Origin of the sequence: Exiguobacterium sp. BMC-KP, from assembly GCF_001275385.1 — a bacterium.
Lineage (GTDB): Bacteria > Bacillota > Bacilli > Exiguobacteriales > Exiguobacteriaceae > Exiguobacterium_A.
Genome location: NZ_LGIW01000015.1, coordinates 171,840 through 287,182 on the forward strand (window position 1 = coordinate 171,840; position 115,343 = coordinate 287,182).

General features: G+C 45.9%; 115 protein-coding genes, 2 tRNA genes, 1 riboswitch and 2 other annotated features (2 of these 120 cut by a window edge). Of the genes, 93 read left to right on the plus strand and 24 right to left on the minus strand.

Going from position 1 to position 115,343, the window contains the following annotated elements:
• The 8 genes from glyS to ADM98_RS06415 form a co-directional block, all read left to right on the plus strand.
• Window positions 1–1,930, plus strand: partial view of a glycine--tRNA ligase subunit beta gene (gene glyS, locus ADM98_RS06380; RefSeq protein ID WP_053452748.1) — the 3' portion only. Its footprint begins 131 nt before the window's first position; 1,930 of the gene's 2,061 nt are visible here — the last part of the coding sequence; its start codon lies off the left edge, out of view; it ends in the stop codon at window positions 1,928–1,930.
• A 21-nt stretch (window positions 1,931–1,951) separates the two neighbouring features.
• Window positions 1,952–2,581 (plus strand): helix-turn-helix transcriptional regulator, encoded by a 630-nt coding sequence (locus tag ADM98_RS06385; RefSeq protein ID WP_029341036.1) that lies wholly within the window; start codon window positions 1,952–1,954, stop codon window positions 2,579–2,581.
• A 12-nt stretch (window positions 2,582–2,593) separates the two neighbouring features.
• On the plus strand, window positions 2,594–3,403 hold the full coding sequence (locus ADM98_RS06390) for a pyruvate, water dikinase regulatory protein (protein ID WP_053452749.1): 810 nt from the start codon (window positions 2,594–2,596) through the stop codon (window positions 3,401–3,403).
• Between the two features lie 146 nt (window positions 3,404–3,549).
• A complete protein-coding gene (gene dnaG, locus ADM98_RS06395; protein WP_053452750.1) occupies window positions 3,550–5,346 on the plus strand; it encodes a DNA primase in 1,797 nt (598 codons plus the stop codon).
• A gap of 34 nt (window positions 5,347–5,380) precedes the next feature.
• On the plus strand, window positions 5,381–6,466 hold the full coding sequence (rpoD, locus tag ADM98_RS06400; protein ID WP_023467512.1) for an RNA polymerase sigma factor RpoD: 1,086 nt from the start codon (window positions 5,381–5,383) through the stop codon (window positions 6,464–6,466).
• A 153-nt stretch (window positions 6,467–6,619) separates the two neighbouring features.
• Window positions 6,620–6,961 (plus strand): cytochrome c550, encoded by a 342-nt coding sequence (gene cccA / locus ADM98_RS06405; protein ID WP_053452751.1) that lies wholly within the window; start codon window positions 6,620–6,622, stop codon window positions 6,959–6,961.
• Window positions 6,962–7,078: 117 nt separating this feature from the next.
• Window positions 7,079–7,798, plus strand: coding sequence for a tRNA (adenine(22)-N(1))-methyltransferase (locus tag ADM98_RS06410; protein WP_326933864.1), 720 nt, complete (start codon window positions 7,079–7,081; stop codon window positions 7,796–7,798).
• Window positions 7,798–8,910 carry a Nif3-like dinuclear metal center hexameric protein gene (locus ADM98_RS06415; protein WP_053452752.1) on the plus strand — a complete coding sequence of 371 codons (1,113 nt, stop codon included), beginning with the start codon at window positions 7,798–7,800 and terminating at the stop codon, window positions 8,908–8,910. The genes ADM98_RS06410 and ADM98_RS06415 overlap by 1 nt, the downstream gene beginning before the upstream one ends.
• A 95-nt stretch (window positions 8,911–9,005) precedes the next feature.
• Here ADM98_RS06415 and ADM98_RS06420 read toward each other — a convergent pair whose 3' ends face one another.
• On the minus strand, window positions 9,006–9,953 hold the full coding sequence (locus ADM98_RS06420) for a 4-hydroxy-3-methylbut-2-enyl diphosphate reductase (protein WP_053452753.1): 948 nt from the start codon (window positions 9,951–9,953) through the stop codon (window positions 9,006–9,008).
• A 144-nt stretch (window positions 9,954–10,097) separates the two neighbouring features.
• On the opposite strand from ADM98_RS06420, the gene ADM98_RS06425 reads away from it, so the two are divergent.
• The 8 genes from ADM98_RS06425 (at window position 10,098) to ADM98_RS06460 (ending at window position 18,431) form a co-directional block, all read left to right on the plus strand.
• Window positions 10,098–11,861, plus strand: coding sequence for a sensor histidine kinase (locus tag ADM98_RS06425; protein ID WP_053452754.1), 1,764 nt, complete (start codon window positions 10,098–10,100; stop codon window positions 11,859–11,861).
• On the plus strand, window positions 11,858–12,811 hold the full coding sequence (locus ADM98_RS06430) for a sugar ABC transporter substrate-binding protein (RefSeq protein ID WP_053452755.1): 954 nt from the start codon (window positions 11,858–11,860) through the stop codon (window positions 12,809–12,811). The genes ADM98_RS06425 and ADM98_RS06430 overlap by 4 nt, the downstream gene beginning before the upstream one ends.
• Window positions 12,812–12,858: 47 nt before the next feature.
• Complete coding sequence (locus tag ADM98_RS06435) at window positions 12,859–14,211, plus strand: DEAD/DEAH box helicase (RefSeq protein WP_053452756.1); 1,353 nt, start codon at window positions 12,859–12,861, stop codon at window positions 14,209–14,211.
• Window positions 14,212–14,309: 98 nt separating this feature from the next.
• A complete protein-coding gene (locus ADM98_RS06440; protein ID WP_053452757.1) occupies window positions 14,310–15,212 on the plus strand; it encodes a deoxyribonuclease IV in 903 nt (300 codons plus the stop codon).
• A 21-nt stretch (window positions 15,213–15,233) separates the two neighbouring features.
• A complete protein-coding gene (locus ADM98_RS06445; protein ID WP_053452758.1) occupies window positions 15,234–15,851 on the plus strand; it encodes a hypothetical protein in 618 nt (205 codons plus the stop codon).
• Between the two features lie 171 nt (window positions 15,852–16,022).
• Window positions 16,023–16,259, plus strand: a complete 237-nt coding sequence (locus ADM98_RS06450) for a FeoA family protein (protein WP_053452759.1) — start codon at window positions 16,023–16,025, stop codon at window positions 16,257–16,259.
• Window positions 16,256–18,235, plus strand: a complete 1,980-nt coding sequence (gene feoB, locus ADM98_RS06455) for a ferrous iron transport protein B (RefSeq protein ID WP_053452760.1) — start codon at window positions 16,256–16,258, stop codon at window positions 18,233–18,235. Before ADM98_RS06450 ends, feoB begins: the two co-directional genes overlap by 4 nt.
• Window positions 18,236–18,248: 13 nt before the next feature.
• Entirely contained in the window at window positions 18,249–18,431 is a 183-nt protein-coding gene (locus ADM98_RS06460; RefSeq protein WP_053452761.1) for a FeoB-associated Cys-rich membrane protein, read from the plus strand.
• A 54-nt stretch (window positions 18,432–18,485) separates the two neighbouring features.
• On the opposite strand, the gene ADM98_RS06465 is transcribed toward ADM98_RS06460, so the two are convergent.
• The 3 genes from ADM98_RS06465 to ADM98_RS06475 all read right to left on the minus strand — a co-directional run bounded on the left by ADM98_RS06465 (window position 18,486) and on the right by ADM98_RS06475 (window position 22,410).
• Entirely contained in the window at window positions 18,486–18,656 is a 171-nt protein-coding gene (locus ADM98_RS06465) for a XapX domain-containing protein (RefSeq protein ID WP_034785920.1), read from the minus strand.
• A gap of 65 nt (window positions 18,657–18,721) precedes the next feature.
• Window positions 18,722–20,875 carry an RNA degradosome polyphosphate kinase gene (locus ADM98_RS06470; RefSeq protein ID WP_053452762.1) on the minus strand — a complete coding sequence of 718 codons (2,154 nt, stop codon included), beginning with the start codon at window positions 20,873–20,875 and terminating at the stop codon, window positions 18,722–18,724.
• Window positions 20,872–22,410: a Ppx/GppA family phosphatase gene (locus ADM98_RS06475; RefSeq protein ID WP_053452763.1), complete on the minus strand. Its 1,539-nt coding sequence runs from the start codon at window positions 22,408–22,410 to the stop codon at window positions 20,872–20,874. The genes ADM98_RS06470 and ADM98_RS06475 overlap by 4 nt, the downstream gene beginning before the upstream one ends.
• Window positions 22,411–22,625: 215 nt before the next feature.
• On the opposite strand from ADM98_RS06475, the gene ADM98_RS06480 reads away from it, so the two are divergent.
• The 5 genes from ADM98_RS06480 to ADM98_RS06500 all read left to right on the plus strand — a co-directional run bounded on the left by ADM98_RS06480 (window position 22,626) and on the right by ADM98_RS06500 (window position 28,155).
• A complete protein-coding gene (locus tag ADM98_RS06480) occupies window positions 22,626–23,393 on the plus strand; it encodes a metal ABC transporter ATP-binding protein (protein ID WP_053452764.1) in 768 nt (255 codons plus the stop codon).
• Window positions 23,390–24,259 carry a metal ABC transporter permease gene (locus tag ADM98_RS06485; protein WP_053452765.1) on the plus strand — a complete coding sequence of 290 codons (870 nt, stop codon included), beginning with the start codon at window positions 23,390–23,392 and terminating at the stop codon, window positions 24,257–24,259. Before ADM98_RS06480 ends, ADM98_RS06485 begins: the two co-directional genes overlap by 4 nt.
• Window positions 24,231–24,662 carry a Fur family transcriptional regulator gene (locus tag ADM98_RS06490; RefSeq protein ID WP_053452766.1) on the plus strand — a complete coding sequence of 144 codons (432 nt, stop codon included), beginning with the start codon at window positions 24,231–24,233 and terminating at the stop codon, window positions 24,660–24,662. Before ADM98_RS06485 ends, ADM98_RS06490 begins: the two co-directional genes overlap by 29 nt.
• Window positions 24,663–24,756: 94 nt before the next feature.
• Window positions 24,757–26,187, plus strand: a complete 1,431-nt coding sequence (locus ADM98_RS06495; RefSeq protein WP_053452767.1) for a bifunctional ADP-dependent NAD(P)H-hydrate dehydratase/NAD(P)H-hydrate epimerase — start codon at window positions 24,757–24,759, stop codon at window positions 26,185–26,187.
• 144 nt (window positions 26,188–26,331) lie between these two features.
• The gene (locus ADM98_RS06500; RefSeq protein WP_053452768.1) at window positions 26,332–28,155 is read left to right on the plus strand and encodes a GGDEF domain-containing phosphodiesterase; all 1,824 of its coding nucleotides are present in this window, start codon (window positions 26,332–26,334) and stop codon (window positions 28,153–28,155) included.
• 78 nt (window positions 28,156–28,233) lie between these two features.
• On the opposite strand, the gene ADM98_RS06505 is transcribed toward ADM98_RS06500, so the two are convergent.
• From ADM98_RS06505 to ADM98_RS06520, 4 genes are all read right to left on the minus strand, one after another.
• Complete coding sequence (locus ADM98_RS06505; RefSeq protein ID WP_160315917.1) at window positions 28,234–29,298, minus strand: GGDEF domain-containing protein; 1,065 nt, start codon at window positions 29,296–29,298, stop codon at window positions 28,234–28,236.
• 113 nt (window positions 29,299–29,411) lie between these two features.
• The gene (locus tag ADM98_RS06510) at window positions 29,412–29,981 is read right to left on the minus strand and encodes a hypothetical protein (RefSeq protein WP_235504840.1); all 570 of its coding nucleotides are present in this window, start codon (window positions 29,979–29,981) and stop codon (window positions 29,412–29,414) included.
• Between the two features lie 98 nt (window positions 29,982–30,079).
• A complete protein-coding gene (gene ispG, locus ADM98_RS06515; protein WP_023467533.1) occupies window positions 30,080–31,189 on the minus strand; it encodes a flavodoxin-dependent (E)-4-hydroxy-3-methylbut-2-enyl-diphosphate synthase in 1,110 nt (369 codons plus the stop codon).
• 170 nt (window positions 31,190–31,359) lie between these two features.
• A complete protein-coding gene (locus tag ADM98_RS06520) occupies window positions 31,360–31,842 on the minus strand; it encodes a hypothetical protein (protein WP_053452770.1) in 483 nt (160 codons plus the stop codon).
• A 207-nt stretch (window positions 31,843–32,049) separates the two neighbouring features.
• On the opposite strand from ADM98_RS06520, the gene ADM98_RS06525 reads away from it, so the two are divergent.
• From ADM98_RS06525 to ADM98_RS06630, 22 genes are all read left to right on the plus strand, one after another.
• Window positions 32,050–33,693, plus strand: a complete 1,644-nt coding sequence (locus ADM98_RS06525) for a Na/Pi cotransporter family protein (protein ID WP_053452771.1) — start codon at window positions 32,050–32,052, stop codon at window positions 33,691–33,693.
• A gap of 128 nt (window positions 33,694–33,821) precedes the next feature.
• Window positions 33,822–33,895 (plus strand) — tRNA-Met (locus ADM98_RS06530).
• An 11-nt stretch (window positions 33,896–33,906) separates the two neighbouring features.
• A tRNA-Ile gene (locus ADM98_RS06535) sits at window positions 33,907–33,980 on the plus strand.
• A gap of 116 nt (window positions 33,981–34,096) precedes the next feature.
• Window positions 34,097–35,557, plus strand: a complete 1,461-nt coding sequence (locus ADM98_RS06540; RefSeq protein WP_053452772.1) for an alpha-amylase — start codon at window positions 34,097–34,099, stop codon at window positions 35,555–35,557.
• A gap of 93 nt (window positions 35,558–35,650) precedes the next feature.
• Entirely contained in the window at window positions 35,651–36,259 is a 609-nt protein-coding gene (locus ADM98_RS06545; protein ID WP_053452773.1) for a superoxide dismutase, read from the plus strand.
• A gap of 134 nt (window positions 36,260–36,393) precedes the next feature.
• Entirely contained in the window at window positions 36,394–38,466 is a 2,073-nt protein-coding gene (locus ADM98_RS06550) for a peptidoglycan D,D-transpeptidase FtsI family protein (RefSeq protein ID WP_053452774.1), read from the plus strand.
• Window positions 38,467–38,691: 225 nt separating this feature from the next.
• Window positions 38,692–39,636, plus strand: coding sequence for a PstS family phosphate ABC transporter substrate-binding protein (locus ADM98_RS06555; protein WP_053452775.1), 945 nt, complete (start codon window positions 38,692–38,694; stop codon window positions 39,634–39,636).
• Window positions 39,637–39,725: 89 nt separating this feature from the next.
• Window positions 39,726–40,667 (plus strand): phosphate ABC transporter permease subunit PstC, encoded by a 942-nt coding sequence (gene pstC / locus ADM98_RS06560; RefSeq protein ID WP_053452776.1) that lies wholly within the window; start codon window positions 39,726–39,728, stop codon window positions 40,665–40,667.
• A gap of 1 nt (window position 40,668) precedes the next feature.
• Complete coding sequence (gene pstA, locus ADM98_RS06565) at window positions 40,669–41,577, plus strand: phosphate ABC transporter permease PstA (RefSeq protein WP_053452777.1); 909 nt, start codon at window positions 40,669–40,671, stop codon at window positions 41,575–41,577.
• 95 nt (window positions 41,578–41,672) lie between these two features.
• On the plus strand, window positions 41,673–42,449 hold the full coding sequence (gene pstB, locus ADM98_RS06570) for a phosphate ABC transporter ATP-binding protein PstB (protein ID WP_053454494.1): 777 nt from the start codon (window positions 41,673–41,675) through the stop codon (window positions 42,447–42,449).
• Between the two features lie 18 nt (window positions 42,450–42,467).
• Window positions 42,468–43,130 carry a phosphate signaling complex protein PhoU gene (gene phoU, locus ADM98_RS06575; protein WP_050678392.1) on the plus strand — a complete coding sequence of 221 codons (663 nt, stop codon included), beginning with the start codon at window positions 42,468–42,470 and terminating at the stop codon, window positions 43,128–43,130.
• Window positions 43,131–43,237: 107 nt separating this feature from the next.
• Complete coding sequence (locus ADM98_RS06580) at window positions 43,238–43,963, plus strand: DUF4912 domain-containing protein (RefSeq protein ID WP_053452778.1); 726 nt, start codon at window positions 43,238–43,240, stop codon at window positions 43,961–43,963.
• Between the two features lie 32 nt (window positions 43,964–43,995).
• Window positions 43,996–46,179 carry a 1,4-alpha-glucan branching protein domain-containing protein gene (locus ADM98_RS06585; protein ID WP_053452779.1) on the plus strand — a complete coding sequence of 728 codons (2,184 nt, stop codon included), beginning with the start codon at window positions 43,996–43,998 and terminating at the stop codon, window positions 46,177–46,179.
• A 104-nt stretch (window positions 46,180–46,283) separates the two neighbouring features.
• Window positions 46,284–46,433 (plus strand): 50S ribosomal protein L33, encoded by a 150-nt coding sequence (gene rpmG / locus ADM98_RS06590; RefSeq protein WP_012369771.1) that lies wholly within the window; start codon window positions 46,284–46,286, stop codon window positions 46,431–46,433.
• A gap of 65 nt (window positions 46,434–46,498) precedes the next feature.
• Entirely contained in the window at window positions 46,499–47,044 is a 546-nt protein-coding gene (locus ADM98_RS06595; RefSeq protein ID WP_053452780.1) for a 5-formyltetrahydrofolate cyclo-ligase, read from the plus strand.
• Window positions 47,038–47,817, plus strand: a complete 780-nt coding sequence (locus ADM98_RS06600; RefSeq protein WP_053452781.1) for a DUF92 domain-containing protein — start codon at window positions 47,038–47,040, stop codon at window positions 47,815–47,817. The genes ADM98_RS06595 and ADM98_RS06600 overlap by 7 nt, the downstream gene beginning before the upstream one ends.
• A gap of 165 nt (window positions 47,818–47,982) precedes the next feature.
• Complete coding sequence (locus ADM98_RS06605; protein ID WP_053452782.1) at window positions 47,983–48,939, plus strand: L-lactate dehydrogenase; 957 nt, start codon at window positions 47,983–47,985, stop codon at window positions 48,937–48,939.
• A 257-nt stretch (window positions 48,940–49,196) separates the two neighbouring features.
• Window positions 49,197–49,706 (plus strand): GNAT family N-acetyltransferase, encoded by a 510-nt coding sequence (locus ADM98_RS06610; RefSeq protein ID WP_053452783.1) that lies wholly within the window; start codon window positions 49,197–49,199, stop codon window positions 49,704–49,706.
• Between the two features lie 161 nt (window positions 49,707–49,867).
• Window positions 49,868–50,905 carry a M42 family metallopeptidase gene (locus ADM98_RS06615; protein WP_082318512.1) on the plus strand — a complete coding sequence of 346 codons (1,038 nt, stop codon included), beginning with the start codon at window positions 49,868–49,870 and terminating at the stop codon, window positions 50,903–50,905.
• Window positions 50,889–51,092 carry a YqgQ family protein gene (locus tag ADM98_RS06620; protein WP_053452785.1) on the plus strand — a complete coding sequence of 68 codons (204 nt, stop codon included), beginning with the start codon at window positions 50,889–50,891 and terminating at the stop codon, window positions 51,090–51,092. The genes ADM98_RS06615 and ADM98_RS06620 overlap by 17 nt, the downstream gene beginning before the upstream one ends.
• 83 nt (window positions 51,093–51,175) lie before the next feature.
• Window positions 51,176–52,126 (plus strand): ROK family glucokinase, encoded by a 951-nt coding sequence (locus tag ADM98_RS06625; RefSeq protein ID WP_053452786.1) that lies wholly within the window; start codon window positions 51,176–51,178, stop codon window positions 52,124–52,126.
• A 216-nt stretch (window positions 52,127–52,342) separates the two neighbouring features.
• A complete protein-coding gene (locus ADM98_RS06630; protein ID WP_053452787.1) occupies window positions 52,343–54,265 on the plus strand; it encodes an LTA synthase family protein in 1,923 nt (640 codons plus the stop codon).
• Between the two features lie 104 nt (window positions 54,266–54,369).
• Here the strand turns inward: ADM98_RS06630 and ADM98_RS06635 are convergent, their stop codons facing one another.
• A complete protein-coding gene (locus ADM98_RS06635) occupies window positions 54,370–54,549 on the minus strand; it encodes a DUF2759 domain-containing protein (protein ID WP_023467553.1) in 180 nt (59 codons plus the stop codon).
• Between the two features lie 168 nt (window positions 54,550–54,717).
• On the opposite strand from ADM98_RS06635, the gene ADM98_RS06640 reads away from it, so the two are divergent.
• Window positions 54,718–55,335 carry an MBL fold metallo-hydrolase gene (locus tag ADM98_RS06640; RefSeq protein WP_053452788.1) on the plus strand — a complete coding sequence of 206 codons (618 nt, stop codon included), beginning with the start codon at window positions 54,718–54,720 and terminating at the stop codon, window positions 55,333–55,335.
• A gap of 40 nt (window positions 55,336–55,375) precedes the next feature.
• Here ADM98_RS06640 and ADM98_RS06645 read toward each other — a convergent pair whose 3' ends face one another.
• Window positions 55,376–55,639, minus strand: coding sequence for a DUF2626 family protein (locus tag ADM98_RS06645; protein WP_023467555.1), 264 nt, complete (start codon window positions 55,637–55,639; stop codon window positions 55,376–55,378).
• 224 nt (window positions 55,640–55,863) lie between these two features.
• Here ADM98_RS06645 and ADM98_RS06650 point away from each other — a divergent pair, with 224 nt between their 5' ends.
• The 13 genes from ADM98_RS06650 to gcvPB all read left to right on the plus strand — a co-directional run bounded on the left by ADM98_RS06650 (window position 55,864) and on the right by gcvPB (window position 64,668).
• Entirely contained in the window at window positions 55,864–56,250 is a 387-nt protein-coding gene (locus ADM98_RS06650) for a Spx/MgsR family RNA polymerase-binding regulatory protein (protein WP_035409130.1), read from the plus strand.
• Window positions 56,251–56,312: 62 nt separating this feature from the next.
• Entirely contained in the window at window positions 56,313–57,155 is an 843-nt protein-coding gene (locus ADM98_RS06655) for an ATPase, T2SS/T4P/T4SS family (RefSeq protein ID WP_053452789.1), read from the plus strand.
• Between the two features lie 53 nt (window positions 57,156–57,208).
• Complete coding sequence (locus ADM98_RS06660) at window positions 57,209–58,111, plus strand: type II secretion system F family protein (protein WP_235504919.1); 903 nt, start codon at window positions 57,209–57,211, stop codon at window positions 58,109–58,111.
• Window positions 58,112–58,128: 17 nt separating this feature from the next.
• The gene (locus tag ADM98_RS06665) at window positions 58,129–58,440 is read left to right on the plus strand and encodes a competence type IV pilus major pilin ComGC (protein ID WP_023467559.1); all 312 of its coding nucleotides are present in this window, start codon (window positions 58,129–58,131) and stop codon (window positions 58,438–58,440) included.
• Window positions 58,409–58,870 (plus strand): prepilin-type N-terminal cleavage/methylation domain-containing protein, encoded by a 462-nt coding sequence (locus ADM98_RS06670; protein ID WP_053452791.1) that lies wholly within the window; start codon window positions 58,409–58,411, stop codon window positions 58,868–58,870. The genes ADM98_RS06665 and ADM98_RS06670 overlap by 32 nt, the downstream gene beginning before the upstream one ends.
• A gap of 5 nt (window positions 58,871–58,875) precedes the next feature.
• Window positions 58,876–59,235, plus strand: coding sequence for a type II secretion system protein (locus tag ADM98_RS17240; protein ID WP_152910957.1), 360 nt, complete (start codon window positions 58,876–58,878; stop codon window positions 59,233–59,235).
• Window positions 59,126–59,521, plus strand: a complete 396-nt coding sequence (locus ADM98_RS06675; RefSeq protein WP_235504841.1) for a hypothetical protein — start codon at window positions 59,126–59,128, stop codon at window positions 59,519–59,521. Before ADM98_RS17240 ends, ADM98_RS06675 begins: the two co-directional genes overlap by 110 nt.
• Window positions 59,497–59,790, plus strand: coding sequence for a hypothetical protein (locus tag ADM98_RS06680; RefSeq protein WP_053452792.1), 294 nt, complete (start codon window positions 59,497–59,499; stop codon window positions 59,788–59,790). Before ADM98_RS06675 ends, ADM98_RS06680 begins: the two co-directional genes overlap by 25 nt.
• Window positions 59,783–60,268 carry a shikimate kinase gene (locus tag ADM98_RS06685; RefSeq protein WP_053452793.1) on the plus strand — a complete coding sequence of 162 codons (486 nt, stop codon included), beginning with the start codon at window positions 59,783–59,785 and terminating at the stop codon, window positions 60,266–60,268. Before ADM98_RS06680 ends, ADM98_RS06685 begins: the two co-directional genes overlap by 8 nt.
• Entirely contained in the window at window positions 60,265–60,579 is a 315-nt protein-coding gene (locus ADM98_RS06690; protein WP_053452794.1) for a hypothetical protein, read from the plus strand. Before ADM98_RS06685 ends, ADM98_RS06690 begins: the two co-directional genes overlap by 4 nt.
• Window positions 60,580–60,763: 184 nt before the next feature.
• Entirely contained in the window at window positions 60,764–61,846 is a 1,083-nt protein-coding gene (gene gcvT / locus ADM98_RS06695) for a glycine cleavage system aminomethyltransferase GcvT (protein ID WP_053452795.1), read from the plus strand.
• Window positions 61,847–61,859: 13 nt separating this feature from the next.
• Window positions 61,860–63,206, plus strand: coding sequence for an aminomethyl-transferring glycine dehydrogenase subunit GcvPA (gcvPA, locus tag ADM98_RS06700; RefSeq protein WP_053452796.1), 1,347 nt, complete (start codon window positions 61,860–61,862; stop codon window positions 63,204–63,206).
• On the plus strand, window positions 63,199–64,668 hold the full coding sequence (gene gcvPB, locus ADM98_RS06705; RefSeq protein ID WP_053452797.1) for an aminomethyl-transferring glycine dehydrogenase subunit GcvPB: 1,470 nt from the start codon (window positions 63,199–63,201) through the stop codon (window positions 64,666–64,668). The genes gcvPA and gcvPB overlap by 8 nt, the downstream gene beginning before the upstream one ends.
• A 66-nt stretch (window positions 64,669–64,734) precedes the next feature.
• Here the strand turns inward: gcvPB and ADM98_RS06710 are convergent, their stop codons facing one another.
• Window positions 64,735–65,115, minus strand: a complete 381-nt coding sequence (locus ADM98_RS06710; RefSeq protein WP_035409116.1) for a rhodanese-like domain-containing protein — start codon at window positions 65,113–65,115, stop codon at window positions 64,735–64,737.
• A gap of 138 nt (window positions 65,116–65,253) precedes the next feature.
• Between ADM98_RS06710 and ADM98_RS06715 the strand changes: the two genes are divergently transcribed.
• From ADM98_RS06715 to hpt, 3 genes are all read left to right on the plus strand, one after another.
• A complete protein-coding gene (locus ADM98_RS06715; RefSeq protein ID WP_082318513.1) occupies window positions 65,254–66,084 on the plus strand; it encodes a lipoate--protein ligase family protein in 831 nt (276 codons plus the stop codon).
• 24 nt (window positions 66,085–66,108) lie between these two features.
• Window positions 66,109–66,531, plus strand: a complete 423-nt coding sequence (gene mntR, locus ADM98_RS06720) for a transcriptional regulator MntR (protein ID WP_035398709.1) — start codon at window positions 66,109–66,111, stop codon at window positions 66,529–66,531.
• A 148-nt stretch (window positions 66,532–66,679) separates the two neighbouring features.
• Window positions 66,680–67,207, plus strand: a complete 528-nt coding sequence (hpt, locus tag ADM98_RS06725; protein WP_053452798.1) for a hypoxanthine phosphoribosyltransferase — start codon at window positions 66,680–66,682, stop codon at window positions 67,205–67,207.
• A 58-nt stretch (window positions 67,208–67,265) separates the two neighbouring features.
• Here the strand turns inward: hpt and ADM98_RS06730 are convergent, their stop codons facing one another.
• Window positions 67,266–67,667, minus strand: a complete 402-nt coding sequence (locus ADM98_RS06730; RefSeq protein WP_053452799.1) for an SA1362 family protein — start codon at window positions 67,665–67,667, stop codon at window positions 67,266–67,268.
• Window positions 67,668–67,687: 20 nt separating this feature from the next.
• A complete protein-coding gene (locus ADM98_RS06735; RefSeq protein WP_053452800.1) occupies window positions 67,688–68,620 on the minus strand; it encodes a DUF1385 domain-containing protein in 933 nt (310 codons plus the stop codon).
• A gap of 155 nt (window positions 68,621–68,775) precedes the next feature.
• Here ADM98_RS06735 and aroQ point away from each other — a divergent pair, with 155 nt between their 5' ends.
• The 15 genes from aroQ (at window position 68,776) to spo0A (ending at window position 82,575) form a co-directional block, all read left to right on the plus strand.
• The gene (gene aroQ / locus ADM98_RS06740) at window positions 68,776–69,204 is read left to right on the plus strand and encodes a type II 3-dehydroquinate dehydratase (protein WP_053452801.1); all 429 of its coding nucleotides are present in this window, start codon (window positions 68,776–68,778) and stop codon (window positions 69,202–69,204) included.
• Window positions 69,205–69,218: 14 nt separating this feature from the next.
• Window positions 69,219–70,283, plus strand: coding sequence for a M24 family metallopeptidase (locus ADM98_RS06745; RefSeq protein ID WP_035409103.1), 1,065 nt, complete (start codon window positions 69,219–69,221; stop codon window positions 70,281–70,283).
• 34 nt (window positions 70,284–70,317) lie between these two features.
• A complete protein-coding gene (efp, locus tag ADM98_RS06750; protein WP_023467577.1) occupies window positions 70,318–70,884 on the plus strand; it encodes an elongation factor P in 567 nt (188 codons plus the stop codon).
• Window positions 70,885–71,052: 168 nt separating this feature from the next.
• A complete protein-coding gene (gene accB, locus ADM98_RS06755; RefSeq protein ID WP_053452802.1) occupies window positions 71,053–71,502 on the plus strand; it encodes an acetyl-CoA carboxylase biotin carboxyl carrier protein in 450 nt (149 codons plus the stop codon).
• Between the two features lie 16 nt (window positions 71,503–71,518).
• The gene (accC, locus tag ADM98_RS06760) at window positions 71,519–72,871 is read left to right on the plus strand and encodes an acetyl-CoA carboxylase biotin carboxylase subunit (protein WP_053452803.1); all 1,353 of its coding nucleotides are present in this window, start codon (window positions 71,519–71,521) and stop codon (window positions 72,869–72,871) included.
• A 120-nt stretch (window positions 72,872–72,991) separates the two neighbouring features.
• A complete protein-coding gene (gene nusB / locus ADM98_RS06765) occupies window positions 72,992–73,396 on the plus strand; it encodes a transcription antitermination factor NusB (RefSeq protein ID WP_023467580.1) in 405 nt (134 codons plus the stop codon).
• A gap of 71 nt (window positions 73,397–73,467) precedes the next feature.
• Complete coding sequence (gene folD / locus ADM98_RS06770) at window positions 73,468–74,301, plus strand: bifunctional methylenetetrahydrofolate dehydrogenase/methenyltetrahydrofolate cyclohydrolase FolD (protein WP_082318514.1); 834 nt, start codon at window positions 73,468–73,470, stop codon at window positions 74,299–74,301.
• Window positions 74,298–75,620 (plus strand): exodeoxyribonuclease VII large subunit, encoded by a 1,323-nt coding sequence (gene xseA, locus ADM98_RS06775; protein WP_053452804.1) that lies wholly within the window; start codon window positions 74,298–74,300, stop codon window positions 75,618–75,620. Before folD ends, xseA begins: the two co-directional genes overlap by 4 nt.
• A gap of 2 nt (window positions 75,621–75,622) precedes the next feature.
• The gene (gene xseB, locus ADM98_RS06780) at window positions 75,623–75,844 is read left to right on the plus strand and encodes an exodeoxyribonuclease VII small subunit (protein ID WP_023467583.1); all 222 of its coding nucleotides are present in this window, start codon (window positions 75,623–75,625) and stop codon (window positions 75,842–75,844) included.
• Window positions 75,841–76,710: a polyprenyl synthetase family protein gene (locus tag ADM98_RS06785; protein ID WP_053452805.1), complete on the plus strand. Its 870-nt coding sequence runs from the start codon at window positions 75,841–75,843 to the stop codon at window positions 76,708–76,710. The genes xseB and ADM98_RS06785 overlap by 4 nt, the downstream gene beginning before the upstream one ends.
• A gap of 117 nt (window positions 76,711–76,827) precedes the next feature.
• Window positions 76,828–78,714 (plus strand): 1-deoxy-D-xylulose-5-phosphate synthase, encoded by a 1,887-nt coding sequence (dxs, locus tag ADM98_RS06790; protein WP_053452806.1) that lies wholly within the window; start codon window positions 76,828–76,830, stop codon window positions 78,712–78,714.
• A gap of 6 nt (window positions 78,715–78,720) precedes the next feature.
• Window positions 78,721–79,527: a TlyA family RNA methyltransferase gene (locus ADM98_RS06795; RefSeq protein WP_053452807.1), complete on the plus strand. Its 807-nt coding sequence runs from the start codon at window positions 78,721–78,723 to the stop codon at window positions 79,525–79,527.
• Window positions 79,528–79,680: 153 nt separating this feature from the next.
• Window positions 79,681–80,130 (plus strand): transcriptional regulator AhrC/ArgR, encoded by a 450-nt coding sequence (gene ahrC, locus ADM98_RS06800; RefSeq protein ID WP_023467586.1) that lies wholly within the window; start codon window positions 79,681–79,683, stop codon window positions 80,128–80,130.
• Window positions 80,131–80,142: 12 nt separating this feature from the next.
• Entirely contained in the window at window positions 80,143–81,849 is a 1,707-nt protein-coding gene (gene recN / locus ADM98_RS06805; RefSeq protein WP_053452808.1) for a DNA repair protein RecN, read from the plus strand.
• 3 nt (window positions 81,850–81,852) lie between these two features.
• The gene (spo0A, locus tag ADM98_RS06810; protein WP_082318515.1) at window positions 81,853–82,575 is read left to right on the plus strand and encodes a sporulation transcription factor Spo0A; all 723 of its coding nucleotides are present in this window, start codon (window positions 81,853–81,855) and stop codon (window positions 82,573–82,575) included.
• A 65-nt stretch (window positions 82,576–82,640) separates the two neighbouring features.
• Here spo0A and ADM98_RS06815 read toward each other — a convergent pair whose 3' ends face one another.
• Together ADM98_RS06815 and ADM98_RS06820 are read right to left on the minus strand one after the other, a co-directional pair.
• Complete coding sequence (locus ADM98_RS06815) at window positions 82,641–83,189, minus strand: dihydrofolate reductase family protein (RefSeq protein WP_235504842.1); 549 nt, start codon at window positions 83,187–83,189, stop codon at window positions 82,641–82,643.
• Window positions 83,190–83,869: 680 nt separating this feature from the next.
• Window positions 83,870–84,124 (minus strand): DUF2627 family protein, encoded by a 255-nt coding sequence (locus tag ADM98_RS06820; RefSeq protein ID WP_053452809.1) that lies wholly within the window; start codon window positions 84,122–84,124, stop codon window positions 83,870–83,872.
• 123 nt (window positions 84,125–84,247) lie between these two features.
• Here ADM98_RS06820 and ADM98_RS06825 point away from each other — a divergent pair, with 123 nt between their 5' ends.
• The 15 genes from ADM98_RS06825 to trpA all read left to right on the plus strand — a co-directional run bounded on the left by ADM98_RS06825 (window position 84,248) and on the right by trpA (window position 100,854).
• Window positions 84,248–85,903, plus strand: coding sequence for a sigma-54-dependent Fis family transcriptional regulator (locus ADM98_RS06825; protein WP_053452810.1), 1,656 nt, complete (start codon window positions 84,248–84,250; stop codon window positions 85,901–85,903).
• A gap of 144 nt (window positions 85,904–86,047) precedes the next feature.
• A complete protein-coding gene (gene yqiS, locus ADM98_RS06830) occupies window positions 86,048–86,968 on the plus strand; it encodes a phosphate butyryltransferase (RefSeq protein WP_053452811.1) in 921 nt (306 codons plus the stop codon).
• Window positions 86,969–86,981: 13 nt separating this feature from the next.
• Window positions 86,982–88,106: a Leu/Phe/Val dehydrogenase gene (locus ADM98_RS06835; RefSeq protein WP_023467593.1), complete on the plus strand. Its 1,125-nt coding sequence runs from the start codon at window positions 86,982–86,984 to the stop codon at window positions 88,104–88,106.
• A gap of 16 nt (window positions 88,107–88,122) precedes the next feature.
• Window positions 88,123–89,226: a butyrate kinase gene (gene buk, locus ADM98_RS06840; RefSeq protein WP_053454499.1), complete on the plus strand. Its 1,104-nt coding sequence runs from the start codon at window positions 88,123–88,125 to the stop codon at window positions 89,224–89,226.
• On the plus strand, window positions 89,196–90,617 hold the full coding sequence (gene lpdA, locus ADM98_RS06845; RefSeq protein WP_029341109.1) for a dihydrolipoyl dehydrogenase: 1,422 nt from the start codon (window positions 89,196–89,198) through the stop codon (window positions 90,615–90,617). The genes buk and lpdA overlap by 31 nt, the downstream gene beginning before the upstream one ends.
• A 13-nt stretch (window positions 90,618–90,630) precedes the next feature.
• Window positions 90,631–91,644 (plus strand): thiamine pyrophosphate-dependent dehydrogenase E1 component subunit alpha, encoded by a 1,014-nt coding sequence (locus ADM98_RS06850; protein WP_053452812.1) that lies wholly within the window; start codon window positions 90,631–90,633, stop codon window positions 91,642–91,644.
• Window positions 91,641–92,624, plus strand: coding sequence for an alpha-ketoacid dehydrogenase subunit beta (locus ADM98_RS06855; protein ID WP_023467596.1), 984 nt, complete (start codon window positions 91,641–91,643; stop codon window positions 92,622–92,624). Before ADM98_RS06850 ends, ADM98_RS06855 begins: the two co-directional genes overlap by 4 nt.
• 14 nt (window positions 92,625–92,638) lie before the next feature.
• Window positions 92,639–93,910: a dihydrolipoamide acetyltransferase family protein gene (locus ADM98_RS06860; protein WP_053452813.1), complete on the plus strand. Its 1,272-nt coding sequence runs from the start codon at window positions 92,639–92,641 to the stop codon at window positions 93,908–93,910.
• A gap of 56 nt (window positions 93,911–93,966) precedes the next feature.
• Window positions 93,967–94,218: a binding site (T-box leader), on the plus strand.
• Between the two features lie 48 nt (window positions 94,219–94,266).
• Window positions 94,267–94,516 (plus strand) — a binding site (T-box leader).
• Between the two features lie 52 nt (window positions 94,517–94,568).
• On the plus strand, window positions 94,569–95,963 hold the full coding sequence (gene trpE / locus ADM98_RS06870) for an anthranilate synthase component I (protein ID WP_053452815.1): 1,395 nt from the start codon (window positions 94,569–94,571) through the stop codon (window positions 95,961–95,963).
• Window positions 95,960–96,526 carry an anthranilate synthase component II gene (locus tag ADM98_RS06875; protein ID WP_053452816.1) on the plus strand — a complete coding sequence of 189 codons (567 nt, stop codon included), beginning with the start codon at window positions 95,960–95,962 and terminating at the stop codon, window positions 96,524–96,526. The genes trpE and ADM98_RS06875 overlap by 4 nt, the downstream gene beginning before the upstream one ends.
• A gap of 6 nt (window positions 96,527–96,532) precedes the next feature.
• A complete protein-coding gene (trpD, locus tag ADM98_RS06880) occupies window positions 96,533–97,549 on the plus strand; it encodes an anthranilate phosphoribosyltransferase (protein WP_053452817.1) in 1,017 nt (338 codons plus the stop codon).
• Window positions 97,546–98,313 (plus strand): indole-3-glycerol phosphate synthase TrpC, encoded by a 768-nt coding sequence (trpC, locus tag ADM98_RS06885; RefSeq protein ID WP_053452818.1) that lies wholly within the window; start codon window positions 97,546–97,548, stop codon window positions 98,311–98,313. The genes trpD and trpC overlap by 4 nt, the downstream gene beginning before the upstream one ends.
• Window positions 98,310–98,879 carry a phosphoribosylanthranilate isomerase gene (locus ADM98_RS06890; RefSeq protein WP_053452819.1) on the plus strand — a complete coding sequence of 190 codons (570 nt, stop codon included), beginning with the start codon at window positions 98,310–98,312 and terminating at the stop codon, window positions 98,877–98,879. Before trpC ends, ADM98_RS06890 begins: the two co-directional genes overlap by 4 nt.
• Entirely contained in the window at window positions 98,876–100,072 is a 1,197-nt protein-coding gene (gene trpB / locus ADM98_RS06895) for a tryptophan synthase subunit beta (RefSeq protein ID WP_053452820.1), read from the plus strand. Before ADM98_RS06890 ends, trpB begins: the two co-directional genes overlap by 4 nt.
• Window positions 100,072–100,854, plus strand: a complete 783-nt coding sequence (gene trpA / locus ADM98_RS06900; RefSeq protein WP_053452821.1) for a tryptophan synthase subunit alpha — start codon at window positions 100,072–100,074, stop codon at window positions 100,852–100,854. The genes trpB and trpA overlap by 1 nt, the downstream gene beginning before the upstream one ends.
• Window positions 100,855–100,907: 53 nt before the next feature.
• Here trpA and ADM98_RS17130 read toward each other — a convergent pair whose 3' ends face one another.
• The 7 genes from ADM98_RS17130 to ADM98_RS06935 all read right to left on the minus strand — a co-directional run bounded on the left by ADM98_RS17130 (window position 100,908) and on the right by ADM98_RS06935 (window position 110,086).
• Window positions 100,908–101,378 carry a GNAT family N-acetyltransferase gene (locus ADM98_RS17130; RefSeq protein WP_160315918.1) on the minus strand — a complete coding sequence of 157 codons (471 nt, stop codon included), beginning with the start codon at window positions 101,376–101,378 and terminating at the stop codon, window positions 100,908–100,910.
• Window positions 101,379–101,394: 16 nt separating this feature from the next.
• Window positions 101,395–103,368: a penicillin-binding transpeptidase domain-containing protein gene (locus ADM98_RS06910; protein ID WP_053452823.1), complete on the minus strand. Its 1,974-nt coding sequence runs from the start codon at window positions 103,366–103,368 to the stop codon at window positions 101,395–101,397.
• A gap of 116 nt (window positions 103,369–103,484) precedes the next feature.
• Window positions 103,485–104,201 carry a M23 family metallopeptidase gene (locus tag ADM98_RS06915; protein ID WP_053452824.1) on the minus strand — a complete coding sequence of 239 codons (717 nt, stop codon included), beginning with the start codon at window positions 104,199–104,201 and terminating at the stop codon, window positions 103,485–103,487.
• 238 nt (window positions 104,202–104,439) lie between these two features.
• Window positions 104,440–105,333, minus strand: a complete 894-nt coding sequence (locus ADM98_RS06920) for a diacylglycerol/lipid kinase family protein (protein WP_053452825.1) — start codon at window positions 105,331–105,333, stop codon at window positions 104,440–104,442.
• 137 nt (window positions 105,334–105,470) lie between these two features.
• Complete coding sequence (locus ADM98_RS06925) at window positions 105,471–106,934, minus strand: alanine/glycine:cation symporter family protein (RefSeq protein ID WP_053452826.1); 1,464 nt, start codon at window positions 106,932–106,934, stop codon at window positions 105,471–105,473.
• Window positions 106,935–107,129: 195 nt separating this feature from the next.
• Window positions 107,130–108,926, minus strand: coding sequence for a ribosomal protection-like ABC-F family protein (gene abc-f, locus ADM98_RS06930; RefSeq protein WP_235504843.1), 1,797 nt, complete (start codon window positions 108,924–108,926; stop codon window positions 107,130–107,132).
• Between the two features lie 278 nt (window positions 108,927–109,204).
• Window positions 109,205–110,086: a DUF1002 domain-containing protein gene (locus tag ADM98_RS06935; protein ID WP_053452828.1), complete on the minus strand. Its 882-nt coding sequence runs from the start codon at window positions 110,084–110,086 to the stop codon at window positions 109,205–109,207.
• A gap of 194 nt (window positions 110,087–110,280) precedes the next feature.
• Window positions 110,281–110,387: riboswitch (TPP riboswitch) on the plus strand.
• A 73-nt stretch (window positions 110,388–110,460) separates the two neighbouring features.
• Here ADM98_RS06935 and tenA point away from each other — a divergent pair.
• Both tenA and ADM98_RS06945 read left to right on the plus strand, forming a co-directional pair.
• Entirely contained in the window at window positions 110,461–111,156 is a 696-nt protein-coding gene (tenA, locus tag ADM98_RS06940) for a thiaminase II (protein ID WP_053452829.1), read from the plus strand.
• A gap of 51 nt (window positions 111,157–111,207) precedes the next feature.
• Complete coding sequence (locus ADM98_RS06945; RefSeq protein WP_053452830.1) at window positions 111,208–111,504, plus strand: hypothetical protein; 297 nt, start codon at window positions 111,208–111,210, stop codon at window positions 111,502–111,504.
• Window positions 111,505–111,534: 30 nt separating this feature from the next.
• Here the strand turns inward: ADM98_RS06945 and ADM98_RS06950 are convergent, their stop codons facing one another.
• The gene (locus ADM98_RS06950; protein WP_053452831.1) at window positions 111,535–113,451 is read right to left on the minus strand and encodes a glycoside hydrolase family 3 protein; all 1,917 of its coding nucleotides are present in this window, start codon (window positions 113,449–113,451) and stop codon (window positions 111,535–111,537) included.
• 201 nt (window positions 113,452–113,652) lie between these two features.
• Window positions 113,653–114,426 carry a sporulation protein gene (locus tag ADM98_RS06955; protein ID WP_053452832.1) on the minus strand — a complete coding sequence of 258 codons (774 nt, stop codon included), beginning with the start codon at window positions 114,424–114,426 and terminating at the stop codon, window positions 113,653–113,655.
• A 110-nt stretch (window positions 114,427–114,536) separates the two neighbouring features.
• Between ADM98_RS06955 and ADM98_RS06960 the strand changes: the two genes are divergently transcribed.
• A protein-coding gene (locus tag ADM98_RS06960; protein WP_053452833.1) for a class I SAM-dependent methyltransferase crosses the window boundary here: on the plus strand, window positions 114,537–115,343 show its 5' portion. Its footprint extends 378 nt past the window's final position; 807 of the gene's 1,185 nt are visible here — the first part of the coding sequence; the start codon lies at window positions 114,537–114,539; its stop codon lies off the right edge, out of view.

Consider the following 115,343-nt stretch of genomic DNA (forward strand, 5'->3'; position numbering starts at 1 on the left):
ATCATTCTCGACGCCACGCCGTCTAGCAGTTTACGTCAAGGGTCTCGCAGCGCGTCAGAGTGACCTCGAAGAAACATTAAAAGGACCAGCAAAACGCATCGCGATGGACGAAGCAGGGAACTGGACGAAAGCAGCAGAAGGATTTGCGCGCGGTAAAGGATTAACGACGGATGATCTCTTCCTTGGTGAAGAAAAAGGAGTCGAGTACCTATATGCGACGCGTAAGGAAGTCGGACAAGCGACAGCAGATCTGCTTCCTGGCTTAAAACAAGTCGTTGAAGCAATGACATTCCCGAAAAACATGCGTTGGAGTACACAATCATTGCGTTATATGCGTCCGATTCGTTGGTTGATCGCTTTGCTTGATGATCAAGTCATCCCGTTTGAAGTTGCATCTGTCGAAACAGGTCGGACGTCACGTGGACATCGTTTCCTCGGACAAGATATCACGATCTTGCGTCCAAATGCCTATGTCGAAGCACTTGCTGGCGAACACGTCATTGTTAGTTACGAAGAACGTCGCCAGTTAATTGAAGAACAAATTAAAGCACTCGCGGCACGTGAACAATTCGAAGTACCAATCGATGCTACATTACTTGAAGAAGTCACGAACCTTGTCGAGTATCCGACAGCTCTGTTTGGTGCGTTCGATGAAGCGTACCTTGAGTTACCAGAAGAAGTCTTGATCACGACGATGAAAGAACACCAACGCTACTTCCCAGTTAAACGTAACGATACGTTGCTTCATTACTTCGTGACGGTACGAAACGGAAACGCCACACACATTGAAAACGTGGCACGCGGAAATGAAAAAGTCATCCGTGCCCGTTTGGCAGATGCGCAATTTTTCTATGAAGAAGATAAAAAAGCAGATATCGATGAACAAGCGAAACGTCTCGATAAAATCGTCTTCCATGAAAAATTAGGAACGACAGGAGAAAAAGTCCGTCGTGTTCGCCAAATGGCACTCGCACTTGCCGATCGTGTTGGAGCAGATAAAACACGTGTCGAACGAGCAGGACAAATCTATAAATTCGATCTCGTCAGTCAAATGGTCTATGAATTCACTGAATTACAGGGTCTGATGGGTGAACGATATGCAAACATGAAAAATGAAGATGCAGAAGTCGCGGCTGCGATTCGCGAACACTACATGCCGCGCTTTGCGGGAGATGCAAGTCCGGAAACGCCGACAGGAACGCTTTATGCGATTCTCGATAAGATGGATAGCGTCGCTGGATTCTTTGGTGTTGGCATGATTCCAAGTGGGTCAGCGGATCCATATGCATTACGTCGTCAAGCGCAAGGGATCGTTCAGATTTTATCGGATCGTAAGTTGAGCCTGACATTAACAGAACTGATTGCCTTCGTCGTTTCGGAACAAGTGGTAGAAGGTCTTTATACGAAGGATGCCGAAGAAGTTCAAGCTGCATTACAAGATTTCTTTGCACAACGCTTGAAGTACCGTCTATCGGAAATGAACTTCCGTCATGATGTCGTTGAAGCCGCTCTTGATCATACATTGACGGTTGAAGCGAATGAACAGCGTGCTACGATGCTTGAAGGTGCAACGAAGAAAGAGTCATTTAAGAAAACGGTCGAACAATTGAGTCGTGTCTTGAACATTTCGAAGAAGGCAGAACAGGTAACAGCTGTTGATCCAACACTCTTTGAAAATGATGCGGAACGCGCATTGCATGAGGCAATCGAGAAGACGTTACCAGAAGTTGAACAAGCGATTGCTGTACTCGACTATGAACGAGCACTGACAGCACTCGAGGCAACTGTTCCGTCGATCACGGCATATTTTGACGGTACGATGATCATGACGGATGACGAAACGGTCCGTACGAACCGCCTCAGCGAAATGAAACGATTTGCGGAAGCCATCGAATCAGTCGCTAGGTTCAATGCACTTACTTTAGCGTAAAGAAAAAGGACGGATGAGCCGATGAAGTTAAATGAACGGCAAAAAAAGATACTCCAAATCGTCAAAGAGAACGGTCCGATCACGGGAGAGCAGATTGCGGCAGCGCTCTCCCTGACGCGGGCGACGCTCCGACCCGATTTATCTATTTTAACGATGACCGGCATGTTAGAAGCACGTCCGCGCGTCGGCTATATGTACGTCGGGAAGAAAAATGCTTCCATGCTTCACGAGAAACTCGACACCTTGACCGTAGGTGAATTCATGTCATCGGCAAAGGTCATTCACGAAGGGATGACCGTGTACGATGCGATCGTCCACTTATTTTTGGAAGATGTCGGTTCTCTGTTCGTTGTCAGTAAGGATCACGCGTTAGTCGGTGTCTTGTCACGTAAGGATTTTCTACGTGCGGCAATCGGTAATCAAGAATTAGACTCGTTACCTGTTAATATCATCATGACACGGATGCCGAATTTAACGGTGTGTGAAAAGTCTGAGACGTTGATTGGTGCCGGTATGAAATTGATTGAAAAGCAGATTGATTCGATGCCTGTCGTCGAAGAAGAGAACGGAGTCTTAAAAGTCGTTGGTCGAATGACGAAAACGAATATGACGAAAGTATTGGTCGCGTTAGCACGTGATGAAGAAATTTAAGGAGGGTTCCTGATGCGTCAACGGATTTATGTCGTGAGTGACTCTGTCGGAGAGACGTGTGAGCTCGTCGTCCGCGCAGCCGCTATCCAGTTCCCGGAACAAGCTATCGAAACGGTCCGAGTCCCGTTTGTCGATGATGATCAAGTCATTTATGACTTGGTCCTCCACGCAAAGGAAGAGCAAGCGACGATCGCGTTTACGATCGTCCATGCGACGCATCGGCGTCTACTTGCAGATACAGCGCGTGCGCACGGTGTAAAGGCAATCGATCTTCTTGGTCCATTGCTCGATACGATGGAAGATCGTTTGCAGATGCAGCCTAAGGAAGAACCAGGATTGATCTATCGCTTAGATGAGGAATATTTCCGGAAAATCGAAGCGGTCGAATTTGCTGTTAAATATGACGATGGACGTGACCCAAAAGGCATCAAACGGGCAGATATCGTCTTAATTGGGGTGTCACGTACATCAAAAACACCACTCTCGCAGTATTTGGCCTTGAAACGATATAAAGTAGCAAACGTGCCACTCGTACCCGAATCGATTCCACCGGAAGAGTTGTTCGATATTCCAAAAGAAAAGTGTTTTGGATTACTCATCTCTCCGGAAAAGTTAATTGATATTCGAATGGAGCGATTGCGTTCTTTAGGACTCAAGCCAGAAGCGGCCTATGCGCAGATGGACCGGATTAACCGTGAACTCGAATATGCACGTAACTTATACGAACGGATTGGATGCCAGGTTATCGACGTGACGAATAAAGCAGTCGAGGAAACGGCAAACCTGATATTGACCGGAATTTCTGGGAAGGCGCATGACTAGTCAAGTAGTCAGGAACATAGTATACTTGTTTAGCTGATAAATGAGATAATGCCCTTTTTCTAATGAAACGGAACGAGTCATCGTTCCGTTTCATTGCGGGTATGGTCATGTAAGGATAAGTTCTCAAGGAAAGGGGAGAGGACGGAATGAAGCGAATTCCTGATGAGGTCGTCGATCAGGTCCGCCAAGCAACGGACATCGTCGAATTGATTTCAGAACGTGTAGAATTAAAAAAACAAGGGAATCGATATTCAGGGCTTTGCCCGTTTCATTCTGAGAAATCACCTTCCTTTTCTGTTTCTCCTGATAAAGGAATGTACTACTGTTTTGGATGTGGTGCAGGAGGAAATGCCATCACTTTCGTCATGGAAACAGAAGGAATGAGTTTCAAAGAAGCCGTCTCCAAATTAGCAGACCGTAGCGACGTCACACTTCCAAAACTGGAGCCGGATCGATTTGAACAATCGGAATCGACGCCAGAACAGGAAAAGAAGTTTCGGATGCGCGAAGCACACCGGATCGTCACTGAGTTATACCATGAAGTGTTGATTCAAACGGAAGCGGGCGACGCTGGACGTGTCTATTTAGAGAATCGCGGTATCCGGGAAGGTGCGATGCGTGAGTTTCGACTGGGATATGCACCGGATCAAGACCGCTTTACTGTAGATTCGTTGGCGCGCCGGGGGTTTGATCTAGATGAGATGGTCGAAGCGGGATTGATTTCAATCGGACGCGATGGCGATTATCGAGATCGATTCAACGGTCGAGTCGTATTTCCTATTTCCGATCGTGATGGCACGATTGTCGGATTTAGTGGACGATCGATTGATGGTCGTGATCCGAAATATGTCAATACAGCAGAAACACCTTTGTTTAATAAAAGTGAACTGTTATTTGGATTCGCCCAAGCACGAGGGGCGATGCGTAAAATCAAACAAGTTGTTCTTGTTGAGGGAAATCTTGATGTTGTGCGTGTCGCTCAAGCGGGTATACCTTATACGGTGGCTTCTTTAGGAACTGCCTTAACACCTGTTCACGCACAAAATTTAGCGCGCATCGTCGATGAAGTCATTATTTGTTATGACGGAGACAAAGCAGGACGCGCTGCGACGTTAAAAGCCTTACAACTACTCGAAGCAGTTGCCGTCGACTGTTCCGTCATCCGTTTACCGGATGATGAAGACCCTGACTCCTTCATTGGAAATCAGGGAGAAGAGATGTTTTTACACTGGATCGAACAAGAACGAGTTTCAAGTCTTGAATTCAAATCTTTTTATTTTCGACAAGGAAAAAACTTGCGATTAGAAGGAGAACGCGTTCGATATATTGAAACTATGCTTGAAGAGATTGGTCGAACATCCAATCCGTTGTTACGGGATATTTATTTAGGGAAGCTTTCCGAGGAATTCAAACTTTCGAAAGACTCCTTGATCGCACAAGTGCGTCCAACCGTTCAACAACCGAAGAGAGAACAAATCGTTTTCGATCGCCCAGCTGCTGCACCGATAGCACCTCCTGATCGAACTTTTGCGAACTGGAAAAAGGCAGAACGCTTCTTGCTTGCCTACATGATCCGTTCAGAAGAAGTCTGTCTTGAAGTGCGAGAGCAACTAGGTGTCCAATTCAATGATCCGGCACACCAATTGATTGCCGGCAAGCTATATGAATTTTATGGAACAGGTACGCAAGGAAGTCCAGATCGTTTTTTGACGATGTTGCACGATGCCTCCTTGCAACGAATCGTAGCAGATTTAGAGTTCATGTTGATGCCTGAATACGATCCTGATTTGCTCAGTCATTATATTCGTGCCGTCCAAAATGAACAGCAACGTCGGTTGTTAGAAGAAGAAAAGTCACGATTGAATCAACAAACAGATATCCGTGCTCAAGCGGAACTGATGCAGGCGATCATAGAACGGAAACGTCGTTTAAAAGATCGGTAACCTGCTGCATGATGTGGAAGGAGTGTATGGTTCGATGGCAGAAAAAGCAAGATCAGAAGCTGAATTACTCCGTCTCGCGAAAGAGGAACTCATCGCGCTCGGACATAAGAATGGTGAATTGTCACACCAGAAAATCGAAGACAAACTGAGTTCGTTCGAATCGATGGATGCTCAGCAATTTGAGGAATTCCTACAGTTGCTTGAAACAGAAGGCATTAAGGTCAACAATGACGGTACAGGAGATGAAAAAGAAGAAGCGGATCTAAACGATTTGTCAGTTCCTCCTGGTGTCAAAATCAATGACCCTGTCCGGATGTATCTAAAAGAAATCGGACGCGTGGATTTGTTGAATGCAGAAGACGAAGTTGAACTCGCGAAACGAATCGAACAAAACGATGAGGAAGCGAAAAAACGTTTAGCAGAAGCGAACTTACGTCTCGTTGTTTCGATTGCGAAGCGCTATGTCGGACGCGGTATGTTATTCCTGGATTTGATCCAAGAAGGAAACATGGGTCTGATTAAAGCGGTCGAGAAATTCGACTACACGAAGGGATATAAATTCTCGACGTATGCTACGTGGTGGATTCGTCAAGCAATTACACGTGCGATTGCCGACCAAGCGCGGACGATCCGAATTCCAGTTCATATGGTTGAAACGATCAATAAATTGATTCGTGTTCAGCGTCAACTCTTGCAAGATCTCGGACGTGAACCATCACCGGAAGAGATTTCAAAAGAGATGGAAATCACGCCAGAAAAAGTACGTGAAATCCTGAAAATTGCTCAAGAACCGGTTTCTCTTGAAACACCAATTGGAGAAGAGGACGATTCACATCTCGGAGATTTCATCGAGGATCAAGATGCGACGGCACCACAAGACGCCGCTGCATACGAGCTCTTAAAAGAGCAACTCGAAGATGTCCTCGATACGTTGACGGATCGTGAAGAAAACGTTCTTCGTCTTCGTTTCGGACTTGACGATGGTCGGACACGGACACTTGAAGAAGTCGGGAAAGTATTTGGCGTTACGCGTGAGCGGATTCGCCAAATCGAAGCAAAAGCACTTCGGAAACTTCGCCATCCAAGCCGTTCAAAACGCTTAAAAGATTTCCTCGATTAATTCAAAGTGTGAAGAATATATGAAATTTTAGTGGGAAGGAAGAAAAAAGTTTCGTTTTTTTCTTCCTTCCCTGTTTTTTTTACAGTAGAATAGTAACGGGGAATACCATTCAGTCACCAACTTGGTTGGGTATAGAATATGGGGGGAATCCAAATGCGTAATCCATTAGTACCGTTCGCGGCGATCGCAGTCATCGCCATCATCGCTATGATTTCATTGTCTTACTTTGGGGTCGATCAGGTGAAGGAAGCTCGCAAAGGGCCGTCAACTGCAGAAATGAAGCCAGAAGATTTGTTTGCATCTAAAGGATGTACAGGTTGTCACGGTGGAAACTTAGAAGGCGGAGTAGGTCCGAACTTAACAAAGATCGGCGCGAAGCTGAAAGAAGATGAAATCAAGAACATCGCAATGAACGGTAAAGGGCAAATGCCTGGCGGTCTTGCGAATGACGAAGAGGCAGCTGCTCTAGCCAAGTGGTTAGCTGCTAAGAAATAAGAACAAGGGCATCTATCTCATTGCGAGATGGATGTTTTTTTGTGGTGTATGGTATCTTTTTTACCGTAAATCCGCTATTTTTAAAAGAGAGTTTTTCGGAAAATAGGAAGGATGAAGATGATGCAAATGAACGTCGTATTGGATCAACGACTCCAAAAAGTCGTGTCGTATATTCCACAAGGAGCCATCCTCGCAGATATTGGATCAGATCATGCATTCGTACCTTGTTTTTGCGTACAACAAAAGAAAATCGAGCGTGCGATTGCAGGAGAGGTCAATGAAGGACCGATGGAAGCGGCAAAAGGACAAGTGGCGCTTGTCGGCCTCGAATCACAGATCGATGTCCGTTTAGGAAGTGGCTTATCCGTTTTGAATCCGGGAGAAGCAACAGCGATTACGATTGCTGGAATGGGTGGAACACTGATTGCCTCTATCCTTGAAGAAGGAAAAGATCGATTATCTGGTAAGGAACGATTGATTCTTCAACCAAATGTTGATGCAGTTGATGTTCGGAACTGGTTACTTACAAACTCGTATGCGTTGTTATCAGAAGCAATCGTTGAGGAGAACGGAAAGATTTACGAGATCCTCGTTGCGGAACGTGGAGAAGAAACACTGTATTCAGAGGACGATACAATACGTCAGTGGGAATTATTCTTTGGACCGCAGTTGATGCGGGAACGGGCACCTGAGTTCGTCCAAAAATGGCAGCTTGAAAAACAAAAGCGAGAGTATATTTTAGCTCAGATGAAACAAGGGCAAGCAACTGAGATTTTATCTGAGAAAATCGAAGCAATCGAACAATTGATTCAAAAGATGGAAGAGGTGACGAACTGATGGCGAACGGTAACTATGTCATTGAGCAGTTTGAAGCATTTGCTCCGAAAAAATTCGCCCTCGAGGGAGATCCAATCGGTCTACAAATTGGAACATTAAATAAGGAAATCAAGCGTGTACTTGTGACACTTGATGTCTTGGAGTCTGTTGTCGATGAAGCGATCGAAAAGAAGATTGATCTCATCATCGCACATCATCCGCCGATTTTTAGTAAGTTAGCGAATGTGACGGATCGTTCCGCGACGGGACGGATTGTCTCAAAATGTATTAAGCATGATATTGCGGTGTACGCTGCGCATACAAATCTTGACGTCACACCAGGAGGGGTCAATGACTGGATGGCGGAAGCCCTTGGTCTTGAGTCTTGTGAAGTGTTAGCGCCAACGTTTGAAGATACGCAATATAAATTAAGCGTATTCGTACCGACTGAAGCTGTAGAACGTGTTTCAACAGCACTTGCACAGGCGGGAGCAGGGAAAGACGGTGAGTATAGTGATTGTCAATTCCATGTCAACGGAACGGGTCAATTCCGACCTTCGACGGAGGCTACCCCGTATATTGGAGAAGCGGGACAACTCGAGCAGGTTCCGGAAGTTCGGATCGAGACAATCGTGACGGAACTGAATCAGAAACAAGTTATTCGAGCAATGAAACAAGCCCATCCATATGAAGAGGTCGCTTATGACCTCATTCGCCAAGAACGTGCGGCAGCACAGCTCGGTCTTGGTCGGATTGGACGATTGCCAGAAGCGATGACATTACGGGCATTTGCAGAACATGTTCGCAAGGCGTTTGATGTACAGAACTTACGCTTCGTCGGGGACGAATCACGTCCGATTAAGAAAGTAGCCGTTCTTGGAGGTGACGGGAATAAGTACGTCTCTACTGCTGCTTTTGCTGGAGCGGATGTCCTAGTGACGGGCGATCTCTATTTCCATGTTGCTCATGACGCAATGGCACTCGGGTTAGCTGTCGTCGACCCGGGACACCACGTTGAATCAGTCATGAAAGAAGGCGTCGTCAACGAATTAAGTAGACGATTCAAGGAGAAGAAGATCGACGTAGAGCTCATTGTCTCGACAGCGAATACGAATCCTTTTCAATTTTTATGATATATGAAGTAGTTGAATAAATAAAAATCACGATAAAACACCGGACGGCGAAGATTCGCTGTCCGGTGTTTGTTATTGCTTCTGCTATATTCTGATTAAAGAATTTTTACTTTTGGTAAAATCCGTCGTAGTTCAAGGAACGGTGTTTTGTCATGCGTACTAATATCAGCGGGATCATATTGCTGTAGGAAATCAATGACCTTTTTCGTGATCGGTGTCGGAGTCGATGCACCAGACGTGACACCAACTTGCGTGACACCCTCAAGCCAATTTAAGTCAAGTTCCGTTAAATCACCGATTCGATGTGCCGGAGTACCTGCGATATCGAAAGATACTTGTGCCAAACGGTTCGAGTTGTTTGAACGCGGATCCCCAACGACGATGACGAGATCACAGTCTCCTGCTTGATCGGCAACTGCTTCTTGTCGAACTTGTGTAGCGTTACAGATTTCATTGTGTACTTCAACATGTGGATACTTTTTACGAACATGTTCCATCAAAGCTTGAACATCCCACTGACTCATCGTCGTCTGGTTCGTGACGATGATTTTCTTGTGAGCAAGCTGAGGTGGAAGTTCATCGATATCTTCGACTTTTTCGATGAGGTGGACGTGCTCTGGTGCTACGCCGACGGCTCCTTCAGGTTCTGGATGTCCGTGTTTACCAACATAAATGACTTCGTAATCGTCTGCAACGACTTGACGGATTAAATCGTGAGTGCGTGTTACGTCAGGACATGTTGCATCGACCACGTGTAGGTTCTTTTCAGCAGCACGAGCATACACAGCAGGTGAGATACCATGTGCTGTGAAGATGACCGTTCCTTCTTGAATCGTCTCAAGTGCTTCGAGTCGGTCAGGACCATCGACCGTAATCACACCCATACTCTCGAATTCGCGAGTTACGTGTGCATTATGAACGATCATACCAAGAATATGAATCGGACGTGGCAGGTCTTTATTCAATGCCGCTTGTTGTGCAAGTTTCATTGCATCGACGACACCATAACAATAGCCGCGGGGGCTGATTTTTTTTACTAGCATAGTTGTAGATTCTCCCTTTGTGAAAAAGAATGATTAGTTAGAGTGTACCATTGATTAGATGTGAATGAAAATAGAGGAGTCTGTTTCAGAAACAGAACATGGTATACTAATGAAGTTGCAATTATTCAATAGGGGGGCGAAAGGATGGAGTCTAAGAAAATGATGCGGTCGTATTTTTTTCAAATCACCGCTATCTTATTCATCCTGTTATGTCTTGTCATTTCAGCGCTTGCCTTCACAGCAGATCGTGTCACGATTTCTCGAGTTGAACAGCAAACGGAAAAACAGAGTGAAAAAAGTGTCGAGGTCTCAGGAAATGCGATTCGTGATAACATTGGAAATTTACATGAAGAAATCATGGGTTTGCAGTTAAACGTCAAAAATCCTGATAAGCTAAGTCAAAAAATTGAAGAATCAAATCTTCTTGATATTGATACTGGATTTAAAAGTCTTTTTTATTTTGACAGAAAGACGAAGCAGATTACTTGGTTCTCAAGTGAAGATCGTCGTGTTCCAGATAGTACGATAATAAAGGATGATGATTTTTTACAAACTCTAACAAGTACAGATTTCCATATGAGTAAGTTGTACACAATGGAATCCGATGCCGTCACATATATGTTCGTGCCAGTTCGAGATGGTAACGAACGTGTAGGTGTGTTTGGTGGCGGATTAAGTGCTATGAATTCGATCATTTTCAGGAAATCACTAGAATCTTTTGATGATCAAACGATTGCCTATTTATTTAATAGTAAAAAAGAATTGCTAACAACGTCGAGTAATCTTGTGACAGACGAAGAACGATTATTATCGAGAAGCGTGATTGATCGTGCCTTTCGATCCGTCGAACCATCTGAAATTTTTAGTACGAATCAAGATATGTATTACTTTGCAAAGGATTTAAAGGTAACGGATTGGAAAATTCTCGTTCGAACGCCACGAAATGTTTTTTATGAACCTGTTTATACGACCCGACAACAATACTTGATCATTGCAGCGTTAACACTTGTTTTGAGCTTGATTGTTGGTTATTTAATGTCAAGACAATTGACATCTCCTTTACTTGAGCTTGTTCATAAAATTGAGAGAAGTAGTTCCCCAAAACCAATCGTTCTCGAACGTGCCGGATCAAATGAAGTTAAAACATTGGTCGCTGCTTATAATGAATATTCACAGCGAATGGAACATGCGCGACTTGAGCAGTTAAGTCAACAGCAAACAATGTTGCAGCAAGAAAAACTAGTGTCACTTGGTCAATTAGCAGCTGGAATTGCTCATGAAATTCGTAATCCATTGACACCAGTCAAAATGACCTTACAGTTATTAGCTGCAGAAAAAGATCGAGATACAGAGATGTTGATGCTTGCTTTATCTGAACTTGATCGAGCGAATGGTATGATCCAGACGATGCTCGATTTATCAAAAGGAGAGAACAACGCTCTTCAAAAATCGACAATTGATTTAAATGAATTGATGAAGAAGTTGACGTACATCCTCGAAGCAGAAGCACACCTTTATGAAGCAGATTGTAAAATTTACACACCATCTTTCATGCCGAAGATTCATGCTTCAGAAGAAGGTATTTTGCAGATTTTAGCAAACTGTTTGCGAAATGCACTTCAAGCTGTAGCATTCAAAGGATCTGATGGGATTTGTCATTTACATGTACATGTCTATCCAGAAGAGGTGGTCTTTATTATCCAAGATAATGGTGTCGGCATGGATGGTGAGCAGATTGATCATGTAGGTCAAGCATTCAAGACGTCAAAAGTAGATGGAAATGGCCTTGGACTGTTTATGTCGAAGCAGATCGTACGTGATCACAAAGGAAAGATGATTTTTGACAGCAAACCTGGGGTTGGCACAACGATTCAAGTTCACTTACCTCGAAAGGAGCAAACGGAATGAAATTCAATAAAGCATGGCTATTCATTTTAGTCGTTTGGATATCATCCGTTCTCATTATATCAAATATGTTTGTGAATCCTGATTCGAGCCCGCGTCGTCATCTCATTGGTTTTACGATTGTGAATGATAAACACGAATTTGCCCAACGTCTTGTTGATGCGTTCAAAGCGCAGGCCAAAGTTAACAAATATGATGCAGTCGTTGCGACTTCACATAATTCACGTATCAATGAAAGAGAGCAGATCGAAGAATTTATTCGAATGAAAGTGGATGCAATCTTCGTTACCACACTTGACGATGTTTACATCGCTGAATCGTTGGAAAAAGCTGCTAAAGAAAACATCCCTGTTTTTGCTATCGATCGCTTGATTCATTCCGATGCAGTCGTCAGTTCGATTACTTCAAATAATCAATTGATCGGCGAACAACTCGCATCTTTCATCAAACATGAACGCATCAAACAAACAGGGCAGGCAACCGCCAACATCATTGAAGTCGCAGGTACGACAAACGTCAATACAACGAATGAACGGCACAGGGGATTCATGACGGGTCTTGAGCGGGAGCCGAATCTAAAAATCGTTGAATCAGTCAACGGGGATTACGATCCCGTCACTTCGGAACGGGTAATGACACAGGTCATTGAGTCAGGTATTTCGTTTGACGCTGTATATTGTCACAATGATGATATTGCACTCGGTGTTCTTGAAGCATTGAAAAAAGCAGGCATTAAAGGAAAAATAGTTGTCGGCATTGACGGGAATCGTGCTATATTAGAAGCTGTTGACATGAAATCGATGGATGCGACGGTCGTCCAGAGTGCTGATGAGATGATGAAAGTCGCCTTCAGTGCATTGAAGCTTCATACGAAAAACAAAAAGATTCCAACTCGTTTTTATACGTACTCCTATCTGTATGACGGTAGTAGACCCATAACCATGTTGAACTAATCGAGAGGCAGATGCCTCAGCAAATAAGGAAAGGACGGTGTCAATTCATGAATGGATTCAGCCATTATCAATTACACCCGTTCGTCATCGAAGCACTCGATGACGCCCGCATCACAAAACCGACCGATATCCAGTCACGGATTATCCCAGCTGCATTAAAGGGACGTGACATTATCGGTCAATCACAAACCGGAACAGGAAAAACGTTATCGTTTCTTCTTCCAATCGTTCAGAACGTTGATCCAAAGCTTCAAGAATTACAAGCGATTATTGTTGCGCCAACACGTGAACTCGCTTGGCAAATTCATGAGGAATTGAAATCATTACTCGTCAAGGAACCAGACTTCATCAAAACAAGTCTTATTACAGGTGGAATGGACCGCGAACGCCAAATTGGTCGTGTAAAAGTTTCACCACAAATCGTTATCGGGACACCGGGACGAATTTTAGATTTGTTTAAAGAACAAGCATTGAAGCCGCATTTCGTGAAGCACTACATCATCGATGAAGCGGATCAAATGCTCGATATGGGCTTCTTGCCGGAAGTTGACCGGATTGCTCAAGCTCTTCCTGAACAGCTTCAGATGATGGTCTTCTCAGCAACGATTCCTGAGAAATTGCAACCGTTTTTGAAAAAGTACATGAACAACCCGCGTTACGCTCATGTGGATCCAAAACAACAGACAGCGAAAAAAATCGTTCATCATACGATTCCAGTCAAGCACCGTGAACGTTCAGAACTAACATTGAAAGTCGCGAAAGCACTAAATCCGTATATCTGTCTAATCTTTACGAACACAAAAGCAGAAGCAATCGAAGTCGAAGCTTTGTTCTTAGAAGCAGGATTGAACGTTGGTTCTCTTCACGGAGATCTTCCGGCTCGTCGTCGTAAACAAGCAATCAAAGAAATTAATGATGCGAAGTATCAATATGTCATCGTGACGGACCTTGCTGCACGTGGAATTGATATTTCAGGTGTCTCACACGTCATCAACCACGGTATTCCGAAAGATTTAGACTTCTACGTCCACCGTGTCGGTCGGACAGGTCGTGTCGATCAGGATGGATTGGCATATACACTGTTTGAAGATCACGAGAACGGTATGATCAATCGTTTAGAAGACCGTGGCATTCAATTCACGAATGTTGACGTCAAAGGGACTCAAATAATGGAAGTTAAAGAACGTCGCCGTGCGAAACCGCATATGAAGACTGCTGTCTCGAAGACAGCGCATAGTCGTCTGTCTGGTGAAGCAGCAAAAGCGAAAAAACGCGTTAAACCAGGTTATAAGAAGAAACATCAATATAAGTTAAAAGAAACAGCAAAACGTGAACGCATCAAAGAACAACGTGGTGTCGGTCGCGCGCAACGTAAAGAAAACGCACGTAAATCAAAATAACATCGTCGATGACACCCGTGAAATGAAAAAACATTTTTCGGGTGTCTTGTCGTTTTCAAGATTTGGTACACTGATAAAAGAGAAAGGTGGAATAAGATATGAAAATAGGTTCACACGTCTCCGTTTCGGGGAAAAAAATGCTGTTAGGTGCAAGTGAGGAAGCAGCTTCTTATGGTGCAACGACAATGATGGTCTATACAGGAGCTCCTCAAAACACACGCCGTAAGCCGATGGAGGAGTTGCGGATTCCGGAAGCACTTCAACATATGAGTGCGAACGGAATTGAAGAAATCGTCGTACACGCGCCGTATATCATCAACTTAGGAAATACGACGAAACCAGAAACGTTCGAACTAGCGGTTTCGTTTTTAGCAGCTGAGATCAAACGAGCGGAAGCCTTAGAAAAAGCGCAGCATATCGTGTTACATCCAGGAGCTCACGTAGGTGCTGGAGAAGATGTTGGAATCAAACGCATCATTGAAGGACTCAATGAGGTATTGACTGGTGAAGAGAAGGTCAAGATTGCGCTTGAGACGATGGCTGGAAAAGGTTCTGAGATTGGAAAGACATTCGAGGAGCTTGCTCAAATTATCGAAGGTGTCACGCATCAAGATCGTCTATCTGTTTGTCTCGATACCTGTCACATTCATGATGCAGGATATGACATCGTGCATGACTTAGATGGTGTCCTCGAACAATTTGACCGGATCGTCGGACTTGATCGCCTTGGTGTCATTCACGTAAACGACTCGAAGAATGTCCGCGGCGCACGGAAGGACCGTCATGAAAACATCGGATTTGGTGAGATTGGATTTGATACATTACACCGTGTCGTACATCATCCTGCACTTGCCCATTTGCCAAAAATTTTAGAAACACCTTATATTGGTCTCGATCCAAAGAAAAAAGTCGCGCCATATAAAGAAGAAATCGATATGCTACGTTCTGGTGCGTTTGATGCGGATTGGCGTTTACCGATTCTAGGTGCACCGGCCGAATAAACTCATAAAGGGGTGTCTGTGATGTGTCATATCCTCGTCGTCGATGAGACAAGTTTCGCGATACGACAAGCTGTTGTCCACTATTATGAAACAAAGGAACCGTTTTACTTGCCGGGAGAACTGGCAGAGGGAGAAGAGGTGTTTCTTGCGACGAACGATGGAATCATTGCGTATGCAGAAGCCTTGTTTACGGAGTACACGACACGTCCAGAAGATCCGTTTTGGTTGACGGCTGCTGACGATTCAGAAGGATCATATGTGTGCCTTGACCTCATTAGTGTGGATTTACGTCATCCTTTACTCGGACGACCACTCAATCAACTTAATCTTAAATCAGGATCTGTAGAAGGGGTGTTTCGGACACGTCTGCTCGATTCGTGGCAGTATGGTTATTTTGAAACGGATGTTTTGACACTTGAACAAGCAAAACAACGTCGGAACGAGCGATTCAAGGAACGGAATCATCTAGAACAAGTGGCGGATCAATGCATTCATTGTGAAGAGACGCGACAGTCGTTACTCGAATGGCATTTGACACCAGAAGGATATCAGACCGTTTGTCCGACGTGTCATCGATGGTTGCATCAACAAATGCTACATGCGGTGGATACCGCTGCAGCGACGGAAGAAAATGAATAGAAGCTCTGCTTTTTCCTGATCTCGTTCAGGAAAAAGCAGAGCTTTTTTATTGAGACGTGCACATTGAAGTGATTCATTTGTTGAATTCCTATGTAACTGAGGAATCGATGGTGTTATAATCAGGAATGATAATTGTTATCAATGAATGGAAAGATAAATGGGGGAGCAGCTATGCTGGATTTAGCTACGGTTCCAATGAACCAACCTGTCGTAATGACCAATATGAATCAAATCGACGATCGATTGCGTCGGCGACTACTTGCGCTTGGTTTTTATGAAGGATGTCCAATCATCGTTCGACGAAAAGCCATATTTCAAGGTCCTATGACAATCGAACAGCAGGATCATCACCAAATGGTTGCTATCCGTCGGAGTGATGCGAAACGAATTGAGGTGTATATGCCATGACGACGCAACGCATTGCCTTGCTCGGAAATCCGAATACCGGAAAAACGTCTTTGTTCAATCGGCTGACGAATTCCTATGCACACGTCGGTAACTGGTCAGGTGTCACGGTGGATAAAAAAATCGGACAACTTCGAGGAAATCGTGGACAATTGATCGATCTACCTGGTGTGTATGATTTAGATCCATTGTCGGCAGATGAAGCAGTCGTTGCCCGATTTTTAATGGAGGATTCCTTTGACTCCATGATTAATATCATCGATGCTTCACAGCTCGAGCGTAATTTACAATTGACCGCGCAATTACTTGAAATCGGGAAGCCGCTGCAAATTGGTCTAAATATGATGGATGTAGCGGATCATCGCGGAATGAAAGTTGATCCAGTGCGGTTAGCAAACGTCTTACAAGTCGATGTTTTTCCGATCGTTGCTCGAACAGGTGACGGATGTGATGTATTATTGTCTTCCTTACAACAAAAACCACAGCCATTCCTTCATATCGACTATGGTTCTGACACCGAACAGGCGATTGAGGATATCCTCGAAATCGTCGACATGCCAGAAATTGAACGATGGATGGCTGTTCAATATTTAGCGGGAAATCGAGTTTTTGTAGACGTGCTCGAACAACGGACACCACAGATTGCGGTGATTCGTAAACAGTTAGAACAACAATTAGGTCGGTTCGTTCATGCCCACATCACAGAATGTCGCCGGCACTGGGCGGTGGCGACGAGAGCTGCTGTTGTCACAGAAGAACAGTCGGCAAAAACGAACTGGACAGAGCGGATTGACGCTATCGTCACACATCCAGTCTTAGGATTACCGATCTTCTTTGCAATTCTCTATCTCTTGTTTCATGTGACATTTAACTGGATTGGGTCTCCGATGTCGGACTTATTAGATGGATTCATCGCTGGACCATTGTCAAAAGGTCTTGTCAGTCTGTTGAGTACGCTTGGTGCATCACAGTTCATTCAAGATTTGCTTGTTGAAGGCGTAGTTGCTGGAGTCGGCGGTGTTCTTGTGTTCGTCCCACAAATCTTCGTCCTTTTCTTCTTCATTTCGTTTTTAGAGGACTCTGGTTATATGGCACGTGTCGCAATCGTCATGGACCGATTCATGCAAATGGTCGGCTTGAATGGGAAAAGTTTTATTCCAATGATCATTGGGTTCGGTTGTAATGTACCAGGAATCATGGCAGCACGTTCAGTAGAAGAAGAGCGAGAGCGCTTAGTGACGATCTTCATCTCACCGTTTATGTCTTGTTCCGCTCGCTTACCCATTTACGCTGTCTTTGCGGGTAGCTTCTTTGCTACGAATCAGGCACTGGTTGTCTTGTCGCTCTATATCCTTGGGATTGTATTGGCACTGATTGCAGCAAAGGTTTTTTCGAAAGTCTTAGCAGCAGAAGATGCAACAAGCTTGTTCTTAGTGGAACAACCTCCTTACCGGATTCCACAAGGCTTAACCTTATGGCGGAGTACATGGCAAAAGGGAAAAGGGTTTGTTCGAAAAGCAGGAACGTTCATCTTTGGTGGTTCGGTCGTCATTTGGTTACTTGCTTATACAGGACCAGGTGGATTAGACGTCAATATGAATGATAGTTTCCTAGCGATGATTGGTGGTGTGATTGCGACCGTTCTTGTACCGCTTGGGTTTGGAACATGGCAGGCGGGTGCTGCCCTCATTACCGGGTTTCTCGCGAAGGAAGTCGTCGTCTCAACCATGGCCATCATATACGCTGTCAATGAATCGGAGCTTGGTCGGCATATCGCGCAACAGTTCACACCACTCAGTGCGTATAGTTTCATGGTTTTCGTCTTACTCTATGTACCGTGCTTAGCGACTGTCGCTGTCATCCGACGCGAAGTCGGGAGCGCGAAATGGACGTGGATTGCTAGCTTATATGGCTTATTCGTTGCCTATGGGGTAGCGTTCATCATTTATCAAACAGGGCATTGGTTGGGATTCGCTTAAGGGGGGAGAACAGATGCATTTCATTGATATACTTATCGGACTGATCGTATTCGGATATGCTGGATTTTCACTTATTCGCTTTACGAAAAAAGCGAAAAAAGGGAAATGTGCGACGTGTGAAGTAGAGCCGACATGCGAGACAGCATGCGATGAGGTCAACTGGGATCGTGTGATCGCAGAAGCCTTAAAAAAATAATCAAAAACCGTTCTCTTTCTGCATGAAGCAGTCAGAGAACGGTTTTCCTTTGGATTAGAAAAAACGTTCCACGAGAAATAGATAAATTTTCATCCCGAGAAATACACCAAAAATCCCGACGATGGCTGGGAAAACAGGTGGGGCAGGAATCGGTAATTTCAGTGCGGTGAAAACGACGCCGCAGATAACGCCTGCTAGAAGAGATAATAAGATTTGCTGAAGCATACATGCCGTCCTTTCTGCTGTAAATCAGCATTTGAAGTAAAATACATATTAAAACATGACAAAAGTCATTTGGCATTTTGATCCAGAATGATTTTATCATCCTTCTTTTCGATTGTGATCCATTTTTGCGTCAATGGTGCTGCAAAACTTGGCTTCTGTTTTAGTTTGCTACTTGTATAGTCTTGAATCAGCAACTGTGATTCACAGCTCTGTTTTCCATCCTTCACGTAATGATAGGATCCGTCCGCTGCTTGTTCACGCGACTTGACGTTATCAGCAAGGGCGATTGCGAGACAATCTTTTAGATACTCTTTATGTTCTTCATCCATGATTGGGAACAAAATTTCAATCCGTTTTCGCATATTGCGTGTCATCCAGTCAGCGCTCGACCCATACATCAAATCCTGTCCGTTATGGTGGAAGTAAAAGATGCGCGAGTGCTCCAAATAACGATCGACGATTGAGATGACGCGAATGTTTTCTGAAACATCTGGAATACCAGGACGGAGACAACAGACACCACGAACGATAAGCTCAATTTTTACGCCAGCACGAGATGCCTTGTAAAGACGTAAAATGATGTCCTTCTCCGTTAAGCTATTCATTTTCGCAACGATGCGACCGTTTCCGTGTTTTTTATGATGATGAATCTCTTCATCAATCAAGGATAAAAATTTCTCAAGCATCGCATTTGGAGAAGTTTGAATGACATTCCATTCCGGTTGTTCTCCGTATCCAGATAACCAATTAAAAAAATTCGTCGCATCTTCGGCAATCTCTTCCCGAGCAGTTAATAATCCAACATCTGTATACAACTTAGCAGTTGAATCATTATAGTTACCGGTACCAAGGTGGACGAAGCGCTGAATCTTATCTTCGTGCAATCGGACGACGAGCGTAATCTTTGAGTGTGTCTTTAAATCACTGTATCCGTAAATGACATGGGCACCGACCTTTTCCAATTGTTTCGCCCATTCGATGTTTTTCGCCTCATCAAATCGTGCCTTAAGTTCAACGAGAACAGTAACTTGTTTGCCGTTTTCTGCTGCTGTTTTCAAGGCTTTAATAATCGGTGAGTCACCGGAAACACGGTACAATGTTTGTTTGATGGCAAGGACATTCGGGTCATTCGCTGCTTGGACGATAAACCGGACGATTGGATCAAACGTATGGTAAGGGTGATGAAGCAGATAGTCACGTTCTAGTAATTGATTGAACAGATTTTTTGAACTATCAAGTGCTGGTGGATCGACTGGCATGATGGTCTGATAAATCAAATGATCATATTCAATTCCGATTTGACTGTAGAAGGCAAAGGAGAACGTCAAATCGATTGGACCATCAACAGCAAAAATGTCGCGCTCCTGTAGATCAAGCACATCCCGTAACATATTTAGCAATTCGGTATTGATGGCCGCTTTTTGGACTTCGAGGCGAATCCCAACGCCCCAACGTCGTTTTTTTAATTCCTTTTCAATCAACTTCAATAAATCGTGCGTTCCTTCCTCGTGAAACGGAAGGTCGGCATTACGGGTGATCCGAAACGGCATGGCAGATAAGACACGATAACCTTTAAATAAACTGTCGATGAACGCGATAATGACGTCTTCAAGCAGGATGACAGCAGTTGTCTCTTCATCTTCAACCGGCAGATCAACGAACCGTGGCAACACACCCGGAACTTGTACAAGTGCTAAATTTCGTCTCGTCCCATCTTCTGCTTCAAGAACCGTTGCGATGTTGAGTGACTTTGAAGAAAGCATCGGGAACGGGCGATAGGCATCGACAGCAACAGGTGTGAGAACAGGAAAGACCTGTTCTCGGAAAAAAGATTTCACATACGTTGTCTGTTCCGAAGTGAGAGCGTCATATTTCAAGAATGTAATGCCCTCGTCTGCTAACGTCTGATTGATCGCCTGGAACGCTTCGTATTGTCGATCGACGAGTTCTTTCGTTTTCGTAGCAATTGCTCGTAATTGTTGTTTTGGTGTCATCTGTTGTTTGTTTTCTGGTTTATTGAATCCGGCAAGTACTTCGTCCTTCAAGCCTCCTACGCGAACCATATAGAATTCGTCTAAATTAGAGCTGAAGATTCCGAGAAACTTAAAGCGCTCCATCAACGGATTTCGGGTATCAAAGGCTTCGTCTAGTACACGTTTATTAAATTGAAGCCAGCTGAGCTCACGATTATTGAAATGCTCTGGTATGTCGAGTTTCATGAAGGAAGATCTCCTTTCGTTTCGAAAGTAATCGTCTGATCAATGATTCGCTCTAGGTGCTTCTTTTGTTTTTCAGCTTTTTCGACTTCGAATCCATAATCATGATCACCTGTATCGAGGACGAATCGGAGATGATCCTTCTCAACGAAAAGTTCCAGGTGATCGACGGCTTTTCGCTCCGTCACATCAAGCGCATGACTTAATTTGAGTAAAGAGCCCAGTAAGTCGAAGCGGTCCAGTGTCTTTTCGGTAAACCAGTCCTTAAATGGCTTCGCTAGTTGTTGCATACGTTTTGCTGAAGAATAAGAGCTGACGAGCGACAAGGCAACGCGGTCTTTATGCGTCATGCCGTTTAATTCGGTATTCGTCAAAAGGTAGAACGTCTGGTCCGATCGCGTATCTGGATTAATGTATTGCCCACAATAAAACAAGCGGCTTGCTGAATCGAGTAATCGTAGATCGGACGCACGTTCTGAAATCAGATCTAACGTAACAAGTTGTCGATACATTGACTTTGCAAGCGTACCAATATATGTTGCGCGATCTCGATTGACCTTATAATCGCTCTCAAGTTGATATAGACTCTGTTCACGTACATTCTCGATTCGACGATAGGCTTCATCCTGAACATCGAATTCATAGAGGAGACCTTCGCGAAGACCAAGATTGCTCATGACGAATTCTTCAGCCTCGATATGATGGGATAACTCTTGGATCGCAATGAGTGCAGGAAGAAAAATATCAATTCGATCCTTCGATAGCCCTTCAATTTTCGATAGCTGTTTTGCCGATTTTCCTTCAAGGTCGTCGACCATCTTCGCCAGTTCCTTTGCTTTGATTTGATATTGGTGAACGCTGCGAAGTGGATAGTCCTGATTCGACTGATGAATCCGGACGAAGTTTCGGGCAGAACCACCGACACCGACTAATGGTAGTTTTTTATCACTCAGCCAAGGAATCGATTCGAATTGTTCACGTAAAAATTTCACCAACTTTTTCTTATCACTACCGCTTAGTGTCTCATCCGAAACAAATTGCCGTGTTAAGGTGACAGCGCCAAACGGAAAGCTGTGATAGGCAACCATTTCGCGATTCTCGATTAAGGTGACTTCCATGGAACCACCACCGATATCAACAGAAAAACCATCCGTCAAGAAGGTCGAGTTAATAATGGCAAAGTAGCCATAGTATGCTTCTTGTTCATCTGTTAAAACTTGAATAGAGAAGGGTGTATTGTCCGTAACAGCAGCAACGATTGTTTCACGATTCGTCGCATTACGGATTGCTGCTGTTGCGACACAGATCGTTTCTTCAACTTCATGTGTGACACCGACCTCGTAAAATCGTTTTAACGTTTCTTCGAGTAACCTGATGCCTTCATCGTCGAGTGCTCCATCTTCATTGATATGAGCGGATAATCGAGCGACGACTTTAATATTAATCTTCTCGATGTAACGACCAGAAGCGATCGGATGGAAGATGACATAACGAATCGAGTTGGAACCGATATCGATGACTGCAAGTTCTTGTTTCAAATGACTCCGACTCCTCTCTGCGATGCGTGCATTAAAAGAATTCCCTCTCTGAACAAGCTAAAAACAGCTAGCTTCTTTCTTTATTGTACCTTGATTTTTTTCATAGGAGGATAGGAAGTTGTCAGAGTTGCACCGATAATTAGCGAACGCTATAATAAGACAGTTGATTAAGACGTAATTATTCCGTTTTACGAAAACGGAAGGAGTGAAAATAAATGGAAACACCAATCATCGAGATCGATCAAGTCAGTTATGACTATCCGGATCGTCGAGTTTTGAATCAAGTCTCGTTTCAGGTCCAGCAAGGGCAATTTTTGGCCATCGTAGGGGAAAATGGATCAGGGAAATCGACGCTGATTAAATGTATCTTAGGCTTATTGCAACCGAAAGGAACGATTCGTTTATTCGGACAATCCCAATCGCAATTTAATGAATGGTGGCGAATTAGCTATGTCTCACAAAAAGCGGCATCGTTCAACTCGGGTTTTCCAGTAACTGTCGCAGAAGTCGTCGAAATGGGACTTTACGCAAAAAAAGGACTCTTTCGCCGCTTGTCTCGTGATGATCGAGACAAAGTACGGACTGCCCTGGAAACGGTCGGGATGTGGGAACGTCGGGATTCGAAAGTCGGCGATCTATCTGGTGGACAACAGCAACGGGTCTTCATCGCGCGAGCACTCGTCAATGACCCCGATTTAATGATCTTAGATGAACCAACTGTTGGTGTCGATCAACGATACGTAAAAGAATTCTATGAAATTCTAGAAGAACTCCGTCGGGATAAACGTCGGACATTCGTTCTTGTTACGCACGATATCCACTTCGTCAGTAAACTCGTTACGGATGTGATCCATTTAGTTGATGGACGCTTAGGTTGTAACTGTGGGATTAAAGAATACTGGGAACTGGATGAACAGACGATTCGATCACTCTATCCGGTTCCGGGACGCGTTCTCGTTCATGAAGGGAAGAGTGTCCAATGATTGAAGCATTCATGACCTTAAAGTTTTTACAATATGCCTTAGTGGCTGCTATTCTGATCGGATTTACGGCACCATTGATCGGGTCATTCGTCGTCGTCCGACGAATGAGCTTGATCGCAGACGCGTTGTCGCACGTCACGTTAGCAGGGATTGCGCTCAGTCTATTGATCTCTGGAATGGTCGCGCAACTAGCAGATTTAAATCCACTGTATCTAGGGATCGTCACGTCTGTCATCGCGGCATTGACGATCGATTGGTTACGTGCGAAATATAAGCACTTTCAAGAACTTGCGATTCCAATCATCATGGCAACAGGGATGGGGCTTGGTGCGACGTTCATCAGTCTCGCGAATGGATTTTCAATGGACCTTGTCTCATTCTTATTCGGTACGGTCTCGGCTGTTGCTCTGACGGATGTCTACACAATCCTAGCTGTGACAATCGTAGTCGTTATCTTCGTCTTCGCCTTTTATAAGGAGTTGTTGTTTCTATCATTTGACGAGGAGCAGGCACGAGTCTCCGGGATCCGTCTCCGATTGGTGCATATTCTCTTCATGATCGTCGTTGCACTTGTCATTGCGATTAGTATGCGGATTGTTGGGATTTTACTTGTTTCGAGCTTAATTACGTTGCCAGTTGCAGCAGCACTTCGAATCGCCAAAAGTTTTAAGACGACAATCTTTTTGGCTATCGTCTTCGGTGAAGTTGCGACCGTACTTGGACTCATTCTGGCCTATCAGTTTGATTTAGCACCAGGTGGAATGATCGTCTTGCTGGCAGTATTTGAACTGATTATCGTCATGCTTTTGGAACGTTTTTGGATAGGAGGGAAAACACATGAAGACGAACATCGAACAAGCGCGTGAGCGAATGAAGGCTTCCGGGTTTAAAATGACACCGAAGCGTCTCGATTTGTTATCGTATCTGTTTGAAGTGAATCGTTATGTCAGTGCTCGGGAAGTGGCGGAAGCGCTCCGGACATCTCATCCTTCATTAAGTTATGATACGATTTATCGAAACTTGAATGATTTTTCGGGGATCGATCTATTAGAAGTAACGGAATTAGATGGAGAAATGAAATACCGAGCAGCCTGTGCTTCAGGACACCATCATCACCACTTGATTTGTCGAATCTGTGGTAAAACGGAGACATTGAATGTTTGTCCAATGGAGTGGATTTCTCCAGTCCAAGAGACTGGTTTTGAAGTTGAAGATCATAAATTTGAAATCTATGGACGCTGTGCGAATTGTCAACGTATGACGTCTTAACTAGAAGAGAATGTCCACTCGGGCGTTCTCTTTTTTCGTTTTGTAAGACTAGTCCTGTTCAAAACGGGAATAGTCGAACAGAGGTGATGAGAAGATGATTTATGATGCGCAGGAAGCCCGACAAATCGATGAGTGGGCGCGGACATCTGGACTGCCACTTGAAGTGTTGATGGAACGAGCGGGAACTCAAATCGCAACACGTATCAAGGACCGTCATACGAAGACAGATCGAATCTTGATTTTAAGTGGAACAGGCAATAACGGTGGGGACGGTTATGTAATCGGTCGCGAACTTTTACGCGACGGTTTTGATGTCACGCTATTCGCACCATTTGGAGAGAGTCGTTCTGATACTTCAACTATCCATGTCCGTTATGCAGAAGCATTCGGACTCGTAACGGAACAGCCATGCGGTCAGTACGACGTTATTTTAGATGCGTTGTATGGAACTGGATTTGATCCAGAGCGCATGAATCAAGTTTTTATAACGCAATGTGAATACGTATCGGAACAAAAACGGCAAGGGGCATACGTTTATGCGGTAGACGTTCCGAGCGGTGTTCCGACCGATCATGCGAAGGAATTCAAGGACATCGCGATTCAGTCCGATGTGACGTTTCAACTGCATGCAGCGAAACGATCTGCTTTTTTATTACGGACCGCTCCCTTTTATGGAAAGTTAGAAACGATTGACATCGGATTACCGACGTTTGGCGAGTGGCATTTATCCACAGCGGATTTGACGGCATTGTTCAAGAGGGAACGGTACGGTCATAAAGGGACGTATGGGACGGCATTATTGATTGGTGGAAGCGATACGATGCCAGGATCGATTCAACTCTCGACAAGGGCAGCCTTACGAACGGGTGTCGGAAAACTTCAAGTTGCAACGACAGCACTTGCCAAACAGGGAATTATCGTTCAGGCGCCAGAAGCGATGGTCATTGATCAAACGTTACCAGCGATTGAAGACATGTTACCTTCTGTATCAGCAGTTGGGATTGGTCCCGGTTTGTCGCAGGAATCAGTTGAGACTTGGGTAGACCATTTGCTTGAAAGTGATCTTCCGGTGATTTTAGATGCCGGAGCATTAGTGAAAAATAGTTACCCTGAACGGACCGCTCCTATCATTGTCACACCGCATATTGGCGAGTTTGCTCGAATGACGAATCAAAATGTAACGATTATTCAAGACGATCTATTTGGTCAAGCAACAGACTATGCCGTTTTGCATCAAGTGACCGTCGTCTTGAAGTCACATGTCATCATAATCGCAAAACCGGATGGGGGTGGGTTTGTCGTCTCTGGTGCATCAAGTGGACTTGCTAAAGGGGGGAGCGGCGATACCTTATTCGGCATACTGACGAGTCTTCTTGCTCAACATCCAAAAGGCAATATCGAAGAAATACTAGCACAGGGAGCACAGTGGTATGCAGAGGCCTCAAAACAAGTCGAACGACGCTTACATCCAAGTAGCTTGCTTGCGACAGATGTCATTGAAGAGTTAGGACGACTAGGGTTGTAGAATATAGACAGAAAAGTCTTCCGTTGCACGAATGAGGGGAGACTTTTCTTTTAGGAAATAATTGACACATTCTATTTGACAGGAGTATCATCAAGCGATGTCGAAACCTATATACGAAAATTCTGACGGAAAGGAGGCAAGAATTTGGAGGAAATCGTTCGAAAACAACAATGGTGGATTGGAAATTTTGCATTGTTCATGATGGCTGTTGGTGCCCTGATTATTTATACGACGACGGAAGAGACAATTAAGAATGCATATTTAAGTCGTTCTGTCATTATTTCATTTTTAGTCATCATGGGTGTATTCATTTTTTATATCAGTCGTCGCAAAATGGGATTAGTTCTTCAAACACACTTACTGTCTTTAATGCTGCTCGTCGTTCCCATTACATCGATTAGCTTTTTACCGTATGGGGCAGTTACAGTTTGGGCAAGTAGCTTCTTATTTTTAATGATTGCTTTAATCTCCTATCAACGCATCATGATGTGGTATGCGATTTTTGTTACCATTGCAACCAGTTTGTATGTCATGTGGAATGTACAGGCGGTAACGGTAGAAATTGATCCAACCGACCATTACGGACGGATTGGAATGATCGTGATCGGTGTAACGATTGCCCTTGTCATCAACCACCTGCATATTCGGAACTTAAATCGGTTGAACGATCTCGCGACGCAGTTACACGATACAGCGCGCCGTGATGAAGAAACAGGTGTCTTGAATCGCCAAGGTTTAAATGAAATTGATTTTCCAAGATCCGAACAACAGCTTATTTTTGTCGGTATTCATTTAGAAAACTATTATGAGTTAGCACGGTATTTCGGAGAAGACATGCAGTTACAAGTTTTGCGTGCTTGCATCGATCGGCTCAAGCAAAAACTACCTCCTCACCAAGCATTTGCTCGGATTGAAGCAGGGACATTATTGATTGTCATGGAAAAGCCGGACGAGGTCGCGTGTAAGGAAGCAATGGAGGAGTTAAGCCAAGAAATTTCTGTTCCATATGAAATCGAGGGACATCATGTTTACGTCAACATTTCCATTGTTATCGATAACGGAGAAGGAGTGACTGGCAATCGGAAGCGTCGGGTACAGCAATTGTTAACTGCATTACAAGAAGCAGCGCAACAAAATGAGCGACTGATGTGTATCGACCAAGCATGGCGCATGGATCAAGAATTACGTGTTAAGGCTGCTCAATCGTTAGCACAGGCGAATATCGAAACAGACTTTCATCTGGTCTATCAATTACAGTATGATGTTCAATCAGAGCAATTCATTGGTCTTGAGGCATTGGTCCGATGGAAGACGGAGCTAGAGGGAGCCGACCGACCATCCGTGTTCATCCCGATTGCTGAAAAAAGTGATTTGATCATTCGGCTAGGAGAATGGATTTTTGAGGAAAGCTGTAAAACACGCAAAGCATTGGTGGGTCTTGTTCCTGATCAGTTTACATTGTCCGTTAACGTATCACCGCGACAATTAACAAGTGAGTCGTTCATGCCATTCATCGAACGAACGTTACTTAAGTATGCATTAAAGCCGCAACAGATTAAGATTGAAATTACAGAGAGTCAATCACTTGATTTTGAGAGTCAGTCGATTCATCGTGCACTGAAACGAATCAAAACGCTTGATTTCCCAGTGTCACTCGATGATTTTGGGACCGGTCATGCATCCTATCACGTTCTTGAACGTTTATTACCGTTACGTCAATTAAAGATTCCGAAGCAATTCATCGAACAAATTGGTGAATCGGAGAAGCGGCAGTCTATTCTCGAATCCATTTTTCAATTGAGCCAATCGATGCATGTCGAGTGTATCGTTGAGGGTGTAGAGACAGGAGAAGAAGTACGCATTGCGAAGGACATTGGCATTCATCTATTCCAAGGCTATTTCTTTGCTAAACCGGTCCCACTTGAAGAAATCATATGTCTATTACAAAAAGCCACAAAAAACGAATAAGGAAATGATTTGTTAATAAAGCAAAGCCGCTTCAGTCCGACGCATGTTCGGAAGAGAAGTGGCTTTTTTAGTAACTATTTAAGATGAATAGAGTCGATATTGATTTCGACCTTGCGCTTTTGCTTCGTACAGGGCGGTATCTGCCTGTTTAAAGACTATTTCAGTAGGCTGTTGATGAGCAAAAGCAATTCCAGCGGACACCGTAATGGATACGGCATGATCTTGCATGACGAATGGTGTTTGCTGAACAGCTACTACGATCGTCTCAGCTAGAGCACCAGGAGGATGTAATTCAATATCTGGAACGATGACGATGAATTCTTCACCACCGTATCGACCGACTGTCACCGGTGCTGGGCAATGTTCATTCAATACAATCGAAAAGTGACGCAAGACAGCGTCTCCGACGGCGTGACCATGCGTATCGTTTATTGTCTTGAAGTGATCCAAGTCGAACAAGATGACCCCCCAAGAAGCCGTACTCTTTTCAAGCGTCGTGACTTTTTCTAAAATGACATGTCGATTCGCAAGCCGTGTCAATTGATCGGTCGAAGCAAGGTAGGATTGATAGGAGTATAGAACAAAATGTTGCTGAAGGAGCGAAGACAAACGATAAAACAAAACGGCTCCACCAATCGTTAAAATGAAATACGGAATATAAATCGTTTCCCAGGCATCCGCTGGAGAGTTACTCATAATCAAGCGCCATAGGACAAGTAAAGAACCGAATGTGACGATGGTAGAAAAGAAGTAACCCTGTCGCTTAATGAAACGTCTGCAAATAAAAGAAAGTACTAAAAATCCAAGTAGAGTGATGACGGAACTAAACAGAGCGTTTAGTGAATCTCCGTTATCAATCAAAAATCGATAGATCAAGAGCATCAATCCGGTCACTGCAATACTGACATTCCCACCGAATAACGCAGATAAAGCGAGTGGCAACAATCGTAAATCAATTAATGCTCCATTTAAATCGATTGCATGATGCATAAGTAGAATACCTGTTACTCCATTGGCCAGTCCGAAATAGAGACGAGTAGAAATCATCGAGTCAGGTTGAATCGGTAAACGATCACGCAGTAGATAGAAAGTAAACGTAGAAACAAGAAAGATAATACAGATATTAATAAAAAAGATATTCACGGTAGCAAGCATTATGAAGCCCTTTCTTTTTTGAAATCTAAATCTAATGCCATTGTACGATATCTAATCATCCAATAACATTGAAAATGGAAAAAACAGCCTAATCGGCTGTTTTATCGGATTGGTGCGAATTTATGAATCTCTTTAACGGCTTCATTCCATGAGGCTACACGGATGACATTACTCGGTAAGGCTTTACGGTTATAAGGAGCGTCAAACAAGATAACAGGAATAGAGGTATCTTCCGCAATTTGAAGCGCATTCTCTAAGCGATCTTCCATGAACAGATCAAGTGATAGATCACGTACGACTTGAACCTTGTCGTGTGATCCCGTCATGATCAAAGAATCAAGAGGAAGTTCGTGTTGCTTGATCCATTCTTCTGTTACGGGACGAACGAGCTCTGATCGTGCTGTCACGTAGTGTAAATCATATTGTTTCCGCAAATTCCATAAATGGTGGCGGACATGTTCTTGAGGGATTGATTCCCGATAAATACCTGTCTCATGACCGGAGTTGACCATGTAGTCCCAAAATTCAATTTGATTCATATCGGTATACGTATGCAGTTCGTATTCAGACGCTTGATTGAAATCAATCGAAGTGCCGAGATATTTATTCATGTAAGTGAAGCAAGAGGATGGATGTGTGATTGTTCCATCGATGTCGATTCCAATTTTCATTTACAGTCACCCACGTTCTAAGAATTTTCTTCACTTAGTATAACATAGTCGAAATCGAGATACGAAAAAAGACTCCTCATGAGAGAGGAGCCTTCATTTTATGCGTGGTTTGCTTTTTCAGCTTCTTTTTCAGCCTGTTTTTCGAGAACGATGGCATCGATTTCTTTTTTCAATTCTTCGACCATTGTTGCTTCCGGTACTTTACGGATGATTTCTCCGTGACGGAACAACAAGCCTTCGTTACGTGCTCCAGCAATCCCGATATCGGCTTCGCGTGCTTCCCCAGGACCGTTAACCGCACATCCGAGAACAGCAACTTTGATATTGGCTTGGATGTTTTCGATGTAGTCTTCGATCTCTGCAGCGATCGACATTAAATCGATTTCGATTCGACCACATGTCGGACATGAAATCAATGTCGCTGCGTTCGCCGCAAGACCGAATGATTTCAAGACTTCTTTTGCAACCTTTACTTCTTCGACAGGGTCTGCTGAAAGAGAGACACGAACCGTATTTCCGATTCCGCGTGATAGGATCGCGCCAAGTCCAGCTGCTGATTTCAATGAACCAGAACGAAGTGGACCGGATTCTGTAATCCCGACGTGAAGAGGATAGTCGAACGACTCAGAAGCGAGTTGATATGCTTCAAGCGCCAACTGTACGTCAGATGCTTTGAGCGAAACGATGATATCGTGGAAATCAAGATCTTCAAGAATCTTAATGTGGTGCAAGGCACTCTCGACCATACCACGTGCTGTCGGGTAGCCGTATTTTTCAAGAATATGCTTTTCAAGGGAACCAGCGTTTACTCCAATGCGAATCGGAATGTTTTTCGCTTTTGCTGCTGTAACGACAGCTTCGACTTTTTCACGACGACCGATATTACCTGGGTTAATCCGGATTTTATCGACGCCGGCTTCGATTGCCATGAGCGCAAGTTTATAGTTGAAGTGGATGTCTACGACAAGCGGAATGTTGATTCGGCTTTTGATTTCTGCAAGTGCGAGCGCATCACGTTCTTCTGGACAAGCGACGCGGACGATTTGGCAACCAGCTTCTTCAAGACGTAGGATTTCAGCGACTGTCGCTTCGACGTCGTGTGTTTTAGTTGTCGTCATACTTTGGATGATGACTTCATTATTTCCACCAATGACAAGGTCCCCTACACGAACGGGACGAGTCTTAGAGCGATGGACCATTTTCGGCATATCGAAAATCTCCTTTTGTGGCATACCGCCATATTGTTTATGTTTACCTTTTCTATCATATCGAACTATTCCCTAAAAATCGAGAAACAAGAACGAAAATCGAACATTTACAATTGTTTAATGAAAGAAAGGTGTCCGTCAATCCGTCGGACGCCTGATTTTTGTATACATTAAGCTCTGCGTGAAGAACGAGGCTTTGAGGAACGGGCGATCCACAACGGTACCAATGTATAGACGAAGTGACCAATCACGAGTAATCCGATCCCGGAACGTTGATAACCAAGTTGATAAAGAAGCATACCGAGTGGGAAAGACCACAGATTCGTTGCGATTGTATAAGGAAACGTCTGACGATATGCCCATGGACGAGGAAGTAGCAGTCGAACAAACCCCTTCGTCAAATACGCCATGAAAAGCAGATAAAGTAATACGGCAATCGCGATGAAGATGAAATGAAGAATGAACCAGATAACGATCGGGATATTTTTTTGTAAAAAGAAGGAATCGATAATCGTCGTCCAAAGTGAAATCCAAGATAATCCACAGAAATAAAGGGAAACATCCGCTAAGCGAAGACGTAAAAACGAGCGATTTGGAATTAGCGAAGTTTGTAAGTAATTAATCAGTTGACGTAAAAAAGACAATAATATCACTCTTTCTATTGTTTTATAACAGATTTTTTAAATGGATTTAACGTTGATAAATAAAGGTTTTTTTGTTTTAGTACAGATTAATAAAACCTTAACAAATGGATGTTTAAAAAACTGTTTACAAGTTCACTAGACCTTTACATAATAGGGGAGTCGAAAAAATAAACTTTACAAACACATCAATCCACATCAAATAAAGGAGCTGGCAAGATGAACTATGATTTGCAGGAAATGATATTCACCTTCATTGGTGGACTCGGGATTTTCCTTTTCGGTATTAAGTATATGGGAGATGGGCTCCAAAAAACAGCAGGAGACCGATTACGTTATATCCTTGATAAATACACGACGAATCCATTCTTAGGTATCTTAGCAGGTATCGTCGTAACGATTTTAATTCAATCGTCATCCGGTACGACCGTCATCGTCGTCGGACTTGTTAGTGCGGGTCTGATGAATTTAAGACAGGCAATCGGAGTCGTCATGGGGGCAAACATTGGTACGACGATCACTGCCTTCATCATCGGCTTTAACGTCAAGGAAGCAGCACTTCCGGCAATCGCGATTGGTGCGTTCTTGATCTTCTTCTTCAATAAAGAACGTGTTCAGTATATCGGACAGATTTTCTTTGGCTTCGGTGCACTTTTCTACGGTTTGACATTGATGGGTGACGGGATGGCACCGCTCGAAACGAGCGTTTGGTTCCGTGAGTTGACTGTTTCGATGTCGGATAATCCATTACTTGGTGTCTTCGTCGGAACAATCTTTACCGTGCTTGTTCAGTCGTCGTCTGCAACAATCGGTATTTTACAAGAGTTGTATTCAGGTGGCATGATCGATATCAAAGCAGCACTACCGGTCTTGTTCGGTGATAATATCGGAACAACGATTACGGCGGTTCTCGCAGCGCTTGGAGCGTCAATTGCAGCTAAGCGAACAGCAGCGGCGCATGTCATCTTCAACATTATCGGAACGATATTGTTCTTAATTGCCTTACCAATTTTCTCGAGTTTTATCACATGGATTACAGGTGCACTTGGCTTAGGTCCGAAGATGCAAATTGCCTTCGCACACGGAACATTCAATGTCGTTAACACATTGATTCAGTGCTGGTTCATCGCGCAAATCGCATGGCTCGTTCAAAAAATCGTTCCGGGTACGGATACGACGATCGATTCAAAACCACGTCATCTTGATCAAAACATTTTGAACCAGTCTTCTTCACTTGCTTTGAATCATGCGAAGCTTGAAGTCTTACGTATGGGAGAATTCTCGAAAGACGCCCTTGCGAAAGCGCACCGATACACGCAATCGCATGATAAGAAAGATGTAGCAGAATCACAGCAGATTGAATATGCAATCAACCACTTGAACACAGAAGTCACGAACTATCTTGTTAAAGTAGCAGCACATGATTTATCAGAACGTGAATCAAACGATCATTCGTTACTGATGCATGCGGTTAATGATTTTGAGCGAATCGGTGATCACGTTGAGAACATCGTCGAATTGGTCGACTTCCAAATCGTCAACCGGATCCAATTCACGGATGCTGCGAAGCAAGAGCTAGATGATATGTATGCCTTGACACAAGAAATCGTCGATTGTGCCGTTCGCGCCGTCGAAGAGGATGATGTCACACGAGCTCGGAAAGTTCTGGAACTCGAAGGCAAACTCGATGCACTCGAACGTTCATTCCGTAAGCATCACGTCCTTCGTGTTAACGCTGGCGAATGTACGGGACAAGCGGGAATGATCTTCGTCGATCTCTTGTCGAACCTCGAACGAATCGGCGATCACGCTGTCAACATCACGGATCTCGTCCTTGAACAGCGGACAGCATTAACGAATTAAGCAAAATACGATTTATCTATGACAGCTGATTTCAAAAAATGAAATCAGCTGTTTATTTTTTTGAAATAGCATATTGACAAGAATCGTCACATCTCGTAATCTAGTAAGAGTAAAGCAACATACATCATGGCGGTGTAGCTCAGCTGGCTAGAGCGTACGGTTCATACCCGTGAGGTCGTGGGTTCGACTCCCTCCGCCGCTACTATTACTTAAGGACCCTTAGCTCAGCTGGTTAGAGCTGACGGCTCATAACCGTCCGGTCGCAGGTTCGAGTCCTGCAGGGTCCATTCAGTAGAACGCTCCTCGTCATGAAACGAGGAGCGTTTATTTTTGTTCCTCCGGGGAATAGTAAAGATATTGTAATAATATTCATACTATAGTAACTAAGGGAGAGCGAAGAGAGATGGAACGTAACCATACGATGATGCAGTTTTTTGAGTGGCATGTAGAGAATGATGGGAAGCACTGGCAACGCTTGAAAGAGCGGGCGCCTGAGTTACGTGCTGCCGGCATCACGTCCGTGTGGATTCCACCGGCGTCAAAGGGTCAATCAGATGAAGATACAGGATATGGCATCTATGACGTTTATGATTTAGGTGAATTTGATCAAAAAGGAACAGTCCGTACGAAATACGGTACGAAGGACGAACTCGTCGAAGCGATTCAAGTTGCTCGTGAGAACGATATCGCCGTCTATGCGGATGTCGTCATGAATCATAAAGCAGCAGCCGATGAACTCGAGACAATCAATGTCGTAGAAGTCCATCCAGAAGATCGTTCTAAAGAAATTTCAGAAGAATTTGAAATCGAAGCATGGACAAAGTTTACGTTCCCAGGTCGTAACGGTAAATATTCAGATTTCATCTGGACACATGAATTCTTTAATGGAACAGATTTTGATGCCCGTGAGGAAAAAACCGGTGTCTTTAAAATTTCCGGAAAAAATAAAGACTGGAACGATCAAGTCGATGATGAGTTTGGAAACTATGACTATTTGATGTTTGCGAACATTGATTATAATCACCCGGAAGTCCGCGAAGAAATGATTCGATGGGGTCATTGGTTCCAGGAAACAATTGATTGCCAAGGTTTTCGACTTGATGCGATTAAACACATCAACTATGAATTCGTTCATGAATTCGCAAAATCGATGATTGAAAAAAGTGAAGGTGACTTCTATATGGTCGGCGAGTTCTGGAAATCCGATCTCGATGATTGCCGTCATTTCCTCGATAGTGTCGACTACACGATCGATTTGTTCGATGTTCCACTTCATTATAAGTTCCATGAAGCTTCGAATCAGGGACAAGACTTTGATTTAACGACATTATTTGCTGACACACTTGTTGAATCACATCCGACGAACGCCGTCACGTTTGTCGACAATCATGATTCACAACCAGGTGAATCACTCGAATCATGGGTAGATGACTGGTTCAAACAGCATGCTTATGCATCGATTTTACTTCGTAAAGACGGCTATCCATGTGTCTTCTATGGTGATTATTATGGTGTTCAAGGACCACACCCAGTAGAAGGTAAAAAAGAAATGATCGATGCTTTATTGTATGCGCGTTATCACAAAGCATATGGTGACCAAGAGGATTATCTTGATGATCCGCATTGCGTCGGATGGGTTCGTCGAGGCGTTGAAGAAATCGAGAACTCTGGCTGTGCTGTCTTGCTATCGAATGCTGATATGTGTGAAAAGCGCATGTTCGTCGGTGAAGAACGTGCGGGACAAGAATGGTTTGACTATACGAATCATCAAGATCACCCTGTCGTGATCGATGAAGAAGGATTCGGTGTCTTCCCGGTTCCGGGTGGTGGCGTCTCAGTTTTTGCTCCACGAGAAGTCGAGTAAATCCGAGGGTCTTGACTTGCGTCAACACATGTTCTTTTGCTAGTCTTAAAGGGTATTGAAGTTTTCGAAAATAGTACAAAGGGGGACATGAACATGTCAAAATTTGAATTACCAGAACTCGGCTACGCTTATGATGCGCTTGAGCCACATATCGATGCTCGTACGATGGAGATTCACCACACGAAACACCACAACACGTATGTCACGAACGTGAATGCGGCGCTTGAGGGTACAGAACATGAAGGAAAGTCACTTGAAGAACTTCTTCAAAACTTGGATGCTCTCCCAGCAAACATTCAAACGGCAGTCCGTAACAACGGTGGCGGTCACTGGAACCATTCATTCTTCTGGAAATTGTTGAAGAAGAACGATGGAGCTGCTCCAACAGGGGAACTCGCAACAGCAATCGACGAAGCATTCGGATCATTCGATGCGTTCAAAGATGCGTTTGCAAAAGCAGCAACAACTCGCTTTGGTTCAGGTTGGGCTTGGCTAATCGTTGACGGTGGAAAACTGGAAGTCGTTTCGACACCAAACCAAGATACACCGGTCATGGAAGGTAAAACACCAATCCTCGGTCTTGATGTTTGGGAACATGCGTATTACCTCAACTATCAAAACCGTCGTCCTGATTACATCAATGCGTTCTTCAACGTTGTTGATTGGGATCATGTAGCGAAGCTTTACGCTGACGCGAAGTAATCTGAAAATGGCGTATCGTTCAATTGTGAACGATACGCTTTTTTTAATGCGGAAAATCATGGGATAGGTTGTTATGGAAAGTTTCCTTCTATATAATGAAACAAGATGACTTTTGAACGATAGGGGAGTACGCCATGGCTAAACGAATCACTGTACGAGGAAGACGGCGTAATCATCTGCCGCTTCGTCTGAATTTAATGTTCTTCGTCGTTTTTTTATTGTTTGCGATTTTGATTTTCCGTCTAGGAGTCGTACAAATCGTTAATGGTGAGAAAATTTCGAGGGAAGTCCAAAAAACAGAAATGATCGCATCGAAATATGAAGTACCGCGCGGAAAGATTTATGACCGAGACGGTCGTCTTCTTGTTGATACGATTTCTAAATACTCAATCGTCTATCGCCGGGCACAAACGACGAAAGTCGATGAACGAATTGAAATTGCGCAACGTCTTGCGGCAATCATTGATTTACCGAAAAAAGACTGGAAAGTTACGGAACGAGATGTGAAAGACTTCTGGGTAGCGACGAATACGAAGGAGTCCGATCGTCGTTACCAAGCAGCCGTCAAAAAGAAGTATCCTTCAGTAGAAGCGCAAAGTAAGCTTTCGATTCCGGAGCAAGATCAAATTCGTTTAGATGCTATCACAAAAGAGGATATCGATTACGATGATCAAACGATGGAAGTCATCGCGATCAAACACAATATGGAAGTTGGTTATGCGCTTGATCCGCAGCTCGTCAAACTCGGTGCGTCTGCAAAAGAGATGGCGATTATTGATGAGAACCTAGAAGATCTGAAGGGTGTATCAGTCGAACCGTTTTATGAACGGTCTTATCCGTATGAAGGAACACTCCGGAACATCTTCGGTAAATACTCGAAGATTCCAGCAGAACAACAAGCCGAGTTCAAAGCAAAAGGCTATAGCTTGAATGACCGTGTCGGAACATCATTCCTCGAGCAACAATACGAAGACCTGCTACGCGGGAAACCGGCATACGATGTGTATGAAACGTTCAATGGAGAACCGGTCGGTGATCCAAAACGCGAGGAAGGCGAGTCTGGTAAAGATCTCGTTCTGACTGTTGACGCGGAATACAATAAACAAGTCGACAAAATCATGCAACAAGCAATCAAAATGGGTCGTGGAATGGGCAGTCGTTATTTAAAAGAAGGATATGCTGTCGTCATGAATCCGCAGACAGGTGAGATTTTAGCGATGTCTGGTCAAAAGTTGGATCCTGCAACCGGTAAGTTTTCGGATGTAGCGATCAACAACGTATTGACTTCACTTCAAATCGGTTCGACGATCAAAGGTGCAACGGTTGCGATGGGACTCGAAGAAGGTGTCATTCGTCAAAATGAAGTCATCAACGATGCTCCAATTACAATTGGTGGTACTAAAAAAGGATCGTATGTCAATATGGGTCCGATCACAGATTTAACTGCACTTGAGCGATCGTCCAACGTCTACATGTTCAATATTGCGATGCGAATGGCCAAGTATCCAAGTAACGGTATTGCCGGAGCTAGTGTCGATGGAGCTGCTGCAATCATGCAGAACTACTACAGTCAGTTCGGGCTTGGTGTGACGACGGGTGTTGACTTACCGTATGAAGCAAAAGGTGTTCAAGGGACACCGGACCGTGTTACTTTACTCATGGACCGAGTCATCGGACAGTATGACGCCTTTACACCTCTACAAGTCGCGCAATACATCTCAACGCTTGCGAATGGTGGTTATCGTGTTCAGCCACACTTCCTAAAAGAAGTACTGGCTTCAAATTCAATTGAAAAAGGAACTAAAAAAGTCGATTACAGCTTTAAGACGAATTATTTGAACCGGATTGAAGTGAGTCAAGATAATATCGACCACGTCCGTGAAGGATTACATCGTGTCGTTAAAGGTGAGCGTGGTACGGCGAAAGTCATCGCGCAAACAGGAATCGATGCTGCCGCGAAAACGGGTACAGCACAGGTTAGTGTCTATGGTGATGACGGAATCGCCTTACGTGACGGAAGCGGACAACCAGTTCGTTCATTGAACTCGAATCTCGTTGGCTGGGCACCGTATGATAATCCAGAGATGGCATGGGCCGTGTTCCTTCCTTATATGGAACAGGAAACAGTCAACTCGAAAATCGGTCATGACCTTGTCAAAGCATATTTCAATGTCAAGGACGTACCGTGGCAAACTAAGCCAAATTAACTAGATGGAAGACGAGAGTGATTATTCACTCTCGTTTTTTTGTTTGTATTGACCTTTTTTTCTAATGGATTTCGAATTGTAAACACTAAAAAACACACCTTTACAATTCTTTTACGTTGGATTCATTTCGTTTTAATAGTTCATCCGTAGTATAAGTCTTGTAAGGAAAACGGATAAAAAGTCGTAGCATCGTCAGCGACATACTTTCGAGGAGGAAAATTAATCATGTCTTGGATGAAAAAAACAGCACTCATCACAACGGTAGCATCAATCGCAGTAGTGGGGGCAGCATGTGGTAACGATAAAGGCGGTTCTGCTAGTTCATCTGATTTAAAAGGAAAAATCGCAATCGACGGTTCTTCTACAGTCTTCCCGATCATGGAAGCTGTCGGTGAAGAATATTCGACTGAGCAACCTGATGTTGATGTTACAGTCGGTGTTTCTGGTACAGGTGGTGGATTCAAACGATTCGTCGTTGGTGAAACAGATCTTTCAAATGCTTCGCGTGAAATCAAAGAAGAAGAAGCAGCTGAAGCAAAAAAGAATAACATTGAATATACAAAACTTGCACTCGCATATGATGGTTTGACTGTCGCAGTCAGTAAAGAAAACACATGGGTAAAAGAACTTACGATGGACCAACTTGAAAAAATCTGGCTCGATCCAAACGTCAAGACGTGGAAAGATGTTGATTCTTCTTATCCGGCTGAACCATTGAAATTCTTCAGCCCAGGGAAAGATTCAGGAACGTTCGACTTCTTCTCGGAAAAAGTACTTGAGAAGAAGGACATGCGTAAAGACGTTCAATTATCTGAGGACGATAACGTTCTTGTTAAGGGTGTCGAAGGAACGAAAGGTGCTATTGGTTACTTCGGATATGCATACTACGCAGAGAATAAAGATAAGTTGAAAGAAGTTCCACTTTCTGCTGAAGGAAAAGATGCAGTTGATCCAACACCAGAAACAATCAAAGATCTTTCGTATCCACTGGCACGTGAAATTTACACGTACGTCAATAACAAATCAATGAAAGATAAAAAACAAGTCGCAGATTTCGTGAAATTCACGAACGAAAACGCTGGTGATCTTTCTGAAGAAGTCGGATACATCAAAATGCCGCAAGATCGTTACGATGAAAACGCAAAAGCAATTGAAGATGCAATGAAATAAATCATTGAGTCATGAGGATGGCCCAACCGGGGAAGTCTGTACCGGTTGGGTCACATTCTCATGTCAAGAAGAGTAGGGAGTGAAGAAGGATGAGTTCAACACAAAACAAATCGGTTCGCGAGCTGATTCAACAGAACCGACAACAAAAATACAGTATGAAAAACGTCATGGAACGCGTCATGCCGATCGTGTTATTCCTTTGTGCGTTCGTCTCGGTCGTTACGACCATCGGCATCATTCTCACGTTAGTCATTGAAACAGAGCATTTCTTCGAAGTTGTTCCGTTTAAGGAATTCTTCGGTAGTACGAGCTGGTATCCACTCAACTCACAACCTGAGTATGGAATTTGGCCACTTGTCGTCGGAACGCTTGAGATTACCGTGATTGCGATGCTAGTTGCCGTGCCGATCGGCCTCACGTCTGCGATTTATTTAAGTGAGTACGCGTCAGACCGCGCACGCCGTATCTTAAAACCAATTCTTGAAGTATTAGCAGGTGTTCCAACAATCGTCTTCGGATTCTTCGCATTGACGTTCGTTACACCATTACTCGTCAAGTTGATTCCAGGTCTGCAAATCTATAATGCGCTCAGCCCGGGGATTGTCGTCGGGATCATGATCATTCCGATGATTGCTTCGATTTCTGAGGATGCGATGAGCTCTGTACCGAAGAAAATTCGTGACGGTGCGCTCGCCCTCGGTTCGACCCGCCTTGAAGTTGCATTGAAAGTTGTCGTTCCAGCTGCCTTGTCAGGTATCATTGCATCAATCGTTCTCGGAATGTCACGTGCAATCGGTGAAACGATGATCGTGACGATCGCTGGTGGTTCGAATCCAACAGCAGCAGTTGATCCACTTGAGCCAGTCCAGACAATGACAGCATATATCGTTCAGGTCGCCTTGGGTGATGCTGGATTTGGAACAGTCGAATATTACAGTATCTATGCGGTCGGTACACTCTTGTTCGTCTTCACATTAGTGATGAACTTACTTGCGAACTGGATCACACGCCGCTTCAGAGAGGAGTACTAAGATGGCCTTACCAGAAAAACAACCTGTCTCGAAAAAATTCATCGATCCAGTCGCGGTCAAGAAATCAATTAGCCAGCGACTCGTCGTCAATAACGTCACAAAAGTCATTTTCCTTGCTGGACTGTTCTTCGGTCTCGTCGTCCTAGGTATTCTCCTGTTCGGTGTCATCCGTGACGGTGCTTCATGGTTATCACTTGAATTTCTTCAAAATGCACCATCTCGTCGTGCTGAACGTGCTGGGATTTATCCGGCATTGATGGGATCAATCTTCTTGATGCTCTTAATTATTCCGATGATTTTCATCATTGGTGTCGGAGCTGCGATTTATTTAGAAGAGTACGCGAAAAAGAGTCGAATGACTTCGTTTATTGAAGTCAACATCTCGAACCTTGCAGGTGTTCCATCGATCGTCTTCGGTTTACTTGGATTGACGTTCTTCGTTCGAAACATGGGCTTCGGTTCAACACTGATTGCTGGAGCATTGACGCTTGCGTTAATGAGTCTTCCGGTCGTCATCGTATCGTCACAAGAAGCGATTCGTGCTGTTCCACAAGCGATGCGTCATGCATCACTCGCACTCGGTGCATCGAAATGGCAAACGACGTTCAAAGTCGTCCTTCCGGCTTCGTTACCGGGTGTCATTACTGGGATTATCTTAGCTGTATCTCGAGCAATCGGTGAGACAGCACCACTTATCATGGTGGGAGCTGCGATCTTTATTGCTCGTGCGCCAGAAAGTATTTTCTCAGAGTTCACAGCACTGCCGATCCAAATCTATAACTGGACAAGTCGTCCGCAAGCAGATTTCCAAGGTCTTGCAGCGGCAGGAATCATCATCTTGATGGTCATCCTCTTGACGATGAACTCGATTGCAATCTGGATCCGGAACCGATTCTCAAAACGTTACTAATCGAACTAGATAGAAGGGATTTCTTTTAAGGAGGAAGACAGATGATGGATACGAAGCTGAACACGAAATCAGTCGTTACAGAAGGGGCGGAGCGCATGAACCAGCCAGTAGCAGCACGCGAAAGCGTCTATAACGTGAAAGACTTGAACTTATGGTACGGAGATGACCATGCGTTAAAAGATGTCAATCTAGATATCAAGAAAAATGAAGTCACGGCAATCATCGGACCTTCGGGTTGTGGTAAATCAACGTTCATCAAAACGTTGAATCGGATGGTTGAACTTGTTCCAATCGTACGGACGAATGGTGCGATCGAGTATCACGGCCGTAATATCTTTGATAAAGAGTACGGTGTCGAAGAATTACGAACGTCTGTCGGAATGGTCTTCCAGCAACCGAACCCGTTCCCAAAATCGATTTATGATAATATCGCCTATGGTCCTCGTGTCCATGGTGTCAAAAACAAAAAAATCCTCGACGAGATCGTTGAACGTAGTTTACGCCGTGCGGCAATCTGGGACGAGGTTAAAGATCGCTTGAACGAAAATGCCTATGGCCTTTCTGGTGGTCAGCAACAACGTCTTTGCATCGCCCGTTGTCTCGCAATCGAACCGGACGTCATCCTAATGGATGAACCGACATCGGCACTTGACCCAATTTCTACATTAAAAGTAGAAGAACTCGTTCAAGAGTTGAAATCAGATTACTCAATCATCATCGTGACGCACAACATGCAACAAGCTGCACGTGTGTCGGACAAAACGGCATTCTTCTTGAATGGTGAAGTTGTTGAGTTCGATCAAACAGATCGGATCTTTGGAAATCCGAGTGACAAACGGACAGAAGACTATATTTCAGGACGATTCGGATAAGAAGGGGAGACGAGACGAATGGCAGCGAACCGTACGATTTTTGGAGAAAACCTTGCAATACTTGATCAAAAAGTCTTTTTACTCGCACGTAAGACGATGCAACAAATCGCAACGACGGCAGAAGCTCTCGAAAAATACGATCAGGACATCGCGCGAGGTGTCATCGAGAACGATAATGAACTCGATGATCTTGAACTCGAAATCAATGATGATGCGATTCTCTTAATCGCGAAGCAACAACCGGTTGCAACGGATTTACGACGAATCATCACGGCGATGAAAATTTCGTCGGATCTTGAACGGATTGCTGACTATGCAGGTAATATCTCAAAAGCGGTTCTTCGCGTCGAGACATTCCCATACGTCATTGATATCTCCTTATTGAAGGAAGCGTTCGAGACATTACTAGACATGACGGAAACAGCAATCGTCGCCTATCGTGATGGAGACGTCGAAAAGGCAAAAGCGTTGTCTGATCTTGATAACGTCATCGATGAGACGACATATAAGGCGCTTCGTCAGTATATGCGTCATATGTCCCTGCAACCGATCGTCGTTGATGAGGTCATGCAATTTACGAATATTTGCCGCTATATCGAACGGATGGGTGACCACTTGACGAACGTCGGTGAGCATCTGATTTATCTCGAAAAAGGAAAACATTATGATTTAAACGGGTGAACCAAGTAGGCAGGAGGAATTTCCTCTGCCTACTTTTTTTGTAAAGGAATTCGAAACACGTTTGTAGAATAGGAAAGAAGTGAATAATGACAGAGAGGTGATTGGGAATGCTTGAGCAAATCATTAAAATGAAAGAACAAGGGCTGACAACAAAACAAATCGCAGCTCAATTAGATACGACTGAAGGAAAGATCAAATATGCTTGGACTAAATACCGTAAATCACTAACAGAACAACCTTCTGCAGAAGCACCAAAAGTAAAATCAAAAACGGTCAAGCAGACGAAAAAATCGACGGCACCAGTACTTGATGTCGTACCGTCTGTACAAGTGATGCCATCACTAGAGCGCGACGCATTTGGAATGGCGACGCACTATGAAGATGATATTCTTCATGCTATCGTTCAGTCACCGACAGCTTTATACGTCTACTGGGAATTGTCTGAACTGTCGAAACAGTTACTCGAGACGCATTACCATACATCGTTCGATTCGTTCCGAAAAGAGTTACGCGTCATTGATGTCACTCTCGTTGATTACGAACAAGGACAAGCGAACCGAACGTACCAGTTTGAACTACCGGAGATGACGAACGCTTGGTTCGTACGACCGGTAACCCCGAATACTACATACATCATTGAATGGGGCATTCAAACGATTGATGGGGACTTCGTTCCAGTATTGCGTTCGAAACCCGTTGAGACACCGCGCGACGAAGCAGTCACAGATGGACGTTTCGCTGAAGTCGTCCAACATTGGCAATATGGAGAGGTCGAACAACCGGAATGGGTCGAAGTATTACGTCCGTATTCCTATTTCGATCGCGTCCGGTAATGGAATTAGAGAGAGGGAAAGGAAGAGAAGCTATGCGAAAAGGATATTTTTCACTCGTCTTACATGCACACTTACCATATATCCGTCACGAAGAGGCACATCGTCTAGAAGAACGATGGATGTACGAAGCGATATCAGAAACTTATATCCCGTTGCTCTGGGAAGTCGATCGTTTGTCACGTCCGCTCGGATGGACAGTCAGTATTTCACCACCTGTCATCGAGATGTTGGCAGACCCATTGATTCAAGAGCGTTATATTGAGCATATCGAGGATACATTGCGATTGATCAATCAAGAACTAGAGCGAGACCTCGATCAAAAAGAAAGAGATGCTCTTATGTTCTATCAAGATCGGTATCATGATCTATTAAATACGTTCCTTCACTGGGAAAAGGACTTGAATCGTGCCTTCCGTCATTACAAAGAACAAGGTTACCTTGACTTGATTACCTGTACAGCGACACACGGTTTCAGTCCACACATGTTATCTGAACAAGCGGCACGATCTGAAATTCAGACAGGGTTGAATTGTTTCGAACGCCATTACGGATTCCGTCCATCTGGTCTTTGGATGCCAGAGTGTGCGTATACGCCTGGCCTTGATCGTATTTTGTATGAGGAAGGTATTCGTTACACGTTTGTTGACGAACATTCGATTTTAAACGCGGATCCGTCACCAGCACACGGAATCGGAGCTCCCGTCTATTCTCCGCACGGCGTAGCACTTTTCCCTCGCGATCAAATCATCTCAGGAAAGATTTGGAGTTCCGTCATCGGATACCCAGGTCACCCGGATTACCGTGAATTTTATCGGGACCTTGCATATGATCGTGAATGGGATCAAATCGCCGAATTCATGCATCCGGAAGGATTACGATACGATACCGGGTTGAAGTTGCATCGTGTAACCGGTGAAACGGATCAAAAAGACTACTACGTTCGAGATTGGGCGTGGCAACGGACGAGTGAGCACGCAGCAGATTTCGCACAAGCACTCGGCGAACATTTAGATACGTATCAAGCACAAGATTTTCCACCGTTTCTTGTAACAGCACCATTCGATGCGGAACTGTTTGGTCACTGGTGGTTTGAAGGACCTGACTTCCTCGGTAAAGCGATGGAGCGTTTAGAAGATCAAGAAATTGAATCGATCTCACCTGCTACTTTCCTTGAACGTCACTTCCAAGATATCGATACTGTTCATGTTGCAATGGGAACATGGGGACGTAAAGGATATGCGGAAGTCTGGATTAATGAACGAAATGACTGGATGATTCGTCATCTTCATCAACTTGAAAAAAGATTGGCGGGCGTCGTGGCGCGAAATCGTCATCAAGATGCATTGACTGTCAAAGCAAAGCGTCAACTCATTCGAGAATATTTGCTTGCAGTCTCAAGCGACTGGCCGTTCATTTTAGACGGTCAGACGACGGCACAATATGCGGCAAATCGTTTCCGAGAACATGTTCTTCGTTTCGAAGAGACAGAGCGACGTCTCGATGCGGAAGAGCTGACGATGGAGTGGCTTGACGATCGCTATCGAGAATATCCATTCCTTCAAGATACAGATATCGAACCGGATGTCTTCTTGACGGCGCATGATTACTATGTAGCGGTCAAACGCGAAAAATCTTGGAATACAGACGCCATCTTATTGTTTGTGCGACAGTATGACACGTCAGAACGACCAGCTGAAAATCTCGCTAAACGACTCGCAGCTGCTGGAGAAAATGTCTACGTCGTTACAGAACACGCAGAGGCGTACCGCCTACAAGATGGTGTGCATGTTTACGGAGTTCAAGTAAGTGGATTACCACTCGTTCAGACGTACAATCAACTTGCGGCATTAAATCTAGCATTTTTACGTCAGGCTCAAGCATTAAGTAAAATCGTTGATTTCCAAGTCGTTCATAACTTCAATATGGATACTGCGTCAGCCGCGCAAGCTTTTTCGAAAGTAAAAAACATCCCTCTCGTCAGTAATGTCTATGATTTAGAGAGTGAGCGCTCACCAGATCGTTCGGGTGGTCTTGTCGTCGCCATTAAACGTCTTGAGGGAGATGCTTTACGTCATTCTTCCGTTGTTTATTTAGAACGAGAAGAGTCACGCCACGGGGTGGAACAAGAGTATCATGTCGAAAAGAAACCCCTTCGTTTTGAAGAGAACCTTGAAAAACCATATCAACACGTGACGAATCCGAAAAAGAACGGATGAACAGTTGCAATTCCTTTCCTTTCTTGGTACGATACTTGAGTATGCTTAACCTTATGTAAAGCAAAATCACTTGATACATCGAGAGCTAGATAGGAGGGAATCCCATGCGCGTTAAAATCACATTAGCTTGCACTGAAACTGGTGACCGTACTTATATCACTAAAAAGAACAAGCGTAACAACCCAGAGCGTCTTGAGTTGAAGAAATACAACCCACGTCTCCGTAAGCACACACTTCACCGTGAAGTGAAATAATTGAGATGGAAGCCGTCACTTCGTGTGATGGCTTTTTTTGTGGATTTTTAGAAAGGAAGACAGTCATGAATAAAAAAGAAATACGCCGTCTGATCAAAGAACGGCTCGATCAGATCGAGGATCGCGCGGAGAAGGAGCGATCTATCCACGAACATGTCTTATTGTTACCTGAATGGCAACAAGCGACGTGTGTGGCAATCACGTTAGCTTTTCGAAATGAATGTGATACGAGAATGTTGATTGAACAAGCATGGCAAGAGGACAAGATCGTCTTGATTCCGAAAGTAGTTGGAGATGAGATGGTCTTTTATGAATATAGACCAGAAGATCAATTACAACAAAATCAGATGGGGATTGCTGAACCGACTGACTCGGCACGTCGTGCTTCACTTGATCAAGCAGAATTTTGCCTTGTTCCGGGACGTGCCTATCGCCGGGATGGTTATCGATTAGGATGGGGCGGTGGCTATTACGATCGAGCACTCGTGACCTATACAGGGTGTAAAGTGTCAATGGCCTTCTCAGAACAGCTCCTTCCTGATTTTGAAGTGGAAGCTTTCGATATCCCAGTCAACCTCATCGTCACTGACCAAGAGGTCATTCGATGTTAAGCGTCACGATCTTATTTTGCCTCGCCCTTGCCTTGGTCGGACGATATTTTCGTTTATTGACGACAAGTGGTGCCGTCATGACGATGGTCGTCGGAACTGGTGTCTCATTTGGATTCGGTTGGAAGGGACTAGTGGTACTCTTGCTCTTTTTTGGGAGCTCGAGTCTTTTATCGAAGGTCGGACAATCTAAAAAACGATCCGTCGACTCAATCGTTGAAAAAGACGGTGCGCGTGACGGATGGCAAGTACTTGCGAATGGTGGGGTAGCCTTCGTCGCTGCACTAGCGTATGCGATAACGATGGACACGGCGTATCAGTTATTATTTTTATTCGTCATCGCGGCATCTAATTCCGATACGTGGGCTTCTGAAATTGGTCCACTTTCTAGGCGCGATCCATGGTCTTTAAAAACATTTCGACGGGTACCAGCGGGAACGAGTGGAGCGATGTCACTTATCGGAACGATCGGTACAATTGCTGGAGGTGCTTTCATCGCATTAGCGGCGCAGTGGATATTTTCTCTTACTGTGACACATGTCTTACTTGTGATCGGCATCGGTATACTAGGAAGTCTACTCGATACGATGTTTGGCGCCGTGTGGCAACGTGTTTATCGATGTCCGGTTTGTGGAGAACGCACCGAAAAAAGAGAGCATCATGGACAACCGACAACGTACGTCTCAGGTATTCGATTTCTTGGAAATGATGCCGTGAACGTCATGACGAGCGGTCTTGCAAGTGGAATCGGGTTTATCATCGTCCGATTCTGGTAACTGGAAGGTATACGAAGCTGTAATTCCTTATGTTAGGATATCAATGACACAAAATGGACAAATGTGATTAATTTCACATGTTACAAAGAATGTGAAAAATGTTACAATTTATTTGTGAGATAGTTAACAAACTCTTAGGACGAATGAAAGGGTGGACATAACGATATGGAATTACATGCGAAAGTGACACGGGTAGCACTTATTGGAGCCGGAGCAGTCGGTTCAAGCTTTGCCTATCAGATGTCAACAGCCGGACTTTGTGAGGAACTGGTCATCATTGATGTCAACAAAGCAAAGGCTGAAGGGGAAGCGATGGACTTGAACCATGGAACACCGTTTAGCTCTTCACCAATGCGCATCTGGGCTGGTGATTATACGGATTGCCGTGAAGCTGAGGTCGTCGTCATCACGGCGGGTGCTCCTCAAAAACCAGGCGAGACAAGACTCGATCTTGTCGCAAAGAATGCGTTGATCATGAAAGAAATGATTCGTCAAATCATGGATTCCGGGTTTGACGGGATCATCGTCGTGGCTTCCAATCCGGTTGATATCATGGCTCATCTAGCTTGGAAATATTCTGGTCTTCCAAAATCTCGCGTATTTGGATCAGGAACGGTGCTTGATACAGCACGTCTGCGCCAAATGCTAGGAGAATACTTTCACATTGACTCTCGCAATGCCCACGCCTACATTCTTGGCGAACATGGTGATACGGAATTTGCAGCCTGGAGCAATAGCCGAATCTATGGAAAGACGATTGACGAACTGCTTGCTGAAGACGATCGTTATTCTCAAGCAGATCTCGATCAAATCTACATCAACGTCCGAGATGCTGCGTATCATATCATCGAGCGTAAAGGGGCCACTTATTATGCGATTGGACTTGGACTCGTTCGCATCGTTCGAGCTATCCTTGGGAATGAAAACTGCTTGTTGACGGTCGGAGCGCATGTCGACGGACAATACGGAATCTCCGGCATTCACATTGGAGTACCGGCAATCATCAATCGTCAAGGTGTTCGTGAAATCATTGAAGTCTCATTGACGGAAGAAGAATTAAAAAAATTCCATCATTCTGCTGAGGTATTGCGTCAGACACTTGAACCCGTTTTGCAAGGATAACATCATATATCAAGACAAAGTTTTTTACGAAATAGAGGATTAAAAGCTCAAGTATTGGACGCATTTCTTAATGTCCGCACTTGAGTTTTTTTGATGAATGGAAAAGGTAAGGTCAAAATCAGATCCAATTTGTCTGAAATAAAAGAGAAAAAATCTAGGTTTTATTTTACTAGAAAAAGGTTAAGTAAAAGATAGAAGCGTTTTTCCGTTATTTTTTTGTACGTCATGAAACCCAAAAAAGGAGAGAACCGACAGTCATGTATACTTTTCGAAAATTAACTAAAGAGGATGCAGAACAATACTGGAATCTACGCCTTGAGGGATTAAAGAATCATCCAGATGCATTTGGTCATTCGTTTGATGATGAACAGCAAACCCCGCTCCGCGAAGTACAAGAAGGGCTTGAAGGAGAACCCGACTCCGATGAGGTTTGGCTGGGTATGTTCGATGGGGATACGTTGTTTGGGTTTGGTCAGGTCAAACCGTATGAACTATCACGTGAATCGCACAAAGCGATGATTTCCGGAGTATATGTATCGCCTGAATATCGTGGTGGTACAGGGCGTGCTCTAATGGAAGCATTAATCGACGAGGCGAAGAAGTTACCTGACGTTGAGCAAGTCATTCTTGCCGTATTATCAGGAAATGAAGCAGCGCAAAGCCTTTATGAATCGCTTGGCTTTGAGGTATATGCTGAAGATCCAGACTCTGTAAAATTAGAAGACGGCACATACCGCGATGATATTTGGATGAAAAAATACGTCTAAGTTCAGCATATGGTGTGGACGAAAAAGCTGTAGCAAAAAAGTGCTACAGCTTTTTCGTGTGGTACATGTAGGATAACAGTACCGACAAAGAATGAATATTTGTTATCATAAAAACAAAGCGGATAGCACGTTGTAGTCCGATTGAAAGGGAGCGAATGAATATGAAAGAAGTCATACGTACGATTGAAGAGCTGGTCTCGATTCCAAGTCCGACAGGTTCGACGAAAGAAGCGATTACATATGTAGAAAAGCGGTTGATCGGAGAAGGGATCACGTATCGAAAACTCGAGAAAGGGGCCATCTTAGCGACTTTGCCTGGCGCTTCAACTCGCACTCGGTTACTGACGGCACATGTCGATACACTTGGGGCAATGGTAAAGGAAATTTTGCCTACTGGGCGACTCAGTTTATCACAATTAGGTGGATATGCTTGGACAGCGATCGAAGGTGAGAACTGTCTCATTCATAAGATGGACGGTCAGACGATTTCTGGTACGATTGTCTTCCATCATTCAAGTGTGCATACATCGCGCGAGACGAATAAAACGGAACGATCTGCTGATAATATTGAAGTACGACTTGATATTCGTTCGACGACAGCAGAAGAGACACGTGTTGCGGGGATTGAAGTCGGAGATATCGTAACGTTTGATCCGCGTTTCCTATATACAGAAACAGGATTCGTAAAGTCTCGCCATCTTGATGATAAAGCATCAGTTGCTTTGTTGCTCGAATTGATCAAAGAATGGAAAAACATCGAACTACCTCATACGGTACAGCTTCTGATTTCAAATTACGAAGAGGTTGGCTTCGGTGGAAATGCTGGATTCACGGAAGAAGTCGCAGAATACATCGCGGTCGACATGGGTGCGTTAGGCGATGGTCAGCATTCCGACGAATTCACGGTCTCGATTTGTGCAAAAGATGGTTCTGGTCCATATGACTTGGCGTTACGTCACCAGTTAACGCGTTTAGCGCAACGCAATAGTATTCCTTATAAAGTTGATATCTATCCGTTCTATAGCTCGGACGCCTCGGCAGCAGTGCGTGCGGGACATGACGTTCGACATGGACTGTTTGGTCCAGGGATTGAATCGAGCCATTCTTACGAGCGAACACATGAGACGTCGTTACAAGCGACCTATGATTTGCTACATGCGTATGTAAAGGAGCCGATGGTTGATGAAGACACTGTATGACGTTCAACAGTTACTCAAGACGTACGGGACATTCATCTATCTTGGGGACCGGGCATCCGATATCGCAATGATGATGCTTGAACTCGATGAATTGCAAGAAGCAGGCGTTTTGGAGCAACGTCAGTATGATTCAGCAAAACTCATCTTACGTCATGAATTAAAACGTTCACAAAACAACGATATTTAAGATTGCGCAACCCTTTGCGCAATACGAGTGTGTCCGTTAAAATGAACAAGTAGATATTATATGAGCATAGGGGAGACAGAGCAATGAAATGGTTACTCGGTATTGATATCGGTGGAACGACAGTCAAGATGGCAATTTTGGATTTGCAGGGTATCATCGTCGAAAAATGGGAGATTGAAACAGTCATTTTGAATGACGGTGTACAGATTCCAGGGGATATCGCCAAATCATTCTTTGAGAAGTGTCAAGAAAGCAATAAACGTCCAGAAGATTTCGTCGGAGCGGGCATTGGCGCGCCAGGGTTTATTGATTTCAATACAGGTGTCGTCGAAAAAGCAGTTAATATCGGATGGAATAACTTCGAACTCGTCGGTGAATTCGAGCGCCTGACAGGTTTGCCAGCAGTGCTTGAGAATGATGCGAACGCTGCGGCAATCGGTGAGATGTGGAAAGGTGCCGGTAGTGGCGCAACAGAATTGCTGGCGGTCACACTTGGTACGGGTGTCGGTGGTGGTCTAATCACGAACGGACAAATCGTACACGGAACAGTCGGAATGGCTGGAGAAATCGGTCATATTACGATGTTGCCTGAAGGTGGCGTCATGTGTGGCTGCGGACGGAAAGGATGCCTTGAGACGATTGCGTCCGCAACAGGGATCGCTCGTCTTGGTCTTGAGAAGCGTAAAGGGCAAGAGACTTTACTTAACGACATCAAGGCAGTGACAGCAAAAGATGTATTCGAAGCGTATGAGAAAAGAGACCGGATTGCAACGGAAGTCGTGGAAGAGGTGACATTTCACCTCGGACTTGCCATTTCTAACCTAGCAAATAGTATTAATCCGGAAATCATCGTCATTGGTGGTGGTGTTTCGAAAGCGGGAGAGACGTTACTTGCTCCACTACGTCAACAATTCGAACGCTTTGCTTTACCACGGGTCTTCGGGTCGACGACGTTTAAAATTGCTGAACTTGGTAACGATGCAGGAGTCATCGGATGCGCATGGCTTGCTAAACAAATGTTCCTCACAAAATGATAATATTCAATTTCAGCAAAAGGTTCGCTTCGGCGAATCTTTTTTTTGTTTACAAACGTATAGTAAATATGTGATTGTTAAGTATCTTCCGGATTCCGGTTGCATTTTTGTAAAACTAAGCGTAAAATTTTCACGTGATATGGGTATATGTAAATTATGAGGTAAGTTGTGTGAACTGAAAACAGAAAGCACATGTAAATTAGGAGGCAGGTTTTTATGCAGCAAGACGCAAACATCTGGTCGCGAATGCGCCTAAAGATGGGTCAAGGCGTTCGCAGCACTTATAAAGAGCACAAACTCTTTTGGATTGCGACCTTATTGATTTGGTTAAAAACGTATTTAGCGTATACACTTTTCTTCAACGTTCCCGTAACGAACTCTGCGCAAGCATTCATTCTACTAATTAATCCAATTAGTTCAGCGCTCTTCATGTTCGGGTTCAGCTTCTTTTTCCGAGGAAATGTTCAAAAATGGTTCATCTACGGCACACTATTCGTCGCGACACTCGTTTTATATGCGGACATCATTTTCTTCCGCTTCTTCAATGACTATCTGACGTTGCCAGTACTGTTCCAAACTTCGAACGCGGAGACGGTCTCTGCTTCACTTGGATCCCTTTTAAGCTGGGCTGACTTACTAATCGTCGGCGATTTGATCATCTTACCGTTTTTCTTACGGAAAATGGACATGTCAAAAAACGTCGCGTCACGCGGACGTGCGATTCTCGCATTCGTTGCAGCAGTCGTCGTTTTCCTTGGAAACTTGACGCTTGCTGAGACAGAACGCCCAGAATTATTGACACGTGCTTTTGACCGGGAATTACTCGTTAAAAACATTGGAACATTTAACTTCCATATGTATGACGCACTCATCCAGTCGAAGACATCTGCGCAAAAAGCACTTGCAGATAGCTCTGAATTATCAGAAGTGCAGAACTTCATCGATTCGAAACATGCTGCACCGAACCCTGCTATGTTTGGGAAATACAAAGGTAAGAACGTTATCGTCGTATCTTTTGAATCGGCTCAATCGTTTGCAGTTGGCTTAAAAGCACCAAACGGTCAAGAGATTACACCGAACCTGAATAAATTGATCAAGCAATCTCATTCATGGGATAACTTCTATCATAATACAGGACAAGGGAAAACGTCAGATGCCGAATTTATTCTTGAGAACTCAATCTATCCACTTGGTCGAGGATCTGCATTCTTTACGAATGGGGAGAACGAATTCCGTGCAACACCTGAAATGTTGAAAGAAGATGGCTATTATTCAGCTGTTTTCCATGCGAATAATAAGTCATTCTGGAATCGAGACATCGTCTACAATAGCTTTGGCGTCGATCGTTTCTTCTCGGAGACGGATTATGATTTAGGGGACCCAGCAGATTTGACGGAGTGGGGCTTGCTCGATGACAAGTTCTTCGAACAGTCACTACCGATGTTAAAAGATTTACCACGTCCGTTCTATTCAAAGTTCATCACGTTAACGAACCACTATCCATTTGAGATGCCAAAACCAGAAGACGAACTTGTACCACCGCTTGAGACGAGTTCTACGACGCTCAATCATTACGTTCAGGCACTGGCATATCAAGATATGGCACTCGGTAAATTCATTGAAGGTCTGAAAAAAGATGGTACGTGGGATGATACGATCTTCATGGTCTATGGTGATCATTATGGTATTTCGACAAACCATAATGCTGCGATGGCAGAGCTTATGAAAAAAGATGAATTAACATCGTATGATGTTGCGCAACTTCAACGTGTGCCATTCGTGATCCATTTGCCGGGTCAATCGAAAGGTGTTAAACACGAAAATGTTGCGAGTCAAATCGATATCAAACCAACATTGCTTCACCTGTTAGGTCATGATTTCAAGAATGAGGTCTTGTTCGGTACCGATCTCTTCTCGAAACAACATAAAGATTATGCGTTGTTCCGTGACGGTTCTGTCGTAACAGACAAAACGGTCTACACGCAAGAAACATGTTATGACCGCAAGACAGGAGAAGAAGTAGATGGGGAACTAGCAGAGATGTGTAAACAGTCCACGAAACAATCTGAGAAAGAATTAGAACTCTCAGATAAAGTCATCTATGGTGACTTGCTCCGTTTCCTGCAAACTTCAAAATAAGACGATGAGAACGAATCTACTTTCGAGTGGATTCGTTTTTTTTTTGTAGAAAGACAAATAAAAAGAGAGATGCACGAGGCACCTCTCTTTTTAGCGTATGCTGATTACGATGGAATACCGCCGTAAATCAATGTCGCAATCCCGAACCAGCCGAATAAGACGACAGTTAGGCCTGCGAATACGAGTGGAAACATTTGGCGTTTCTTAAGTGAACGAACGACGGCCCAAACGCCGACGAGTGCGACGAAGAAGAAAAGCCAACCGATTGGTTGATCCAAATGCATGACGTACTCCCCCTTAAACAATCACGTTATGAATTTCACGAAGATTTCACTTAAATCTCACTTTTTAGTTTATCCGACTCGCGGGATAAAGTCGAGAGGGCGTTGCAGGAACTTTCGACAATTTCGTGTATAGTAGGGGAAGAGTCTATTGTAAAGGGGTTTTATAGAATGGAAATCGTAATGATCACTTCCGGTATGGCATCTGAAAATGGTTATTTATTGTTTAAGGACAAAGAATGTCTCGTTATTGATCCTGGGACAGAGGATATGCGTTTTTTCGATGAAATTGAAAGTCGAGGAGCATCTTTAAAAGGAATCTTGTTGACGCATGCCCATTTTGACCATATCGGAGGTGTCGATATGTTACGGCGTTTTACAAAAGCACCGGTTTATGTTCATACGGAAGAAGCAGGCTGGCTTGGTAATCCAGAATGGAATGGTTCAGCAAAATTCGGTATGCCACCAATGCGGATGAAACCAGCAGACCAAATGTTGCAACCAGGACGATTGACAATTGGTAGCTTTTCGATGCATGTATTAGAGACGCCTGGTCATTCACCAGGAAGTGTGACGTTCTACTTCAAAGGAGAGCGGATTGCGTTCGGTGGAGATCTCTTATTCCAGCAAGGAGTAGGGCGGACGGATCTTTATGGTGGGGATCAGGATGTGTTGATGCGTTCACTTGATCGAATCATTGCTGAACTACCGGCAGATACAACGGTTTATCCGGGGCACGGTCCGAGTACGACGATTCGTCAGGAAATGAAATCTAATCCATTCCTATAATAGAAAACTCGCCATCCAAAAGGATGACGAGTTTTTTTGATTACATCTGGAAATTCGACCAGTACGTAAAGACGATGAAAAATACAGTTAAGTAAGCTCCAAAGATGTAGACATACGTTTTTTCAGTTAAGCGCAAGTAACCAAGCGCTGCAAAAAAGACGGTTTGTGCCAAGAAGACAAAGCCCATGACTAAAAATGAATCCGTATGCTCACTTGAGCTTGCATCGCCACCCAATGCGCCGATAAATGCCATGACTGCGATAATACCAGTCCAGAAACCGAGTACGCGGTACATTCTCCCCATTCCTATAACCCCCTAAATCCGACAGATAGTCAATATACGTACTTATTTTACCAAGCAAACAATCATCCGTCTATCCTGTTCTAGTGATTGTTAAGGAATAACTGTGAACAAAAGATGAAGTTTCAAAAAAAGTTGTACAATAGTTGTACAAAAGGTGTACAAAGTCAAAATAGCATGCTATAGTAACTGTAATGAAACCCCACACTTTGAGAGGAGGAGCAAAAATGGCGAATGAACTAGTCTTTTTCACATATCCAAGTTGTACATCATGTCGTAAAACGAAATCATGGTTAAAAGAGGAACATGTTGATGTAGAGGAACGTCATCTGTTCAGAAATGCTCCAACAGTTGATGAACTCATGGAACTGTTGAAATTATCGACGGATGGGATTGAAAGTTTGCTCGCAACACGCAGCCAAGCTTTTAAAGACCTCGGTATTGATATTGAAGACATGAAACTTAGTGAGTTATTACGCCTCATGAGTGACAATCCGAAATTGTTACGCCGCCCGATCATCACTGATGGAAAACAACTCGTTATCGGTTACGATAAACCAGGTCTTGAGACATTGGCGAAGCGTAAACATCGGACAATTGCACACGTATCCTAAAGAAGCCGGTTTGGTCGGCTTCTTTTTTTTGTGTATTGTGTGCTGTAAGGAGGTGAATCGAAGTGAAGGAATGGACGACAGATCTCATGGAACGATTCGAAATGCTTGGTGCAACAGATGTTCATTTCGTACCGAACGAAGCGTGCGTCCGGATTGTTTGTCGAACGAACGACGGACTATGTGAACAAGAAGATGTCGAACTCACACTTTACCGAACGCTCGTCAGTCATGTTCGGTATGAAGCGAACTTAAAAGAACAAAATGAACGGATTCCGCAAAGTGGTTTGTATCCGCATGGGAAAAAGGGAATGCGCGTCTCTTTGTTGCCGAGTCGACAGGGAGATGCGATGTCGTGGCGTTTTTATCGATCGACGGTTTCGCGAGAGTTGGCATTACGGACGCTACATGACCAGCTCGACTTCGACTGGTTAGCAGACCAGCGACATGGCTGTATCATCATCTCGGGATCAACAGGAGCGGGGAAAACGACGATGTTATACTCCTTGATGCATGCAATGGATGAAAAACGAATCATCTCGATTGAAGATCCGGTGGAATGTACGGTACCGAACGTCTTACAACTGGAACTAAATGAAAAGGCTGGATTTACTGCTACGCGATGTTTTGAAGAGATATTACGGGCGGACCCGGACTGGATTGCTTTTGGTGAAATACGGACGAGGGAGGCAGCGCGTTTGACGATCAATGCCGCACTCAGTGGGCACGTCGTGTTGTTTACGTTACACGCCGGAAGTATTGACGAGGCACGATTGCGATTACGTAGCTTAGGTGTCGAAGAGTCAGAACTGGCTGTCTGTCAACGGATCATTCATCTCGAGCGAAAAGGAGAGGATGTACGCTGTACCGTCAGAAACTTACAAGCCGCGATCAAAGTCGGTTCTTAAAACGTTATCATCGACTGTTATCAAAAGGTATCTCAGCGAAGGAAACGCTGCTCATTCTGAAACGATTTGAGCGTCACCCGTTTTCTAAGGTGGTCGGGGAAATGGCGCGTCGCCTTGAAAATGGCGAATCCTTTTCAGCATCGCTTGAACCACTTGCTTTAACGAATGCATTAAAACGACTCCTGTTTGTCGGAGAGAAGACGGAAAGACCCTTACTCGTTCTGCGTCAAATCGTGAAACTACTTGATCTTGAAACAGAAATGCGGTCGAAATTTTGGAAGATGATCCGCTATCCCCTTGTTTTAGCGACTAGTCTATTCCTCCTGTTCTTCTTTTACGCCCTCTACGTATTCCCGTCTCTTCTCGAGATGTCGGATCCAAAAACCCTCCCATCTTTTCTTCAACTCCTTCTTCATCCCGCAGCGAAATATGTTCTCGCAAGTATTCCTGTCCTTTTGTTAATCTTTAGCTACCTCTTTTTCCGTCTCTTCCCGTTGACACGTATTTTACGACTCAAACCACTACAGCGCTTGATTCGTCTGTATTACAGCTATTTATTTACAATCGAAGTGGGCTCATTCATTGATGCTGGTTTCTCACTCGAAGAAACATTTCGTCACCTCGAGCAAGGACAAGCGAATAAAAAAGGTCATCTGTATGCGCGTTTGCATGCTAAACAGCAAGCAGGAGAGCCACTTGCAGAAGCGCTTGGTGAAGATGAAATCATCGAAGCTGAGACGATTGGGATCGTCCATTTGGCGCGAGAAAGTGGTGATCTTGGTCCATTGTTACTTGAACAAGCGACACTCTTACATGAAGCAATGGAAGAAGAACTGGAGAAGAAATTGCTGTGGATTGAGCCGATTTTATACGGCGGATTAACGATCATGACCGGAACGTTGTTTCTCATCTTGTATTATCCGATTCAGCTAGCGATTCAGCAGCTTCCATTTTAGACAGAGGAGACGATATGATGAAACAATTCTTAAAACGACAAGATGGATTCACCTTACTTGAAATGGCAGCTGTCTTACTGATCATCTCATTGTTACTGCTCGTCTTGATTCCGACGATGACGAGCGGGAAAGATCAAGCGAAAGGTGTCAGTTGCGAAGCGAACATTCGGGTCATTCGGTCGGAGGTAAACCTTTACTATGCCAAAGAGAAGAAGTATCCGGAATCGCTCCAGACGATCAATCGCGGAACCGCTGATAAACCAAATGCCCTTGTCTGTGATCAGGAGACGTACACCTATGATCCGAAGACCGGCGAACTTACGAAGTGAGAAAGGGTTTACGCTACTCGAGATGACGGCGGTGCTGACGATCATTGCTTGTTTACTTGTTTTATTGTTACCGGCACTGTTTGAGAAGCGTCCGGACTGGATCCCACTCGAACAAGAGGTACGTTTAATGGAACAAGATATTCAAACGCTCCGGCTCATGCAGTACTCGAAAGAGGATCAATCATTAATGCAGTTTCGAATTCGAGGTGATGGCACGGGTTACCTTGTCCTAGCGGATGATCGACTGTTATGGCAACGGACGTTTCAAAATGATCATACGTGTACAGTCCCACCTTCGAATCGGATCATCTATTTTAAAAGTTATCACTCAATCTATGCAGCAACCTGGTCTTGTCGTTCGGCGACAGCTGAATACGAGATTAAGTTTTTACTTGGGAACTATCAAATGGCGATTCGGAAAGTGAGGTAATGGTCGTGAACTTTACGCAAGAAGATGGATTTTCTTTGCTTGAGACGATTCTTTCCATCGTTGCAATCGGTACCTTCTTGATGGTAGCGATTGACCCTTATCTCGATTTACGAGCAAAACAGATGAAATGGGAACGCGAGACGGAGCAACTGGAACAGATGGCAACGGATCAAGTCGAAAATCGATCCGTGTCATATGTTCTGAAGCAAGGAGCGTGGTGTAATGAAACGATGTGTCTTGCGAGCGGAATCCGGAATGACCCTCCTCGAATTGTCATTCGTCCTCTGGCTCAGTCCACTTCTTCTGTTAGCGATTTTGACGTTGACACCACTCGTCCGTCCGCCGGAAGTCAATCGGATGAATGAAGAATTGTTCTTTCATACAGTAGAACGACTGATGTGGCGAAGTACGATGTGTGAGCGCGTTGGAGACGAAATCCGCGGGATGGACGTCAATCCAGGAGAGGCAGCTGAAAAATGGCGTCTCGTTCGCGTACAAGATCAATTACGCCTCAAGAAAGAACAGGGAGGTGAACTGACATACGCCCGCGACGTCAAACACTACATGGTGACAGGAAATGCCGAGATCATCTCGATTCAGTTAAACGACAACAGACGTTCTTTCCGGTGCGTCAAGAAGGATTCATCTTAATTCAAACCTTATTGTTGCTTTTAGGAATGGGTATCGTGATCTTGATTTCTTGTCAGCAGATCGATGAAGAGATACGTCACCATCAGTTAGAACAAGAAGCACTCCAACTTGAGTCACTCGTTCGTGCAGCGAAAGTAGATTGTACGAAGGAGGAGACTCTTCGCTATCCAATCGGGCAAGTCAGCTGTACAGTGACCGATAAAGGCTTTAAAATGGAAGCGAGATTAGAGAATGGTCAAAGAATTGAGGCGGTCGTTACACATGAGTAAGGTTTATTTGATTGGCTTTATGGGAACTGGTAAATCAGCCGTCGGACGTCGATTGTGTACGCAATATGAGGTCGACGAACTAGATGAACGATTTGAGCGGGAACAAGAAAAAACGATTGCTGCTTATTTCGTCGAGCACGGTGAAGCAGGATTCCGTACACGTGAAGGCGAATTGTTGAAGAATAGCAAAGCGGAACTCGTTGTCACAGGCGGCGGGATCGTTGAACGTCCGGAGAACCGATCGTTCATGAAAGATTCTGGAACAATCATTTGGATCGATACACCATTTGATTTGATTTGGGAGCGTATCGCTTCCGATCCGAATCGTCCGCTCGTGACAGAACGGGAACAGGTGAAACAATTGTTTGAACGTCGCTATTCTTTATATGCTGAGATAGCCACTGTTCGGCTCGAAGGAACGGCATCAATCGATGAACTCGCTCGTGCGATTGAAACTGTATTGGAGGAGAAGTCATGATTTGGATTACGTTAGGTATTATTTTATTGTCCATCGTAGGACTTGTGCTATTTGGATTTAGTCTCTACAAAAAGAAGTTGTCTCAGGACATTCGACAGTTAAAACAACTGATGGAACGCTTTACGATTCGTCAGCAAACACTTCAAACGAACATTGATCATACGACGCATCGCATCGATCAAATCAAAGGAAACATCAATCGAATTACGGAAGAAGGAAATCGCGTCAAGCAAGGAGCAAGTCAGTTGGTTACGGAAGGTCGACGACTTCAAGAGGAAATCAAACGAACTGCCGGGATTAAACAATTTTGAAATGGCTTTCATGGGAAGAATATGAAACAATAGGAGAGAAGGGACAGGATCCTTTCTCTCTTTTTCGTATGTTCCTTTTTCCGAATAATACTAGATAATTATGATTTTAATTGGTAAGATGGATTTGAAAATGGAACATTAAAGAGAAGAGAGAGTAAAAACGTTCGTGAATAGGGGGATTTGTATGAGTCAAACGACATTGAAAAGAACACCGTTATTCGAAACGGTTTCGCAAACCGGTAAGATGGTGGATTTTGCGGGATTTGAAATGCCAGTTTTGTTTTCCTCGATTAAAGAAGAGCACGTTGCAGTAAGGGAGAACGTCGGTATGTTCGACGTCTCGCACATGGGTGAACTGTTCGTTAGCGGACCAGATGCTCTTTCGTTTTTACAAGCCACGTTATCGAATGATATTTCGAAGATTGCGGTGGGGCAAGCGCAATATAACGTCTTATGTCAAGAAGACGGTGGTACGGTCGATGATTTACTCGTATATCGTTTAGCAGAAACGGACTATCTTCTCGTCGTCAATGCCTCGAACATTGAAAAAGATGAACAACATTTACGTCAGTATGTATCAGGGGACGTCACACTTGATAATCAATCAGATCAATACGGTCAAATCGCTGTCCAAGGACCTCGTGCGGAAGCGGTTCTCTCCGGCATGACGTCACTCGACTTATCAGAGATCGGTTTTTTCAAGTTTCAACGGGGAACGGTTGCTGGAGTAGAAATGATCGTCTCGCGTAGCGGTTATACAGGCGAAGACGGATTTGAACTTTATATGGCAGCCGGTGACGCACCTGCTGTCTGGCAAGCACTGCTTGAGCAAGATGTCGTACCGTGCGGACTCGGGGCACGCGATACATTGCGTTTTGAGGCATGTCTTCCGCTTTATGGACATGAGTTATCAGCGACGATTTCACCAATCGAAGCTGGCATGGGCTTTGCCGTCAAACCACAATTCAAAACGTTCGTTGGTTCTGAAGTCTTGTTACAACAAAAAGAACAAGGTGCACCACGTCGATTGATTGGTCTTGAACTACTCGATAAAGGGATTGCACGTCAAGATGCACCGGTTTGGCATGACGGAGAAGTCGTTGGTGTCGTGACGACGGGTACGTTACCACCGACAGTCGGAAAAGCGATCGCTTGGGCACTCGTTCCAGCAGAAGTAGCGGAACAAGAGCAATTTGAAGTGGAAGTACGCGGAAAACGTCTAGCAGCGAAACGAACAGCGACACCGTTTTATCGTCGCACGAAATAAGGGGGATATTTCTATGGATTTTCGTTATTTACCAATGACAGCAGAAGATGAGCAAGCGATGTTACAAACGATCGGTGCAGCGTCGATCGAAGATTTACTCGCTGATATCCCGGCATCCGTCCGTGATAACGGTACATTGGAAGAAGTTGGGATTCCACTTCCGGAAACAGACTTGATTCGGACGCTCTCGAAGCTTGCCGACCAAAATATGAATACGAAACAATATCCATCGTTCCTTGGCGCTGGCATCTACGATCACTATGCTCCAGCCGTCGTCAACCACATGTTACTTCGTTCAGAGTTCTACACGGCTTATACACCATATCAACCAGAGATTTCGCAAGGGGAATTACAAGCGATTTTTGAATTCCAATCGATGATTTGTGAATTGACAGGCATGGATGTCGCAAACTCGTCGATGTATGACGGTATCACGGCGTTAGCGGAAGCGGCGATGCTCGCTTGCGCTCATACGAAGAAAAAAACGATCGTTCTTTCAGATGGTGTCCATCCGGAAGCGCACGATGTCGTTCGGACGTATGCAAATGGTCCTGGACTAAACGTCGAGACGTTGTCGCTAGAGCAAGGTGTGACACGAATCGATCAACTGGATGCGATTGAAGACGTCGCTTGTGTCATCGTCCAGTATCCGAACTTCTATGGACGCGTCGAAGAATTACAAGCATTGGCAGATGCGACTCATGCACGCGGTGCGCTCTTCATCGTCTCTGCGAATCCACTTGCGCTCGGTATCTTAGAAGCTCCAGGTAAACTTGGTGCGGATATCACAATCGGAGATTGCCAGCCGTTCGGGATTCCACAAAGTTTTGGTGGTCCGACGTGTGGTTATTTCACGACGACAAAAGCGTTGATGCGTAAGATTCCAGGTCGTCTCGTTGGACAGACGGTCGATGAGAACGGAAAACGTGGCTTTGTTCTGACGTTACAAGCACGTGAACAACACATTCGTCGCGATAAGGCGACATCTAACATCTGCTCGAACCAAGCGTTGAACGCATTAGCGGCTTCGATTGCGATGAGTGCACTTGGTAAACGGGGAATGCGCGAACTTGCGACACGTAACTTACAAACAGCGCATGCGTTAAAACAAAAGCTCAAGCAAGCTGGATTCACGATCGTCGACGATGGACCGAGCTTCAATGAATTCGTCGTCACGTTACCAATCGATGCGACACGTGCGAGTCAGCAATTGCTCGAGCACGGGATCATCGGTGGTCTACCGCTAGGTGCTTATGACGCAACGCGTCAGAACGAAATGCTCGTTTGTGCAACGGAATTACGGACGAAAGAAGAGTTGGATCAATTCGTGACAGCGTTAGGGGGACTCACACATGAATGAGCAAACATTGATCTTTGAAATTTCGAAACCGGGACGCATCGCCTATAGCTTACCGCTACCGACTGTCGATGAAGTGGCAGTAGAAGAATTGTTACCGGCTTCGATGTTACGCCAAGAAGACGTGGCATTACCAGAAGTATCGGAACTCGATCTCGTCCGACACTATACGGCGCTTTCAAACCGTAACCATGGTGTGGATTCTGGATTCTATCCACTCGGCTCATGTACGATGAAATACAACCCGAAAATTAATGAAGATATGGCGCGCCTCCCTGGGTTTGCGCACATTCATCCGCTCCAACCGGTCGAGAGTGTTCAAGGTGCACTTGGTCTGATGTATGATCTTCAAGAAAAACTCGCTGTCATTACAGGTATGGATGAAGTAACACTTCAGCCGGCAGCGGGAGCGCACGGCGAGTGGACCGGTTTGATGTTAATTAAGGCCTACCACCATGCGCGTGGTGATTTCAAACGGACGAAAGTTCTCGTACCAGATTCGGCGCACGGAACGAACCCGGCATCGGCATCGGTCGCTGGTTTTGATACGGTGACGGTCTTATCGGACGAGCGTGGTCTTGTTGATCTTGCGGACTTAAAGAAAAAAGTCGGTGAAGATACGGCGGCACTCATGTTGACGAATCCGAACACACTAGGTCTGTTCGAATCCGATATCGTTGAAATCGCAAAAGCGGTTCACGAAGCGGGCGGAAAACTGTACTATGATGGTGCGAACTCGAACGCGATCATGGGTATCGCACGTCCGGGAGATATGGGCTTTGACGTCGTCCACTTGAACTTGCATAAGACGTTCACCGGACCACACGGTGGTGGTGGACCAGGATCAGGACCAGTCGGTGTCAAACAAGATTTGATCCCGTACTTGCCAAAACCAATCGTCCGCAAAGAGGAAGAACGTTATGTTCTTGATTACGATCGCCCAGAAGCAATCGGTCGCGTCAAACCGTTCTATGGGAACTTCGGCATCAACGTTCGTGCCTATAGCTACATTCGGACGATGGGCGGCGCGGGACTCGCTCGTGTATCCAAAGAAGCAGTCTTGAATGCGAACTATATGTTGGCTCGTCTCAAAGGTGCGTTTGACGCTCCGTACGATGTTTACTGTAAACACGAATTTGTCTTGTCGGGTAAACGTCAGAAGGCACTTGGGGTTCGGACGCTCGATATCGCAAAACGTCTGCTTGACTTCGGATACCATCCACCAACAATCTACTTCCCGTTGAACGTTGAGGAATGTATCATGATCGAACCGACGGAAACAGAGTCGAAAGAAACACTCGATGCCTTCTGTGATGCGATGCTCCAAATCGCAAAAGAGGTCGAAGAGACGCCAGACGTCGTCTTAAACGCACCGCACACGACGGTCGTTAAACGGATGGACGAGACACTTGCTGCGCGCAAGCCAGTCTTACGTTATCAACCAAAACAAGAAGTACACGCATAATCTTTTCCATGAAAAAGAGGATTTCTCCGAAGAAGGAGAAATCCTCTTTTTACGATGAACGAAGCGTCAGCTCCGTTTGATTTTTCCTGACCATTGCTTGAATCCGCCTTTTAACTGATACAGATTCGTATAGCCTGCTTTTTTCAAGACTTTTGCAGCCTGTGAAGAACGCATGCTTCCTTGGCAATACAAGTAAATCGGCATGTCTTTTCGTAATTCTTTCGAGCGCATCTTCATTTGGCTGACCGGGATGTTCCGAGCGCCGACGATGTGTCCACCTTTGAATTCTTGTGTCTCACGGACATCGACGATTTGTGCCTTACGGTAGTTTGCGCGGAATTCTTCTTGTGACAATTTCGTGATGCCTTTGACCGGCATGAAACGCCAAGCGATGTAGGCGATCAACGCGACCCATAATACGATCGTAACGATAGTTCCAGTTTCCATATTCAACTTCCAACCCCTTCGTTCGTTTAACCTCTGTTTCATTATAGTCAACGAAATCGATTTCGGCAATCGACTCGTGATTGCGCGACAGAGAATGGGTTTGATACACTAAGACGGAAACGTTTTGGGGGTGTTCAAGTGAACAGAGAGTGGCAAGTGTTGACGACGGCTGCAATGGAGCCGGCAATGAACATGGCAATTGATGAAGCATTGATTCAGTTCGTCGGGCGGGGAGAAATCGCACCGACGCTTCGTTTTTATTCATGGGAACCACGTGGATTAAGTGTTGGTCATTTTCAACGGGCCACGCGTGATATTGATCGCGAGCGAATTGCAGAACTCGGCATTCCGATCGTTCGCCGGATGACGGGAGGACGCGCTGTCTTGCATGCAGACGAGTTGACATATAGTGTCGTCATCCCGGAAAATACAGAAGGTTTACCACGGACGGTCATCGAAAGTTATCGGATGTTGACGGAAGGGATTCGAAAAGGATACCATCACCTCGGTATTCCGGTCGAGTTTTCCGTTCCCTTGACGGAAGAAGAAAAAGAAGAGTTGCGAAAACCGAAATCGGCAGTTTGTTTTGATGCGGCATCGTATTACGAACTAGCTGTTGGAAAACGGAAGGTCGCTGGCAGTGCACAAGTCCGTCATCAAGGAGTCGTCTTACAGCACGGTTCGGTCCCACTCTCTGTTGATGAAGGCGAATTGTTCGACTGTTTCTTGTATGAAGACGAGTCGACGCGCGAGCGGATGAAAGCCCGTTTTTCTGGAAAAGCCGTTGCCTTAAACGAGCTAGCGGGTCGTGCTGTTACGTTTGATGAAGTGCGAGAGGCATTCACGAAAGGGTTTAAGGATGCTCTTGACTTATCGTTCGCTCCGTTGACGTTCACGAGTGAACAGTGGCAGGAGATTGAGCGACTTGCCGAGAAATACCGTAGTGATGAGTGGAATTGGAAACGCTAATGAATGAAATGGGAAGGTGATGTCGTGCCAACTCCGAGTATGGAAGATTATTTGGAACAAATTTATAAATTGATCGAAGACAAAGGATATGCTCGTGTATCGGATATTGCGGAGTCGTTAGGAGTCCACCCGTCATCGGTAACGAAGATGGTACAAAAGCTCGATCGTGAGACGTACCTCGTGTATGAAAAGTATCGAGGTCTGATGCTGACCCCTAAGGGACGTAAAATCGGGAAGCGTCTCGTGGAGCGACACGCTTTACTTGAAGATTTTCTTCGTCTCGTTGGTGTCGATGAAGAACTGATCTATAAGGATGTCGAAGGGATCGAACACCACATTAGTATCGAAGCGTTGGATAAAATCAATGGTATGATTCAGTTCTTCGCTGAACGTCCTGGTTTGAAAGAGGAATTGCACCGCTATCAACAAGCCCATCCAGAGGATTGAGGCTTGTTTTTTAGTTGCTTTTATATAAAAAATATCTCAAACACGAACGTTCTATTACAATTTTATGATAAAGTGCGCATTTTAAGGGTGTTGTGCTATACTGAGCCTGAAAATGGACGAAGGGGGTGGCGGGTGTTCGCACCTAGTCATGGAGATTACGATAAAAGAAAAATTAGTGTCAGAGTCACAACTGAAAGAAAAGGTCCGTGAATTAGCGCAACAGATTGAAGTAGATGCTGCTGGACGTCAAATCGTTCTTGTCGTCGTATTGAAGGGGTCAATGGTCTTTGCAGCAGATTTGATGCGCGAAATCAAAGGGAGCGTCCAAATTGATACGGTCGCGTGTTCTTCTTACGGGACGAAGACCGTTTCTTCAGGTCGTGTTCAATTGAAGAAGGATCTCGATCTCGATGTTCAAGGAAAATATGTCGTTGTTGTTGAAGACATCATCGATACAGGACGGACACTTCATTTCTTATGCGATCATATGAAATTGCATCAGCCAGGCGTTCTGAAGGTATGTACGTTACTCGATAAACCGGCGCGTCGGGAAGTAGAGCTCGTCGCGGACTACGTCGGATTCGAGATTCCGGATTATTTCGTTGTCGGGTACGGGATTGATTGTGCCGAGGAATATCGTAATCTTCCTTACATCGGCTGGGTCGAAACGGAGTGAAAAAACAAGGAGGTTCGTCATATGCGACGAACCTCCTTGTTTAATATGCTTTTTATCATCAAAAAGCACGTTTTTTCTTTTTACCTTTTTTACCTTCGATGACCGTCAGATGAGGAGCTTTAGAACGATCACGTAACGGTCTGACTTTATTCGATGCGGGTGCTTTCGAAGACTTGACCGGTTTTTTCTTGAAGTCTGTCCGGCGAACAGAATTCGAAGTACCATGCATTTTTTTTGATTGAGCGACAGATTTACGATACTGCGCGTTCGTACCATTTCCGACGCTGCGATTACGAGTCAGGAACTTAAAGAGTAGGAAGATGATCCCGGCGGTAATCCCGAAGAACAGCAATTGTGAAAACAGACTACTTGGATTGTTGACGAGTTTATATCCAAAGCCGACAAAAGCGAACAGTAACACGACGAGTGCAAATGTAGAACCAATGCGTTGTCTGATCATAATATCACCCCTGTTATCGATTAACCCAGTGCATTCTCATGTAGGTTATGTTCCTGTTTTTCTAATGCTTCAAACGCATAAATCGCAACCTCAATTTGTGAATCATCCGGTTCTTTCGTCGTCAAGTACTGTAACCATAGACCAGGCAACGCAATGACACGAAGTCCTTTGATGTGCTGTGCCTTATTTGTTAGTTGCAATACTTCAAACGAAAGACCGATGACGACTGGTAATAAAGCAATTCGGCAGACGAGACGTAACCACAAAGGATCCGTTGGAACGATCAGGTAGACGAAAAAACCGACGATGACGGTGAAAATCAAGAAACTCGATCCACATCGATAATGAAGTCGACTACTGATACGGACGTTTTCGACTGTTAATGAACGTCCGGACTCGACACAGTTGATGACTTTATGCTCGGCACCATGGTATTGAAAAAGTCGTTTGACGAGCGGGGTCAACGAAATTACGTAGAGATAACTGAACAAAAGTGTTAACTTGATTGCTGCTTCGATGACATTCTGAATGACATGTCCAGATAAGGCAGGAAATACATCAAACAGTGATGCAAGGAAAGCAGGTAATAGTGTGAAGAGTAACTTACCGAAGAAAAATGATAGGATTCCGACAACGGCGACGCCGAGCCATTTCGTTAAGGGACTAGCAGTCGTTTCTTCTGGCTCTTCCTCCCCCGGTTTGACGCCGTATCGATCACTTGCGAAGTTCATATGACTGGCGCCATTCGCAGAAGACTCCATTAAAGCAAAGAGACCGCGTAGAAGTGGAATTCGTTTTCCTTTAGCGATTCGTGGGCGAATCGGTTTTTTCTGGGCAAAGGTCTCGATTGAATCGTCATTTCGACGAATCGCAGAGACTGCGTGGGTCGCATTTTGGAACATGACGCCTTCGACGATGGCTTGACCACCGACCGGCGGATTAGTCGTTTTCATAATAGAACGCATCCCGTCTTCATAAAATAAGGTGTATCGTCAGTGTACTTGATTTACGCTAAAAAAACTATGTTCGACTCGTCAAAACGAGGTAATCTTTAGGAGTCGGAAATCGGGTTATGATACAATAAAAAAGAATTCGAGGAGGTGTTTTTTTGCGTGTCTTGATTTTAAATGGACCAAACTTGAATTTGCTCGGAACACGCGAACCGGATACATATGGAACGGCGACGTTAGCCGACTTAGAACACGACCTTCGCGCTTATTTTCCGAACATTCAGTTTCGGTTCGAACAATCGAACCATGAAGGGCGTTTGATTGATGTTCTTCATGAGGAACGGGGGGCGGACGGCATCGTCTTGAATGCGGCTGCCTATACGCATACGAGTATCGCTCTCCGTGACGCAATCGCTGCGATCGAAGCACCCGTCATCGAGGTTCATCTATCGAACGTCCATGCACGCGAATCTTTTCGGCATCATTCGATGATTGCACCTGTCTGCAGAGGTGTGATCGCTGGACTCGGCATGACCGGATATCGCCTGGCAACGGAAGCGATCCAAGCTTTACAACAATCGGAATAAGGGGGAAATCAATCATGAAACAACGAATCGAAGCGTTACAAGCGGCATTAAAAGAACGGGATCTTCCAGGATTACTCGTCACGAAAGCAGAGAATATCCGTTATATTTCAGGCTTCACAGGTTCAAGCGGTGCATGTCTCGTAACAGAAGAGCAAGCATACTTCGTGACGGATTTCCGTTACACGGAGCAAGCGGCAGATCAAGTTAAAGGAATGGAGATAGTCCAAATCGAACGATCGATTCCAGAGACGATGGGCGAGTTGATGGCAGGGGCACGTGTTCGTGCGGTTGGCGTCGAAAAGGATGCGATGACACTTGGTGCTTTTGAAGCGTACGATCAAGCTTCGTCGATCGAACTCGTTCCAACGACGGGAATCATCGAAAACCTACGCTTGATTAAGGATTCATCAGAGATTAAGATGATTAAGGAAGCGGTGGAGCTCGCAGACGCGACCTTCCAACACATCTTGACGTACATTCAACCAGGACGGACGGAACTTGAAGTATCAAATGAACTAGAATTCTTCATGCGTAAGCATGGAGCGACGTCTTCTTCTTTCGATACGATCGTTGCATCGGGCTATCGTTCTGCCTTGCCGCACGGTGTTGCCAGTTCGAAGGTCATTGCGACGGGTGAACTCGTGACGCTTGATTTCGGGGCGCTCTTGAACGGTTACGTTTCAGATATCACACGGACTGTCGCAGTCGGTCCGATCAACGCTGAATTGCAGAAGATCTACGATACGGTCTTGCAAGCACAACTTGCGGGTGTCGATGGCTTAAAACCAGGCATCACAGGGATTGAAGCAGACGCGTTGACACGTGATATCATCAAAGAAGCAGGATATGGCGAGTACTTCGGTCACTCGACAGGACACGGCATCGGTCTTGAAGTACATGAAGGACCTGGCTTGTCTTTCCGTTCTGAGACGAAACTTGAACCGGGCATGATCGTTACGGTCGAACCGGGCATCTATGTGCCACAAGTCGGCGGATGCCGGATTGAAGATGACGTCTTGATCACGGAAACAGGTCGAGAAATTCTTTCGTCTTCACCAAAAGAACTGATCACTCTCTAAGTAGGGTGACGGGACATTTTAGGAGGAACCATTCATGGTATCAGTAAACGATTTAAAAACAGGATTAACGATTAAGACTTCAGACGGTATGATTTGGCAAGTACTTGAGTTCCAACATGTTAAACCGGGTAAAGGAGCAGCTTTCGTTCGGACGAAAATGCGTAACATTCGTAACGGAAACATCCAAGAGATGACGTTCCGTGGTGGTGAGCGTGTTGAACGTGCGCACATCGAGCGTAACAAGATGCAGTATCTCTACCCAATGGGTGAGACATACGTCTTCATGGATACAGAATCTTATGAGCAGTTGGAATTGACGACAGCACAAGTCGAAGCAGCTCTTCCATACTTGCTTGAAAACATGGAAGTTCAGATTGCAGTTTACAACGGCGAAATCCTCGGTCTTGAATTACCGAACACAGTCGTCATGACGATCGTTGAAGCAGAGCCTGGCGTCAAAGGTGATACAGCTTCGAACGTTAAGAAAAATGCGACTGTAGAAACAGGACACATCATTCAAGTGCCACTCTTCATCGAAGCAGGCGAAAAAGTAACGGTTGATACACGTACAGGTGATTTCACAGGTCGTTACAACGGATAATATTGAAACGACAAGACGTCTCTCACCTTCTATCAGGTCGAGAGGCGTCTTTTTTCATCCAGCATGACTTGCATCCAATGGTATGACCAGTTAATATAAGTATTTGAGTAGGCATTAGCACCTGGTATAATAATTGTGAATACAGCATAGATGGGGGAAGAATGACAGATGAAAATCGATCAGTTGAAACAAGTACTCGAAATGCTCGATCAGTCGAGTGTAAACGAACTCTCACTCGAGACGGATACGTATAAATTAAAGTTGAAGAAACAAGGAGAGACGGTGACGGTTTCGCATCAAGCGCCAGCTTCTTCAGTAGCAGCACCTGCTCCTGTAAAGCAAGTAGCAGCACCTGTTGAAGAAGAAGTCGTCGCAGACGACACAGTCACGATCAATGCGTTAATGGTCGGAACGTTCTATTCGCGTCCGAATCCAGATAAACCGGCATACGTCAAAGTCGGGGATCGGATCGAAGTCGGTCAAGTCATCTGTGTCCTTGAAGCAATGAAACTCTTCAACAACTTAAACTCGGAAGTATCTGGAACGGTCGTCGAGATTCTTGTCGCCGATGGAGATCTCGTTGAATTTGGTCAACCACTCTTCCGGATCCGTCCGTAAAATTGAGGTGAACAGCATGGAAAAATTATTGATTGCCAATCGTGGTGAAATTGCCGTCCGCATCATTCGAGCGGCAAAGGAACTTGGAATACAGACCGTTGCTGTCTACTCGACAGCAGATAAGGAAGCGCTACATGTTCGCCTAGCAGATGAGGCGTATTGTATCGGGGAAGCGAGTTCTGCGTCGTCTTACTTAAACGTTACGAATATCCTCGCGATTGCGACGAACCGTCAAGTCACGATGATTCACCCAGGATATGGTTTCTTAGCCGAGAACGTCGACTTTGCCGAAATGTGTGAAGCGTGTGGGATCAAATTCGTTGGTCCGACGTCGGATGCGATCCGTCAGATGGGGATAAAAGATGTCGCGAAGAAGACGATGATCGAGTGTGGAGTACCCGTCGTGCCGGGTTCAGATGGAACGGTCACGGACGAAGAAGCGGTCGCGCTCGCGCAAGAAATCGGTTATCCGGTCATCATCAAAGCGACAGCTGGTGGTGGCGGTAAAGGGATTCGTGTTGCCCGCTCGGAAGAAGAGTTGATCAATGGCTTGAGTGAGACACGCCGTGAAGCAAAACAAGCTTTCGGAAACGGTGATGTGTACTTAGAACGTTTCATCGAAGAATTCCGCCACGTCGAAGTACAAGTGCTTGCGGACCGGCACGGGAATGTCATTCACCTCGGTGAACGAGATTGTACGGTTCAGCGCCGGATGCAGAAGCTGATCGAGGAAGCGCCATCGCCTGCAGTCAGTGAAGCGACACGTCTGAAGATGGGTGAGGCTGCCGTTAAAGCCGCACAAGCGATTCAGTATACGGGAGCTGGAACGATTGAATTCATTTTCGTCGAAGAGACAGAAGAGTTCTTCTTCATGGAGATGAATACACGGATTCAAGTCGAGCACCCGGTAACGGAAATGATCACAGGCTTCGACCTTGTTCAAGCACAACTGCAAGTCGCGCTTGACCATCCACTTGCCGTCAAACAAAAGGATATCAAATTCCATGGTCATTCGATCGAATGCCGCATCAATGCCGAGGATCCAGACCATGACTTCCGTCCGTCTGCTGGACGCGTCACACAATACGTGACACCAGGTGGCATGGGCGTGCGAATCGATAGTGCGGTCTATCCAGGTTATATGATTCCGCCGTATTATGACTCGATGGTCGCAAAGTTGATCGTTCATGCGGAAACACGTGAAGAAGCATGTGCGAAGATGGAGCGGGCATTAGCTGAATTTTGGATCGAAGGTGTTAAAACAACGATTCCGTTCCATGAACGTGTCTTAAGTCACCCGGTATTCCGTCGTGGTACATTCACGACAAAATTCGCTGAGCGTGAGTTAAAAGGTACGATCGTAAACTGAATCAGGACGGGAGTTTGTGTGACGAACTCCCGTCTTTTTTTGGCGTTCTCTATGTTTTTTAAAAGAGGAATGTGCTAAACTAACTGATTGAGAACGACAAAAAAAGGAGCACGCAAAATCATGATGAAACGACACATGGCACGCGAACTCGCAGTCCAATCTTTGTTCCAAATGGAACTCTCGGATCTAACTGCACAAGAGGCCATTGAATTCGCGGTAGAAGGTAAGGAATACGACACATTCGTCGAGCAATTGGTGAACGGCGTCGAAACAAACAAAGCAACGATTGATCAACACATTCGCGAAGCACTCGTGAATTGGTCGTTCGAACGACTCGGAAACATCGAGCGGACGATTCTTCGTTTAGCCGTTTACGAATTATTGTTTGAAACGAACATTCCTGTTCGAGTGACGATTAACGAAGCTATCGAATTGACGAAAGCGTTCGCAGACGAAGAAGCAACGAAAATTGTCAACGGTGTTCTCGGTAAAGTTGCACAAGGCGTCGTCAAAGAAAACTCATAAACCGATGTAAAACCGAATAGAGACAAACAGACAGAAGAGTGAATCGAACTTTTTGGGGGAGTGGACAAATCATGGCAGTAGTAATCGATGGAAAACAGGTAGCCCATTCATATCGTATGAAGCTGAAAGAAGAAGTCGCACGTCTGAAAGAACAGCGGATTCAACCGCAATTGACTGTCATCCTGATTGGCGAAGATCCTGCTAGTCAATCTTATGTACGTGGTAAAGAAAAGGCGGCGAAGGAAATCGGCATGGATTCGGAGTTGATCCGGCTTCCGGCAGAAACAACGGAATCAGAGCTCCTTCACTTGATCGAACGTCTGAACGTTGATGCGAGTGTCCACGGGATTCTCGTTCAATTGCCGTTACCTAACCATATTGATGAAAGCAAAGTCATTTTTGCGATTTCTCCTGAAAAAGACGTCGATGGTTTCCATCCTGTCTCTGTTGGGAAAATGATGATTGGTGAACCGACGTTTTTACCATGTACACCAAACGGTATTCTCCATCTCGTCAAAGAGATGAACGTACCGATTGCAGGTCAACATGTCGTCGTTGTCGGACGTAGCCAAATCGTCGGTAAACCCGTCGGTATGTTGTTCTTGAATGAATCGGCTACCGTTTCCTATTGTCATTCAAAAACTAAAGACCTCGGTGCGATGACGCGCCAAGCGGATATCTTAATCGTGGCAGTCGGCGTACCAAAGCTGATTACTGCGGATATGGTGAAACCGGGCGCTGTCGTCATTGATGTTGGTGTAAACCGCGTCGATGGAAAACTCGTTGGTGATGTTGAATTTGATACGATTCAAGATGTTGCATCGATGATTACACCTGTTCCGGGTGGTGTTGGTCCGATGACGATTACGATGCTACTGCACAACACGATTGAGGCTGCGCGATGAGCGAACCTCTTCACGTTTCCGATTTAGTCCAATATGTCAAACGTGAACTAGAAGGCGACGCCCTTCTGCAACAAGTCCAGGTGGTGGGAGAAGTGTCGAACTTTAAACGACACTCTTCTGGTCACCTTTATTTTACGTTGAAGGATGAACAGTCGCGGATGAAAGCCGTCATGTTCGCCCGTGATGCGAGTCGCGTCAAGGCAGACGTTCGCGATGGCATGCGTGTCGTCGTCACGGCGCGCTTATCCGTATACGTATCATCTGGTGAGATGCAGCTCTATGTCGAACGGATGACGGAAGATGGGGTGGGGGCGCTATATGAGGCATTCTCACGCTTAAAAGTGGATCTCGAAGAGCGTGGGTGGTTTGATCCAGAAATCAAAAAACCGTTACCTGCTTTTCCGGAGCGCATCGGAATCATCACGTCTCCAAAAGGAGCAGCGCTTCATGATATCGCAACGACACTCCGTCGCCGTTATCCGCAAGCAGCCATCGTGTTCGCCCCGGTTCTTGTACAGGGAGCGGACGCGGCACCGCAAATCAGTCGTGCTATTCAGTTGATGAATGAGCATGCTGCCTGTGACGTCTTAATCATCGGTCGTGGTGGCGGTTCAATCGAAGAATTGTGGGCATTTAATGAAATGTCTGTTGTGACAGCTGTATTCGAATCACGCATTCCGATCGTCTCGGCCGTCGGTCACGAAACCGATTTTACGATCAGTGATTTCGTTGCGGACGTTCGCGCCGCTACACCAACGGCAGCGGCAGAACTCGTCACACCTGAAGCAGATGCACTCGTCCGTCGTGTCCAGGATGTACAACGACGTTTAGAACGGACGTATGCACAACTTCTCAAGAGTAAACAGGAGCAAGTGACGCGTCTTGCTACGAGTTACGGACTGAAATCACCACGTGTCCTACTTGGATTGAAGCAAGAGCAATTGGACCGAGCAGAGATGTCGCTCCAAAAAGAGATCCAGCATGTAGTAGCGCAAAACCAGCAACAGGTGGAGCGTCTTCACACACGTTTAATGAGGGTACCGGTACGTGATCGATTCGTGCAACAAAAGGCGACGATTGAACAATCGCGTCGTCGACTCGAAATTGTTCGTCGGATCTTACAATCGAAACAACAACAGGTGCGTCATGTGCTCGCGCGACTCGACTCCGTCAGTCCGACGCATGTCCTGATGCGCGGCTATACGTATGTCGAACAGGATGGACAAATTGTCCGTTCCGCGAAGGCATTGACAGCGTCTTCGTTCGATATCCGCTTCCATGATGGAACGATTCGTGCTAAACGAGAGGATGGGGAATAAGGATGGAGACCGAACAATCTTTTGAAGAAGCACTAGAACGACTAGAAGAAATCGTCACGTTACTAGAAGAGGGCGAAGCGCCTCTTGAACAAGCGATGGCTCTTTATGAAGAGGGCGTTAAGTTGACAGCTCTCTGCCAAGGAAAGTTATCCGTTGCTGAAAAAAAACTCGATCAAATCCTGGAGCAAGATGGTACGCTACGGGAAAAAGGAGGAGCGCAATGATTGCCTTGAATGAGTGGAAGACACAAGTCGAAAACAAGATGGAAGAATTCATGGAGCGACTCGATGCACCGGAGCGTTTACGCGACTCGATGCGGTATTCACTCGATGCGGGTGGGAAACGAATTCGTCCAGCCTTGATTTATGCGGTACTCGATGCCTTTTCAATCGATCGTTCAAAAGGTGATGCGACTGCTGCGGCGCTCGAGATGATTCATACATATTCGCTGATTCACGATGATCTTCCAGCAATGGACGACGACGATCTCCGTCGTGGACGTCCAACGAATCATATCGCTTTTGATGAAGCGACAGCGATTTTAGCAGGAGACGCCTTGCTCACGAACGCTTTTAGCTGTCTTCTTGAGACACCGGCTTCGCCAGAAGTGAAGCTTGCCCTTGTCGAACGGTTGGCAGCGGCAGCGGGTGCTACGGGTATGGTTGGTGGTCAACTCGACGATATGCTCGGAGAGCGTGGCGGTATTAACGATGTAGCAGAGCTTGAATCGATTCATCGCCGGAAAACGGGAGCACTTCTCGTCTTTGCTGTTGAAGCGGGTGGCTTGCTTGCAACAGTCAGTTCGACGGATCTTGAGCACTTACAACAATACGGTCGTCATCTCGGAATCGCCTTCCAAATCCAAGACGACATCTTGGATGTAACAGGAGATGCCGAAAAAATCGGGAAGCCGGTTGGGAGTGACGAAGGCAACGAAAAAGCAACGTATCCGAAATTACTTGGTCTTGAAGGGGCGAAACGTGCGCTGACAGCCCAAGTGGAAGCAGCGGAACAAGCGATTGATGCATTATCGGTCGAAGCGACGACACTTAAGGAACTGCTCGACTTCGTGGTCAAGCGCGACCATTAAGCAGGACGACGCATCTGCGTCGTCTTTTTCTATGCTGACAATGGCGCTCAATAGATTGTTCTAGTACAATGTAGGGTACAAACCCTATAAGATTGTAAGGAAAAGAGGCGGTAAGGTATGAAATTGACAGAAATACAGGATCCGTCATTTTTAAAGCGTATGTCGGTCTCCGAACTCGAAGTCCTCGCTGGCGACATTCGACGCTTTTTGATTGAAGAATTAGCTACGACAGGTGGCCACTTAGCACCGAACCTTGGTGTCGTCGAGTTGACGCTTGCGTTGCATCGTGAATTCAACAGTCCGAATGACAAGTTCGTCTGGGATGTCGGACACCAAGCATATGTGCACAAGATTCTCACAGGACGTGCGAGCCAGTTTGATACGCTTCGCAAGCATAAGGGACTCTGTGGATTCCCAAAACGTAATGAGAGTGTGCACGACGTTTGGGAGACAGGACACAGCTCGACGTCTCTGTCAGCAGCAATGGGGATTGCTGTCTCGAATGAACTGAGCGGTAAGGATGATCGTGCAGTCGCAATCATCGGTGACGGTGCTTTGACAGGTGGTATGGCACTTGAAGCATTGAATCACATCGGAGCAGAACAACAAAATGTCATCGTCATCTTGAACGATAACGAGATGTCGATTGCACCAAACGTTGGGGCGATGCATCAAATGCTCGGACGGATTCGTTCATCACGCAAAGTGCGTTATGCACAAGATGAGCTCGAAACGTTAATTAAAAAAATTCCGGTCATTGGCGGACGCCTTGAAAAAGGAAGCGAGAAATTGAAGGAAGCCGTCAAAGGAGCACTTGTGCCTGGTATGTTCTTCGAAGAGCTCGGCTTCAACTATTATGGTCCGGTCGATGGACACGATCTTAATGATTTGATCGAACAACTCAACTACGTAAAAAAAGAAGAAGGACCTGTCCTGCTTCACGTCATCACGAAAAAAGGGAAGGGCTATCGCCCGGCAGAGTTCGACGGAGTCGGCACGTGGCATGGTCTTGGACCATACAAGATGGAGTCTGGCGAAGTTATCAAAGGGAAATCAAAAGCACCAAGTTATTCCTTTACGGTAGCGGATACCTTAACGAAGATAGCACGCGATGATGAAAAGCTGACATTGATCACGCCAGCGATGAGTGTCGGTTCTAAACTCGATTGTTTTGAAAAAGAATTCCCAGAGCGGATGTTTGATGTTGGGATCGCGGAACAACACGCTGTCACGTTCGCTGCAGGTCAAGCGACGCAAGGCATGAAACCGGTTGTGTCGATCTACTCGACATTCTTCCAGCGCGCATACGATCAACTCGTCCATGATGTCGCGCGTCAAAATCTCGACGTGACGTTTACGATTGACCGATCAGGACTCGTCGGAGCAGATGGAGAGACACACCAAGGGGTCTTCGATATTGCCTTCATGCGCCATGTGCCGAATATTCGAATCGTCATGGCAAAAGATGAGAATGAACTGCAGCACTTACTCTATTCTGCTGTTAAATACGAAGGACCAATCGCCGTTCGTTTCCCGCGTGGCGAAGGAATTGGTGTACCAATGGATGAGACATTGCACGAAATTTCACTTGATACATGGGAAGTCGAACGCGAAGGAACGGATGTCGCGATTCTTGCGTTCGGACCACAAGTGCAGGATGCACTTAAGATTGCAAATCTCCTAGCGGACGAACTTTCGGTTCGTGTCATCAATGCTCGGACGATCAAACCGCTTGATGAGAAAATGCTGAATGCACTTTATGCAGAAGGCATCCCACTTGTGACGCTCGAAGAAGCTGTCCTAAAAGGTGGATTTGGATCAGCTGTTCTTGAGCATGCGAACGAGCAGGAAGCATTCCCACGTGTCAAGCGTTTCGGTATTCCGGATTGGTATATCGAGCATGGCGGTGTCAATGAGTTACTTGAAGAAATCGGATTATTACCTGGACAAATCGCAGAAGAAGTACGCGCTTTCGTCAATCAAGGAAAGAAACAGAGTGTGTGACGATTCATGGAAAATGTAAAAAAAATCCGCCTCGACGTTCTTCTCGTCGAGCGCGGTTTGTTTGAAACGCGTGAAAAAGCGAAGCGGTCGATCATGGCTGGACTCGTCTTTAGCGGGACGGAACGACTGGAGAAGGCCGGTGAAAAGGTCAAATCGGATATTGATCTGCATGTCAAAGGTCAATTGATGCCGTATGTTGGTCGTGGCGGCTTTAAGATGGAAAAGGCACTTCAAGTATTCGATTTTGATGTCACGGGCAAAACGGGTCTTGATATCGGATCTTCAACGGGTGGTTTTACGGACTGTTCCTTACAAAATGGAGCAGCGCATATGTACGCCCTCGATGTCGGTTCGAATCAGCTGGACTGGAAACTTCGTTCAGATGATCGCGTGACGGTAATGGAAAAAACGAATTTCCGGCATGCCACACCAGACATGTTCTCTGTCTCGCCACAGTTCGCGACGATTGATGTCTCATTCATCTCGTTACGGTTGATGCTTCCTCCACTGAAAACGATTCTCGTCGAAGGAGGAGATGTCATGGCGCTCGTTAAACCGCAATTCGAAGCAGGGCGCGATGATATTGGTAAAAAAGGGATCGTGCGGGACGAACGGATTCATATCCGAGTGCTCGATGAGATGATCGAATTCTTCATTCAACAAGGATTCTACGTCAAGCAACTCGATTACTCACCGATTACTGGTGGAGAGGGTAATATCGAGTTCTTGTTACATGCCCGTCTTGGTCAACCAGGACTCGATGCATCCGTTAATGCGGTAGAGACGGTCAAGCGAGCACACGCTAGTCTTTAAATGAACAGATGAAAACGAAGGCGGATCCGGTTCATGGGTCCGTCTTCGTTGTTGTTCAGTACGATGAAACCTCATAATAAAATGGCAAACGTGGACTTTTAATGATTTATTGGATTACAATAGTAACATCGAAAAATACTGTGAGGTGCAGGGATGACAAAGGGGCAACGATTGATTAAGATTCGGGAAATCATCACCCAATCGGAAGTAGAAACCCAGGATGAATTGGTAGAGGAATTACGAAATGCAGGATATAAGGTGACACAGGCAACGGTATCACGAGATATCAAGGAACTCCATCTCGTCAAAGTCCCGTTGAATGATGGACGTTATAAATATAGCTTACCTGCCGATCAACGCTTCAACCCACTCGGGAAATTGCGGCGTCTGCTCGGGGATAGCTTCATCTCGATTGATTCTGCTCAAAATCTGATTGTCATGCATGTCCTACCTGGAAATGCGAATGCAGTCGCTGTCTTATTGGATCATTTGAGCTGGAACGAACTGCTTGGAACGGTGTGTGGGGATGATACGATCCTGTTGATCGCACGGAGTGAGGAGCAGGCGAAAGAAGTGACGGAACGAATCTTAGAAATGCTGTAAGGAGTTGACAGGATGCTAGCTGAATTATCGATCAAACAATTTGCGATCATTGACGAGCTACAGATCGACTTTAAAAAAGGAATGACCGTCTTGACTGGGGAAACAGGTGCCGGTAAATCGATCGTTCTCGACGCAATCGGTTTGTTGATTGGTGGACGTGGTTCTTCGGAATTCGTTCGATACGGGGAAGATCGAGCGGAGTTAGAAGGACTATTTCTGATTGAAGACGACCATCTCGTCTATGATCTCGCAGAAGAATATGGCATCGATATCGAAGATGGATTGATCATCTTAAGACGTGATCTGTTCGCGACCGGGAAAAGTGTCTGTCGCGTCAACAACAAGCTGGTCACACTGACGATCTTACGTGAGTTCGGGCGCGTCCTCGTCGACATGCACGGGCAACATGAACATCAGCATTTAATGGACAGTACGTATCATCAAGCGATTCTCGATGACTTCGCGCAAGAGACGATTGCACCGTTACTACAAGCCTATCAATCGGGGTATCAAGCATACGAAGAAAAACGGGCGGCTTTGCAATCACTCGCACAAAGTGAGCAAGAGCTCGCACAACGCATCGATTTATTATCGTTTCAGACGGAAGAGATTGAAGGGGCAAAACTTCGGGCACATGAGGAAGATGAATTGCTCGTTGAACGAAATCGCCTCGCGAACTTCGAGAAATTATATGCATCGTTGAAAACTGCGTATGATGCTCTACATGATGAGATGCGCGGCATCGACTCTGTTGGAGACGCGATGCGTGAATTACAGCAAGCATCGAGCATCGATGAACAGTTTTCTCAGCAGAGTGACGCGATCGCGAGCGCCTTTTATGGACTAGAAGAAGTAGGTTATGCCATCCGGGATCAACTCGAAACACTCGAGTTTGATTCCAATCGACTTGATGAGATCGAACAACGTTTATCGGTCTTTCAACAGCTGAAACGAAAATATGGGGCGACGATCGAAGAAGTCATCGCGTACGGTGAGAAGATTCGAGTCGAACTCGATACGATGACGAATCGAGATGAACGGATTGAACGATTAAAAGCCGAAGTCGAACAGCTCGAAGGCGAATTGTTTGAGATTGGTGGTCGACTCTCACAACAACGACGTAAAGCAGCGATTCAATTAAGTGAAGCGATTCATTTGGAATTACGTGAGCTTTACATGGAAAAAGCACGATTCGAAATTCGTTTTCTTCAGGACGGGAAAACGCCGATGTTACGGAAGAACGGAATCGACCAAGTCGAGTTCTTTATCATGACGAATGCGGGAGAGCCGTTTAAGTCACTTGGAAAAGTCGCGTCAGGCGGAGAATTATCTCGAATCATGCTCGGACTGAAATCAATCTTCTCACGCTCGGTCGGAGTCTCTTCCATCATTTTTGATGAAGTCGATACGGGTGTCTCGGGTCGTGTCGCACAAGCGATGGCTGAAAAAATCTATCGTTTGTCAGTAGACGGACAAGTGCTCTGTATCACGCACTTACCACAAGTCGCTTCAATGGCTGATCAACATCTGTATATTCGAAAAATCGAAGAGACGGACCGTACGACGACTCAAGTTAACGTCTTGTCTCAGTCAGACCGAGGAAACGAGCTCGGACGGATGATTTCCGGTGCGCATATGACGGATTTGACGTTACGTCATGCCGAAGAATTGATGGATCAGGCGAAGACGATGAAAGAATCGCTTAAAAATGGGGTGTAAGGATTGATTAAAGTCGGGATAGCAGATGATAATCGCGAAATGGTTGAATTGATTCGCCAACATATCACTGCGCAAGAAGACATGGAAGTCGTTTGCGTCGCCTACAACGGCGAGAGTTGTCTCGAACGTATGAAAGAACATGAAGTCGATGTATTACTTCTCGACATCATCATGCCCCATTTAGATGGGCTCGGTGTGCTCGAAGAGTTGATGAAGAAAAAGAAGAATCCTGCTGTCATCATGCTGAGTGCTTTCGGTAAGGACGAAGTCTCACAACAGGCGGTTACCCTTGGGGCATCGTATTTCTTACTTAAACCGTTCAGTATGGACCAGCTTGTCCAAAAAATTCGTCTTGTGACGAATCAAGGACAAGCGCCGACGGTTGAAACGATTGACTTGAAAGTCGGTACGACACTCCGAGAAGTGGGGATTGCCCCGCACATCAAAGGGTTTACGTATTTAAAAGATGCTGTATTGATGGTGCTCGAACGCGAAGATTTACTCGGTTTGATCACAAAGGAACTATACCCGACAATCGCCAAAAAACATCAAACGACGGCTTCACGTGTCGAACGGGCAATGCGTCACGCCATCAAGTCGGCATGGAATGAAGGGATGCAACAGCACGAACTCTTTAATGGTCGCATCGAACAAGAGAAAAGTCCGAAGAACTCGGAATTCATCTCATATGTATCGAGCCATATGAATCAAGAACAATCTGGTTAAAGCAAACACACCGTCTAATGGATAGACGGTGTGTTTTTAATTCTTATTTCGTTCATAACAAACAATCAACACGCCGTTTTCAAACGTCTGTCGTTCCTGACGTTCCAAGTGAGGGGCGCCATTCCGTGGTCGGGAAACAGGCGTTTACCCGAACCAATGATGACGGGATAGATGATCAATCGAAGTTCATCTATCAGATCGGCTTGATAAAGCGCATGAACGAGTTGACTACTCCCCCAGACGTGAAGCGGTGGTCCGTCTTGTTGCTTCAAGCGTGTGAGTTCAGAAGTCGGTTGATTCAAATATGTCGTCGGCTGCCAAAGGACAGGTGGTGCATGACGCGTAGCGACATACTTCATAGCACGATCAGCTACTGGCCAGATATCGGCATGATGTGGCCAATAACTCGACCATTGCTCGTAAGTCGCGCGACCAAGCAACAGGGAGCAGTCCTCATGCATCCATCCTCGAATGACCTGACCGATCTCAGGGTGTTGAAATGGAGCAGTCCACCCACCGTGCTTGAAATCGTTGCTCACATCCTCATCTTTGCCGCTCGGTGCTTGAACGACACCGTCTAAAGATAGATGTTCGAATACGATGATTTTTCGCATACACGATCTCCTTTCGATTATGTTCTTCATCCAGCATACCGTACGTAGCCTTAAAAAAAAATAAAAGCGTTTACAAATAAATATTGCATAAACTGAAATGTTTGTTATAATAAAGATACCAAATGATTTGGCAAGACGTCAGATGAACGTCGAGTCGGCGAGGACTCCGGAAATCCCGTTGATGAACATCATCTCAGAACGCCAACTGTAAATGGCTCAAGAATGCCGGACGACATTCTCTTGGTAGAAGTCGTACCAAGGTATCTTGTTCATTCTAGATGGGAAATCTCGAATGAATGGGAGCTTCCATGATTTCGAAGCTAGGGAAAAGTGGAAGGTAACGGATCGTCTAAAATGAAAAAGTACAGTTCGTGAAAAGGAGTGTTGTCTAGCAGTGATTGTTAGCAACCGAATGTTTGACTGCTTCAAGCGGATGACATTACGCTCCACCTAGGTCCTGAGTACAGTCAGATGATGGAACTGAAATACCATTCTATCGTTAGCCCGATAGCCAGATCTGATTTCTTTCCACCTCTTCATTAAGAGGAACACCTAAGGTTTTGGAGTACACGAATAGTTCTAACTATGAGAGGAGTTCATCCGTAAGTGAAACCAATTTTATACGAGTAAAAGGTCCCGCGCTTGAAATGAGTTCAAGAGATGGGGACCTTTTTCTGTGTTCATTTTTTTTGATAGCGGTCGGAGACTTTACCACGCTTACGATCGCGATAAAAGACATATCCTGCGACAAAACCGATGCCACCCATCGCAAGAATCAAACCAACGAGGCCTTGTAAGACATATACATATCCTGCATCGCCTAAGTATTTAAAGGGGACTTGAGCAATTAGAAATACGCTGTCACGCATGAGTTTAATACCAATTGCACCGATGATGCCAGGAATCAATAACGAGAGCAAACCAATGATACGCATAGGACGCCACTCCTTTCCAAGCGTATTGTATCAAAAAATCGATCGTTCTGCGAATCGGGTTTGCTTCCCTATTTTATTCCGAGTACGATAGAAATGTAAGCAGTTTCAAAGGGGGAGATTCATATGCATCATCTACTTGTCATTGGGGCTGGTCAAGGGGGGACGGAAGTCCTGCATGCGTTCCAACGTTCACCATTATTAACGGTCATTGGCCTTGTCGATCCAAACATGGACGCACCTGGGGTAGCGCTTGCACGTCGCGCTGAGATTCGTATCGAAACGAACTGGTCTGCATTCGAAGGGACAGATGTTGATTTTATTATTGACGCTACGGGAGAAAATGGCGTACTGGAACAATTGATTCATGATTTTCCAGGAGCAGCGGTTTTGCCGGGAGAGTTCGTCAGAGTGTTACTCGAGCGTCTGACTGAAAAAGAAAAAATGCTCGAAGCCATCATTCATTGTACGAGTGAAGCGATTTCCGTCGCTGATCAAGACGGTCAAACGATGATGATCAATCCGGCATACACACGAATGACGGGTTTCACGGAACGGGATGTCGTTGGAAAACCGGCAAGTGCCGACATCGGAATGCAAGATTCGGTTCATTTAAAAGTCTTGAGTACAGGCGAGAATGTGCGAGATGTTCGTATGAAGATCGGGCAAGATCAACGGGACATCATCGTGAATGCTGCACCTGTTATCGTCGATGGACAAGTCCGTGGTTCTGTCGGTGTCATTCGAGATATATCAGAAATGAAAGCACTCGCCAAGGAATTAAAGGCAGCACGTCAAAAAATTCGGACACTCGAAGCGAAGTATACGTTTGACGATATCATTGCTGAGAGTGAGGCGATGCGCTTCGTCGTCGACCAAGCGAAACTTGCAGCAACAATGCCAGTTAACGTGTTGATTCGTGGTGAATCCGGAACCGGAAAAGAGTTGTTCGCACACGCGATCCATGCGGCGAGCGAACGTAAATATGAACAATTCGTCCGCGTCAACTGTGCGGCGATTGCACCGACGTTACTCGAAAGTGAACTATTCGGTTACGAGGATGGAGCGTTCTCAGGGGCACGGCGCGGCGGCAAGCGAGGTTACTTCGAAGAAGCACACGGTGGTTCATTGTTCTTAGATGAAATCGGAGAACTGCCGCTCGACGTCCAGGCCAAACTGTTACGCGTGTTGCAGGAAAATGAAGTCGTTCGTGTTGGTGGAACAAAGGCGATTCCGGTCGACGTTCGAATCATCGCAGCGACGAATGCCAATCTGGAACAAAAAATCATTATGAATGAGTTCCGAGAAGATCTCTATTATCGAATCAATCGTTTACCAATTCACATTCCATCACTCCGGGAGCGTCCGGATGATATTGCTCCTTTAACATTACATTTACTGCGTAAATTGAATCAGAGTTATGGACGATCGGTTGGGCGGATCTCGGATGATGTACTTGAAGCAATGAAGAAGCAACCGTGGAAAGGAAACGTTCGTGAACTCGAAAATGTCATTGGACGCGCCTTGATTTTTACTGATAAAACGGAAACGGTCTTACGGAAAGGACACCTTCAACTGGTCGTTCCACAAACAACAAAAGTTGCAACCAGACAGAAAAAGGAAATCAAGCATTTATCAGATGAGATGTCACACGTCGAAGAACGGTTGATTCGGGAAGCGCTTACTGCCTTTAATGGCAACAAAACAGAAGCGGCGAAGCAACTCGGGATTTCACTCCGCGCACTCTATTATAAAGTGGAACGATTTAACATCTATTCGTGAAACGCAAATTTTTGCGTGCAATATATTGCAAAAAATGCAAAAGCGTGCAAAATTAAAGACGTTCTTGCTTGTCCTACCGTCTCTTTTAATTTGGCACGAAAATTGCTATTACTATTTATGTATGACAGGTAAGGGGGGAATACGGTGAGATTCAGTGAAATGGTTGAGCTGGCAGCTCGACTCGAAGATTCCGTCGTTGCGATAGCAGCTGCAGATGACGAAGAAGTGATGGATGCTGTCGCATTAGCAATTGAGAACGACTTAGCGCGTTTTCATTTGTTCGGGGATGCGACGCGAATCCAGCATATGATTCAAAAACGGGCATTACGGGAGTCACAATTTGTGATTACCCATACCTCTACATCGCAAGAAGCGGCTGAACGCGCTGCTCATGCCGTTCGCAAAGGGGATGCGAGCGTGTTGATGAAAGGTCTCGTTCCGACAGCAACGTTCATGAAAGCTGTCTTGAATAAGGAAACAGGTCTACGTTCAGGAAATGTCTTGTCGCATGTCGCATTGTTTGAAGTACCGGGACGTGAATCGGCAATTGGATTGACCGATGCAGCGATTCATATCCAACCGTCACTCGAAGACAAAGTGAAAATCATCGAAAACGGTGTCTCCGCTTTAAGAGCGCTCGGTTACGGATTACCAAAAGTCGCAGTTTTAGCTGCAGTCGAAGTCGTCAATCCGACAATGCAGGCAACGATTGATGCTGCGCTTCTGACACAAATGAACCGACGTGGTCAAATCAAGGATTGCCTTGTGGACGGACCACTCGCGCTCGACAATGCCGTGAACCTTGTCGCAGCACAACAAAAAGGTTTAACAGGGGATGTAGCAGGTCAAGCGGACCTACTCGTTGTCCCACAAATTGAAGTCGGGAACGTCATCTACAAATCACTGATGTATTTCGCACATGCATCCGTTGCGGCGATTCTCGTCGGAGCACGGGCTCCAGTCGTATTGACAAGCCGTGCTGATACAGCAGAAGCAAAAATGTACTCATTAGCCTTTGCGCTATTAAATGCTCAACAGACGAAAAAAGTAAAACAAACAACTTGAGGAGGAACTTAAAATGGTCGAAACAAACGTAGAATCACGCTTCAGTATCTTTGAAACAATGGAGATGGAAGATTACGAACAAGTTGTTTTTTGTCACGATAAAGTATCTGGGTTAAAAGCGATCATCGCGATTCATGATACGACACTCGGTCCAGCACTCGGTGGACTTCGCATGTGGAACTATGCATCAGACGAGGAAGCATTGATTGATGCGCTCCGTTTATCAAAAGGAATGACGTATAAGAACGCAGCAGCTGGTTTAAACCTCGGAGGCGGTAAAGCTGTCATCATCGGTGATGCGAAAACACAAAAATCAGAAGCACTCTTCCGGGCATTCGGTCGCTACGTTCAGTCACTCAACGGTCGTTACATCACAGCAGAAGATGTCAACACAACAGTAGCAGACATGGATTACATCCATATGGAGACGGACTTCGTTACAGGTGTCAGCCCAGCATTCGGATCAAGTGGGAACCCCTCACCAGTCACAGCGTACGGTGTTTACCGTGGTATGAAAGCAGCGGCAAAAGAAGTGTACGGAACGGATTCACTCGGCGGCAAAACGATCGCAATCCAAGGTGTCGGTAACGTTGCTTTCAACCTGTGCCGTCATTTACATGAAGAAGGAGCGAAGTTGATCGTCACGGACATCAACCAAGAAGCGCTACAACGTGCAGAAGAAGCATTCGGTGCCTTGATCGTCGCACCAGAAGACATCTATAGCGTCGAAGCGGACATCTTTGCACCATGTGCCCTTGGTGCGACATTAAACGATGAAACGATTCCACAATTGAAAGTCAAAATCATCGCTGGTGCAGCAAATAACCAACTTAAAGAAGATCGCCATGGTGACATGCTCGAAGAGCGCGATATCTTATATGTACCAGACTTCGTCATCAATGCCGGTGGTGTCATCAACGTTGCCGATGAACTCGACGGATACAACCGCGACCGTGCTATGAAAAAAGTTGAACTCGTCTATGACGCTGTAACGAAAGTATTCGAAATTGCAAAACGTGATCATTTACCGACATACCGTGCTGCTGAAAAAATGGCAGAAGAGCGCATTGCAACGATGCGTAGTGCCCGCAGTCAGTTCTTGCGTCGTGATAAAAACATTCTAGGATCACGTGGCTGATCAGAGGAGGATATCCATGAGCGAACGTATTTTAACGATCAATCCCGGTTCGACGTCGACGAAGATTGGTATCTTCGAAGGGGCGAATCAGGTGTTCACGAAGACGTTACGCCATCCAGCGGAAGCGGTCGGAGGACCGCTTCCAGCGCAGCTGGAGATGCGTCGTCATGTGTTACTCGAAGTGTTAGCCGAAGAGCAGATTGATTTGAAAGCGCTTACTGCAGTTGTTGGACGTGGTGGGCTACTTCGACCACTCGTCAGTGGGACGTATGCCGTCAATCGGGAAATGCGAGAAGACTTACTCAGTGGTATTTTTGGCGTTCATGCATCGAACCTCGGTGGACTCCTTGCGGACGAAATCGCGCGGACACTCGACATCCCGTCGTTCATCGTCGATCCGGTCGTCGTTGACGAACTAGAGCCGATTGCACGGATTACAGGCTTACCTGAACTTGAACGAAAGAGTATTTTTCATGCCTTGAACCAAAAAGCTGTCGCGAAACGGTTTGCGAAGGAAATCGGACGTCCGTATGAGGAATTGCGCTTGATCATCGCACACATGGGTGGCGGCATTACGGTCGGTGTACACCAAGACGGACGTGTCATCGATGTGAATAATGGACTTGACGGAGAAGGTCCGTTTTCACCAGAGCGGAGCGGATCGCTACCTGTTGGTCAACTAGTAGAACTATGTTATAGTACCAAGTATAAACTTGAAGAGATGAAGCGTCTGGTCGTTGGGTCAGGCGGACTTGTCGCGCACTTGGGTACGTTCGACGCGATCGAAATCGAACGACGCATTGAAGCAGGAGACGAGCAAGCAGCCCTCTTATATGACGCAATGGCGTACCGGATTGCGAAAGAGATTGCCGGTCAAAGTGCCGTATTGTTCGGACAGGTCGATGCGATCATCTTAACGGGTGGACTTGCTTATAGTGATCGGTTGACGAGCGCGATCGAAGAACGTGTCGCACATCTTGGTCAAGTCGTACGTAGCCCAGGTGAGGATGAGTTACAGGCGCTCGCAGAAGGAGTGTTGCGTGTCTTACGTGGGGAAGAGGAAGTTAAGGAATATGGAGGCGAACCAACATGGCTAGAGAATTCGACGTCGTTGTCCTAGGTGGTGGACCCGGTGGATATGTCGCTGCGATTCGTGCAGCACAAGCCGGGAAGTCGGTAGCAATCGTAGAACAAGGGAAACTGGGTGGCACATGCCTACATCGTGGCTGTATCCCATCCAAAGCCTTTTTGAAATCAGCAGCAGTCTATCAGACGGTCAAACACGCTGCTACATATGGCGTGGACGTACCGGAATCGTTTTTACGATTCGAACAGGTCAAACAACGAAAGCAAGAGATCGTGGATGGGTTAGAAGCAGGCATTCAGCATCTGATGAAAAAAGGGAAAATTGAAGTATTCCATGGTCGGGGTTCGATTCTTGGACCAAGTATCTTTTCACCGATGCCAGGGACGATCAGTGTCGAGCCGGAAGAAGGCGAAGGCGAGTTGATCCTTCCGCGTCAATTGATCGTCGCGACAGGGTCGCGTCCACGTCCATTGAACGGACTCGCTTTTGATTCAGAGTATGTCCTCAGCTCGGATGATGCACTCGATATGGCAGATTTGCCAAAGTCGATCGTCATCATCGGTGGCGGCGTCATCGGTGTCGAATGGGCATCGATGTTGACGGATTTTGACGTCGCAGTAACGGTCGTCGAATTCAGCGACCGGATTTTACCGACGGAAGATGCGGCAGTCAGTCGTGAAGTCGCTCGTCAATTGAAAAAGCGGGGCGTCAAGATTCATACCGGCGCAGCTGCACAAAGTGACACGTTCCGGATGTCAGAAGACGGTGTCTCGATTGCGATCGACCGTAACGGAGAACAAACGACGCTTGAAGCGGATAAATTGCTTGTCGCAATCGGTCGAATGGCGAACGTCGAAGGCATCGGGATTGAAAACACGAATATCGTCGTCGAAAATGGCTTCATCCAAGTAGATGACCATTTCCGGACGAAGGATCAACATATCTATGCGATCGGGGATGTCATCGGTCGCTTACAACTGGCGCACGTTGCGTCAGCAGAAGGTGTCAAAGCGGTCGAGGCGATCGTAAACGGAACGACGACACCACTTGAGTATGCGTTCGTACCACGTTGTATCTACAGCGTACCGGAAGCGGCATCGGTCGGTTTGACGGAAGACGAAGCGAAACGTGCCGGAATGGACGTTAAGGTCGGAAGCTTCTCGTTCAACGGATTAGGGAAAGCGCGGATCGAAGGAGAGGCGGCAGGCTTCATCAAGCTCGTCTCCGATGCGAAGACAGATGATCTTGTCGGCGTTCACATCGTTGGACCAAAAGCAACGGAACTGATTAGTGAAGGTGGATTAGCACTCGTACTCAATGCAACGGCATGGGAAGTCGGACAACTCGTACATCCGCACCCAGCCTTGTCAGAAGCATTCGGAGAAGCAGCACTTGCTGTCGACGGACTTGCGGTTCACGCATAAGGAGGAATTACGGATGGAAAAAATAGAATTCAAAGAATTAGTAGAACTTGGATTAACGGAACAGGACGCGATTCACATGTTCGAAACGATGGTCCGTGCGCGGAAGATCGATGAACGGATGTGGAAGTTGAACCGTGCAGGTAAAATTCCATTCCTCGTCTCGTGCCAAGGGCAAGAAGCGGCTCAAGTCGGTGCGGCGTTCGCACTTGAAAAAGGAACGGATTATATTTTGCCGTATTACCGTGATTTAGGCGTCGTCTTGCACTTCGGTCAAACATCACGCGATATCATGCTGTCGGCATTCGCAAAAGCAGAAGATCCAAACTCAGGTGGTCGTCAAATGCCAGGACACTATGGTTCACGTGCTTTAAATATCGTGACAGGTTCAAGTCCAGTTACGACACAAGTACCTCATGCCGTTGGAATTGCACTGGCTGCGAAGATGCGCAAGGAACCACTCGTTGCTTACGTCTCGTTCGGAGAAGGTTCTTCAAACCAAGGTGATTTCCATGAAGGGGCAAACTTCGCTGGAATCCATAAGCTCCCTGTCATCTTGTTTTGTGAAAACAATAAGTATGCAATTTCGACACCACTTTCGAAGCAATTGTCGGCAAAACACGTTGCTGACCGTGCGATCGGGTATGGAATGCCGGGATATACGGTGGATGGCATTGATCCGCTCGCTGTCTACAAGGTCGTCAAGGAAGCACGCGAACGTGGATTACGGGGCGAAGGTCCAACATTGATCGAGGTTGAAGTTGAACGCCTCGTGCCACACTCATCGGATGATGACGATAAATCGTACCGTTCTGCTGAAGAACTCGATGCCTTAAAAGCACGTGACGGAATCAAACTCTTCCGTGCACGTCTAATCGAAATGGGTGTTTTGACAGAAGAAACAGCGACCGAAATCGAACAAACGATGGAGAAAGAAGTCGATGAAGCGACAGCTTATGCGGAAGCAGCAGCATACGATGCACCAGAAAATGCATTACGTTACGTGTACGACGAGGAGGAAACGAAATGACGACGTTAAGTTTAATCGAAGCGATCAACAGTGCAATCAAAGAAGAGATGGAACGGGACGAATCCGTCTTCATCCTCGGCGAAGATGTCGGTGTCCGAGGCGGTGTCTTCCGCGCGACACAAGGGTTGCTCGAACAATTCGGAGAAGAACGCGTCATTGATGCACCACTTGCTGAGAGTGCGATTGCCGGTGTTGGGATTGGAGCTGCAATGTACGGGATGCGCCCAATCGCTGAAATGCAATTCGCTGACTTCATCATGCCAGCGGTCAACCAAATCGTCAGTGAAGCAGCGAAGATTCGGTATCGTTCGAACAACGATTGGACGTGTCCGATCGTCATCCGCGCACCGTTCGGCGGCGGCATTCACGGAGCACTCTATCATTCCCAATCGGTCGAAGCGATGTTCAACTCGACACCAGGTCTAAAAATCGTCATCCCGTCTAATCCATACGATGCAAAAGGATTGCTGAAGGCAGCGATTCGTTCGAATGACCCAGTCTTGTTCTTTGAGCATAAACGTGGTTATCGCCTGTTGAAAGGCGATGTTCCGGAAGGCGACTATACAGTCGAAATTGGTAAAGCAGACGTAAAACGTGAGGGAGAAGATGTCACAATCATCACGTACGGTCTGTGTGTCCATATGGCACTCGAAGCGGCAACGCGCCTTGAAAAAGACGGGATTGATGTCCACATCCTTGATTTACGGACTGTTTATCCGATCGACCGCGAAGCAGTCGTCGAAGCGGCGAAAAAGACGGGGAAAGTCTTGCTTGTTACGGAAGATAATAAAGAAGGTAGCGTCATGAGTGAAGTGTCGGCAATCATTGCAGAAGAAGCATTGTTTGATCTTGATGCACCAATCGAACGACTCTGTGGTCCAGACGTACCAGCCATGCCATACGCTCCGACAATGGAGAAGTTCTTCAACATCTCAAGTGAGAAAATCGAAGATAAAATCCGGACGTTGCACGCATACTAAGGGGGAACTGATCGATGAAGACTGAAACACTTACGATGCCACAACTCGGAGAAAGCGTCACAGAAGGAACGATTTCAATGTGGCTCGTCAAACCGGGCGATACTGTCAAAAAATATGATCCGATTGCAGAAGTCATTACTGATAAGGTAACGGCAGAAGTCCCATCTTCGTTTGATGGTGTGATCGAGACACTCCTTGCAGAAGAAGGCGAGACGTTGCAAGTCGGTGACGCGATTGTCACGATGCAAGTCAGCGGTGGGTCAACGGAAGTCGCTGCGACAGAACAAGAAGTACCGGCTGTCGAAGAAACGACGTCGTCTGATACATCGATGAAAAAACGCTATTCACCAGCTGTCTTGAAACTATCGGGAGAACACGGTATTGATCTCGAACAAGTGACGGGTACGGGAGCTGGCGGACGGATTACTCGGAAAGATCTGTTGAAACTGATCGAATCCGGATCGAATCCGACACCACAAACCGCAGAACCAAAACCGGAAGCGCAAGCCACTCCGGTAGCGACTCCAGCGGTCGAAGCACCACCAGCACCGAAACGTCCAGTTAGTGCGCCACAACCGACAGAGACAGGTGACATTGAGATCCCGACTGCCGGTGTACGCCAAGCGATTGCTTCAAACATGGTACGTGCGAAACACGAAGCACCACATGCGTGGTTAATGATCGAAGTCGATGTGACGAACTTGGTCGAAGCACGTAACCGTCATAAAGATGCGTTCTTCAAACAAGAAGGCGTCAAATTGACGTTCTTGCCATTCTTCATGAAGGCGACGGTTGAAGGATTGAAGAAACATCCAATCATGAACTCGACATGGGCGGGGGATAAGATCATTCAAAAGAAAGCGATCAACCTGTCACTTGCTGTTGCGACGCAGGATGCTCTATTCGTACCGGTCGTTAAGAATGCGGATGAATTAAGCATCAAAGGCATCGCACGCGCGATCGATGACTTTGGTAAACGTGCACAAGCTGGTACGTTATCTTCTGCTGAGATGCAAGGTGGGACGTTTACCGTCAACAATACGGGCTCATTCGGTTCGATTCAATCGGCGCCGATCCTTAACTTCCCGCAAGCAGCGATACTATCTGTTGAATCAATCGTTAAACGTCCAGTTTGGGTGAACGGCATGTTTGCAGCACGCGACATGGTCAATCTTTGTATGTCGATCGACCACAGGGTACTTGACGGACTTGTTGCTGGACAGTTCCTCCAAACTGTCAAGCAATCGCTCGAATCGATTGATCCGAACCAACTTTCCTTATACTGAGAGTTTCCAGTTGACAGGGAAGAAGAAGCATCGTAATATAAGAATCAATTCAACACACGATAGCAAAGACGAAGAGAAGTAACTTGTGAAACGATTTAAGAGAGCTGATGGGTGGTGCGAATCAGTATCGGGCAACAAGCGAATGGCCTTCCGAGCTTCAGACCGAATCCTTTAAGTGGGTAGTAGGCTCTGACGGGTTCCTCCCGTTATTGGGGTCGACAAATCAGGACAATGGTCCGGTTTGTTTCAAAGGGGACGATGTCAGCATCGTCAACGAAGGTGGTACCGCGGGTCTTCCCGTCCTTCATGTTCTACATGAATGGGCGAGAAGACCCTTTTCGTATACAATTGAATCGAATAAATCGTAGAGTGAGTTAAGTAACGAAACAACATCGGCGTTTCAGAGAGCGGAAGAATGGTGCGACTTCCGTACGGCGAGGTTTCGTGAATGGTCTCATGAGAGCGTGGCTGAACGAAGAAGTAGGTCGCGACGGATGCCCCCGTTATCGTAGGCTATGATGTCTCTTATTTAGACGCATCAGACAGAGTGGGAACGGTCGAACCGTTCCAATCGAGAGGTGGCACCGCGAGATAATCGTCCTCCATACAGCATACGCTGTGTGGGGGACTTTTTTTATATTCCAGGAGGCGAACAGGGATGGTTCAGACAGACACACTTATCATTGAACAACTTGAACTAAATGGCGACGAGATGACGCCGATCATGATTTTCCAACAACTGAGTGGAACACAGAAATGTTTACTTGAAAGCTCTGCCCATACGGATCATGGACGGTATTCAATCATCGGTGTCGATCCGGTAGAAATGATCCGCGCAGAAGGGCGAACGGTAACGCGGGAGCAGTTAACGACAGGACAACAGACGCAGGAAACGGGTGATCCAGTGCGACTGATGCAACAGATGATCCTCCGCAAGGGTGTCGAAGAACACCTACCGTTTTTAGCAGGCGGGATCGGATATGTCGGATACGACATGATGCGGGCGTATGAGACGCTCGGAGCGGTGCCGGAGCGAACGCGCCAACTACCGGACGCGCTGCTCGCAGTCTACGACCAAATCATCCTGTTCGATCATCTCGAGCATCGTGTTCATTTGATTCAAACGTCACTTGGTGGCATCACCGATCGTGACGTCTTACGTCAACGTTTGGCAGAACGAAAAGCGCAACTCGAGCAACCGCGAGAACGAACGGATATCGAGCGACCACTCCGGGATGTCATCTATGAACCATTGATGGATCAAGAGACGTTTGAAGGGCTCGTTGAGCAAGCGAAGACACATATTCGGCAAGGAGACGTCTTCCAACTGGTTCTCTCGCAACGACTTGATGCGACGTTCTCAGGTGATCCGTTCCAATTTTATCGGAAGCTCCGTAAGGATAATCCGAGTCCCTATCTCTTTTATATCGACTTAGGCGAAGCAATCGTACTTGGGGCTTCTCCTGAAAGTCTCGTCAAAGTCAAAGGAGACCGGGTGACGACAAATCCGATTGCCGGTACACGTCGTCGTGGAAAGACGAAAGAGGAAGATGGACGGTTAGCAGAAGAGTTGCTGCACGACGAGAAGGAACGAGCTGAACATCGAATGCTTGTCGATCTTGGACGCAACGACTTAGGACGGATTTGTCAGATTGGTACAGTCGAGGTGACACGTTTCATGCAAATCGAACGATTCAAGAACGTTATGCATCTCGTCTCGGTCGTCGAAGGTACGTTAGCAGACGGTAAGACCGGAGCAGATGCACTTGTCTCTTGTCTCCCGGCAGGAACGGTCACCGGTGCTCCGAAAATCCGAGCGATGCAACTGATTGATCAGTATGAACAGGTCAAACGAGAAGTATATGCCGGAGCTGTTGGCTATTTCGACATTCGCGGGAATATGGATTTTGCCCTCGCCATTCGGACGATGGTCATCAAAGATGGCGTTGCCTCCGTTCAAGCAGGTGCTGGTATCGTCTATGACTCGATTCCACGCCTGGAGTATCAGGAGACATTACACAAAGCAAAATCACTACTGGAGGTTTGGAAATGATCGTCCTGATTGATAACTATGATTCCTTTACCTATAACCTATATCAATACGCATCGGTTTATACGGACGTCCACGTCATTCGAAACGATGCAATCAGCATAGAAGAACTACGTGAGATGAAGCCGGACGGCATCATTCTCTCACCCGGTCCTGGCCGTCCGGCTGACGCTGGCATCTGCATCGATCTGATTCGTCAACTATCCGGTCAAGTACCGATTCTTGGCGTCTGCCTCGGTCATCAAGCAATCGGGGAAGCCTTCGGTGGACGTGTCATCGAAGCACCGGTCATCATGCACGGGAAGACATCAATGATTCAACAAACCGGTCAACTCTTTCATGAGATGACGGAAACACTAGAGGTCATGCGCTACCATTCCCTGATCGTCGCGCGAAACGATTTACCAACGGAACTCGTCATCACGGCAGAAACGGAGGACCGGACGATCATGGCGCTCGAACACAAGTCACATCCGACATTCGGCATCCAGTTTCATCCAGAATCCGTCGGAACGCCTCAAGGGCAGCAGATGATTAAACGATTCATTGAATTGACGAAGGAGTGACAAACGATGAAAGAGACATTATTAAAATTAGCGGAAGCGAAGAATTTACGATATGAAGAGATGCAACAGGCAGCACGTGAACTATTTGCAGAAGACGTGACCGATAGCGAAATTGCCGCTTTTCTCGTTGCACTAAAAGCAAAAGGGGAGACAGCGGAAGAACTAGCGGGACTCGCTTCAATCATGCGTGAAGTCGCACTCGACATTCCGGTCACAGGTGATTTCATGGATAACTGTGGAACAGGTGGCGACGGTTCGCAATCGTTTAACATCAGTACGACAGCCGCCTTCGTTCTTGCAGGTGCAGGAATGAAAGTCGCGAAGCACGGTAACCGGAGTGTCTCAAGTAAGACGGGGAGTGCCGACGTGCTCGAAGCACTCGGTATTTCGCTTGATGCAACACCGGAACGCTTAGCAGAGCAACTCGAGACGAATGGAATCGCCTTCTTGTTTGCGCAACGGATGCATCCACGCGTCAAGCAAATTATGAAAGTCCGGCGCGATCTGCGGATTCCGACAATCTTTAACTTGATCGGTCCGTTAACGAATCCGGTTCCGCTCAAGACACAACTGTTAGGAATTTACCGGGAGGATATGCTCGAGACGATGGCGTTGACGCTGCACCGACTCGGACGGAAGCGGGCGATTGTCTTACACGGTGCGAACGGAATGGACGAGGCATCCCTTGCCGGAACGAACCAACTCGTCTTACTTGACGAAGGGGAACTGATTCGTTTCAGTCTTCACCCGGAGGAAGTCGGACTGAAGACAGCTCCACTTGAAGCAATCCGCGGTGGAAGTGCAAAAGAGAATGCCGCGATATTACTCCGTGTTCTGGGTGGAGAGAATGGTGCTTATCGCGACACCGTCCTACTGAACGCTGGGATCGCCCTCTTTGCAGCGAACCGGGCGAAGACGATCGAAGAAGGGATTGCTCTAGCAGCAGATAGCATCGACTCAGGACGAGCGATGGAACGATTAAATCAATTAAGACAAATGACTCGGGAGGAAGCAATCGGATGAATATCTTAGAGCGCATCATCGAAACGAAACGGACAGAAGTTCTACAATTGAAATTAAACGGGGTCGAACGAACTGAGCGAGAGGCATTGAAGCCGTCCATCGCACAGCGATTAGCAGGCACTGATTTATCCGTCATCGCGGAAATCAAACGGGCTTCACCCTCTAAAGGGGCAATCGCACTCGACATCGACGTCGTCGCACAGGCAAAACAGTATGAAGCGAGTGGGGCCACTGTCATCTCCGTCTTGACGGACGAGACGTATTTCAAAGGATCGATGGACGATTTAGCAGCAGTTGCTTCAGCAGTCGATATCCCCGTCCTCTGCAAAGATTTTATCATCGACCGGGTTCAAATTGACCGTGCCAAAGCACACGGTGCACGATTGATTCTCTTGATCGTCGCCGCTCTCGAACAGGAAACGCTTGCTGATCTACATGCGTATGCACAAGCGGAGGAGCTAGAAGTTCTTGTTGAAGTTCATAATGAAGAAGAGTTACGTCGAGCAGAGGCGATTGATGCGCAAATCATCGGTATCAACAATCGCAACTTAAAGAAATTCGAAGTCGATTTGCAGACATCGGTCGGATTACTGGAACAGAAACAACCGAATGTCCGGTACATCAGTGAAAGTGGGATTAAGACGGTCGAAGAAGCACAGCGGTTACACGCGGCTGGTGCAGACGGGATTCTCATCGGTGAGACATTGATGCGGGCAGATGATCCGCAAGTCTTCATCCGAGAAGTGAGTGGCGTGCGCGTATGACACGGATTAAGTTCTGTGGTCTCCGGGAAAGAGAACATGTCGAAGCAGCAGTTCGCTTCGCCGATTACATCGGCTTCGTCTTTGCCAAAAGTAAACGACAGGTCACGCTTGAAGAGGCAGCACGTCTCAGACGAGACATTCCGAGCACGATTCAAGCTGTCGGTGTGTTCGTCTCCCCGACCTATCAACAGGTGGTCGACGCCGTCGAACAAGTCGAACTGGATCTCATTCAAATTCATGGCATCATCCCGGACGGCAAGCTACCGGTCCCAATCATTCAAGCGGTCCCGGCGACGGATATCGCAGAAGCACAGCAACAGGCGGATTACCTGCTTGTCGACGCACCGGTTGCAGGAAGTGGCGAGACATTCGACTGGTCACGAGAGATTCAAACCAATCGTCCGCTGTTCATTGCTGGCGGTTTGACAGCAGGGAACGTAGGAGAAGCAATCAGACGTTATCAACCGTTCGCCGTCGATGTCTCAAGTGGTATCGAGACGGATGGACGGAAAGATCCTATAAAAATGCAGGCATTTGCAGATGCCGTAAAGGAGAGAGAAATATGAGCTACGCACAACCGGATACACTAGGTCAATACGGTAAATATGGTGGTCGTTATATCCCGGAAACATTGATGCACGCAGTGATTGAACTCGAGGAAGCATATGCAGAAGTGAAGGAGGATCCAGCGTTTCAAACACGGATGGACGAATTACTGAAAGAATACGTCGGGCGTGAGACACCGCTTTATTTCGCGGAACATTTGACGAAAACAGTGGGTGGCGCAAAAATCTACTTGAAACGAGAGGACTTGAATCATACGGGTGCGCACAAAATCAATAATACAATCGGACAAGCATTACTAGCTGAGCGAATGGGTAAACGGAAAATCGTTGCCGAGACCGGTGCAGGGCAACATGGTGTCGCAACAGCAACGGTTTGTGCTTTACTCGATCTCGAATGTGTCATCTTCATGGGTGAAGAGGACGTCCGGCGCCAGGAATTGAACGTCTTCCGGATGGAGTTGCTCGGAGCAACCGTTATCCCAGTTACACAAGGAAGCCGAACACTCAAAGATGCCGTCAACGAGGCACTTCGCTACTGGGTCAAACACGTTGACGATACACACTACTTGATGGGATCCGTTCTCGGACCACATCCGTTCCCGCAACTTGTTCGTGATTTCCAAGCGGTCATCGGAAAAGAGACGCGTCGTCAAATCATCGAAAAAGAAGGGCGTCTGCCAGAGGCAATCGTTGCTTGTGTTGGCGGTGGCAGTAATGCGATCGGGATGTTCCATCCGTTCATCGATGATACGGACGTGGAATTGTACGGCATCGAAGCAGCCGGAAGTGGTGTTGAGACGGATAAACACGCAGCGACGATGACAAAAGGAGAGGTCGGAGTCTTGCACGGATCGATGATGTATCTCTTACAGGATGCACACGGTCAAGTACAAGAAGCGCACTCAATCTCAGCAGGACTTGATTATCCAGGTGTCGGACCGGAACATAGTCTGCTCAAAGATATCGGTCGCGTCAAATACGAAGCTGTGACCGACGAACAAGCACTCGAAGCACTACAACTATTGAGCCGCAAGGAAGGAATTATCCCTGCACTCGAATCAGCACACGCGATTGCCTATGCGACACAACTCGCTGCTGAGATGAAGGAAGATGAAGTTCTGGTCATTTGTTTATCTGGACGCGGTGACAAAGATGTCGTCACTGTTCGAAACGCACTAAAGGGGGAAGCATGATGCGATTAGAAACAGCGATTCGTAGCGTTACAAGTAAGGGCGAAAAAGCCTTCATCCCGTACGTCATGGGGGGAGATGGGGGCATCGATCAACTCCCAGAAATACTGGCGTTCCTCGCTGAGTCTGGCGCGACAGCGATTGAAGTCGGCGTACCGTTTTCGGATCCCGTCGCCGATGGTCCGGTCATTCAAGAAGCAGGGCTTCGTGCTTTAGAAACGAACGTCGGACTAAAGGACGTGCTCGATGCAGTCCGGACCGCGCGTCAGAATGTCGATGTTCCGATCGTCTTGATGACGTACTTGAATCCGATTTTCCGGTATGGTTTAACGGCATTTCTTGCGACGTGCCGCGAAGTCGGTGTCGACGGATTGATCATTCCCGATCTTCCACTTGAGCAGAGCGAACAGTTCTTCGAACAAGAAGACAAGTCAGACATCGCGCTCGTCCAACTCGTCTCCTTGACGAGTCCGATGGAGCGGATCCAAAAGATTGCGGATAAAAGCGAAGGATTCCTTTATGCGGTCACAGTCAACGGGACAACAGGCGGACAAACGACGTTTGATACGACGCTCGAAGACCATTTAGCAAATGTCGCAGCCCATAGCCCGGTACCAGTACTTGCCGGATTCGGAATCAGTACACCGGAACACGTCAAACAATTGAGTCGACCGGTTTCTGGTGTCATCGTCGGCAGTAAAATCGTCGACTTGCTCCATCAGAACGATCGCGAGACAATCAAACAATTGATGGCAGCACGCCTTGCGACGACTCCTTCACATTAATAAAAAGAGCGGATGATCAAGTGATCATCCGCTGTTTCGTGTCTAGTTTAATATTATTTTTGAGTGAGTGGCTTTTGCAGACTCATATACAGTGGCTCAAACCCGAGTTCCTCATAAAACGTTGCGGCCCGGTCGTTGACCGCCCAAACGCTTAAGCGAACCGCATCAAACTTGCGTTCGAGCGCGACTTCTTCCGCAACCTGCATCAACTGGCGACCGATTCCCGACGAACGATGGGAATCCGTGACACCGACGTCAGTGATGTTCAAAATCCGAACGGGCGTAAACCGGTCGGATTTTGGTGCCGTCCACTTACCGAACAAGTAACCAACGATTGTTTCTCCGTCGAGCGCTGTCAGACAGAGGTGTTGTTCTGTTTCTACCATCTGACTTAAAGACTCCAGCGTGTATGGTGTCGTTACATCTGGGTGAAAGTGAGGCGACAACTGCTTATGATGCGCGAATGTCTCAGCCGTCATTGTAAGCAGGGCAGGGAGGTCTGAAGTGCGGCTTATTCGGATCATTACGGAATCACTCCGATCATCGATTTTGTTTGAGTACTTCGGCGACGAGTCCGGATACATACGGACTACCACGATCTTCTTTTTCGACTGACTCGATCATGATGGCAACAAGAAGATCTTTTTTGTCGTTATCATAGCCGACAAAGAAGCCATTCTCTTTGCCGTCGGTTTCTCCTGCTTTTTTCAATTCTGCGGTACCTGTCTTACCGGCAACATCAACTTCCTTGATGTCAGCCGGAAGCGTATAACCGTTATGAACGACATCATAGAGATCATCGCGAATCATCTTCGCATCGTCTGCATCGAGTAGATCCTTCTTAAAGACTTGCTTCGTTTTTTCTTCTTGTAAGAGTGTCGGACGATAGATTGTTCCATCCGTCAGGAAAATCTCATACATCGATGCCAAATGTAGAATATTCGTCAACATCTGACCTTGTCCGTAAGACGTGTCCATCAGCTGTCCATCAGAAGCAATCGTGCCGTCGTTTGAGATCTGTGAGGCACGTAACGGATACGTGAACGGTAGCTTTTCGCCGTACCCGAGTGCTTCGAGACCAGACGTAAACGCCTTTGTTCCGACTTGTTCGAGTGTCGAACGGGCGAAGTAGATGTTGTCGGAATAGACGAGTGCATTATGAAGATTGACCGGACCCGGTGTCTCATGGATGCGGGTGACGTTAAAGCCATCAATTTTATTCTTCAGTCCGTTGATCGTATAGGCTTTTTCGGGATCGAGTGTTCCACTCTTCAATCCGACAGCGGCTGTTAAAGGTTTTTGAGTCGAACCGGGTGCAAAGGCACTCGTGAATCGGTTCAACAATGGCTGATCCGGATCCTGCGTCAGTTCATCGAGTCGCGCTTGCGAGATTCCTGACATGAATTCAGAAGGATCAAAGCCAGGAGAACTGAGTAAGACACGCGTTTCACCGGTCCGCGGATCAATCGCTGATGCTGTTCCGGGATCATCCTGCATCGTGTCATAGGTTTTTTTCTGAAGAGCGGCATCAATCGTCAACGCGATATCTTCGCCATCCGTCGGTTTCGTTTCGGCAACGGTAACGCTTGAACCGTCTTTTTTCTGCAAGGTGATCGTCGCACCAGCTTTACCACGTAAGCGATCATCAAGTACTTGTTCAAGCCCACGTTTCCCGACTTGTTCGCCAGCTTTGATTTGATTTTTCGATTCTTTGATTTCGTCTGCTGTTGCAGAACCGATATATCCAATCAAATGAGACGCTGCCTTACCTAGCGGATACGTTCGGACTTCTGTCTCTTTGACGCTGATTCCAGAGATGTTACGCAATTTATCAATCGTTGCTTCGTCGGTCAGCGTTTTGAGCGGAACGAATTGTCCATCTTTGACCCAACTTGCCTTTAAGGAATCTTCGACCGAAGAGGTCGGGCGGTCGAGCAATTCAGCGACTTTTGCGACGTCTTTTAATTGCCCGGCTGTCGCACCGACTTCATATCCTTTACCAGAGGTCGCGAGTGGTTTATTGTTCGCATCGAGTACATCACCACGTTTGCCTTCAACAGTTTGTAGTTGGACTTTGTCCTCCTTTTTAAAATCTTTTAGGACAAAAGAAGTATCCCAGTCGATAAACCAGTTTTCGGTCTCACCTTGTTTTTCGAACGTCAATGGAACTTGTTTATCGTAAGCAACGGATCCTGCAATCGTATCAAATGAGATTTGGACGGGAAGAGACGCTTTTTTGTCATCCGTCGCTTCCTCTGCTTTTTTTCGCTCGACGGATAACTTTTTAATATCAAGCGATTTTGATAATTGTTTCGTTCGCTCGATGAATTCTTTTTTACCGTACTCCTTTTTAGTAGCCGTACTCGCATACGTATACATCTTATCGTAATCTTGTTTTTCCCAAAGTTTGATGTAGGCATCAAGCCGTTCTTCTGGTGTCGGTTGATCTTGACAACCGGCAAGTAAGGTCACGCCAAACGTTGCGGATAAAAGAAGGGGGATCGTTCGTTTCATGTGCTTCGCCTCCATTATGGATTAGACTCATAATCATACCGTACCACTCCTGTTAGGAGATTTCATCTGAAACACAAAACCGGACTTCTCATGACGAGAAGTCCGGTGAATCAAGCTTAGTTGAAGTAATTGAGTGGATTAACACTGTTTGCGGCAGATGTTCCGCTATAGACGTAAGATCCGCGATGCATCTCGAAGTGGAGGTGAGCACCGAACGCATTTCCTGTTGCGCCAATTGTACCGATTTTCGACCCCTTAGCAATCGTTTGTCCGACTGAGACAGAGCGACTGTTCAAGTGTGCATACACCGTCGTATATTGAATGCCGTTAACAGTGTGTGTCATCATGATATGATTGCCATATGCACCGTAATAGCGAGACGTAATGACTTTACCAGCAGCTGATGCGTAGACAGGTGTACCTGTTGGAGCACCGATATCGATGCCGTTGTGGAATGTATAGCCGTAAACACCGCTAGCTGCACCGTATCCTTGCGTGATTGGACCACTTGCTGGGCGCGAGAAACCAGTCGTTGCTTTTGACGAAGTCGTCGTACTGTATTTTTTTACATATGTAGAAGAAACATAGCGTGATGCGCCGCCATAAGAAATTTTCGTCCATGAACCGGAAACACCAAGATAATTGAAAGTTTGTCCTTTATTGACGCTACCGACGATTTTATAAGCCGTTGATGGACCTGTACGAACACGAAGCCCGTCTGCCGTGACCTTTACTTTATACGTCGTTGCAGCTTCAACTTTCGAAGCACTCGTTGTCGCAAAACCTGAAACTACCAAAGCTGTCATTGTCATTGTTGTAAGTAAACGTTTCATTGAGTGTATTTCCTCCTTAAAAATCTGAAGCGACAGAACTGATCATTACAAAATTGTAAGATTTTATGTATATTTATTTATTTTAGGGAATGATTTTTCGCCTGAGATGATTATAGCATCGTCAATAACACAAAAATATTTCAAATGTATTTCAAAATTACGCAATATTAACATATATTGTAATGGTAAAATAAGCAAAAGAGCTGACCGTAAGTCAGCTCTTGAGAGTAGTGAAATTTTAATTTGATGTGTCTGGCGAGAATACGCTTAAATGCTGCGGAAGTACTTCAACAGTTACGGGAACATGACCGGCTGTATCTCCATCGGCATTGATCGGTAATTCTTCTTTTGAACGAATCTCGACGCGTGTCGTCGTGAAGTGTTCGATTTGATCTGCCTTTGATAATCCACCAGTAATGAGTTTAGGTAACGCTTGAAGCGCATCAAAGAAGCCGAGCTTCGTAATAATGAAACCGTGCAAAAGTCCATCATCGACTTTCGCGTCTTCAGCAAACGATTCGAATCCGCCGACGGAATTTGTCAAAGCAATGATCAACAAGTGTGCTTCTCCGTCGAACTGCTTCTCAGCAGAATCGATTTCAATTGGATAAGGACTATGATCTTTAAAGGCTTTCAGACCTTCAATGAAATAGGCAACCGATCCGAGCGATGTCTTTTGTTCGACGCTAACCTCTTCGACAGCTTCTGCGATCAGACCAACGGCGATGACGTTCATGAAATAGTGGTCATCGTACTTACCGATATCGAGCGGCCGGGCAGGGGCTTCTGCTAGAATCTGAATGGCCTCTTCCGGATCAGTCGGAATGTGTAAAGCGCGTGATAAATCGTTCACTGTTCCGAGTGGTACGATGCCAAGAGTTGGGCGATGTGGTTGCTCAGCGATCCCAGTAATGACTTCATTAACTGTTCCGTCACCTCCCATGGCGATGACAGCGTCGTAATTAGACTGAGCGGCGTGACGTGCGAATTCTGTCGCGTCGTGTTCTTTTTCCGTGAACCGGACGTCGACGGTTTGAAAACGAGTAGCGAGTGTTTCTTCAGCGAGCGTCGCGTGTTTTTTTCCAAGTTCTTTACCGGAAGACGGGTTGATGATCAGCATGGCTTGAGACAAATTGAATTCCTCCTTCAGGACAATCTGTTGACTTTTTCCCTGTCCGGTGAAAACATAATCCAAATTCTTTTTGGCAAATAAAAAACACCGAGTAGGCACAAAAGGCATACTCGGTGCTAAAGAATAGGGTTCAATTTTTACTGTGACGGTGGAAGTTCACCAGCAGCAGGACGAGCTTCTTCTTCGACATCCCAACATTCCGTGTTTTCAATATCGAGTGCTTTGGCAGAGAAGACAGGATCGAGTCCCTGCTTTCGTTGGTCCTGGTAGTCTTTTATGACTTTGAGGGCAATACCGCTCAAGAGAAGGATTGACGTCATGTTGATTAATGTCATACCTGCCATGAATAAATCGGCAAAGCTCCATACCATACCTAGGCTGAGAACAGATCCGATGAAGACGAAGCCCATTGTCGCAATACGGAAACTGAAGACGGCTGCCGGACTTTGTTTGATGAACTCAATGTTCGTTTCACCATAGTAGTAACTACCTACAATCGAACTGAATGCGAACAAGAAGACACAGAGTGCGATGAACGGTGGGGCGATTGCGCCGAATTGTTCAGAGAGTGCGTTTTGTAACATGCCGATTCCTTCGCCGTTTCCAGCGGCATAACTATCACTAAGGAGAATGATCGTTGCTGTTGCTGTACAGACGATCAACGTATCAAGGAATACACCAAGTGTTTGCAAGAAACCTTGTTTTGCTGGGTGTGAGACTTCAGCAGCAGCAGCGGCGTTCGGAGCAGATCCCATACCAGCTTCGTTCGAGAACAATCCACGTCTAACACCGAGTGAAATCGCAGCACCGACCGAGCCACCGAATGCTTGCTCGATCCCGAAGGCACTCTTGAAAATCATTGCGAATACACCAGGAAGCTCAGTGAGATTCGTGACGACGACATAAAGGGCAGCAAGCAAGTAAAGTCCTGCCATGATGGGAACGACGATTGCAGAGAATTTCGCGACGCGGTGAACGCCACCAAAAATGACGAGTCCCGTCAAGACGACAAGTACAGCACCGACGACAGCTGTATTGATGCCAAACGCATTGTCAAAAGCAGCGGCGATCGTGTTTGATTGAACGGAGTTGAAAATAAGTCCGAATGTAACGGCAATCAAGACAGCAAAGACGATTCCGAGAGCCCGATTTTTTAAGCCCTTTTCGATGTAATAGGCAGGACCACCACGGTACGCATTTGATTTCGTATCGCGTACTTTATAGACTTGAGCAAGTGTACTTTCGATGAGCGCTGTCGCACCACCGAGAAGAGCGACCATCCACATCCAGAAGACAGCACCTGGTCCGCCAAGTGTGACGGCAATCGTGACACCAGCAAGGTTACCAGTACCGATCCGTGTCGCAGCACCGATGAAGAACGACTGGAGAGAAGTGATACTTTCCCCTTTATCGTCTGTTGTTTGTTCACTTTTATCGAGCGTGACCCGGAACATCTCTTTTAAGTACGTAAACTGGATAAATTTAGTTCGGATCGTGAAGTAGATCCCGCCGCCGATCAATACGGCAACTAGCACGTACGCACCTAAAATATTGTTGGCGTAATCGACACTTCCTTGAATGACTTGCTGAATGGCGTTCATGATGGTGTATTCCTCCCAAAGAATAATAAAAAGCTATACGCTAAATTATACGAATTTTCTGACAATATGCAATAAGAAATTAAAATAAAATTTTAAAACTTAATAAGGTTAACTAAAAAACAGGAGTCTCACATAGGGAAGATATACAAAAGACTGCCGTCCCTTAAATAAGGACGACAGTCAAGTGAAGCAAGATTATCCATATTGTAACAATTGTTCGTAAAGGTCATCGAGTTTCTCTTGAATGGTCTTAGAGACCATGTCAGTCAAGCACTCACGTTTGGCTAGTTTTCGTTCAAGTCGCTCGATCTGTACTTCTAACTCATGTTGTGCCAAGCGTTTTGGTTTTTGTGGGGTTACGTGGAGTGGGGAAGACGCAGCGAACTCAGTACGCTTCTGTTGGGCATACGTATACGTACCGTGATAACGCGTCAGACCATTTTCAAGCCAAAGGATCTGCGGAAAAAGACGATTCAAGAAATAGCGATCGTGCGAGACAGCAATCAGTGTTCCAGAAAAATTCTCGAGTGCTTCTTCAAGTGTCTCTCTTGATTCAATATCCAAATGATTCGTTGGCTCATCAAGAATCAATACGTTGATCGACGAATGAACGAGGACGGCGAGTTGCAATCGCACACGTTCGCCGCCGCTCAGTGAAAAAATAGACCGGAAGACAGTCGGTCCAAAGAACAAAAACCGAGCAAGAATATGGCGGGCTTCCGCTTCCGGGATGGCAATCCGTTGCCTGAACCAGTCAATCAATCGAGCGTCCTCTTCGAAATGGGCGTGTTGAGACAAGTAACCGACATGATTTGATGGTCCACGCGTGAGTGTGCCCGCGTCCGGTGATAATTCGTCAAGTAGTAGTGATAGTAATGTCGACTTTCCGCTTCCGTTCGTTCCAACGATCGCAATTCGATCCTGGGCCATGATTTCAAACGAAATCGCATCAAAAAGTTGTCGCGTCTTGTAAGCAAAAGACAGTGCTTCAGCACGAAAGACGACTTGGCTCGTGTGATCGGTAGAAGTGAAGGAGACGTCAGCGGTTTTAGCTTCGAGTTGCGGTCGTTTAATCCGTTCGATTCGCTCGAGCGCCCGCTCCATCGATTTTGCTTTACGGAATAATTTTTCACTCGGTGGAGACGCTTCGTTCGCCCATTGTCTAAGTCGACGAATCGCTTCTTTCATCTTCTTGATTTTTTTCTGCTGCTCTTGATAAGCATGGAACTGTTCGAGCAGACGACGTTCTCTCTCGACAACGAACGCACTGTAATTGCCCGTGTAAGATGTCAATTCACCATCCTCAAGTTCAACGATTGAGGTAACGACAGCATCTAAGAACACTCGGTCGTGAGAGACGAGTAGGACGGTTCCGGTATAATCGCGTAAAAATTGCTCGAGCCATTCAACGGCAGCTAAATCAAGATGGTTCGTGGGTTCGTCAAGAATGAGGAGACTCGGTTCCATCAGCAACATACGACCGAGACAAATCTTCGTCTGCTCACCGCCGCTTAACTGATGGAAGGGGCGAGTAAGTAAAGGACGGAGATGTAAACCGTTCACCATGCGCTCAATCTTCGAATCGAGTAGATACCCATCTTTTTGTTCGAATGCATTCGTCACGTCCGCATATCGGACGAGTAATGCCTCGAGGTCGGATGGTGCTGTTGCCATCAATTGTTCCAACTGTTGCATCCGAGAACGAATCGAGAGGATTTCGTCAAACGCTGTCCATAGGACGTCGAGTCCGGTCATCGTTTCGGCGTAAACTGGAAGTTGTTCCAGGTAGCCGATTGTCAAACCACTCTTTTGATAGATGACACCACCGTCCGGCTGGTCGAGTCGAGCAAGTAGGCGAAGTAGTGTCGTTTTGCCACTACCGTTTCGTCCGATCAAACCGACACGGTCGTGTTCGTTTAAGAAGAGGGAAACGTCTGTCAAGATCGTTTCGCCTCCAAATTGTTTTGTCAGGTGTTGAATGTCGCAAATCATCATAATCAATTGATCCTTTCGCGCGCATCAAAAAAAGGAGAGCGCAAATAGCACTCTCCTTGACGTGTGAAAGATGCGCTTTGCTGTATTTTTCGTTCATGAAGTTCTAAAAAGGGCAGACGGGTGCCTTAGAACGCCATTCCATGAAAAATCGCGCGCAACAGATATAATTGTTCCATTAACCAGTGTTTGCACGCGGCAAAGTCCATCTTTTCACACCACCTTTCGTTTCAGATACATGTAGTTTACCATTATTTTGTTAAATGGGAAAGTCTGAATTATTTGAATACCCCAGCAATCGAGCTAAAGAAGTCACTCAGACCATCAAATAATTTAGCGAAGAATCCTTTCGTCTCCTCAGACGTTGCAAACGCATGGATGTCTTGACCGGCATTTTTCAAGCCGCTCTCAATTTGTCCCCAGTTGATGTTCGCTTGCTCCATTTGATTGAACAAGTTCGTCAATCGATCCATCTGTGCATCAGATAATTGGATGTTGTTGTTTTGAATGACTTGGACGATCAGATTTTCAATCTCGACTTTAGTTTCCGGTTTTTGATTTGCAATCTCAGCCTTGATCTCATTCATCAAGTCAGCGACTTTATCCGTTCCAACGGTCTTCCCGACGTCAGATGTGACCGATAATTCTTGCTGTGCTAAATCCTTGCGTTCGTCACTCAGCTTGATTCCAGTCTCAGCAGAAGTTTGATCATAGGCTTTCATGATTCCTGTCAGGGCCGATGTCCCGGTCACCTTGTAGGGAGAAGTGATCGTGATGTCGGCATCTTTGACACCTGCTGTGACGAGAGCGTTGAGATACATATCCTTCGTCACCCACGTGATGTTCTCCGTCGAGACGGAAAGTCCATCGCCTTTTTCCGTCAGTTCAATCTTAGCCGACGAATACATGTTGCCACCTTTTTGCGACTGTGGAATGTTTTTCCCGAGGTATTTTTCTTCGTCGGCAGAGGTTGCGATAATCGGCGTGATGCCCTCCGGTGCATTGAGACGTGAAAGGACCCAAGCCTTATCTTTTGCGCCGAGCGACTCCCCGAGTGTGACGATCGTCTTATCGACGACTTGTTCGGCGGATGCGGCTGTCGGGAGTAATAAAGCAGAAGCGATGATGGCTGACGCCATGATTTTTGTTGGTGTATGCATGATGAAATCCTCCAATGTATAAGTAAGAGTATTGAATATAGTATCAGGTACTAAAATTAGTGTACGGGAACAAGATCCATTCGGAATCGGTCTGTAGAAGGAGACGGTATCCGCCTTCTGACACTCCATAGTATAGCGAAAAGAGGACAACTTGACTTCCATTTTCAGCATGCTATAGTGGATGGGAATCGAATAATGACCACTAGGGGAGTCGGTAGGCTGACTGAGACGAACGAAGACGTTCGGACCCTTTGAACCTGATTAAGTTCGTACTTACGGAGGGAAGTGGCGTCAAGTCTTGTTCTTCTTGCGCCATGCCCGTGTGTTTCGGGGTGGTGTTTTTTCGTTTCATAAAAAACGAGGAGGATGAGATCATGACATTCACACAAGAAATCAAACAAGCAGCACAAGCGTATTGGGAGAGTAGTTTTACGCACCCGTTCGTGCAAGGAATCGGGGAAGGGACATTACCACTCTCGAAATTTCGGCATTACGTGATGCAGGACGCTTACTACTTAAAACACTTTGCGAAGATTCAAGCGAAGGCAGCGTCAAAAGCAGACGACTTTGCGACAATCGCAACGCTTGCCGAGCATGCGACTTCGACATATGGGGCAGAACTGAGTCTACATCAATCGTTTTTTGAACCGCTTGGTATTACAAAAGCAGACCTTGAAGCATTCGAACCAGCACCAACAGCATATGCCTATGTGTCGCATATGCATCATGCGAGCGAGGGGACACTCGGTGAGACAATTGCTGCCATCTTGCCATGTTACTGGTTGTATTATGAAGTCGGTCAACAATTACTGACATGTACGCCAGAAGAAAAAATCTATCAGCAATGGATCGACACGTATAGTTCGGAGTGGTTCGAAAAGGTCGTCTTTGAACAGATTGCACGGCTCGATGCTTTGGCTGAACAAGCCAGTCCTACAGAACGCGAACGGATGAAACGTCATTTCGTGACGAGCTGTTATTATGAGTTGCTGTTTTGGCATATGGGATGGACAGAAGAAACATTCACGTCGGTGTACGAGACGATTCCGGCGCGAACAGTATCTTCCTAAACGGTTAGATGGTAGAATTAGGTATATCATTTAGCGGAAGTAGGGATAGGAATGGAAATCATCGTGATCGTACTTGCGATCAGCGCCGCGTATGCCGTGCAACGCATGCTGGGTAAAGTTAAAGTAAGATTTGTAGGACTCATCATTCCAGCGTTGATCGTATTATCTGGTATATCCGCATCGACTCGAAACTTCAAGGTAGCATATAGCATGGGGAGCTACATTTCTGCTGTTCTTGTCATTGTCGTCTATGCATTACTGACCTATTGGTTATACCGCGTCTACTATCGTGCGAAAGAAGAAGCGGAATATCCGTATCAATCGTTAAAAGACCGAGGCATCCTTTAAAGGAGTCTCGGTCTTTTGTGTATCATATTCTCATTTTTTCCAGTTTTTAAAGCCGTCACCGAATTCGAGATGCAGTTGATTGGTAAAGGCACCGTTCTTAAAGACCGGTACATCGACTGGTAAGGTGCCTTGCGGCTTAAACGTTCCGAAAATCGCACGGATACCAGCAGGCAGGTTAGGTCCTGCAGATTTCAGATTACCAGCTTCGGAGTCTGGTCCGTTCGGATCCCCTTTGAAGCCATAGACGAGGACGTGCGCCGGTGCGTCCGGTTGAACGGCGACATCGTATGGATTACGGAGGCTAAGTAAGACGGAGGGGGTGTCTGTTTGGTTCGCATAGCGGAAGATTGAAGCCGGAATCGCTTGTTCTGGTGCGGTTGATAGCAGTTTAGCACTCGTATTGACGTTTGAGCCGACAATGATATAGTCCGCTGCATCGAGTTGCGCCCGTAGTGTCGGGTTTTGGTCAAGTGGAAGCGTAGTAGCCGAATAATTCGCTGTCGTCACGTGCCAGTTCCGATTCTTCGGTAGTGAAGCGATCGTCTTTTTCATGCTGTCCGTTTGATCCGCCGCAGGAGCGATCACCAGTACGTTTGCATTCTTTTTCGGTTTGAATGGTAACGTCCGTTGATCATTTTTCACGAGTGTGACGGATGCTTCTGTCATCGCGCGTTCTTTTGCTTTATGGTCGGGACTACCGACGATTTGTTTTGCTTGCGCGAGTTTATCGGCTAACGATGTCGTATCCGTCGTACCGTTCCAGATTCCGCGTTCTGCTTTCAGCGTTAGGATCCGCTCGACTGATTGATTGATTCGTTTCTCTGATAGACGACCATTTTTGACTGCCTCAATCACGTCTTTGAAAATCCGGTCGAGTTTTGTGACATCCTGCTCGGAACGGAGGATCGTCGGCATGAGCGCAATGTCGACACCAGCTTCAAACGTCTTCAGAACGGCTTCTGATTCCGTAAAGTTATCAGCGATCGCCTGCATGTTCAGCGCGTCCGTGATGACGATGCCATCGTAGCCAAGTTTTTTACGAAGTACACCCGTGATGACGTCATCCGATAACGTCGCAGGTAAAGGGAAGGTACCGTTTTTCGAGGTGACGACTTCAGATTCGATTTGTGGCATTCCGATGTGTCCGGTCATAATCATATCGATGTCTTCAGCGATCGCTCGCTTGAAGGGAACGAGTTCGACTTGTTCTAGCTCTTGAAGGGAGCGATCAACGATCGGTAAGCCATAGTGGGAATCAGTCGCCGTATCGCCGTGACCCGGGAAGTGTTTGGCAGTCGCTGCGACGCCTTCAGACTGAATTCCCTTCATTAAAGCGGAACCGAGTGTGCCGACGAGTGCGGGGTCACTTGAGAACGAACGGACACCAATGACCGGATTTGAAGGGTTGCTGTTGACGTCAAGATCTGGACCGAAGTTGACATTGATGCCAAGCGCATGCAGTTCGGAACCGATGATATGACCCGCATCATTGGCATATGTGCTACTGCGGGTTGCACCTAACGCCATGTTGCCAGGTAAGTTCGTCCCTGTCCCCAGCCGAGTAACGATTCCACCTTCTTGGTCGATCGTGACGAAGAGCGGAATATCATTGCTAACGTCCTGCTTGACGACTTCTTGCAGATCGTGGACGAGTTTCGTCGTCTGTTCAGTTTCACTAACATTTTCAGCAAACAAGATGACGCCGCCTAAATCATAGCGGTCAATGATGTTTGCGACTTCTGGGGCAAGGGATGTATGATTGCTTCCATTCCACTGCCGGAAGTCCGGCATGATCATCTGTCCGATTTTTTGTTCGAGCGTCATCGCGTCAATCTTTTGACTGATCCGCTCTGTTGATGATTCTGTTGCTGCCATGACAGGCAAACTACTTGAGACAAGTGCTGCTGCAAGTCCGGCTGTTAACGTGAACTGACCGATTTTTTTCATGGTGTACGTCCTCCTCTAAGCAAATCACGACTGGAATTCTTTTCAATACGGACAGTATAGCAAGTGGATTATTTTAAAACAATATTTTATTTGTAAACGATTTCATATTGAAATAAATTTCTAATGATTTTTTAGTTATATCGAGTTGAACAAAAAAAGTGACTCCCCTGAAGAGGAATCACTTTCAAGTCATTCGATTAATCAGCTATAGCGCTCTACGATGTTTGTCAGCTGGCGTTCGACAAATGACTGATCCTGCAGTTCATTATTCGACAGGCGGAGTTTAATCATCGACTCATCCGCTCCAGCCATTTCACTGAACAATGAACCGAGACTGTGCGCACGACGGTCAACTTGGACGATTAAATCAATCCCTGAGCTGTCTTGAAGCATGATGATCTCGATCTCATCGAGTTTATGGGCATAGTGTGTATTGCGTGCTGAATATTCAAGTTCCTGAGCAATCGGTAAATCTTTGCGGAACCGTCCAGGTAATTTTTCCGTGTCGGCTTTCTTCAATCGGAAGCCAAGTGACTCCATCGCATTTAAGACCGTCGTTTGGTAACGGTTCGCTTCGACGATGACAGCGTCGCGGTCTGACGGATCAACGGCTTGTACGATGTCGAGACCTGTCTCGATCCACGATTTCGATTGGCTGACGGAGAGTGGCGTATTCAGCGGAACACGTAATGTAAAAGGAATTTCGCGTTCGACACCAGCTTCGATCGTGAATTTCGCTTCGTTAAGGGCAAATCGATCAAGCGTAAACGTCGTAAATGTTGTACTATCATTTACTTCTTGTTTGTACTGCGTGTTAAATTCAAGGTAAATCCGGTCAATCTCTTGATCGACGTTTCCGCCTTTGATGTGGACGACGCCGTTAATTTGACCACCTGGTTCGCACCGGTCGTCCGTTAAGCGTGTATCGACCGTTGCAGCACCGATTCCGATTTGTGAGAGAATTTTTTTAAACATGATGAATTCCTCCTTTTGATTACGTACGAATGATGAAGCGTGTACACTTGTCGAACGGGAACGAATTTGCTACAGTTTCGAAAGAACATTAGAAAAGGACGGGACGACTAGTGGAACTACATGAATTAAAAGCGAGCCTTGCCTCGCAAATCACGCAAGGAGCACTGATCCATGCGACGATGAGTAATCCGCGTCAAAAATCAAATGATCTCCGACGAATCAAGGTAAAACCGATTCTATTAAGAGATACGGTGCTGATGCAGGTTGAGTTTCAATTTGAACGCGTTATGAAGCATGAAAATATTTTAATTGACGATTTCATCGGTCGACTCGATGATTGGTTTGCAGAATTCCGACAATTCCTCTTCCGTTTTGAAGAAGAAGAGTGGCAATTCCAGCTCTCCAAAAAAATGAAGGTCGCGATCAAGACGTCCAAAAAAGAGCCGATGAAAGCTCTCTTGTCGCACGACCGAAAAAAAACCTATCTATTAGAAGATGGTGTACCGGTTCCATTTTTGATCCGCCTGGGCGTCATGACGGAAGCGGGGCAGGTCAAAAAGCAGAAGTACGATAAGTTTAAACAAATCAATCGGTTCCTTGAATTCGTCGAGGACAGCATCGCTGCCTTGCCGAAAGGAAAAAAACTTCGGATTCTAGACTTCGGATGTGGGAAGTCGTATTTGACGTTCGCCCTCTATCATTATTTAAAAGTCGTCAAAGGGTTCGACCTTGAAGTCACAGGTCTTGATTTAAAAAAGGAAGTCATCGAGGAATGTACGCAAATTGCGCGAGATCTTGATTATACCGATCTGACCTTCCGTGTCGGAGACGTTCACGATTACACGGGTGAGACAGAAGTCGACTTGATGGTGACGCTTCACGCCTGTGATGTCGCGACAGACGTTGCTCTCGCGCGA

Excerpts from the sequence above, each read along its gene's own strand:
- ADM98_RS06385 (WP_029341036.1), top strand. The coding sequence starts at position 1,952 with ATGAAGTTAAATGAACGGCAAAAAAAGATACTCCAAATCGTCAAAGAG.
- ADM98_RS06390 (WP_053452749.1), top strand. The coding sequence starts at position 2,594 with ATGCGTCAACGGATTTATGTCGTGAGTGACTCTGTCGGAGAGACGTGT.
- dnaG (WP_053452750.1), top strand. The coding sequence starts at position 3,550 with ATGAAGCGAATTCCTGATGAGGTCGTCGATCAGGTCCGCCAAGCAACG.
- rpoD (WP_023467512.1), top strand. The coding sequence starts at position 5,381 with ATGGCAGAAAAAGCAAGATCAGAAGCTGAATTACTCCGTCTCGCGAAA.
- cccA (WP_053452751.1), top strand. The coding sequence starts at position 6,620 with ATGCGTAATCCATTAGTACCGTTCGCGGCGATCGCAGTCATCGCCATC.
- ADM98_RS06410 (WP_326933864.1), top strand. The coding sequence starts at position 7,079 with ATGATGCAAATGAACGTCGTATTGGATCAACGACTCCAAAAAGTCGTG.
- ADM98_RS06415 (WP_053452752.1), top strand. The coding sequence starts at position 7,798 with ATGGCGAACGGTAACTATGTCATTGAGCAGTTTGAAGCATTTGCTCCG.
- ADM98_RS06420 (WP_053452753.1), bottom strand. The coding sequence starts at position 9,953 with ATGCTAGTAAAAAAAATCAGCCCCCGCGGCTATTGTTATGGTGTCGTC.
- ADM98_RS06425 (WP_053452754.1), top strand. The coding sequence starts at position 10,098 with ATGGAGTCTAAGAAAATGATGCGGTCGTATTTTTTTCAAATCACCGCT.
- ADM98_RS06430 (WP_053452755.1), top strand. The coding sequence starts at position 11,858 with ATGAAATTCAATAAAGCATGGCTATTCATTTTAGTCGTTTGGATATCA.
- ADM98_RS06435 (WP_053452756.1), top strand. The coding sequence starts at position 12,859 with ATGAATGGATTCAGCCATTATCAATTACACCCGTTCGTCATCGAAGCA.
- ADM98_RS06440 (WP_053452757.1), top strand. The coding sequence starts at position 14,310 with ATGAAAATAGGTTCACACGTCTCCGTTTCGGGGAAAAAAATGCTGTTA.
- ADM98_RS06445 (WP_053452758.1), top strand. The coding sequence starts at position 15,234 with ATGTGTCATATCCTCGTCGTCGATGAGACAAGTTTCGCGATACGACAA.
- ADM98_RS06450 (WP_053452759.1), top strand. The coding sequence starts at position 16,023 with ATGCTGGATTTAGCTACGGTTCCAATGAACCAACCTGTCGTAATGACC.
- feoB (WP_053452760.1), top strand. The coding sequence starts at position 16,256 with ATGACGACGCAACGCATTGCCTTGCTCGGAAATCCGAATACCGGAAAA.
- ADM98_RS06460 (WP_053452761.1), top strand. The coding sequence starts at position 18,249 with ATGCATTTCATTGATATACTTATCGGACTGATCGTATTCGGATATGCT.
- ADM98_RS06465 (WP_034785920.1), bottom strand. The coding sequence starts at position 18,656 with ATGCTTCAGCAAATCTTATTATCTCTTCTAGCAGGCGTTATCTGCGGC.
- ADM98_RS06470 (WP_053452762.1), bottom strand. The coding sequence starts at position 20,875 with ATGAAACTCGACATACCAGAGCATTTCAATAATCGTGAGCTCAGCTGG.
- ADM98_RS06480 (WP_053452764.1), top strand. The coding sequence starts at position 22,626 with ATGGAAACACCAATCATCGAGATCGATCAAGTCAGTTATGACTATCCG.
- ADM98_RS06485 (WP_053452765.1), top strand. The coding sequence starts at position 23,390 with ATGATTGAAGCATTCATGACCTTAAAGTTTTTACAATATGCCTTAGTG.
- ADM98_RS06490 (WP_053452766.1), top strand. The coding sequence starts at position 24,231 with ATGAAGACGAACATCGAACAAGCGCGTGAGCGAATGAAGGCTTCCGGG.
- ADM98_RS06495 (WP_053452767.1), top strand. The coding sequence starts at position 24,757 with ATGATTTATGATGCGCAGGAAGCCCGACAAATCGATGAGTGGGCGCGG.
- ADM98_RS06510 (WP_235504840.1), bottom strand. The coding sequence starts at position 29,981 with ATGAAAATTGGAATCGACATCGATGGAACAATCACACATCCATCCTCT.
- ispG (WP_023467533.1), bottom strand. The coding sequence starts at position 31,189 with ATGCCGAAAATGGTCCATCGCTCTAAGACTCGTCCCGTTCGTGTAGGG.
- ADM98_RS06525 (WP_053452771.1), top strand. The coding sequence starts at position 32,050 with ATGAACTATGATTTGCAGGAAATGATATTCACCTTCATTGGTGGACTC.
- ADM98_RS06540 (WP_053452772.1), top strand. The coding sequence starts at position 34,097 with ATGGAACGTAACCATACGATGATGCAGTTTTTTGAGTGGCATGTAGAG.
- ADM98_RS06545 (WP_053452773.1), top strand. The coding sequence starts at position 35,651 with ATGTCAAAATTTGAATTACCAGAACTCGGCTACGCTTATGATGCGCTT.
- ADM98_RS06550 (WP_053452774.1), top strand. The coding sequence starts at position 36,394 with ATGGCTAAACGAATCACTGTACGAGGAAGACGGCGTAATCATCTGCCG.
- ADM98_RS06555 (WP_053452775.1), top strand. The coding sequence starts at position 38,692 with ATGTCTTGGATGAAAAAAACAGCACTCATCACAACGGTAGCATCAATC.
- pstC (WP_053452776.1), top strand. The coding sequence starts at position 39,726 with ATGAGTTCAACACAAAACAAATCGGTTCGCGAGCTGATTCAACAGAAC.
- pstA (WP_053452777.1), top strand. The coding sequence starts at position 40,669 with ATGGCCTTACCAGAAAAACAACCTGTCTCGAAAAAATTCATCGATCCA.
- pstB (WP_053454494.1), top strand. The coding sequence starts at position 41,673 with ATGAACCAGCCAGTAGCAGCACGCGAAAGCGTCTATAACGTGAAAGAC.
- phoU (WP_050678392.1), top strand. The coding sequence starts at position 42,468 with ATGGCAGCGAACCGTACGATTTTTGGAGAAAACCTTGCAATACTTGAT.
- ADM98_RS06580 (WP_053452778.1), top strand. The coding sequence starts at position 43,238 with ATGCTTGAGCAAATCATTAAAATGAAAGAACAAGGGCTGACAACAAAA.
- ADM98_RS06585 (WP_053452779.1), top strand. The coding sequence starts at position 43,996 with ATGCGAAAAGGATATTTTTCACTCGTCTTACATGCACACTTACCATAT.
- rpmG (WP_012369771.1), top strand. The coding sequence starts at position 46,284 with ATGCGCGTTAAAATCACATTAGCTTGCACTGAAACTGGTGACCGTACT.
- ADM98_RS06595 (WP_053452780.1), top strand. The coding sequence starts at position 46,499 with ATGAATAAAAAAGAAATACGCCGTCTGATCAAAGAACGGCTCGATCAG.
- ADM98_RS06600 (WP_053452781.1), top strand. The coding sequence starts at position 47,038 with ATGTTAAGCGTCACGATCTTATTTTGCCTCGCCCTTGCCTTGGTCGGA.
- ADM98_RS06605 (WP_053452782.1), top strand. The coding sequence starts at position 47,983 with ATGGAATTACATGCGAAAGTGACACGGGTAGCACTTATTGGAGCCGGA.
- ADM98_RS06610 (WP_053452783.1), top strand. The coding sequence starts at position 49,197 with ATGTATACTTTTCGAAAATTAACTAAAGAGGATGCAGAACAATACTGG.
- ADM98_RS06615 (WP_082318512.1), top strand. The coding sequence starts at position 49,868 with ATGAAAGAAGTCATACGTACGATTGAAGAGCTGGTCTCGATTCCAAGT.
- ADM98_RS06620 (WP_053452785.1), top strand. The coding sequence starts at position 50,889 with ATGAAGACACTGTATGACGTTCAACAGTTACTCAAGACGTACGGGACA.
- ADM98_RS06625 (WP_053452786.1), top strand. The coding sequence starts at position 51,176 with ATGAAATGGTTACTCGGTATTGATATCGGTGGAACGACAGTCAAGATG.
- ADM98_RS06630 (WP_053452787.1), top strand. The coding sequence starts at position 52,343 with ATGCAGCAAGACGCAAACATCTGGTCGCGAATGCGCCTAAAGATGGGT.
- ADM98_RS06635 (WP_023467553.1), bottom strand. The coding sequence starts at position 54,549 with ATGCATTTGGATCAACCAATCGGTTGGCTTTTCTTCTTCGTCGCACTC.
- ADM98_RS06640 (WP_053452788.1), top strand. The coding sequence starts at position 54,718 with ATGGAAATCGTAATGATCACTTCCGGTATGGCATCTGAAAATGGTTAT.
- ADM98_RS06645 (WP_023467555.1), bottom strand. The coding sequence starts at position 55,639 with ATGGGGAGAATGTACCGCGTACTCGGTTTCTGGACTGGTATTATCGCA.
- ADM98_RS06650 (WP_035409130.1), top strand. The coding sequence starts at position 55,864 with ATGGCGAATGAACTAGTCTTTTTCACATATCCAAGTTGTACATCATGT.
- ADM98_RS06665 (WP_023467559.1), top strand. The coding sequence starts at position 58,129 with ATGAAACAATTCTTAAAACGACAAGATGGATTCACCTTACTTGAAATG.
- ADM98_RS06670 (WP_053452791.1), top strand. The coding sequence starts at position 58,409 with ATGATCCGAAGACCGGCGAACTTACGAAGTGAGAAAGGGTTTACGCTA.
- ADM98_RS06675 (WP_235504841.1), top strand. The coding sequence starts at position 59,126 with ATGACCCTCCTCGAATTGTCATTCGTCCTCTGGCTCAGTCCACTTCTT.
- ADM98_RS06685 (WP_053452793.1), top strand. The coding sequence starts at position 59,783 with ATGAGTAAGGTTTATTTGATTGGCTTTATGGGAACTGGTAAATCAGCC.
- ADM98_RS06690 (WP_053452794.1), top strand. The coding sequence starts at position 60,265 with ATGATTTGGATTACGTTAGGTATTATTTTATTGTCCATCGTAGGACTT.
- gcvT (WP_053452795.1), top strand. The coding sequence starts at position 60,764 with ATGAGTCAAACGACATTGAAAAGAACACCGTTATTCGAAACGGTTTCG.
- gcvPA (WP_053452796.1), top strand. The coding sequence starts at position 61,860 with ATGGATTTTCGTTATTTACCAATGACAGCAGAAGATGAGCAAGCGATG.
- gcvPB (WP_053452797.1), top strand. The coding sequence starts at position 63,199 with ATGAATGAGCAAACATTGATCTTTGAAATTTCGAAACCGGGACGCATC.
- ADM98_RS06710 (WP_035409116.1), bottom strand. The coding sequence starts at position 65,115 with ATGGAAACTGGAACTATCGTTACGATCGTATTATGGGTCGCGTTGATC.
- hpt (WP_053452798.1), top strand. The coding sequence starts at position 66,680 with ATGGAGATTACGATAAAAGAAAAATTAGTGTCAGAGTCACAACTGAAA.
- ADM98_RS06730 (WP_053452799.1), bottom strand. The coding sequence starts at position 67,667 with ATGATCAGACAACGCATTGGTTCTACATTTGCACTCGTCGTGTTACTG.
- ADM98_RS06735 (WP_053452800.1), bottom strand. The coding sequence starts at position 68,620 with ATGAAAACGACTAATCCGCCGGTCGGTGGTCAAGCCATCGTCGAAGGC.
- ADM98_RS06745 (WP_035409103.1), top strand. The coding sequence starts at position 69,219 with ATGAAACAACGAATCGAAGCGTTACAAGCGGCATTAAAAGAACGGGAT.
- efp (WP_023467577.1), top strand. The coding sequence starts at position 70,318 with ATGGTATCAGTAAACGATTTAAAAACAGGATTAACGATTAAGACTTCA.
- accB (WP_053452802.1), top strand. The coding sequence starts at position 71,053 with ATGAAAATCGATCAGTTGAAACAAGTACTCGAAATGCTCGATCAGTCG.
- accC (WP_053452803.1), top strand. The coding sequence starts at position 71,519 with ATGGAAAAATTATTGATTGCCAATCGTGGTGAAATTGCCGTCCGCATC.
- nusB (WP_023467580.1), top strand. The coding sequence starts at position 72,992 with ATGATGAAACGACACATGGCACGCGAACTCGCAGTCCAATCTTTGTTC.
- folD (WP_082318514.1), top strand. The coding sequence starts at position 73,468 with ATGGCAGTAGTAATCGATGGAAAACAGGTAGCCCATTCATATCGTATG.
- xseA (WP_053452804.1), top strand. The coding sequence starts at position 74,298 with ATGAGCGAACCTCTTCACGTTTCCGATTTAGTCCAATATGTCAAACGT.
- xseB (WP_023467583.1), top strand. The coding sequence starts at position 75,623 with ATGGAGACCGAACAATCTTTTGAAGAAGCACTAGAACGACTAGAAGAA.
- ADM98_RS06785 (WP_053452805.1), top strand. The coding sequence starts at position 75,841 with ATGATTGCCTTGAATGAGTGGAAGACACAAGTCGAAAACAAGATGGAA.
- dxs (WP_053452806.1), top strand. The coding sequence starts at position 76,828 with ATGAAATTGACAGAAATACAGGATCCGTCATTTTTAAAGCGTATGTCG.
- ADM98_RS06795 (WP_053452807.1), top strand. The coding sequence starts at position 78,721 with ATGGAAAATGTAAAAAAAATCCGCCTCGACGTTCTTCTCGTCGAGCGC.
- ahrC (WP_023467586.1), top strand. The coding sequence starts at position 79,681 with ATGACAAAGGGGCAACGATTGATTAAGATTCGGGAAATCATCACCCAA.
- recN (WP_053452808.1), top strand. The coding sequence starts at position 80,143 with ATGCTAGCTGAATTATCGATCAAACAATTTGCGATCATTGACGAGCTA.
- ADM98_RS06815 (WP_235504842.1), bottom strand. The coding sequence starts at position 83,189 with ATGCGAAAAATCATCGTATTCGAACATCTATCTTTAGACGGTGTCGTT.
- ADM98_RS06820 (WP_053452809.1), bottom strand. The coding sequence starts at position 84,124 with ATGCGTATCATTGGTTTGCTCTCGTTATTGATTCCTGGCATCATCGGT.
- ADM98_RS06825 (WP_053452810.1), top strand. The coding sequence starts at position 84,248 with ATGCATCATCTACTTGTCATTGGGGCTGGTCAAGGGGGGACGGAAGTC.
- ADM98_RS06835 (WP_023467593.1), top strand. The coding sequence starts at position 86,982 with ATGGTCGAAACAAACGTAGAATCACGCTTCAGTATCTTTGAAACAATG.
- buk (WP_053454499.1), top strand. The coding sequence starts at position 88,123 with ATGAGCGAACGTATTTTAACGATCAATCCCGGTTCGACGTCGACGAAG.
- lpdA (WP_029341109.1), top strand. The coding sequence starts at position 89,196 with ATGGCTAGAGAATTCGACGTCGTTGTCCTAGGTGGTGGACCCGGTGGA.
- ADM98_RS06850 (WP_053452812.1), top strand. The coding sequence starts at position 90,631 with ATGGAAAAAATAGAATTCAAAGAATTAGTAGAACTTGGATTAACGGAA.
- ADM98_RS06855 (WP_023467596.1), top strand. The coding sequence starts at position 91,641 with ATGACGACGTTAAGTTTAATCGAAGCGATCAACAGTGCAATCAAAGAA.
- ADM98_RS06860 (WP_053452813.1), top strand. The coding sequence starts at position 92,639 with ATGAAGACTGAAACACTTACGATGCCACAACTCGGAGAAAGCGTCACA.
- trpE (WP_053452815.1), top strand. The coding sequence starts at position 94,569 with ATGGTTCAGACAGACACACTTATCATTGAACAACTTGAACTAAATGGC.
- ADM98_RS06875 (WP_053452816.1), top strand. The coding sequence starts at position 95,960 with ATGATCGTCCTGATTGATAACTATGATTCCTTTACCTATAACCTATAT.
- trpD (WP_053452817.1), top strand. The coding sequence starts at position 96,533 with ATGAAAGAGACATTATTAAAATTAGCGGAAGCGAAGAATTTACGATAT.
- trpC (WP_053452818.1), top strand. The coding sequence starts at position 97,546 with ATGAATATCTTAGAGCGCATCATCGAAACGAAACGGACAGAAGTTCTA.
- ADM98_RS06890 (WP_053452819.1), top strand. The coding sequence starts at position 98,310 with ATGACACGGATTAAGTTCTGTGGTCTCCGGGAAAGAGAACATGTCGAA.
- trpB (WP_053452820.1), top strand. The coding sequence starts at position 98,876 with ATGAGCTACGCACAACCGGATACACTAGGTCAATACGGTAAATATGGT.
- trpA (WP_053452821.1), top strand. The coding sequence starts at position 100,072 with ATGCGATTAGAAACAGCGATTCGTAGCGTTACAAGTAAGGGCGAAAAA.
- ADM98_RS17130 (WP_160315918.1), bottom strand. The coding sequence starts at position 101,378 with ATGATCCGAATAAGCCGCACTTCAGACCTCCCTGCCCTGCTTACAATG.
- ADM98_RS06910 (WP_053452823.1), bottom strand. The coding sequence starts at position 103,368 with ATGAAACGAACGATCCCCCTTCTTTTATCCGCAACGTTTGGCGTGACC.
- ADM98_RS06915 (WP_053452824.1), bottom strand. The coding sequence starts at position 104,201 with ATGAAACGTTTACTTACAACAATGACAATGACAGCTTTGGTAGTTTCA.
- ADM98_RS06925 (WP_053452826.1), bottom strand. The coding sequence starts at position 106,934 with ATGAACGCCATTCAGCAAGTCATTCAAGGAAGTGTCGATTACGCCAAC.
- abc-f (WP_235504843.1), bottom strand. The coding sequence starts at position 108,926 with ATGATTTGCGACATTCAACACCTGACAAAACAATTTGGAGGCGAAACG.
- ADM98_RS06935 (WP_053452828.1), bottom strand. The coding sequence starts at position 110,086 with ATGCATACACCAACAAAAATCATGGCGTCAGCCATCATCGCTTCTGCT.
- tenA (WP_053452829.1), top strand. The coding sequence starts at position 110,461 with ATGACATTCACACAAGAAATCAAACAAGCAGCACAAGCGTATTGGGAG.
- ADM98_RS06945 (WP_053452830.1), top strand. The coding sequence starts at position 111,208 with ATGGAAATCATCGTGATCGTACTTGCGATCAGCGCCGCGTATGCCGTG.
- ADM98_RS06950 (WP_053452831.1), bottom strand. The coding sequence starts at position 113,451 with ATGAAAAAAATCGGTCAGTTCACGTTAACAGCCGGACTTGCAGCAGCA.
- ADM98_RS06955 (WP_053452832.1), bottom strand. The coding sequence starts at position 114,426 with ATGTTTAAAAAAATTCTCTCACAAATCGGAATCGGTGCTGCAACGGTC.